This is a genomic window from Rhodococcus sp. USK10, assembly GCF_019378875.1.
GTDB lineage: Bacteria > Actinomycetota > Actinomycetes > Mycobacteriales > Mycobacteriaceae > Rhodococcus_F > Rhodococcus_F pseudokoreensis.
In genome coordinates this window covers 7,184,721-7,300,063 of the sequence record NZ_CP076048.1, presented here as the reverse complement: position 1 = coordinate 7,300,063, position 115,343 = coordinate 7,184,721, and the positions used below count along the sequence as shown (strand labels likewise).

Below are 115,343 nucleotides of genomic sequence, written 5' to 3'. Positions count from 1 at the left end.
ACCACCGCCCCGGAGCACTCCCGTTCGTCGGAGTACTGCACCGACGTCGCGAAGATGATCGGCGCGCCGATCTTCCACGTGAACGGCGACGACCCCGAGGCCTGTGTCTGGGTCGCCCAGCTCGCTGTCGACTTCCGGGAGAAGTTCCAGAAGGACGTCGTCATCGACATGATCTGCTACCGCCGTCGCGGTCACAACGAGGGCGACGACCCGTCGATGACGCAGCCGGCGATGTACGACGTGATCGACACCAAGCGCAGCGTCCGCAAGAGCTACACCGAATCCCTGATCGGCCGCGGCGACATCTCGCTGAAGGAAGCCGAAGACGCCCTGCGCGACTACCAGGGCCAGCTGGAGCGGGTGTTCAACGAGGTTCGCGAACTCGAGAAGTACACGCCGGAGCCCAGTGAGTCGGTCGAGCTCGACCAGGTCCTGCCGACGAAGCTGAAGACGTCGGTCGACGAGTCGGTGCTCGAGCGGATCGGCGACGCGTTCGTCAACGTTCCCGAGGGCTTCACCGTGCACCCGCGCGTCAAGCCGGTCATCGACAAGCGCCGCGAAATGTCGCGCGAGGGCAAGATCGACTGGGCCTTCGCCGAGCTGCTCGCGTTCGGTTCGCTGGTCGACCAGGGCAAGATGGTTCGCCTGTCCGGCCAGGACTCGAAGCGCGGCACGTTCACGCAGCGTCACTCGGTCCTCATCGACCGCAAGACGGGCGCCGAGTACATCCCCCTGCAGAACCTGGGCAGCGAGAACCCCGGCAAGTTCCTGGTCTACGACTCCGCGCTCAGCGAGTTCGCCGCCGTCGGCTTCGAGTACGGCTACTCCGTGGGCAACCCGGACGCGCTCGTGCTGTGGGAGGCGCAGTTCGGTGACTTCGTCAACGGTGCGCAGTCGATCATCGACGAGTTCATCTCGTCCGGTGAGGCCAAGTGGGGCCAGCTGTCCGACGTCGTGCTGCTGCTGCCGCACGGCCACGAGGGTCAGGGTCCCGACCACACGTCCGGTCGTATCGAGCGCTTCCTGCAGTTGTGCGCCGAGGGTTCGATGACCGTGGCCGTGCCGTCCACCCCGGCCAGCTACTTCCACCTGCTGCGTCGTCACTCGCTCGACGGAATCCGCCGCCCGCTGGTCGTCTTCACACCGAAGTCGATGCTGCGCAACAAGGCCGCGGTCTCCGACGTCGAGGACTTCACCACCGGCAAGTTCCGGTCGGTGTTCGAGGAGCCCACGTACGAGACGGGCAACGCCGAACGCGACAAGGTTCGTCGTGTCCTCCTCGTCAGCGGCAAGCTGTACTGGGAGCTCCTGGCGAAGAAGCAGAAGGACAACCGCGAGGACATCGCGATCGTCCGCATCGAGCAGCTGTACCCGGTTCCGAGCCGTCGTCTCCGCGAGACGCTGGACCGCTACCCGAACGCCACCGAGTTCCGGTGGGTTCAGGAAGAGCCGGCGAACCAGGGTGCGTGGCCGTTCTTCGGTCTCGCTCTGCCCGAGTTGCTGCCCGACAAGCTGTCCGGAATCAAGCGCATCTCGCGTCGTTCGATGTCGGCACCGTCCTCGGGTTCGAGCAAGGTGCACGCTGTGGAACAGCAAGAGATCATCGATGAGGCCTTCGGCTGAAGAGCTGATTGACTGATCTGCCATCGAGCCGGGTCGAGTTCACTCCGCGGAGTGAACTCGACCCGGCTTCGTGGTTTCTGGACCTGTAGCCCGATCCCGCCTACCACCGGGCCAGACGCACCACTTCTCTGCACACGGTCGACTTTTCGCGCCCGAAAACGGGGGCGGCTACTCAGAAGGAGTGCGTCCGCTTCGGCGTCGGGGTATTGGCGGTGTCAGGTCGTCGTGGCCGACACGAGTGCGGCGGCGATCTCGGGTGCGGCGGCGATGGCCAGCGCGGGCAGGGCCTGGACGTTGAGTTCGATCAGTTCTTCGCGGGTCAGGTGGGGGTCGCGCAGCCAGGTGATCGTGACTTCCTCGACGTAGGCGATCCAGCCCCGGACGGCGAGGTCGACCGCGCGGGTGGGCTCGATGCCGATCGCGGGCAGTTGTTCGAGGGTCCGTTCGGACATCACGGCGCGGGTCTGCTCGAAGACGGCCCGCATGTCCGGGTCCCCGCTCGCCGTTCCCCGCAGGAGCGAGACGTACGTGCCCCGGTTCTCGGTGACGTAGTCGACGTACGACGCGAGCACCGAGCGCAGGATCTGCATCGGATCGCGCGCTTCCTCGACGTACGGGTCGGGGGCGGTGCGGGCGAGCATCTCGCTGCTGGTGTGCCGGACGATCTCGAGATGGAAGTCGTGCTTCGACGCGAAGTAGTGGAACAGCAGGCCGCGGGAAACACCGGCCTGATCTGCGATGTCCTCGACGGAGATCTGCTCGAGCGGGCGCTGCGCCAGCATCTTGGCGCCGAGGTCGATCAGTTGCGCGCGCCGTTGTTCGGGGCTGAGACGGGTCCGCTTCACAACGTCCATGAGACAAGACTACTGAATGAAGGTCAATAGGCTATTGACTGCCCCTCAATAGCGTCCTATGGTTTCTTACATGAGTCTCCCCGTCACAGATACTTACGCCCCCACCGCAGGTGTCCGCCACGTCGACACACTGATCATCGGCAGCGGGTTCGCCGGCCTCGGCGCGGCGATCAAGCTGACCCAGGCAGGCAAGACCGACTTCCTCGTCCTCGAGCGCGGCAACGAGGTCGGTGGTACCTGGCGGGACAACACCTACCCCGGTGCGGCGTGCGACGTGCCCTCGCACCTGTACTCCTACTCGTTCGCGCTGAACCCGGAGTGGACCCGGTCGTTCTCGACGCAGCCCGAGATCCAGAAGTACATCCAGTCGGTGGCGGACAAGTACAAGGTGCGCGACAAGCACCTCTTCGGCTGTGACGTGCAGTCCGCCCATTGGAACGAGTCGACCACTCGCTGGGAGGTCAGCACCACCAAGGGGAACTTCGTCGCGAGGGTGGTCGTCTCCGCGGTCGGCGCACTGTGCGAGCCGTCGCTCCCCGACATCAAGGGCATCGAAGGCTTCGAGGGCGAGATCTTCCACTCCGCCCGCTGGAACCACGACGCCGACCTGACCGGTAAGCGCGTCGCCGTCATCGGCACCGGCGCCTCGGCCATCCAGATCGTGCCCGCCATCGGCAAGAAGGTGTCGCACCTCGACGTGTACCAGCGCACGGCGCCGTGGATCCTGCCCCGGGCGGACCGCGAGTACACGACGCTCGAGCACACCGCGTTCAAATACCTCCCCGGCTTCCAGAAGCTGTGCCGTGCGGGCATCTACTGGATGCGCGAGAGCCAGGTCGTCGGACTCGCGAAGGCCCCCGTTTTCATGAAGCCGCTGCAGTTCGCGGCCGAGCGCCACCTGCGCCGTCAGATCAAGGACAAGAATCTGCGCAAGAAGGTGACCCCGAACTTCCAGATCGGCTGCAAGCGCATGCTCATCTCGAACAACTACTACCCCACCCTCGCGCAGGACAACGTCGACCTGGTGACCGACGGCATCGCCGAGGTCACGGCCAACTCGGTGGTCTCGAAGGACGGCACCGTCCGCGAGGTCGACGCCATCGTCGTCGCCACCGGTTTCCACGTCACCGACTCCCCCACGTTCGAGGGCATCTTCGGCAAGGACGGCCGCTCGCTCGCCGCGGTCTTCGACGAGGGCGGACAGCGGGGCTACAAGGGCGCCGCCATCGCCAACTTCCCCAACATGTTCTTCCTGGTCGGCCCGAACACGGGTCTGGGCCACACCTCGATGGTCTTCATGATCGAGTCGCAGCTCAACTACCTCGTCGACGCACTGCAGACGATCGACAAGTACGGGATCGGCAAGATCGAGGTCCGTCAGGACGCCCAGGACCGGTACAACGCCGACCTCCAGGAGAAGCTGTCGCACAGCGTCTGGAACAACGGCGGGTGCGCGAGCTGGTACCTCGACAAGCACGGCAACAACACCACCCTGTGGCCGGGCTTCACGTTCCAGTTCCGGAACGAGACCAGGCGCTTCGATCTCACCGCGTACGACAGCGTGGCCACCGCCGATCTGCCTGCGCCCGTACACGTGAACGGCAAGACCCCCGGATCCGCCGCCATCCCGGCGCAGATCGACCTCGACGACGACAAGGTGACAGCACAGTGAGCGAGTTCGCAGGCAAGGTAGTCGTGATCACCGGAGCCGGCTCCGGCATCGGCAGGGCGCTCGCCCTCGACCTGGCGCGCCGCGGTGCCCGGCTGGCGATCTCGGACATGGACACCGTCGGACTCGCCGAGACCGCACGTCAGGCGGAGGCACTGGGCGCCGAGGTCAAGTCCGATCACCTGGACGTCACCCAGCGCGAGGCGGTGCTCGCGTACGCCGATGAGGTGCGGGCCCACTTCGGCAAGATCAACCAGGTGTACAACAACGCCGGCATCGCCTACCACGGTGAGTTCGAGAAGTCCGAGTTCAAGGACATCGAGAAGATCATGGACGTGGACTTCTGGGGAGTCGTCAACGGCACCAAGGCGTTCCTGCCGCATCTCATCGCGTCGGGCGACGGCCACGTCGTGAACGTCTCGAGCCTGTTCGGCCTGCTGTCCATGCCCGGCCAGAGCGCATACAACTCGGCGAAGTTCGCGGTGCGCGGGTTCACCGAGTCGCTGCGCCAGGAGATGCTGATCGCCAAGCACCCCGTGAAGGTGACGTGCGTGCATCCCGGCGGCATCAAGACGGCCATCGCCCGCAACGCCACCGCGGGACCGGGCGAGGACCTCGACACGTTCGCGAAGTTCTTCGACCAGAAGCTGGCACGCACCACCCCGGAGGCGGCGGCCGAGACCATCCTGACCGGCGTCCGCAAGGGCAAGGCGCGCGTGCTGATCGGCGCCGACGCCAAGTTCCTCGACGCCTGGGTGCGGCTCGTCGGGCCGAGCTACCAGCGGGTGGTCGCCTTCGTCGCCGGACGCGTCCTCCCCAAGTCGAACTGAGGTACCGATGAGCTTCCACCTGCCGCTGCCGGTCGTCGCGACGGCGCTCCGGCCGTTCTACCGCCTCAGCCTCAACGCACGGCTTCCGTACTCGGTGCAGCGGACCCTTCTCGACGTGGGTGCTCCGTTGCAGCAGGTGCCCGCCGGTGCGGTCGTGCGCCCGACCGTCCTGGCCGGGCGGCCCGCGGAGCGGATCACGGTGGGAGCCACCGAACGCCGGACCGCCGTCCTCTACCTGCACGGCGGTGCGTACACGATCGGTTCGCTCGCCACCCACCGATCGCTGGCCGCTCACATCGCCCGGGAATCGGGCAGCGTCGTGTATACCCTCGACTACCGGCTGGCTCCGGAACATCCGTTCCCGGCGGGGCTCGAGGACGCGGTCGCCGCGTACATGGAGCTGAACACCGAACATGGTTACGAGACAGAACAACTCGCCGTCGCGGGCGATTCTGCGGGCGGTGGCCTGACCGTCGCCACCGCACGCTGCCTGATCGACCGGCACGGCGTGACCCCGGCGGCGTTGGCACTGATCTCCCCGTGGGTCGATCCCGGCCGGCGTGACACGTCCCGGGACCGGGATCTCGTCGTCAACACGGCGTGGTCGTTCGACGCCGCCGAGAAGTATCTGGGCAACGGCGACGCGCGGGATCCGGGTTACGCACCGTTGCAGGGAAACCTGGCGGGACTGCCACCGACGTTGATCCACGTCGGAGTGGACGAGGTACTCTACCCGCAGATCATGGAGTTCGTCGACAAGCTGAACGAGTCGAGCGTGGACGTCACGCTCACCGAATACGCCCGGCTGTGGCATGTCGCCCACCTGCAGGCGTCCCTGGTCCGCGAGGCCGCGGACGCGGTCGCGGAACTCGGGGCGTTCCTGAGTTCACAGATGAGCGTCCAGCCACACCCGCGCCACGTCGGCTGAATCGGCACCACCGCGGACCTGGCCGATCATGTCGGCCAGGTCCGCGGTCGTCAGTTCACCCGCCACCACGTTCAACGCCTTCAGCTGGGCTTCGCTCAGGGTCCCGATCCGGAACAGCGGCACCACGTTCTGCGCGGTGAACACGTGTTCGTCGTCGGACAGCAGCACCAGATCCGCGTCCGCGACGTCGGGCGACGCAGTGGTCACCCCGGCCACCACTGCTCCGCCTGCCGGCGCCGGCACGGCGAGTTCGCCGACCGCGGCGGCGTCGTCGGCCACTCTCGTCGTCTGCGCGAACGCGCAACCGGTGAGGCCGGCGAGAGCGTCGGCCTCGAAGGCCGGGGCGAGGACGGCCGTGCTCGTTCCGCACGCGGGAACGAGGTCGTCCAGCGTGGTGAGACCGAGCTGTTCGGATGCCTGCGGAGTCACCGCCAGCGCCGACCTGTCCTCGGCGGCGGCGAAGTCGGAGATCGAAAGCCCCTGCGGCAGAGCCTTGCTCAACGCCTCGAACACGTCGTCCTGCTCGGTTTCCGTCGAGCCGGGGTCGTAATAGCGCAGCAGGCGACCGGTGAACTCCGGTACCAGCGTGACGCTCCCGGCGTCGAGTTGCCCGAGATAGGCGGTCCGATCACCGAGGCCACCGTCGGTGGTGACCGGCGCGCCCGTCGAACGCAGGGCACCCGCATAGATTTCGGCCAGGATGCGGCTCTCCGCATCGTCACCCGCACCCACCACGATCTCGCCCGGCCCCTGCCCCACGGAACCGTCGAGGGTGGTGTCGGCACCTGCGCATCCCGACGCCAGCCCCGCGACGAGAAGCAGCGCGGACGCGGCGGTCAGTGCGCGGGACCACGCCGCCGGGCGGTGCCTGCGGCGGGCCGATTGGTCTGTGCGTGTGTGTGCCACGTCGCGCCTTTCGTTTACCTCGAGCCGGCCGAAAACCGTGCTCTGTCCGCCCCTATCGTTACACTGGCCAACCGATGGCGCGGACACGCGTCCACCGGCTTTCGGTCGGCAGGTCCGGCGCCGGTGACAACGGGAAGGACGCTCATGCGCACCTCACGAATTCTCTCGGGCTTCACCCGCCGCTCCGTGGGCAGTATCGCTCTCGCGACGGTCGCCGTCGTGTCACTCGCGGCGTGTGGCGGCGGCGGATCCGACCCCCTGTCCGGCGGCGGCGAGGGCTCCGGCGACGACCCGAACGCGATCATCGTGGGATCGGCGAACTTCCCCGAATCGGAGACGGTCGCGAACATCTACACCGAGGTGCTCCGCGCCAACGGGTTCGACGTGACGACGAAGTTCAACATCGGCTCTCGCGAGGCCTACATTCCCGCGCTGAAGGACGGGTCGATCGACGTCATCCCCGATTACACGGGCAACCTCCTGCAGTATCTCGACCCTGATGCCACCGCCACCAGCGCAGCCGACGTCGATGCGGCGCTGCCCGCCGCGCTGGGCTCGGAACTGACGATCACCACCCCGGCCCCCGCGGAGGACAAGGACGCCGTCGTCGTCACGAAGGAGACGGCGGAGCGCTGGAACCTCGCCTCTATCGCGGATCTGGCGGCGCACTCGAACGAGGTGAAGTTCGGCGCACCGGCCGAATTCCAGGAACGTCCCGGTGGCCTGCCCGGCCTGAAGGCCAAGTACGGCCTCGACATCACGCCCGACAACTTCGTCCCGATCGCCGACGGCGGAGGGCCGGCGACGGTGGACGCCCTCGCGTCGGGACAGATCACGGCCGCCGACATCTTCACCACGTCCCCGGCGATCGCACAGAACGGTTTCGTGGCGCTCGCGGACCCGCTGAACAACTTCGCGGCCCAGAACGTCGTCCCGGTGTTGCGCACCACCAAGTCCTCCGACAAGCTGACCCGCGCCCTCGACGCGCTGTCCGCGAAGCTGACCACCGAAGAGCTTGTCGCGCTCAACAATTCCGTCTCGGGTGATGCGAAGACCGAGCCGGCGGCGGCCGCGAAGCAGTGGGTGACGGACCAGGGGCTCGACAAGCCGGTCTCGTGAGGAGCCTGCCGTGATCACGTTCTCGGGAGTCACCAAGCAGTACCCGGACGGCACGACGGCGGTGGACGGCCTCGACCTGCAGATCGAGGCCGAATCGTTCACGGTCTTCGTGGGGCCGTCCGGCTGCGGCAAGACCACGTCGATGCGGATGATCAACCGGATGATCACCCCGACCGCGGGCACGATCACCGTCGACGGCCGCGACATAGCCCGGACCGACGCGGTGAAGCTTCGCCTCGGCATCGGGTACGTCATCCAGAGCGCGGGACTGTTGCCGCACCGCACGGTGGTCGACAACGTCGCGACCGTCCCGGTGCTGCGCGGCGACTCGAGGCGCAACGCCCGCAAGGCCGCGCTGGCGGTACTCGAACGCGTCGGACTCGACCCGGCGCTGGCGTCCCGCTATCCCGGTCAGCTCTCCGGCGGCCAGCAACAACGCGTCGGGGTCGCCCGGGCGCTGGCCGCCGATCCGCCGATCCTGCTGATGGACGAACCGTTCAGCGCCGTCGATCCTGTTGTCCGCGAAGATCTGCAGGCCGAGATGCAGCGACTGCAGGCCGAAATGCGCAAGACGATCGTGTTCGTCACCCACGACATCGACGAGGCCGTCAAACTCGGTGACCGGGTGGCGGTCTTCGGGCCGGGCGGCCGGTTGCAGCAGTACGACGCACCCGACACGGTGCTGTCCGCGCCTGCCACCGATTTCGTCGCCTCGTTCGTGGGTCGCGACCGCGGGTACCGCGGGCTGTCGTTCCGGGCGGCGGATCAGGTTCCGCTGCACACCCTGCGGACGGCGACCGAGAACGAATTGCCCGGGCTGCGGCTCGAACAGGGTGAATGGGTCCTCGTCGTCACCGAGGCGGGCGTGCCGCGGGGGTGGATCGACGTCACCGGCGTCGAGGGCGTGCGGGCCGGCCGGCCTCTCTCCGAATGCACTGCGGCGGGCGGATCGCTCTTCACCCCCGGCGCCGATCTGCGGCAGGCGCTGGACGCGGCGATCTCCTCGCCGTCGGGCATCGGGGTGGCCGTCGACGCGGACGGCGCGGTGTCGGGCGGCATCCTCGGCTCCGAGGTGATCGCGAAGCTTGCCGAGCAACGGGCGGCGGAGGACCGCGCGCGGGGTGAGCACTACTTCACTGCCCAGCAGGCGACCCCGGACGGGCCGTGATCGCGTGCGCTGGCTCATCGACAACTTCTCGGTCGTCGTCGACCTGACGAAGACCCATCTCTATCTCGCGCTGGTTCCGCTGCTGATCGGGTTGCTCATCGCGGTCCCGGTGGGGACGGCGATCCGGGGTGCTTCGTGGCTGCGGAAGATCACGCTGATCGTGGCGGGCATCGCGTTCACGATCCCGTCGCTGGCGCTGTTCGTGACGATCCCCTCCGTCTTCGGACTGCAGATCCTGGACCCGCTCAATGTGGTGATCGCGCTGACGATCTACTCCACCGCACTGCTCATCCGCGCCGTGCCGGAGGCGCTCGACTCCGTTCCCGCAGACGTCGTCGACTCCGCCACCGCGATGGGTTTCACCCGCCTCCGCCGGGCGCTGACGGTCGAATTGCCGCTCGCACTGCCCGTTCTCATCGCGAACGTCCGGGTGGTGGCGGTGACCAACATCTCGCTGGTGTCGGTGGGTTCGCTGATCGGGATCGGCGGCCTCGGCACCCTGTTCACGCAGGGCTACCAGCGTGACTATCCCGACCAGATCCTGGCGGGGATCATCTCGATCGTCGTGCTGGCCCTCGCGTTCGACCTGCTGCTGTTCCTCGTCGGCCGGGCACTGACACCGTGGACCCGGCAGCAGAAGGTGCGGCGCGCACCGCTGGTCGCGGGACAATCGACGACCCCGGCGCCGGAGGAGGCTTCGTGAACATCTTCGGCGGCGCCTGGGACTACATCGTCGACCCGGGTAACTGGTCGGGCAGCACCGGAATCGGCACCCGCATCCTCGAACACCTCTGGTACAGCTTTCTGGCGGTCGCACTGTCCGCGGTGGTGGCGGTGCCGATCGGTCTGATCATCGGACATCTGCGCAAGGGTGACGTGGTCGTGGTCGGTCTCGTCAACGCGCTGCGGTCGCTGCCGACGCTGGGCCTGCTGACGTTCCTGGTGCTCCTGCTCGGGCTGGGTCTGATCCCGCCGATACTGGCCCTGGTGATCCTCGGGATCCCGCCGGTCCTCGCGGGCACGTATGCGGGTGTCGCGAACGTCGACCGGACGGTGGTGGACGCCGCCCGCGCGATGGGGATGACCGAATGGCAGGTCCTCACGCGGGTCGAGGCCCCGAATGCGCTGCCGCTCATGCTCGGCGGGCTGCGAAACGCCACCCTGCAGATCATCGCCACCGCAACGGTCGCCGCGTACGTCAATCTCGGCGGCCTGGGCCGCTACATCTTCGACGGACTGGCCCTGCGCCAGTACGACCGGGTGCTCGTCGGTGCCCTGCTGGTGACGATTCTCGCTCTCGTCGTGGACGGGTTGCTCGCGCTCGCGGTGTGGGCATCCGTTCCGGGAACCGGCCGCCTGCGGCGGAACCCGAGCGCCGGGCAGATCGTGGAGCGCGCGTCGTAAAGAGTTCTCCCACAACGGCGAACACCCCGACACCGAAACCGTGGGTGCGGGTTCCGGATCGGGGTGTTCGACGGATTCTCGCTAGTCGGTGACGCCTTCTGCGCGAGCAGCGGCGGCGACTGCCTCCGCGACAGCGGGGGCGACGCGAGGATCGAGCGGGCTGGGAACGATCTTGTCTACAGCCAGCTCGTCACCGACGACCGAGAGGATTGCCTCGGCGGCGGCGAGTTTCATGCCTTCGGTGATGCGGCGGGCGCCGGCGTCGAGCGCGCCCTTGAACACACCGGGGAAGGCGAGCACATTGTTGATCTGGTTCGGGAAGTCCGAGCGCCCGGTCGCGACGATCGCCGCGTGCTTGCGGGCGACGTCCGGGTGGATCTCCGGGTCCGGGTTCGACAGTGCGAACACGATGGAGTTCTCCGCCATGGTCGCGATGAGCTCCTCCGGGACGGTGCCCGCGGACACGCCGAGGAACACATCTGCACCGTTGAGTGCTTCGACGACACCGCCGCGGCGACCGGCCGGGTTGGTGCGCGCGGCGAGGTCGACCTTGATCTCGTTGAGGTCGGTGCGGTCGGCCGAGACGATGCCCTTCGAGTCCAGCACCGTCACGTCCGCAATCCCGGCGGCGAGCAGGATGTTCGCGCACGCGACACCGGCGGCGCCGGCACCGGAGATGACGACCCGCAGGTCGTGGAGGTCGCGGTCCTGGACCTTGACCGCGCCCTTGAGGGCGGCGAGGACGACGATGGCGGTGCCGTGCTGGTCGTCGTGCATGACCGGGCAGTCCAGGGCCTCGATGACGCGCTTCTCGATCTCGAAGCAGCGGGGTGCGGAGATGTCTTCGAGGTTGACGGCGCCGAAGCTGGGGCGCAGCCGGATCAGGGTTTCGACGATCTCGTCGGGGTCCTTGGTGTCGAGGACCAGCGGGATCGAGTTCAACCCGGCGAAGTTCTTGAACAGGGCCGACTTGCCCTCCATGACGGGAAGGGACGCGCGGGGGCCGATGTCACCGAGGCCGAGCACCGCGGAGCCGTCGGAGACGACGACCACGAGGCGGTTGGTCCAGGTGTAGCGGTCGGCGAGGGTCTCGTCGGCGTGGATGGCGCGGGAGACCTGCGCGACACCGGGCGTGTATGCGATGGACAGGGCGCGCTGCGAATCGAGGGGAGCGGTGGTCTCTACCGAGAGCTTTCCCCCGATGTGGCCGGCGAAGATCTCCTCGTCGGTCAGTTCGACCTTCTGCGGTGTGGTGGGTTCGGACACGATGGACACGATGACACTCCTGATAAGTCCAGGCTCACTCGGGGCCGGGTTACTGAGAAGTAACCGTAGGGATCGGCGCTGATCCTCACAGTTACTCCACGAACGACAACTGGGGTGAAGCTTCCGGGGTGCGCGATCACGATGGCCGCAGAACGTCCGAAGCGTCATGGCACTGGGCGGGTGAGCCCCTGGCAACGCTGCCATAAAACCCCCGCCGAAGGGCGGTGGCGCCGACGTCGGAGTGGTGCTAAGTCTGGCACGAATATCGATGCACAATCAAATTGCCACGACAGTCAGATGTCTCACGTTTTCGGGCCTCTACCTGTGAGAACAAGTTACCGGCGGGTCACTGTGAGAGCCGGTTTCACGTATCGGGCCGAGCGTCGCTCATCCCCACCACTGGGTGGCCAGCAGAAGCGCCGCCGCCGCGAGGACGGCCACGGACGCGACCACGGCGGCGAGTCCGTCGCGGCGGTCCGCAATTCGCTGCGCCACGATCACGAACACGGACGCGACCACGTGCGCGGTGATCGAGATCGCCCCGGGCCCGGGGAAGCCCCGGCCGCCGCCGACGTAGGCGGAGCCGATCACGACGAGACAGAGGATCACCACGCCGGCGGCGACGGCCCCGCTGAAAGCGCGCAGCGCGCGGACCGGGAGCGGACTGCGCCGCGGTTCGGTGGCCGCCACCGTCCTCGGGACGGCGGGACCGTACGGGTCGTACCGCTCGGACTCGTGCGTGTTCATGCCGAGACCACCTGCACCCCTGATGCTTTCGACACGAGGGTGTCGAACTCGTCGGCGTCCGTCGTGAACTCGCCGAGCCGGATGGCCTTGTTCGTTCCGTGATAGTCGGAGGAGCCGGTGACGACCAGACCGAGCTCGTCGGCGAGGGCCTGCAGCACCCGCGAATCTTCCGGCGAGTGATCGGGGTGATGAACCTCGACCCCGTGCAGACCGGCTCCCGCCAGGTCGCGAACGTGATCGAGCGACAGCAGCCGCCCCCTCGTGCGGGCCCGGCCGTGAGCGAGGACGCTCACTCCCCCGGCCTCCGCCACCAGTTGCACGGCCTCGTCGAGCGGGGTGTCCGATTTGTCGACGAAGTACCGGCCGCGCGGGGCCAGCAGGTCCACGAACGCTTCACCGATGCTGCCGACCACGCCGGCGCGCATGAGGGCCCTCGCCAGGTGCGGGCGCCCGGCCGCCGGTCCCGCTTCCGCGAGCACCTCGTCGGCGTCGATGGGGAGGCCGTCCTCCATCATCAACTCGGCCATGGCGCGGATCCGGACGATGCGCTCGTTCCGCAGGCGTTCCCGTTCCCGTGCGAACGCCGCGTGAGCGGGATCGAACAGGTAGGCGAGAAGGTGCACCGCGACCGGGCGTCCGTCCTCACCCCGACCCTCGCAGGACATCTCCATGCCCCGCACCAGGGCGAGCCCCGGAGGCAGCGCCGCGACCGCCTCGGCCCACCCCGCGGTCGTGTCGTGATCGGTGATCGCCACGATGTCGAGTTCCGCCGCGCCCGCGGCGCGCACCAGGTCCGCCGGGCTGTCGGTCCCGTCGGAGGCCGTCGAATGGGTGTGGAGATCGATGAGCACCAGACCAGTCTGTCAGGTGTCGCCGCACCGGGTCCGAGCGTGCGGCCCGGAAGCCTGGCGTGTCGTGCGACGCCGCCCGGCCCGAACCCGGCGCTGACGTACGATTCACCGGCAGCGTTTCCGACTCGACGGTGAAGGAGGGCCCCGTGCCGTCTGTGCCCTCGCTCCCCCGGCGCGGCAGCGACAAGGACCAGCGCGACGGCGACAAGGACCCGGGTTCCCGGATCCGCATCCCGACCGCGCGGGCCATCGTGGACTGCGGGGTGTACGTCGACGGCACGAGGCTCCCCGGCAAGTACACGCACCAGGCGGCGATGGCCGAGGTCCGCAAACAGGGTCAGGGGTTCGTGTGGGTCGGGCTGCTCGCCCCCGACGAGGGGCAGATGGAGAGCGTGGCCGAGACGTTCGGGCTGCACGAACTGATGGTCGAGGACGCCGTCCACGCCCACCAGCGGCCGAAGCTCGAACGCTACGACGACGTGCTGTTCCTGGTGCTGCGGACGGTCAACTATGTGCCGCACGAGTCGGTGGCCACTGCCAGCGAGATCGTCGAGACCGGCGAGATCATGGTGTTCGTGGGCGCGAACTTCGTCATCACCGTGCGGCACGGTGACCATTCCCCGCTGTCGAACGTCCGGCACGCGCTGGAGGCGAACCGGGAGCGGCTCGCCCTCGGCCCGTACGCGGTGCTGCACGCGGTCGCGGACCACGTGGTGGACACGTACCTCGAGGTCACCCAGGCCATCGAGGAGGACGTCGACAGCATGGAGGAGGCGGTGTTCAGTCCGCGCAGCAGCGTCGCGGTCGAACACATCTACCTGCTCAAACGGGAGATCGTCGAACTCCGCAAGTCGGTGAACCCGCTGTCCAATCCGTTGCTCCGGCTGACGCGGTCACCGGGCAATCCGGTGCCGAAGGAGATCCGCCGCTACTTCCGCGACGTCCTCGACCATCACACCACCGTCGCCGAGCGGATCGCCGAATACGACGAGGTGCTCAGCTCACTCGTCGATGCCGCCCTCGCGAAGGTCGCCGTGCAGCAGAACACCGACATGCGCAAGATCTCGGCGTGGGTGGCCATCGCGGCCGTGCCGACGATGATCGCGGGCATCTACGGCATGAACTTCGACAACATGCCCGAACTCCACTGGCAGTACGGCTATCACGGCGTGGTGTTCGTGATCGCGTCGGTGGCGGTGGGCCTGTTCGTCACGTTCCGCCGGAACAACTGGCTCTAGAGCGACGCGGCGCCGCGGAGCGGATCGCGGACGTCGATGCCCGCCTCCGCCCACGCTTCACGCAGGGCGCCGGCGCCGCGCAGCCGGACCCACGCCGCCTCGGTGCCGGTGAGCGGCACGACCGCGAGGAACCGCACGGCCTCCGCGGGTTCGGGCAGCGGGAGGTCGGGGATCGTCGACTCACCGAGCAGCACGGCGGTGAACGGTGCGTCCTTCCACAGCGGCTCCCCCAGGTCGAGCAGCGCGTCCTCCACGAGAACCACACCCTCCACCGACGGCGCCGCCGCCAGCACCGCCAGGGTGCGCGCGACTCCCGACGCCACCCCGGCGCCGCCGCGCAGGGTGAGGATCAGTTCGGCGCGGGGGCCGCGGAGGGCGTCGGCCACCAGTTCGCCGGGGTCACTCATCGGGTGCCGGGAGCATCCCAGGGTCACGTAGCGGACCAGATCCTCGTCGTCGGGTGCGAACCGCAGCACGTCCAGCGGTTCGACGCCCAGGAACGTCACCGATGCCGCAGTCGGTTCCGGTCCCCCTATCTGCCCCAGCAGGTGCGCGCGAACGGAGGCCACAACGCTGTCAGTCACCCCGTCATCAAACCACCGAACCCGCTCACCCGTCCTCCGGCCTCTCGAGCCGGTAGCGTCGGAGCATGGTCTCGGTACTCGCAGTGTCCGACGAGACGATCGAGTCGCTGTGGAGTTCGCAGGTGCGCGCCATGGACGTCGACCTGATCCTCGGTGCGGGCGACCTCCCGTTCGACTACCTGGAATACCTGATCGACGCCCTGGACGCGCCGTGCGTCTTCGTGCCGGGCAACCATGACGCCGATCTGTCCGGCTATTCCGCGGGACGGGTCGGGTGGATGCGGGCGGGATTGCCCTCGGCGTGGCCGGGCCCGTGCGGCGCGGTCAACGCGGACGGCCGGATCGTGCGGATCGCGGGCCTGCGCATCGCCGGCCTCGGCGGATCCATCCGCTACAACGACGGCCCCAATCAGTGGACCGAGCGGCAGCAGCGGCGGCGGGCGCGCAACCTGGCGCTGACCAGCGCGTGGCACGCGCGCCGCTCCGGGGTGTCCGGAGTCGACGTGCTGCTCACGCACAGCCCGCCGCGGGGAGTCGGCGACCAGGAGGATCCGCCGCACCGGGGGTTCGAATGCTTCGAGAACCTGGCGGGCAGGCTGCAGGCCCGCGTCATGATCCACGGGCACGTGCACCCGTACGGCCGGGCGGCCGAGGACCGCACGCTCGGCGCGACGACCGTCATCAACACGGTGGGATTCACCCTGATGGAGTTGTCGCCGGGCGCCGAACCGAGCATCGTCAGGCGCCGGCATGGCACGTGACACCGGATTCCCCGCCGCCGACGCGGAGAACGACTTCACCCGCCAGCGTCGTCGCGCCGAATTGTCGCGCCTGGTCAGCTGGCTGCGCCGCGAACCGGACGACGTCAACGAGATCCTGCCGTTCGACGAGGTGGTCGCGGCCGTCGGCCGGGTCGGGGAACGGTCGCTCGGCCTGCAGGTGATCCCCGTCAACTCCATCGTCGGCAGCGTCGACCGCACGCGCGACTTCGACCGGTTCTTCCGGCCCACGTCCACCCGGGTGCGCGAGCGCTGGCAGCGGCTGGCGGCCGCGCAGCGCCGGGGCGAATCGGTGCCACCGATCCAGGTGTACCGGATCGGGTCGATGCACTTCGTCAGCGACGGCCACCACCGCGTCTCCATCGCGTACGCGATGCACTGGAGCACGATCGACGCCTACGTCACCGAGATTCAGACGAAGATCTCCCCGGACGGGATCGCGCAGCGCGGCGACCTGGTCATCAAGGACCACCGCCGACTGTTCCTCACACGGGTCCCGTTGAGCGGGCCGCAGCGGGCGGCCGTGGTCGTCACCGATCCGTGGGAGTACGCCGAGATCAGCCAGAGCGTCGAGGCCTGGGGGTTCCGGCTCATGCAGGAGGTGGGCGAATTCCTCAGCCGTGAGACCGTGGCCCGGCGCTGGTTCGGTGAGGAGTACCTGCCGGTGGTCCGGATGCTGCGGGCGGCCGAGATGCTGCCCGATCACACCGACGCCGAGGCCTACCTGTGGGTAGCGCGCGAGCGGTACCGCCTTGTGCGCCGGCATGTCTGGAACGACGAGATCATCGCCGAGCTCAGTCACCTCGCACCGCGAAGGCACAAGCCGGTTAGCTCGTGAACCGCACGGCGCGGTCGGTCGCCTCGGGGTGCGCGAACTTCAGCAGCCGCCTGCCCTCCGCCTCGATCGCGGTGCGGTGCGTCTTCGCGATGGTCGCCAGTGGCTCCACGTCGAGTACCGCACTTGACTTCTCGACCACCGTCGTGGTGAACGCCGCGACCCTGCCGTTCACGAGCACGGCCGGTTTCACGATGCCGTTCTGCGTGAAGATCTTCTTCCGCACGTCGTCGTCGACGAGGCGCCCGCGGTCCGCGTGCGAGAGCAGCACGTTGTCGAACGGCGCGAGGATGCGGACAGGCGCGGGGGTGCCCGGGTCCGGCCGGGGCGCGTCGGGAAGGTCGAACAGTTCCGGCCCCGACTCCCCCGCGAACACCCGGAGCCCGGGCCGCAGCCGGTCCAGGACCTCACCGAGCCGGGTCAGCCCCGACCAGGCCTGGGCGTCGCGCGCACTTGCGGGGCCGAACGCGGCGAGGTAGCGGAGCAGCATCGTGTCGATGGACGGCGCCTCGGACAGCGGGCGGCCCACCCACGACTCCAGGGTTGCCAGCGCCGGTTGCCCCGACCTGCCCCACAACCCGCGCGGCGGCACCTGCACCATCGGGACCAGTCCCCGCACCCCGTGGGCGAGCGCAGCACCATCACGGCCGGGGAACCGCTGCTCGAGCAGCGGCCTCATCTGCGACTGGGTGCGGGGTTCGTCGCGCACCAGTTCGCGTCCCGCGGCCGCGAGGGCGCCGAGATCGATCCCGTCGAGACTCGACCGGTGCTGCGTGTTGGTGTGGAGGTCCCGGTCGAGCAGCGGTTGCGCGAGCGGACGAAACGTGAGGGCGTCGGGCGCGGACAACGCGAACACCGTCCCACGCATCGCGACGATCCGCACCACCGCGCGGTTCTCGACGAGATCCGACAGCGATTCGGCGCGGAACCGTCTCAGCCGCGCCCACAGCGCGAAGTACGGCGGGGCCGGCGCCTGAGCCTGCAGTCCGCAGAGGTGCTCGATCATGTCGAGCGGGGACAGTTCCGAACGGCTCAGCAGCGATTGCCTGGCCAGTGTCGCCCGGCCCAGCGCTCGATTCGACATGCGTTCAGACCCCACCGTGAACCCCTTAATTAGTTAGCCCCAGTACCGTGTTGGTTTACACCCGTTCACCGACCCTGCAGGAGGACCCCCATGGCCGCCGGATCGACAACCGCAGCCAGGGCTCTCCTGCCCGTCATGTGTTTCGTCGTGATGATTGTCGCCGTTCTGCAGACGCTGGTGGTACCGATCGTCGGGACCATCGGCGCGCAACTCGACGTCGGCCCCACCGCCGTCGGCTGGCTCCTCACCGCGAACCTCCTCGCGGCGGCGACCGCGACACCCGTCCTCGGCCGCCTCGCCGACCTCCGCGGCAAACGGCCCGTCCTGCTCGGGGTGCTCGTGGTGGTGCTGCTGGGGTCCCTGATCGGTGCGGTGTCGACGTCCGTGGGGGTGCTGATCTTCGCCCGGGTGCTCCAGGGTGTGTCGTTCGCGTTGTTCCCCATCGGCATCGCGGTGCTGCGCGACGAACTGCCGGCCGAGAAGCTGACCGGGGCGATGGGGATCTTCTCCGGCACCCTCGGTTTCGGCGGATGCTTCGGCATCGTCCTCACCGGAGTGCTGGTCTCCGACGGCGCCGACTTCCACCGCGTCTTCTGGCTGTCCTCGGCCATCACCGCGGCGGGACTCGTGCTCGCCTGGATCGCCATTCCCCGCCGTCCGCGCGCAGGCACGGGTTCCATCGACTGGATCGGCGCCGTCGGTCTCGCCGCCGGCCTGGTCCTCGTCCTGCTCCCGCTCGCCGAGGGCGGCACCTGGGGCTGGACGTCTCCCGTCACGATCGTCAGCGGAGTCGCCGGAATCCTGGTCCTGGTCGGCTGGTTCCTCTACGAACGCCGGACCACCGATCCGCTCGTCGCGCCCCGGCTGCTGACCGCCCCGCCCGTCCTGGTCACCCACCTGTCCGCCCTGGTGGTCGGCATGTCGATGTTCGTGATGTTCCTGGGAAGCTCGTACTTCGTCCAGACGCCACGCGCGGTCGCCGGGTACGGCTTCGGGGCCACCGTCCTCGCGGCCAGCACCGTGTATCTGCTGCCGGGCGCGATCAGCGGCGTCCTGGCGTCGATCGCGAGTGGAAGACTCATCCACCGCTTCGGTTCCCGCGCCGTCCTGATCGCTGCAAGTGTCGTCGGGGTCGGCGGTTTCGTCGTGTTCGTCTTCGCCCACGACCGCACGTGGGAAGTCATTGCGGCGATCGTGCTGATCAACACGTACATCAGCCTCGCCTACGCGTCACTGCCCTCGCTGCTCGTGGCCGAAGTCCGGCAGGACGAGACCGGCGTCGCGAACAGCATCAACTCGATCGCCCGGTCCGTGGGCAGCTCGGTCGCCAGCGCACTGCTCGCGACCCTGCTCGCCGGGATCACCATCCCCGGGACCGACGTCCCGACCGAATCGGCGTACGTGATCGCGTTCGTCGTCGGTGCGGCCGCCGCAGCCCTCGCCGGGCTGCTGCCGTTCTTCGGGATCACCCGCACCACGCGCACCCCGTCCGACGAGGAGGAGGACGAGGTCCACGCGACCGCCCTTGCCGCCGAGTGGGGCACGGTCGGCGGTCTCGGCGGAGCGAACACCAGCCGTCCGGGTGAACGCACCACCCCGGTCAGCGGGTGAGGTTCGCCCCCGAGTTCTGATCGAACAGGGCGATCTTCGCCCGGTCGAACCACAGTTCCACCGGTCTGCCGTGCACCGCGGACGATTCGGCCGACAACCGGGCCACCAGCTGACCGCCCCCCGCGACCGCGGTTCCCGAGTCGGCGGCGAGTTCCTCGAGTTCCCGGGAGTTCACCTGCGGCCCCTCGGCCGTGAAATAGGCGTACTTGTCCGAGCCCATCGACTCGAGCACCTCGACGTTGGCCGTGAACGTGGCACCGGCCTCCCGCTGCCCCGCATCGACGAGCGCCACGTCCTCGAAGTGCTCTGGACGGATCCCCACCACGACGTCCTTCGCCGAATTCGACGACGCGACCTTGTCGCGGGTCTCCGGGGGCAGCGTGAACTCGCCGAGCGGCGTCGACACCCCGTCGGCGGTCAGCTGTCCCGGGAAGAAGTTCATCGACGGCGAGCCGATGAATCCCGCGACGAACAGGTTGTTCGGGTGGTCGTACAACTCCTGCGGCGCCCCGATCTGCTGGACCACCCCGCCGCGCAGCACCACCACCCGGTCGCCGAGCGTCATCGCCTCGGTCTGATCGTGCGTGACATAGACGGTGGTGGTGCCGAGTCGCTGTTGCAGCCGCGCGATCTCGGTGCGCATCTGGACGCGGAGCTTGGCGTCGAGGTTCGACAGCGGCTCGTCCATCAGGAACGCCTTGGGGCTGCGGACGATCGCCCGGCCCATCGCGACCCGCTGCCGCTGACCGCCGGACAGATTGGCGGGTTTGCGGTCGAGGTGCTGCGTGAGGTCGAGGATCTTGGCGGCGTCGTCCACCTTTGCCGCGATGTCCGACTTCGACATCTTCGCCAGGGTGAGCGGGAACGCGATGTTCTGCCGCACCGTCATGTGCGGGTACAGCGCGTACGACTGGAACACCATGGCGATGTCGCGGTCCTTCGGCGCCTTCTCGTTGACCCGCTCCCCCGCGATGCGCAGCTCACCGGACGAGATGTCCTCCAGCCCGGCGATCATGTTGAGAGTGGTCGATTTTCCGCAACCGGACGGCCCGACCAGGATGATGAATTCGCCGTCGGCGATCGTGATGTCGACGTCGCTCACCGCCTTGGCGCCGTCCGGGTACAACTTCGTCACCTTGTCGAGCACGATTTCGGCCACAGGCTTATCCCTTCACGGCGCCGGACGTCAGGCCGGCCACGATGCGTCGTTGGAAGAACAGCACGAAGATGATGATCGGGATCGTGATCACCATCGCGGCTGCGGCGATCGAACCGGTCGGCTCCTCGAACTGGGAGGCGCCGGTGAAGTTCGCGATCGCGGCGGGCGCGGTGATGGAACGTTCCGTCGAGGTCAGCGAGATCGCGAACAGCAGATCGTTCCAGCAGAAGATGAACACCAGGATCGCGGCGGTCACGATGCCCGGCGCCGCCAGCGGTGCCACCACCTTCCGGAACGCCTGCGCCGGGGTGGCGCCGTCCATCTTCGCCGCCTTCTCCAGCTCCCACGGGATCTCCTTGAAGAAGGCCGACAGCGTGTAGATGGCCAGCGGGAGCGCGAACGTGATGTACGGCAGGATCAGGCCGGCCCAGGTGTCGAACAGCCCGAGCCGGCGCTCGATGTCGAACAGCGGGCTCACGAGGGAGATCTGGGGGAACATCGCGATCAGCAGTGCCACCCCGACCAGCAGTTTCTTACCCGGGAAGTCGAGGCGGGCAATGGCGTAGGCGGCCATGGTGCCGATGACGACGGCGATCACCGTGGAGATGAGACCGATGCCGATGGAGTTGATCAGCGCGCTGGTGAACGCATTGGTCTCGAAGATGCCGCGGTAGTTGTCGAGGGTCCACTTCTGCGGAATGAACTTGCCGTCCTTGATCGTTCCCGCGGGTTTGAACGACAGGCTGGCGATCCACAGCACCGGGACCAGCGCGTACAGCAGAACCAGCAGGTTGACCACGGACCAGCTGATCTTGCGGCGAGGGGTGTCGACGACGGCCATGGTTATCGGTTTCCTTCCGTGTCGGACCCGGGAGCCGACGCGCCGAAGAGCTTGATGAACACGAATGCGAGCAGCGCGACGCACAGGAAGATGAGGACGCTGATCGCCGAGCCGATACCGAGGTTGAACGCCTTGAACAGGTTGTCGTAACCGAGGATCGACAGTGACCCGGTGTCGTTGGCGCCCTTGGTGAGAACGTAGATGTTGTCGAAGATCCGGAACGCGTCGAGCGTGCGGAACAGCAGCGCCACGAGGATCGCGGGTTTCATCAGCGGCAGGATGATCCGCACCAGCCGCGTCCACGCCCCGGCGCCGTCGACCTGCGCGGCCTTGAGGAGGTCGTCGGGAACGAGGGCGAGCCCGGCGAGCAGCAGCAGCGCCATGAACGGCGTCGTCTTCCACACCTCGGCGAGCACGATGATCGCGAGCGACGGGATCTGCTCCGTCAGCGGGGCGCTGCCGTCGGGCAGCAGGTTCGCGAGATACCCGGTTCCCGGCGTCCACGCGTAGTACCAGCTGTACGCGGCGGCGACGGTGACGATGCCGTACGGAATCAGCACCACGGTCCGGACGAGACCCTTCCCCACCAGCGTCCGGTGCATCACGAGCGCCAGGATCAGGCCCAGGACGAACTCGATCACCACCGACACGACGGTGATGCCCACCGTCACCCAGAACGCCTGCCACCAGTACCCGTCCGTCAGCACCGACACGTAGTTGGCGAGGCCGACGAACTTGCGTTCGTCGGGGAACCGGAGGTCGTAGCGCTGCAGGCTCAGCCACACCGCGTACACGACGGGATAGGCCGTCACCGCGATCATGAGGATCGCGGCGGGGGCCACCAGCCACAGCCCCAGCCGGCGTTCGGCCTTCTTCCCCTCCGAGATCTGGCCCTTGGACGCGACTTTCGGCTCCTCGGCGCGGTCCGCCTGCACGGTTTCGGTCGTCACGGGATCAGCCCTTCCGAGTTGACCGCCTTGCGGACCTGTTCGGCGAGTTCGTCGACGGTCTGCGGCGGGTCGATGTCACCGACCGGATTCAACGTGGCGGTGATCAGGGTCGAAATGCTCTGGTACGCCGGGGACACCGGGCGGACGGACGCGGTGTCGAGGCTCTGCCGCACTTCACGCCAGGCGGGGTACGCCTCCTGGAACGCCGGATCGTCGTACAGGCTCGCCAGCGTCGGCGGCACACCGCCGTTGACGGCATTGTTGCGCTGGTTCTCCTCGTTCCGCAGGCAGGACACCGCCTCGAACGCCAGGTCCGGGTGCTGGCTCGTCTTCGCGACCGCGACGTTGAATCCGCCGATCGTCACCTCGGCGGGCCGGCCGGGGATCACCGACGGGTACGGCGCGGGCAGGAAGTTCTGCTGACCGTCGACCGTGAGCACCGTGTTGCCCGTGTCCACGGACGTCGGGTTGCCCTTGTCGTCGATGAACGGGAGGTCGCCCTTCTCGGCGTTCTCGATCATGCCCGGCAACACGAACGGCCAATTGACCTCGAACGCAGCCTTTCCGCTCTCCATCCCGAGCCGGGACGACGCCTCGTCGCCCTGGGAAACCGACGGGTCGGCACCCTTCGCGGTGGCGACCCGCTTCATGACCTCGAGCGCCTGCAGGGCGGCATCACCGTCCGCGACCGTCACCGTGGTCCCGTCGTCGGCGACGACGGACCCGCCCGCACTCGCGAGCAGGGTGTTGAACCACACCATCAGGCCCTCGTACTGCTTGCCCTGCACCCCGATCCAGCTGGGCCGGCCCTCCGCGGCGAGGCCCTCCGCGATGTCGATCATCTGATCCCACGTCTGCGGCGGCTGCCCGTCCGGCATGAGGTCCTTGCGGTACCAGAGCAACTGGGTGTTGGTGTTCAGCGGTGCGGCGTACAGCTGGTCCTGCCACTTGGCCGATTCGAGGGGGCCTTCGAGCGTGCCCTCGGTGACCTCGGCGGCGATCCCGGGTGGGAGCGGCAGCGCCCATCCCGCCTCGGCGAACTCTGCGGTCCACACCACGTCGAGCGTCATGATGTCGAGTGACGTGTCGTTGCCGGTGAGCCGGCGGGCCAGCTGGAGGCGTTGATCGTCCGCGCCCTTCGGCAACGTGCGTTGCTCGATCGTGTACCGGCCGCCGGCCGCGGCCGTGCAGTTGGCCGCGGCCTCCGCGTACTGTTCGGCACCGTCGGCGGCGGTGTAGAAACTGAGGACGATGCCGTCTTCCGACGACCCGCACGCGGCCAGCAGGGGAACGGTGAGGACGGTGGCCGCACCGATCAGTCCCCACTTCAGCGAGCGTCCGGGCTTGGTGCGGTGCAGCACAGCCGCCTCCTCGAGCGGCCCTCACGGATCCAGTCGCGGTACGGCTGGGCACGCGGGCCCGCACATTGGTTCCTGCCGGAACACGCGCTCCACCGGCAGGTCACGGTTTCGGCGAGGGCCGGGGCCCACGCATTGCGCCGTAAACCTATCCGACATCACCGGCGAACCGGGTGAAATCGCGGCGAACGTCGCGAATAGGACGCAATCCGTGACCCGACCGCAACCCGCCGCTCGACGGGTAGGCGCCGATCAGAGCGCCAGCTTGGCCAGCATGTCCCTGGCCGTCTCCGCCGACTTCGGCTCGCACAGCACGTCGTACCGCCCGGCGACCAGCTGCATGGTCGACGCGAAGTCCCGGGTGCCCCGCGTCGCCGCGTACGGGATCGTCGTGGAGATCAGCCCGAAGATGATGCCGCCGACGATGCCGACGACGAGCGGCGCCAGGAAGCCGCCCGTGACGATGCCCAGCAGCAGACCGAAGAACACACCGAGCCACGCGCCCGAAACGATGCCCCCGCCAATCACTTTCGCCCAGGTGAGGCGGCCCAGCACCCGCTCCACCTGCATGAGGTTGACCCCCACGATGGTGACGTCCTCCACCGAGAATTCCTGATCGGAGAGGTAGTCGACGGCGCGCTGCGCCTCCGCATAGGTGGGATACGAACCGATGGGCCAGCCCGTGGGGGGTTCCGGCAGAGCCCCGCGCCGCGCCCCGTTGGACTGTCCGAGTGGATTCGTCATCGTCAGCTGGTCTCCTCGTGTGGTTACCGCAGGATCGGTCCTGTGAGAACCATTCTGCCTGCCGGGACTACTTCGCGTCGGGTCGCACGAACTCGGTGGTCCGTTTCATACCCGCGGCGCGCCCCTTGGCGGAGATCACGAGCGCCATCTTGCGACTCGCCTCGTCGATCATCTCGTCGCCGAGCATCACGGCACCGCGACCGCCGCCCGCCGCGGACGTGTGGAACTCGTACGCGTCCAGAATCAGTTCGGCCCGGTCGTAATCGTCCTGGCGGGGGCTGAACACGTCGTTCGCCGCCTCGATCTGGGTGGGATGCAGCACCCATTTGCCGTCGAAGCCGAGCGCGGCCGTGCGCTGCGCCGACCGCCGGAACGCTTCCACGTCGCGGATCTGGAGGTAGGGACCGTCGATGGCCTGCACCCCGTGCGCGCGGGCCGCCATCAGGATGGTCATCAGAATGTGGTGGTAGGCGTCGCCGCGGTCGTAGCCGTCCGGCTGCTCCCCGACGACCAGCGTGCGCATGTTGATGCTCGCCATGAAGTCGGCGGGACCGAACACCAGGGTCTGCACGCGCGGGCTGGCCGTCGCGATCGCGTTGATGTTGGTGAGCCCGATCGCGTTCTCGATCTGCGGTTCGATGCCGATCCGGCCGACCTCGAGCCCGTTCGCCTTCTCCACCTGGGTCAGCAGCAGGTCCAGGGCCTGAACATGGCTGGCGTCCGGCACTTTCGGCAGCAGGATCGCGTCGAGGTGGGCACCCGCCCGCCCCACGACCTCGACGACGTCGGCGTACGTCCACTCGGTGGTCCAGTCGTTGACCCGGACCACCTTGATCTGCTCGCCCCACCCGTCCTCGGCGAGCGCGTCTCCGATGGTGCCGCGGGCTTCCTGCTTGGCGAGCGGTGCCACCGCGTCCTCGAGATCGAGGAAGATCTCGTCGGCGGGCAGCCCCTTCGCCTTGTCGATCATCTTGCGGCTGCTGCCCGGAACGGCGAGAACAGATCGCCGTGGCCTGTAGACGGAACTCATGACGGACGATCCTCCACTTTCGCAGGTGTTCGATTCCCTGTATCTCTGTACAAGGATCTAGCCTGGCAATCATGGCAGCTGCGAACAAGGTTTTTGCAGCCAGGCTGGCCGGCCTGGTGGTGCTCGGCCCCGACGGGGAGTCGATCGGCCGCGTCCGGGACGTGGTGATCACCGCCCGCGTCGGCAGGCAGCAGCCGCGCGTGCTCGGGCTCGTCATCGAATTGTTCACGCGCAAACGCATCTTCGTTCCCATGCTCCGCGTCACCGCCATCGAACCCAGCTCGGTGACCCTCACAACGGGCAACGTCAGTCTCCGCCGGTTCCAGCAACGGCCCGGCGAGGTCCTGGCCCTCGCCCAGGTGGCGGATTCCCACGTGCGCGTGGACGACCCGGAACTCGAGGAACTGCGGGACGCCGACATCATCGTCGTCGACCTGGGCATCGAGCAGACCCGCACCCGGGACTGGGTGGTGTCGAAGGTCGCGGTGCGCGGGCACCGCGGCAGGCTCGGCCGTCGCGCCGCCATGCACGTCGTCGGGTGGCAGCACGTCCAGGGCCTCACCCAGACCGACCTGGCGATGCCCGGCCAGGGCGTCTCCGCCCTGCTCACCCAGTTCGAGGGGATGCGTGCCGCCGACGTCGCGAACGCGATGCGCCTCCTGCCGGAGAAGCGCCGCCACGAACTCGCCCTCGCACTCGACGACGAGCGCCTCGCCGACGTCGTCCAGGAACTGCCCGCCGACGACCAGACGGATCTGCTCATGCACCTCGAGGTGGAGCGGGCCGCCGACGTCCTCGAGGCCATGGACCCCGACGACGCCGCCGACCTCCTCGGTGAGCTTCCCGAAACCGAGGCCGAATCGCTGCTGCAGCTGATGGATCCGCAGGACTCCGAGCCGGTCCGCCGCCTGCTCGAGCACTCACCCGACACCGCGGGCGGTCTGATGACTCCGGAGCCGGTGGTCCTCACCGCGTCGACGACGGTCGCCGAGGCCCTGGCCCGCGCCCGGATCTCGGACGTCACTCCCGCCCTCGCGAGCATGGTGTTCGTCGTCCGCCCGCCGACCGCGACGCCGACCGGCCGCTACCTGGGATGCGTGCACCTGCAGAAACTGCTGCGCGAACCGCCCGCGAGCCTGGTCGGCGGACTGCTCGACACCGACATGCCGCGGCTCGCGCCCGAGGACTCCCTGACGTCGGTGACGCGTTATTTCGCGACCTACAACCTGGTGTGCGGGCCCGTCGTCGACGACGAGGATCACCTGATCGGCGCGGTCACCGTCGACGACGTCCTGGACCATCTCCTCCCCGAGGACTGGCGTGAAGAGGAGATCGACGTATGAGCGAGAAGTCCCCCAGCGCGGCTGCCCGGAGCCTGTCGGACCGACAGCGACTCGACACCCCGCGTGGCACCCGCCGCTTCCGGGTCACGTACGACGTGGAGGCCGTCGGCCGGGCCAGCGAGAACTTCGCCCGGTTCCTCGGCACGGGCCGCTACCTGATGATCCAGACGGTGATCGTGATCGTCTGGATCGTCATCAACGTCTTCGCCGTCGGCCTGCAGTGGGATCCGTACCCGTTCATCCTCCTCAACCTGGCGTTCTCCACCCAGGCGGCCTACGCCGCGCCGCTGATCCTGCTGGCGCAGAACCGCCAGGAGAACCGCGACCGCGTCTCCCTCGAGGAGGACCGCTCCCGCGCCGAGCAGACGAAGGCGGACACCGAGTTCCTCGCCAGGGAACTGGCCGCGCTGCGCATCGCGATCGGCGAGGTGGCCACCCGCGACTACCTGCGGCGCGAACTCGACGAGATCCGGACGCTGCTGGCCGACGAGGAAGACACGCGCACCCGTCGGAAATGACGCCGGCGAATCCCCCCAAACCCCGGCACGGCCAATCACGGATATGTAACGTCAGTCACATCTTCTCGGATGTATGCGGTGTGCACAGGCGAAGAGCACCGCAGGGGGTGATCGAGTGCGGATACGTGGACTGTTGACGGTGACTGCCCTGACCGTGGGCGCAGTTGCCACCCTCGGGTCCTCGACCGGCGGTTCCGCGATCAGCGGCGCAACCGTGAGCACCACCGCCTACTCGTCTGCCGGTGCGGCCACGGCCCTCGCGGCGTCGTCGGTCACGCCGGGAAGCACTCCCCCGGCCGCGTACCTCCCGCCCGCGGGAATCGTGGCGCCGACACCGCGGGTCGCGCGGTCGCAGCGGGCCGCGCCACCGCCGCCCGCCCCGGCTCCCGTCGTGACAAATCCCACATCTCCCGCATCTTCGGCGTCGCCGTCCGGCACCGGGCTCATCGCCGCACCGGTGATATTGAGCGCTCTGGGCATCCCGGAAATCGTGCTCAACGCGTACCGGTCCGCGGAACTCGAGATGATGGCGGAGTCCCCCAAGTGTGGTCTGCCGTGGCATCTGCTGGCCGGTATCGGCCGGATCGAATCGGGACACGCCGGCGGCGGCCGGACCGACTCGGTGGGCACCACGATCACCCCGATCCTGGGTCCGGTTCTCGACGGCAGGCTGGCGGGCAACGAGATCATCCGCGACACCGACCGCGGCGCCACGGACGGCGACCCCGGGCACGATCGCGCCGTCGGGCCGATGCAGTTCATTCCGTCCACGTGGGCCAAGTACGCGTCGGACGGCAACGCCGACGGCGTGGCCGATCCCAATAACGTGTTCGACGCGACGCTGGCGGCCGCCCGGTACCTCTGCTCGGGCGGTCTCGACCTCCGCGACCCGCTCCAGGAGACCCGCGCGGTCCTGCGCTACAACAACTCGGCCGCCTACGCCGCCAACGTCATCACCTGGTCGAACGCGTACAGGAACGGGGGAACGCCGACGCCGAGCCAGTTGTCGGAGTCGGCCTCGCCGTCGCCCGGACGGGTCGCCGACGCCGCCGCGGCCGGATCGGACCTCCCCCGCGATCTCGCGACCACCCCGCAACCGTCGACGGACGGTGCCGCCGCCCCCACGACGCCCGCTCCGGCCCCGCCGATTCCCGGACTCCCGCCGCTGCCGCAACTGCCCTGTCTTCTCTTCTGCCCGCCCGCCGATCCGTCGGCTCCGGCGGCCGCCGTGCCCGACCCGGGCGCCCCCGCTCCGGTCGCGCCCCCGGCCACCGCTCCGGCTGTCACCGCTCCCCGGTAATCACCCCCGCCTCCGCCGCGCGCTCTGCCATCTCGCAGGGCGCGCGGCGGACGTGCGCCGGTCGCTCCTCGCGTTCGGGCGACCGGCCCCGCTTCGACATCACGCCCACACGACGTCCTGGCGTGACCTCGCCGTGTTGGTTACCCTCGCTCACGTGCGCTGCGAGTAACGGAACCCTCCGACACAAGTCCGTTAGATCACAGTTAAATAACGGAAAGATATCGAATCAGGTAGCCTCGATCCGGTCAGTTGAACGGAACACCCCAAGACGGGGGTCGCAGGAGGCAATCGAGTGGGTCGGCACAACAAGAAGACGGATTCCCATATCCGCCGCAATTCGGTCATCGCGCTTACCGGACTCGTCCCCATCGGACTGATCACCGCAGCCAACACGGCCGGAGCCGCACCCAAGGTCCCGTTCCTGTCCACGAGTTCCTCGTCGGAGGTCGCCGACGTCGCCCAGGAGGCGACCGATACCGCGTCCGAGGCCGCAGAAGCCGTCACCCCCGTGGCCGAGACCGCCGCCGAGTCCGCACCCGCGGTCGAGGCAGCACCCGCTGCGCCGGCACTCGCACCCGTCCAGGCCACCCCGCCCCTCCCGACGAGCATCGCGCAGGGCGCACTCGGCATCCCCGCCGTCAACGTCGCGGCCTACCAGAACGCCGAACGCATCCTCGCGGTCGAGCAACCGGGTTGCGGCATGTACTGGACGCTCATCGCCGGAATCGGCCGCGTCGAGTCCACCCACGCCTACGACGGCAAGACCGACGACAAGGGCAACATGCTCAACCCCGTCCTCGGCCCGGTCCTCGACGGCAGCCTCGGCGGCAACGCCGTCATCCGCGACACCGACGGCGGCAAGCTGGACGGCAACACCACCTACGACCGCGCCGTCGGCCCCACCCAGTTCCTGCCCGAGACCTGGAACCGCTACGCGGGCGACGGCAACGGCGACGGCGTCGCCGACCCGCAGAACGTCTTCGACTCCGCACTGACCACCGGAAAGTACCTGTGCGACGGCGGATTGAACGTCAAGGATCCGATCCAGGCGGCCCAGGCCGTGCACCGGTACAACAACTCCGCCGCCTACGTGGCCAACGTCCTCGCATGGTCTGCCGGCTACTCCAGCGGAATCATCCCGGCGGCCGCGGACCTGCCGCGCATCCACTGAGCGCGCATCCTTACCATTGAGTCATGCCAGTCCTGAGCGAGTCCGCTGTACGTAGCGCCCTGGCGCGCGTCCAGGATCCCGAGATCCGGAAACCGATCACCGAACTCGGGATGGTCAAGAGCATCGACATCGCGGCCGACGACAGTGTCGACATCGCGATCTACCTGACCACCGCGGGCTGTCCGATGCGGACCGAGATCAGCGACCGCGTCACCAAGGCCGTGGCGGACGTCCCCGGCGTCGGTGCGATCCGCGTCGAACTCGACGTGATGAGCGACGAGCAGCGCACCGAACTCCGCAAGTCGCTGCGCGGCGACTCGGCCGAGCCCGTCATCCCGTTCGCGCAGCCCGGTTCGCTCACCCGCGTCTACGCGGTCGCGTCCGGCAAGGGCGGCGTCGGCAAGTCCAGCGTCACGGTCAACCTGGCCGCCGCACTGGCCGCCCGCGGACTGTCGGTGGGCGTGCTCGACGCCGACATCTACGGACATTCCGTTCCCCGCATGCTCGGCACCGACGCCAAGCCCACGCAGGTCGAGCGCATGATCATGCCGCCCGTCGCGCACGACGTGAAGATGATCTCCATCGCCCAGTTCACCCAGGGCAACACCCCGGTCGTGTGGCGAGGACCGATGCTGCACCGCGCGCTGCAGCAGTTCCTCGCCGACGTCTTCTGGGGCGACCTCGACGTTCTCCTGCTCGATCTGCCGCCCGGAACCGGCGACGTCGCCATCTCCGTCGCGCAACTGATCCCCGGTGCGGAGATCCTCGTCGTCACCACCCCGCAGCAGGCCGCGGCCGAGGTCGCCGAGCGCGCCGGTGCCATCGCCCTGCAGACCCGTCAGCGCATCGTCGGCGTCGTCGAGAACATGTCCTGGATGGATATGCCCGACGGCAGCCGGATGGACATCTTCGGTTCCGGCGGCGGTCAGGCCGTCGCCGACCGCCTCACGAAGGCCGTGGGCGCGAAGGTGCCGCTGCTGGGACAGATCCCGCTCGAGCAGGCGGTCCGGGAAGGCGGCGACGGCGGAGTTCCCATCGTCCTCGGCCAGCCGGATTCACCGGCCGCGACGGCACTCCGCGACATCGCCGACAAGTTGGCCGTCCGCAAGCGTGGGCTCGCCGGAATGTCGCTGGGGATCGACACCACCCGGCACCTCTAGGTGGCGTCGAGGTCGATCGGGGGGCGCTCGCCCGCCGCGAGCGGCTTGTTCTGCGGAGCGGTGGGCGCCGACGGATCGGCGCTGACGGCCTTCGTTCCCGGGTTCGACTTGTCGAACGACACCGAACTCGGCTTGTCGAAGTTGCCGGTGAGAATCGAATCGTCACCGTCGAGAAGGTGTTTGGTGATGACGGCACGCGGCGTCATTCCGCGGAGCTGATTGAGGTCCGCCAGCGGTTTGCGGAGATCCTCGAACTCCGGACCGAGTTCGTCCTTGAGTTGCTGGCTCGCGCCGCTCGCATACTCGCGGACCTGCCTCAGTGATTTCGTAACCCAGCTGATCGCACCCGGAAGCCGCTCGGGTCCCAAGATGACCAGAGCCGCGACGAGGAGGACCATGAACTCGCCCCAACCAATGTTGCCGAACACGTGGTCAGCCTACTGTGCGGTGTGGATGCATGCCCAGGTGGCGGAGCGATTTCACAGCAACCTCTCGAGTCAGTCGGAGGCCGGGGTCACGTCGACATCGACGAGCCGGCCCTCGCGGATCAGCTGAACCCGGACGGGCTCACCGATCTTCTGCAGATTGACAGCGACGACCAACTCGTCGGCGCTCGTGACCGTGCGGTCGCCGACCTTGACGATGACGTCGTTCTCGACGATGCCCGCCCGCGCGGCCGGGCTGTCCGAGCGGACGTTGGCAACCTGGGCTCCGCTGGTGTTGTCGTTGACGACGGTGCGGGCGTTGACGCCGATGTCCGGGTGATGCATCTGCCCGTCCCGGATGAGCGTCTGAGCGACGGTGGTGACGTCGTCGATGGGAATCGCGAAGCCGAGGCCCACCGAGCCACCGGATTCGCTGAGCATGGCGGTGTTGATGCCGATCACCCGGCCCGTGTCGTCGACGAGCGCGCCGCCCGAGTTGCCGTGATTGATGGCGGCGTCCGTCTGGACGGCGTCGATGACGGCGTTCGTGTCGGAGCCCTCGCCGGACAGTCGCATCGGGCGGTGCAGGGCACTCACGATGCCGCGGGTGACGGTCTTGCTGAGTCCGAGGGGCGACCCTACGGCGACGACGTCCTCACCGACCTGTACGTCCCCGGACCTGCCGAGTTCCGCGACCGTCAGATTGTCGGCGGAGACCTTGAGCACGGCCAGGTCGGTCTTGATGTCGCGACCGACGATCTGGGCGTCGGCCTTGGTTCCGTCGGAGAAGATCACCTGAATTTTGCCGCCGTCGGGGGCGGTGGCGGCGGCGGAGATGACGTGATTGTTGGTGACGATGTAGCCGGCGCCGTCGATGACGACACCCGAACCGGTGCTGCCCTGGTCGCCGACCGCCACCTGGATGGACACGACGGAGGGCAGGACGGCGTCCGCGACCTGCGCGACGGGCGACTGGCCGAGGTCCTCGTCGCCGCCCTGGACGAGGGTGACGCTGTCGCTGGTGAGCGAGCTGCGATCGGCGGTGATCACCGCGGCGAGCAGGCCACCGACCAGACCGATCGCGAGCGCTATTCCGCCCAGCGCGGCGAGCGCCTTCGGCGCCACCTTGCCGCCGAACAGGACCTCTCGGGCGCTGAGGGCGGGGGCGGGCGGCCGCGAGTGGTCCGTGGCGTGCAACGCCGGGGATCCGAGTTCGACGCCCGCTGCGGGGTCGCGCCACGGGTCGGCGGGCGGGGCCTCGACTGCCGGGGCGGTGGTCTTGCGGTGGGGATCGCGCTGAATGGTGTCGACCTCGCCGTCCGGGCGGCCGAACGCCTCCGCCAGCACGGGGTCAGGGGCACCGACCTTCATCGGGGGTTCGCTCTCACGCCGGGCATCCGACGGAGCGAAGGAACCGGTGACGCCACCCGGTCGGCCGAACGCGCGGCTGGACGCCGCATCGATCTGCGGCCGGTAGACAGGTCTCGGATCGAGCCGTGGGGCGTCCGCCGGACGCAGCGTGCCCGACTCGTCCGCCACGGGACCGTCGGGCGCCGTCGCATCGGAACCCGGAGTCTTGTAATCCGCCGTCACGCTGTCGTGTCCCCCTCGTGTGCGTCAGTCACGCGCCCCAGTATCACCGATGCCCCGCCGGGCGCGGACACCGCCGTCGTCGGTCCGGCTGCGCTCAACGGCGCCAGCGCCGGGACCAGATCCGGCTGGTGATCGAGTACTCGCTCGTGACCGGCGAATCCGGGGTGTGGGAGTCGAACGGAGACTTGTCGGCGGGATCGCCCTGGTTGCAGCTGGGGATCTGGCTCAGCAGACCCAGCAGACCCGAGGGCATCGCGACGTCACCGCTGCGACGCAGAGCACGCCGCGCCTGCTGCTGGGAGTCGACCTCGAACGCACACTCGGCGCAGATCGACAGGTGGTGCGCGGCGCGCAGATAAGCGGACATGCGGAGTTCACCGTCGACGAAGGCGGCGATCGCCTCACTCGCCAAGTGTTCGGTGGAGCCAAACTGGCGAGGTACACGCCCCTGCGTCATTCGTCCCTCCTGGTAACTACCCGACGCCGATCTGATCGGAGTCAACCTTTCCGTTCACAGCCAGATGCTCACGCAGAGCCTGCCTGCCGCGGTGGATGCGGCTGCGCACGGTTCCGAGCTTCACACCCAGTGTGGCACCGATCTCCTCGTAGGACAGTCCTTCGATGTCACACAGCACGACCGCGGCGCGGAACTCCGGGGCCAGCGAATCGAGCGCTGCCTGCAGATCGGCGTCCAGGCGGGCGTCGTGGTAGATCTCCTCGGGGTTCGGCCCGTCGGCCGGGACCCGATCGTAGTCCTCGGGGAGCGCTTCCATGCGGATGCGGTTCCGGCGGCGGACCATGTCGAGGAAGAGGTTGGTGGTGATGCGGTGCAGCCAGCCCTCGAACGTGCCGGGCTGGTAGTCGGACAGGGACCGGAACACCCGGATGAATGTGTCCTGGGTGAGGTCCTCGGCGTCCTGCGCGTCGCCCGACAGCCGGTAGGCCAGTCGGTAGACGCGGTCGCCGTGCTCGCGGACGAGTTCGTCCCACGACGGCATGGCGGACTTCTCGCCTGTGGCATCGAACACAGCGGTGCCCGTCAGCTCGGCGTCCGACAGCTGCTCGTCGGTGTTTCTCTCGTGTGGAGCCATCGTGTTTTTGCTCATCGAGTTAAGTGGATCCTCCTACTCAGGACCGCAGATCACTGGACGTGGTATAGGCGTCAACTCCCGGGAGCCGGGATTTGTTCCCGGGCTCTCGGACTTGTCCTCCGTCGTCGTGATCTCCCCGCCGGGCGGTCTTCGGATCTGGCGTTGGGCTTACTCTTTCCCACCCCGATATGTGTGTGGTGTGAGCAAGCTGAGGTATTCCTGAGAATCGCGCAGGGCCGGGTCACAGCATTGTTGTCGAGCGCGCCTCGCAGCGGCGATGACGAGACCCCGATAGCCTCATGTGCGTGCAGACAAACGCCGAACGGATACTCACCCACGCAGAAGGGGCTGTCCGTGAAGACGAGGCCCTCGGTGCGGCCAGGGAGCGGGCGGACGACCTCGGTGCCGAACCGGTACCTCCCGCGGTCGGTGCTGCGCTCGCCCTGTTTGCCCGCATGCTGGACGCCAAGACGGTCGTCGAGGTCGGCACCGGCGCGGGTGTGAGCAGCCTGTGGCTGCTCCGGGGCATGCGCGAGGACGGCGTCCTCACCACCATCGACAGTGAACCCGAGCATCAGCGGGCCGCCAAGCTGTCGTTCCGGACCAACGACATCGCACCCGCGCGGACGAGGCTGATCAACGGCCGGGCGCTCGACGTCCTGCCGCGACTCGCCGACAGCGCGTACGACCTGGTGTTCGTCGACTGTGCACCGGTCGACCACCCGCACTACGTCCGCGAAGGGGTTCGGCTGCTGCGCCCGGGCGGCGCGATCGTGCTGCACAACGCGCTGAACGGCGGCCGGGTCGTCGACCCGAGCCAGCGGGACGCCGCGACCGTCGCCGTCCGCGAGGCCACCAAGGCGCTCGCGGAGGACGACAAGCTGATCCGGGTGCTGCTGCCGATCGGCGACGGCCTACTCTGCGCATCCAAGCTCTAAGGGGCGTCCAAGCTCTGAGAGGCATCCCAGCTCACAAAGGCGCCCAGCCCCGAGAGCCCCGTTTCCGGGGCCCTCCCGCTAGATCCAGACGCCCTTGCCGATGGCCACGACTCCGCCGTTGCTCACGGCGAAGCGCTGCTTGTCGCGCTCGAGGTCGACGCCGATGATCTCCCCGTCGCCGACGACCACGTTCTTGTCGAGGATCGCGCGGCGCACGACGGCACCCTTGCCGATGCGCACACCCGGCATGAGGACGCTGCCCTCCACGGTTGCGCCGCTGTCGACCATCACGTTGGAGCTGAGCACGGAGTTGCGCACCGTGGCCGCCGACAGGATGCACCCGGCCCCGACCACGGACTCCTGCGCGAGGCCGCCCTGCACGAACTTGGCGGGCGCGAGGTTCTCCGTCTCGCCGCGGATCGGCCAGCGCCGGTTGTAGAGGTTGAAGATGGGGTGGACCGACACGAGATCCATGTGGGCGTCGTAGAACGCGTCGAGCGTTCCCACGTCCCGCCAGTAGCCCCGGTCGCGGTCGGTGGCGCCGGGGACGATGTTGTCCTTGAAGTCGTACACGGACGCTTCGCCCGCCTCGACGAGCGCGGGGATGATGTCGCCGCCCATGTCGTGGTCGGAATCGGAGTTCTCGGAGTCGGCCCGGATGGCGTCGACGAGCACCTTGGTGGTGAACACGTAGTTACCCATCGACGCGAACGTCATGTTGGGGTCGTCCGGGGTCCCTGGCGGATGCGCCGGCTTCTCGAGGAACTGCACGATGCGGCCCGACTCGTCGCTGTCGATACAGCCGAACGCGAACGCCTCACTGCGCGGCACCCGGATCCCGGCCACCGTCACTCCGGCGCCCGACTCGATGTGGTGCTGCACCATCTGCTCCGGGTCCATCCGGTACACGTGGTCGGCGCCGAACACGACGATGTACTCGGGGTCCTCGTCGTAGACGAGGTTCAGCGACTGCAGGATCGCGTCCGCGCTGCCGGTGTACCAGCGCGGGCCCAGACGTTGCTGCGCGGGAACGGGAGTGATGTATTCCCCCGCGAACCCGGACAGTCGCCACGTCTGCGAGATGTGGCGGTCCAACGAGTGCGACTTGTACTGCGTCAGAACACACAGGCGGAGGTATCCCGCATTGACCAAATTGCTGAGCACGAAATCGATCAACCGGTAGGCGCCTCCGAAAGGCACAGCGGGCTTCGCCCGATCCGCGGTGAGCGGATAGAGACGTTTGCCCTCGCCGCCGGCGAGCACGATTCCAAGCACATGTGGCTGGCTCCTCACCCTGTCAACCTATCGGGCGACCACTCCCCCCGCCAGCGAAGCGCCGACTCACAATTTCTCCGATACCCGAATGTGTCCGAGAGCGGTGGCCCGAAGCGGCCCGGACGGTTACGTTAGGCCGGTGCGGGTGGCGATGATGACCAAGGAATATCCACCGGAGATCTATGGCGGTGCGGGTGTACACGTCACCGAACTGGTTGCTCAGTTGAAGCAGCTGTGCGAGGTGGACGTGCACTGTATGGGCGCTCCGCGCGTCGGGGCGGTCGTGCACACCCCCGATCCCGCGCTGGCCGGGGCCAATCCGGCGCTCGCGACGCTGTCCGCCGAACTGCGTATGGCGGACGCCGCGACGGGCGCCGACGTCGTGCACTCGCACACCTGGTACACCGGCCTCGCCGGCCATCTGGCGTCCGCGCTGTACGACGTGCCGCACATCCTCACCGCCCACTCCCTCGAGCCGCGCAGGCCGTGGAAGGCGGAGCAGCTGGGCGGCGGCTACCGCATCTCGTCGTGGTCCGAGCGCAACGCGGTGGAGCACGCGGACGCGGTGATCGCCGTGAGCGCCGGCATGCGACTCGACGTCCTCGACGCGTATCCGTTCGTCGACCCGCACCGGGTCCACGTGGTGCGCAACGGGATCGACACGTCCGTCTGGCACGCGGGACCGGCAGGTCACGGGCAGTCCGCGCTGACGAAGATCGGCGTCGACCCGGACCAGCCAATGGTGGCGTTCGTCGGCCGCATCACACGGCAGAAGGGCGTCGGTCATCTGATCGCCGCAGCACACCACTTCGCGCCCGAGATCCAGTTGGTGCTGTGCGCAGGCGCCCCCGACACCCCGGAGATCGCCGCCGAGACCGAGCAGGCCGTCGCCGCCCTCGCGGCGCACCGCGGCAACGTGTTCTGGGTGCGCGAAATGCTCCCCACCGAACAGGTGCGGGAAATCCTGTCGGCCGCAACCGTCTTCGTGTGCCCGTCCGTGTACGAGCCGCTGGGGATCGTGAACCTCGAGGCCATGGCCTGCGAGACCGCGGTCGTCGCGTCGGACGTCGGCGGCATCCCGGAGGTGGTGGAGGACGGGGTCACCGGCCGTCTGGTGCACTACAACTCGTACGAGCCGGAGGCGTTCGAGCAGGCGCTGGCCGAGTCGGTCAACGCGATCGCCTCCGACGTCGGCACCGCCGAGTCCATGGGCAAGGCCGGGCGGGCGCGGGCGATCGCCGAGTTCTCCTGGGCGGCCATCGCGCAGCAGACCCTCGACGTCTACCAGGACGCGCTGTCGCGCCGCTGACGCTCAGAGTCGGGTGTAGGTGGACACCGTCACCGACGCCGTCACCGGATACTCCTGCGGCAGCGCCGCGATCGAGGAGGCGAGCCGCTCGGGTGTCAGGTGCCGCGCCGACGGCCCCATCCCCACCAGGCGGGTCACGTCGAGGTGCGACAACGACATCGGGTACTCCACCGCCACGTGGCCGGTGCGCTCGAACCGCCCGGACATCGCGGCCCCCAGCCGCTCGACCTTTCGGTCGTCCACCCGGACCATGCCGAGCAGGTCCACGAGTTCCCCCAGGTGCCGCTCCGTGGGCGTGAGGACCACCAGGGATCCGTGCTCGGCCAGCACCCGGTGCGCCTCGTCGGCGTTGCGGGGCGCGAACACGCACAGGACATGGCTGAGGACGTGGTCACGCACCGGAAGGTGTTGCCACACGTCGGCAACCACCGCCCCGGCACGCGGGTGGGCCCTGGCGATGCGACGGGCCGCGTACTTGGACACGTCCAGCCCGATTCCCCGGCCGGTCGGGGTGGCGTCGAGGACGCGCGCCAGATAGTGGCCTGTGCCCGCGCCGATCTCGAGGAGCCGGGGGTCGTCGCCGGCCCCGGTGCCCGCCACCACGGCGTCGGCGACGGCGTCCATCAGCGGGTCGAAGCTGCCGCCGCCGAGGAAGTCCGCACGTGCGGCGATCATTTCGGGGCTGTCGCCGTCGAACTTGCCGCCTGCCCCGGTCATCAGGGTGACGTAGCCCTGCCGCGCCACGTCGAAGGTGTGCCCTGCGTCGCACAGGATCGCGCCTTCGTCGAGTTCCACCGGCGACCGGCACTGTGGGCAGGCCAGCAGGTCGGTCACATCGGCCAGCACGAACGTTCGCCTCCCTGTTCCGGACACGGAACAGGCCCCGCACCGAGAACGGCGACGGGGCCTGCCCTGTGAGGTTCTCTCCGCACTCGACTAACTGGTGACGCCCTTGAGCTCTTCACCGAGTGCGGCAGCTTCCTCCGGGGTGAGCTCGACAACCAGACGTCCACCACCCTCGAGCGGAACCCGCATGACGATTCCTCGTCCCTCTTTGGTTGCTTCGAGGGGACCGTCCCCGGTCCGGGGCTTCATGGCCGCCATCCTCTGCTCCCTCCAGATCTGCGCTGCCTGCTTGCGCCTCGACAAATTTTGGCACCCCGCCAACACTCGGCGAGGCTTGTGACATCCATTCTTCCCTATGGACACGAGTACCGGGAACCTGAGTCACGAATACGCAGGTTCACCGGCAATTCAGGCAGTGATCGGGACCCAGCAGGCGGCGACGTGGTCGTCCACCATCCCGGTGGCCTGCATGAGTGCATAAGCGGTGGTGGGACCCACAAACTTGAACCCTCGCCGCTTCAATTCCTTCGCCATCGCGGTGGACTCGGGTGTGACGGCCGGGACGTCGTTCACGGTGGCCGGACGGCTCGGGCGCGGCGGCGGGGCGAACGACCACAGCAGCGTGTCCAGGTCGGTGTCCGACAACTCCAGCAGGGCCCGGGCGTTGCTCACCGACGCCTCGATCTTGGCCCGGTTCCGGACGATCGACGCGTCCCCGAGCAGCCGCTCCACGTCCCGTTCCGTGTACCTTGCGACCGCCTCCGGATCGAAGCCGGCGAACGCGGCCCGGAAGGCCTCGCGCTTGCGGAGAATCGTGATCCACGACAGTCCGGACTGGAACGCTTCGAGGCACAGCCGTTCGTACAATTCGTCGCGGCCGTGCAGCGGACGACCCCACTCGAGGTCGTGGTAGTCGCGGTACAGGCTGGACCCGTCCGTGTCGACCGCCCACGCGCACCGCACCCTGTCCTCGGCGCTCACGACGCGTCACCCGGATGGTCGGACGCGGCCTCGACGGCAGCCAACTGCTCACGCAGCGAATCGATTTCACCACCCAGCCGGGCCAGCGCCCAGTCGACCTCACTCGCCTTGTACCCCCGCACCGTTTGCTGGAATCGCAACGCCTCCACGTCGGCGCCCGTCACACCGTCGGCGGGCAGAGCCGTGAGTGTGGTGCCGGGCGGCAGGGGCGCGAGTTCCTCGGAACGGCCGAACACAGCACTGGCGGCGAGGAACAGCATCGCGCCGACGAACGCCATGACGAGCAGATAGAGCAGGGCTGTCACCATGCTCCGATCCTGTCACGGACGTCCGACAGCCTCCCGCCTCAGGGGCACACCGTGTTCATCGGCGGACGATCGGCCAGCGCGACGTCCGTCGTCGTCGGCACGAAGGAGTCGCCGTCCACCAGGAACTGGGTCAGACCCGCCCCCGAGTCGGGCACCCCGCAGCGCCGCATCATCGTGCCGATGATCTGCCTGCTCATCACCCCGAGTTCGGACAGCGGGCGGTTCCGGTGCTTGCGCACCCCCAGATTGACCTGGCCGATCGCACCGAGACCGAGACGGTCGTACGTGTCGAGCAGCAACCCGATCTCGACGCCGTACCCGGGGGCGAACGGAACCGCCGACAGCAACTCCCGGGTGCCGGCGTACTCGCCGCCCAGCGGCTGCAGCACACACGTCAGCTCCGGTCGCAGCGACGCCAGCATCGGGCGTGCCACGAGTTCGGTCACCCGGCCGCCGCCGTTGGCGTCCTCCGTCCCGCTGAGCCGGAGCGGACGCCGGTAGTAGCCCTTCACCAGATGGATGCCGTCGGCCGTCAGCAGCGGTCCGAGGAGCTTCGGGACGAACGCCGGGTCCGGGTTGATGAGATCGGAGTCGACGAAGGCGATGAGATCGCCGGTGCTCGCGGCGACGGAACGCCACAGCACCTCCCCCTTGCCCGCGACGGGCGGGAAGGCGGGTACCGCCTCCTCCCGGCTGATCACCGTGGCGCCCGCCGCGCGTGCGCGTTCCGCCGTCAGATCCGTCGATCCGGAATCGAGCACGATCAACTCGTCCACCAGACCGCCCAGCAGCGGGTGGATCGTGTCCACGACCGCGGCGACGGTCTCCTCCTCGTTGAGCGCGGGCAGGACCACCGACACGGTGCGCCCCGCCTTCGCCCGCTCGAGTTCGGCGATGCTCCACGACGGCTGGTCCCAGCTGTTCGCCTCGGCCCAGGAACGCGGGGCGCGCTCCTCCGCCAACATCGTGCGGGCCGCCCGGGCCCCCACGGCACTCATGCCAGCCCCCGCACGGTGCGGGACGGGGCGCGTCGGCCCTGAATCGCGGCCACCATGTCCACCACTCGACGCGTGGGGGCAACTTCGTGGACACGGAAGACTCGGGCGCCTCCTGCGGCGGCCATAGCTGTCGCTGCCAATGTTCCCTCCAACCGCTCGACGAGATCTACCCCTAGAGTCTCCCCGACGAAGTCCTTGTTGCTCAGCGCCATGAGCACTGGCCACCCCGTATTTACAAGATCTTCCACTCGCCGCAACAACTCGAGCCCGTGATAGGTGTTTTTCCCGAAATCGTGAGTCGGATCGATGAGGATCGAGTCGGCGGGCACACCCAGCCGGGCCGCGTTCTCGGCGGCCGACACCACTTCCTCGAGGACGTCCGCGACGACGTCGGTGTAGCGGACGCGGAACGGCCGGGTCCGTGGGACCGCTCCCCCGGTGTGCGAACAGACGATGCCGGCACCCGTCTCCGCGGCCACCTCGACGAGCGCCGGGTCGGCGCCTGCCCACGTGTCGTTGATCAGGTCGGCGCCCTCGGCGACGGCCAGCCTGGCCACGTCGCTGCGCCAGGTGTCGATGCTGACGAGCAACTCGGGATAGCGTCCGCGGATCGCGGCGACGAACGGCACCACCCGCCGGATCTCCTCCGCCGAGTCGACGACGTCGCCGGGCCCGGCCTTCACGCCGCCGATGTCGACGAGGTCGGCGCCCTCGTCCACGGCCCGCTCGACAGCCGACATCGCCGCGGAGTCGGTGAACGTGGCACCGCGGTCGTAGAACGAATCGGGCGTCCGGTTCACGATGGCCATCACCAGCGCACGATCGACCGCCACGGGCCGCCCGCACAGCGTGGGCGACGGACGGTCGGGCGCGGGCGGTACGTCTCTCTCGGCCATGCCACCAATATTGGCACGCAGCGAAATCGCGCCTGCGGCGCCCGTGAGTACTTCTTAACCACGGGCGGTTAATAAGTACTCACGGGCGCGGCAGCGCACCCTTCGCCACTTCCTCGATGTACCCGTCGTACGCGCGCTTGTAGCCGCCGCTGCGGCCGGACAGCACGTGCAGCGTGTCGGTGTCCTCGACGTCGTAGCCCTCCTTGCGGAGTTCCACCTTGCGACTCTTGAACGTCGACGTCTGCTCCAGCGAATCGACGACGCGGACGAACAGCGGCACCGCGTACGACGGCAGCCGCTGGAACAGCAACTCCGCCACGTCGGAGCCGTCGAAGTCCTCGTTCTCGTGCAGCGTCACCGCGGCCATCCCCGCGCGACCGTCGGTCCCGGGGATCTCGACGCCGTAGACGACGGCATGCTCGACCGCGGGATGCGCGAGAAGCGCGCCCTCGACCTCGGTGGTCGCGACGTTCTCCCCCTTCCAGCGGAACGTGTCGCCGAGCCGGTCGACGAACGCGACGTGCGACCAGCCCTGACGGCGCACCAGGTCGCCGGTGTCGAACCAGCAGTCGCCGTCGTCGAACGCGTCGCGGACGAGTTTCTTGTCGGTGGCGTCCTCGTCGGTGTAGCCGTCGAAGGGTGCCCGGTCGGTCACCTTCGACAGCAGCAGGCCGACCTCGCCGGTGGCCACCCTCCGTAGTGTGCCGTCGGAGTGCCGCCGCGGCGCACCGTTGTCCTCGTCGTACTCGACCACGGCGTGTGGGAGGGGGCAGATGCCCGCGGTCCGGTCGACGTTGAGGGCGTTGACGAACGCGATGTTGCATTCGCTGGCGCCGTAGAACTCGGCCACCCGGGAGATGCCGAACCGGGTGGTGAACTCGGACCAGATCTCCGGACGAAGCCCGTTTCCGACCATCAGCCGGACGTCGTTGTCGCGGTCGCCCGGCTTCTCGGGCTGGTTGAGCAGGTACCGGCACAGTTCACCGATGTAGGTGAACGCGGTGGCCCGGTTCAGTGCGACGTCGTCCCAGAACTTGGACGCCGAGAACTGTTTGCCCAGCGCGAGCGTCGCCCCCGACCCCAGCACCGAGGACAGCGACACCGTCAGCGCGTTGTTGTGGTAGAGCGGCAGGCAGCAGTAGAGGACGTCGCTGCCGCGCAGCCGGACTCCCATGTTGCCGAGTCCGGACATGCTCTTGAGCCAGCGGAAATGACTCATCAGGCTGGCCTTCGGCAGGCCGGTGGTGCCGGAGGTGAAGATGTAGAAGGCCTTCTCCCGGGCCTGGATCTGCTCGCACACCTCGGGGTTGCCGTCGCCGGCCTTCTCGGCGAGCCGGTCGAGGTCGTCGAAGTACACCACCGAGGCCGCGGCGGGCTGCTCGTCGAGCGAGTCCATGGCCTCGCCACACGCCTCGGACACCACCAGGACGCGACTGTCGAGCAGCGAGATGCTGTGCGCGAGTACGTCTCCGCGCTGGTTGTGGTTCAGCATCCCGGCGGTGGCACCGAGTTTGACGGCGGCGAGTGCGATGAGCAGCGTCCCGGGGGCGTTCTTGCCCAGGATCCCGACGACGTCCCCGCGCGACACTCCGAGGTCGGTGAGCACGTGAGCGTAGCGGTTCACGCGGATGTTGGCGTTCCGGTAGCTCAGCGAGTCGCCCTCGAACCGCAGGAACGTGCGACGCGGGTGCGCCGCGGCGGCGCGCTGGAAGACCAGGCCGATCGACTCCTTCGCGTCGGGGGTCCGGATGAGGCCGAGGACTCCCTTCGCCATGGTCGGCAACTCCGGGATCAGGGCAGGCAACCGCCTGGCCAGATCGACCACACCGATCGTCGAACGTGCTTCAGAACGCATGACATCCCCTCAGGCCTGCAGTATGAATCAGGTCACCTTACTGCACGGTAACAACGTACGCCACGACGGCGACCGGACGCCGCCTCAGGAGAGGCAGGCGTCCAGCGCCTCCCCGACGTCGGTCCGGACGAGCAGCCTGTCGAGGGCGCGCTGCGCCACGAAGCCGCCGCCCCGCAGACCGTCGATCCAGTCCAGCAGGCCCGTGTAGTGGCCGTGCGGATCGAGCAGGACGACCGGCTTCTCGTGCATGCCGAGGTAGCCCGCCGTCCAGGTTTCGAACAGCTCCTCGAGCGTGCCGATGCCGCCGGGCAGCGTGATGAAGGCGTCGGCGCGGTCCTCCATGACCTGCTTGCGCTGGCGCATGGTGTCGGTGACGACGAGTTCGTCCGCGTCGACGTCGGCGACTTCCCTGTGCACCAGGGCTTTCGGGATGACCCCGACGGTGATCGCCCCAGCGGCGCGGGCAGCCTCGGCCACCGCACCCATCATCGAGACGTTGCCGCCGCCGGACACCAGTTGCCAACCGCGCTTTCCGATTTCGGCGCCCACCTGGGCCGCCAGTTCCAGGAAGCGATCGTCCACGGGCCCCGAAGCACAGTAGACGCACACCGAGAACGGCTGCGGTGGAACAGTTTCCCGGCTCACCATTGCTCCTCCGTTCCGAGCAGTTCGGCCTCGTCGACTCCCTGCTGCGACTTGACGACGATCCGCACCGCCTCCTCGACACTGTCCGTGACGTGCAGCAGGTTGACGTCGCCCTCCGAGATCTTGCCGCTGCGTTCGAGGGTTCCGCGGATCCAGTCCACCAGCCCGGACCAGTACTCGGTGCCGAACAGGATGATCGGGAACCGGGTGACCTTGCGCGTCTGCACCAGGGTCAACGCCTCGAACAGTTCGTCGAGCGTCCCGAAGCCGCCGGGCAGGCAGATGAACGCCTGCGAGTACTTCACGAACATCGTCTTGCGGGCAAAGAAGTACCGGAAGTTGATACCCAGGTCGACCCATTCGTTGAGGCCCTGCTCGAACGGCAATTCGATGCCGAGGCCGATGGAGTATCCACCCGATTCGCTGGCGCCGCGGTTGGCGGCCTCCATGACACCGGGGCCGCCGCCGGTGATGACGGCATATCCGGCCTCGGCGAGGCGCGCACCCAGCGCCCTGCCCGCCTCGTACTCGGGGTGACCGGGCTCGGTGCGGGCCGACCCGAACACGGTGACCGCACGCGGCACCTCGGCCAGGGCACCGAACCCTTCGACGAACTCGCTCTGGATCCGCAGGACCCGCCACGGGTCGGTGTGCACCCAGTCGGTCTGACCCCGCTCGTCGAGCAACTGCTCGTCGGTGGTGGTCTCGTCCTTGCGGGCGCGCCTCAACTGCACCGGACCCCGGTGCTTCACGGCCGAGGACTTCCGCCCGTAATTGTTCTTCTCGGGTGCCATGCGCCCCAGGCTATCGGGTGGCCCGTTCGGGGCACCGGGCAGTCACGGGGTGCTCAGATAGGCGCGGAGCACGGTCGTCACGTCGGTGATCTGCTGGACGGGGACGTGCTCGTCCCGCTTGTGCGCGAGGTTCGGATCGCCCGGACCGTAGTTGACGGCCGGGATGCCGAGCGCGGAGAACCGGGACACGTCCGTCCACCCGTACTTGGCGCGGAACTCGCCGCCTGCCGCCTCGATGAGGGCCGCGGCGGCCGGATCCGTCAGCCCGGGGAGCGCGCCCGGCGACAGGTCCGTGACCTCGAAACCCAGCTCGAGGCCGTCGAAGACCTCCCGCACGTGGTCGATGGCCTGCTCGGCGTTGCGGTCGGGCGCGAAGCGGAAGTTCACGTCCATCTCCGCGGCGTCCGGGACCACGTTGCCCGCGACACCGCCGGCGATCCGCACGGCGGACAGACCCTCCCGGTACACGCAGCCGTCGATGTCCACCGACCGAGCGGTGTAGTCCGACAGCCGCTGCAGGACCGGGGCGAACCGGTGGATCGCGTTGTCGCCGAGCCACGATCTCGCGGAGTGCGCGCGGGTACCGCGGGTGGTCAGCGTCACCCGCAGCGTGCCCTGGCAACCCGCCTCGATGAGCCCACCCGTCGGCTCACCCAGGATCGCGACGTCCGCGTGCAACCACTCCGGGATCTCACGTTCGATCCGTCCGAGCCCGTTGTGGACGGCCGCGATCTCCTCGCAGTCGTAGAACACCAGCGTCAGGTCGTGCGCGAGGTTCTCCACGGTGGCGGCCAGATGCAGGAACACCGCGTCGCCCGACTTCATGTCGACCGTTCCACACCCGTGCAGCAGGTCGCCCTCACGCCGGGACGGCACGTTGTCCGCGATCGGCACGGTGTCGAGGTGCCCGGCGAGCATCACCCGGCTCGGGAGCCCCCGATCGGTGCGGGCGAGCACCGCGTTGCCGTTGCGGATGATCTCGAAACCGGTGGTCTGCTCGCGCAGCGCCGACTCGACGGCGGCGGCGATCGCCGACTCGTCGTGGGAGACGCTCGGGATGTCCACCAGCGCGGCGGTGAGGTCGATGGGATCGGCGTGGAGGTCGAGTGTGCTCACCGGTCCACCCTAAGCCGACCCGCCTACCCACTATTGCGCTGCTACCCGTCGAAGCCACCCGGGATCTCGTAGATCGCACCGTCGAAACCGATGCGGAACAACCGTCCCGCGGAGAAGCCGCCGGACCCCTGCCCGTAGACGACCATGCTCGACGTCGGCAGTCCCGACGCCAGCACGCAGTACTGCCCCGGCGCGTCGACGCGCCAGATCTCGCCGCGCACGTTGGCCGGGACCACCGGGCGTCCCCGCGAATCCAGGGTCAGGCCGTCGGGAGCCGCGAACGTGTCGAGGCCGGACAGGTCGAGGATGCTTTCGGGGGCGCCCGGGTTCGCGATCGGGATCCGGCTCACGCCCGGATTCACGAATGTCCGCGACACGTAGAGGTACCGGTCGTCCACACCGAGCACCGCACCGTTCGCGCTGGGCAGCGTCGCCCAGTTCGGTTCGACCCGGCCGTCGGGGAACACCCGCCCGATCTGCGTTCCGAAGTCGTTGGTGGCATACGCGGTCCCGGCGGCGTCGACGTCGAGTCCGTCCGCCGCGCTCAGACCCGACACGAACGGGGTGAGCGCGCCGGTGGCGGTGTTCAGCTTCGCGATCGCTCCCGGACGCAGGATGTCGCCGAGGAGCACACGGGCGTCCGCGCCGTACCCCACCAGCAGTGATCCGTCGGACGCCCAGGCGAGGGCGCCCGCGCCCCTGCCGCCGGGCACCGTCGCGACGGGGACCGCGGGCGCTCCGGGCGCGTCGAGGCGGAACACCCGTCCGCTGATCAGGTCCGTCGTGTAGAGGCGGCCGCCGTCGTCCACGGCGACGCCCTCCAGCGCGGCACCCGGCACGCGCCCCACGAGAACCGGTGGCTGGCCTGCTCCCGGGCACACCGGTGCGGCGGACGCGGTCTGCGGCGCTGCCACCGACACCACCCCGGCGAGCAGCGCGCCCGCGGCCACGGCCCGCAGGCCGCGGCCCGTGACTCGAACCCACCGTGAGCCTCGGGTCACCCGACCCCACTCCGAAATACGCATTGCCACGACCTTTCCCGGTGTCTCGCACGTGCCCAGTGCATGGTCCCCCACGAGCCCGGAACCCGCTCGGTTTCGAATCGATCACGCCCAGATAACGACCGCTCGAGAATGCCCGAGTAATGAGGCAGTAACCTCTACTGCCGTGAGCACACAGGGAGCATCAGCAGTAGGCATCGCCAACGTGACCGTCGGCGGCACGATCCTCGACACCTGGTTCCCGGCGCCTGAGCTGGGAACCTTCGACAGCGCGGGCACCGTGCGGATCGAGGGTGGCGACATCCCCTCCGATCTGGCACTTCTCGCCGGACCCGACGAGGCACGTGAGGTCGACCAGGTCGTGGTGCGCACCACCATCGCCGACCTGTCCGCGCCGCCGGCCGACGCCCACGACGCCTACCTGCGCCTTCACCTCCTCTCGCATCGCCTGGTGGCCCCGCACGGCGTCAACCTCGACGGACTGTTCGGGTTGCTGTCCAACGTGGTGTGGACCAACTTCGGACCGTGCGCGGTCGAGGGCTTCGAGAAGGTGCGGTCCCGCCTGCGTATCCGCGGCGTCGTCACCGTGTTCGGTGTCGACAAGTTCCCGCGTATGGTCGACTACGTCGTCCCGTCGGGCGTCCGCATTGCCGACGCCGACCGTGTCCGTCTCGGCGCGCACCTGGCCAGCGGCACCACCGTGATGCACGAGGGCTTCGTCAACTTCAACGCGGGCACGCTCGGCAGCTCGATGGTCGAAGGCCGTATCTCCGCGGGCGTCGTCGTCGACGACGGATCCGATGTGGGCGGCGGCGCCTCGATCATGGGCACCCTGTCCGGTGGCGGCAAGGAGACCATCTCGGTCGGCAAGCGCTGCCTGCTCGGCGCCAATGCCGGTCTCGGCATCTCGCTCGGCGACGACTGTGTCCTCGAAGCCGGCCTGTACGTGACCGCGGGCACCAAGGTCACCGGCCCGGACGGCACCGTCGTGAAGGCCAAGGAACTCAACGGCCAGTCCAACCTGCTCTTCCGCCGCAACTCGGTGTCCGGGGCCGTCGAGGTCGTGCCGTGGAAGGGCACTGGCGTGGAATTGAACGCCGCGCTGCACGCTAACGACTGATCCCTGTGAGCGGTTCGCGAACCCCCGGCACCATGACCGATTCGACCGGCACCCTCGGCCGGGGCCTGAAGGTCCGTCACCTGACGATGATGGGCCTCGGTTCCGCGATCGGTGCCGGACTGTTCCTCGGTACCGGTGTCGGCATCGCGACCGCCGGTCCGGCCGTCCTCGTCTCCTACCTTCTCGCCGGCATCATCGTCGTCTTCGTGATGCGGATGCTCGGCGAGATGGGAGCGGCGATCCCCGCCAGCGGATCCTTCTCGCACTACGCGCGGATCGGCATCGGCGACTGGGCCGGATTCGTGATGGGGTGGCTCTACTGGTTCATGTTGATCATGGTGCTCGGCGCCGAGATCACGGGCGCCTCCGGCATCGTGAGCGCCTGGCTGCCGGGGGTGCCGCAATGGGTGGTCGCCCTCGTGTTCGTGATCTTCTTCGCGGCCGTCAACCTCGCGAAGGTCAGCAACTTCGGCGAGTTCGAGTTCTGGTTCGCCGCCATCAAGGTCACCGTCATCATCGGCTTCCTGGTGATCGGTGTGCTGCTGGTGTTCGGCCTGCTCCCGGACACCGAACCGGTGGGCACCACCAACCTGTTCGGGCACGGCGGCTTCATGCCGGAGGGCTTCGCCGGTGTCGCCGCGGGACTGCTGGTGGTGGCGTTCGCGTTCGGCGGCATCGAGATCGTGACCATCGCCGCCGCTGAATCCGAGGACCCGGAGCGTTCGATCGCCGTGGCGGTGCGCAGCGTCGTCTGGCGCATCAGTGTCTTCTACCTCGGTTCGATCTCGATCATGGTCCTCGTTCTTCCCTGGGACTCGTCGGACCTGAAGAGCGGGCCGTTCGTGGCCGTTCTGAACCAGGCGCACATCCCGTACGTGGCGGGGTTCATGGAACTCGTGGTCGTGGTGGCGTTGCTGTCGGCTTTCAACGCCAACATCTACGGCACGTCGCGGATGGCGTATTCGCTGTCGCGGCGCGGCGACGGTCCCGCGTTCATGGCCCGGATCTCGAATTCCGGGGTGCCGCTCAATGCGGTGCTGCTGTCGGTGTTCTTCGGTTTCGTCAGCGTGCTGCTCAACTGGTGGCTGCCGGACGACCTGCTGGGTCTGCTCCTGAACGCCGTCGGCTCGGCGCTGCTCGTCATCTGGATCTTCATCGTCGTCTCACACCTGAAGTTGCGCCCGCGGCTCGAACGCGAGGGCAAGCTGACGGTGCGCATGTGGCTGTTCCCCTGGCTCAGTTACCTCACGCTCGCGATGCTCGCCGGTTTCGTCGTGCTCATGCTGTTCGACACCGACGCCCGCACCCAGCTGATCTCGACGTGCGTGTTGTTCCTCGTCATCGCGGCACTCGGCGTGCTCAACACCCGGCTGCGGAGGCGTTCCCGGACGGTGTGACCCGGATCCGGGCACTCACCGGTCGGTTGTCCGATCCGGATCGGCGGAGGTACGCGCCGCGTGGGCAAGGACCTGCGGGCCGGTCACCAGGGCCTTCCGCCACGGCGCGACACCCTCGATCTCGATCTCGATCGACAGACTCAGCACGGTGCGGATCAGCACGATCACACCGAGCACGGCGGCATCGGTCAGCGACGGTGTCGAGGTGACGGTCTTGACGATGTCTGCGGCGACGAGCAATTCCAGACCGAGCAGGATCGCTCCGCCAAGCGACTCCCGCAGGGTCTTGAACGCCCGAGCACCGTCACCGGACTTCCTCCACGTGCGCACCGCGAGGAAGAAGGCGAACACGAACCCGAGAACCATGGACGAGACACCGAGCACTTCGAACAGTTCGGTCGCGACCTCGAAGAACCGGTGAGTATCCATGCGCGCCCCTTCGTCAGACGTCCGTCTGTCGTGTGCGTCGACCCCGCGTGGCCAGTTCCTGATCGATGATCAGCGCGATCTCGGCGAGGGGACGCGGCTGATCCATATCGGCGTGCGTGCTGTGAACGTCGTGGGTGACGATGTCACCGGTGACGTACGCGCGCCACAAGTCGGACGAGGACTCGCTCGACATCGTGTCGTCATCCGTCAAAGTCGGACGGAGAAACACCACGTCACCGTGATAGGTCTGCGGTACGTGGTCGGCAGACAGCCGTAGGTCGTTCCGATAAATTGCACGCGCGGCATCCCAGATGGGCGCAGTGTCGGGCGAATCGACGATCTCGCCGTAGCGGCTCTGCGCCCATGCCCGGACCGACTGTCGAATGTCGTCGTCCGAAGGCACCGCCTCGCCGAGGCGGAGATCCCCTGCACCGGGCACGCTGTCCAGCATCGCGAGGAGTGCGACCTCGAGTCCTCGACGTTCCAGAGCGGTGGCGATCGCATGGGCGACGAGGCCACCGAACGACCATCCCAGCAGAAGGAACGGGCCGTCTTCCTGAACGGCGAGGATCTGCTCGAGATAGTCGGCGGCCATACTCCCGATCGACTTCGGTAGCGGCGTCACTCCATCGAAGCCCCGCGCTTGCAGCCCGTATATGGGCTGGTCGGGGAGGTGGGCGCGAAGGCCCATGTAGCACCAGCTCAGTCCGCCGCCCGGATGGACGCACCACAGGGGCGGTCCGGATCCGTCGCTTCGGATCGGTAGGACGACGGCGAACGGATCGAGCAAGCCGGGTTCGATCTCCTCACCCATACGGGGTGCGAGTTCGGCGATCGTCGGAGACTCGAAGATCACCCGGATCGGGACCTCCACCCCGGACACCGACTGAATCCTGCTCACCAACTGCGTCGCCGACAACGAATGCCCACCCAGGTCGAAGAAACTGTCATCGATCCCCACCCGGGAAACCCCGAGAACCTCCGCGTAGAGCGAGGCCAGCGTCTGCTCCACCGGTGACCGCGGCGCCCGGAACACCCCACCGATGAACTCCGGCGCCGGCAAGGCTCGCCGATCCAGTTTCCCGTTCACCGTCAACGGCAACCGATCCAGCACCACCACCGCTGCCGGAACCATGTATTCCGGCAGCATCCTGGCCGCAAAACGACGGACCTCGACACGGGTGCCGGTGTCGGTGGTGTCGGAGACCACGTAACCGACCAATCCGATCCCGGTGGCGGTGTCCCGGGCCACCACCGCCGCCTGAGTCACGGCCGGATGTTTCAGTAGAACCGCCTCGATCTCCGCGGGTTCGACCCGGAATCCGCGAATCTTGACCTGCGCGTCCGCTCTTCCGCAGAATTCGAGCACTCCGCCGGCGGTCCAGCGCACCAGATCCCCGGTTCGGTACATTCGCGCACCGGGCTCGCCGAACGGGCATGCCGCGAATCGCTCGGCCGTCAACCCCGGCCGCCCGAGATAACCGCGAGCCAACTGCACTCCGGCGACGTACAACTCCCCGACCGCACCCACCGGGACTGGAAGCAAGCCCGCACCCAGCACGAACACCTGCGTGTTGCCCACGGGCGCCCCGATCGGCACACTCACGCGGTCGGCGCGTTCGCCCGGCTCCGGTAGCACGAAGGTTGCCGCGAAGACCGTCGTCTCGGTCGGCCCGTACCCGTTGACCAGAATCGGAGGATTCGAGCGCTCGTCCCGATACCAGCCCTGCAACCCGGCCGGATCCAACACCTCTCCGCCGAACACCACCATCCGCAGCACCGAATCAGACCCCACTGCAGGATCCTCACGCTCGACTTCGGCGAACTCGTAGAACGCCGAGGGCGTCTGAGCGAGAACTGTCACCCGCTCCCGGACCACCGCCTCCCACAATCCGGCCGGCGAATGCACGGTCTCCCACGGCACCACCACAATCCGGGCTCCGTGCACCAACGCCCCCCACAATTCCCACACCGAAAAATCGAACGCGACCGAATGACACCACCCGAACACGTCTCCGGCACCGAAGCCGGCCCAGCCTGCAGTACCGGCGAACAGCGACACCACGCTCCGATGGCTCACGGCGACACCCTTCGGAACACCCGTCGACCCGGAGGTGTACATCACGTAGGCGGTGTTGCCCGGTCGTAGAGGTGTTGCGTGGTCGTTGTCGTCGAAGCCCCTCCCCTCCGACTGCCCGCCCTCGTCGGAGATGGCATCGAGGAGAACTCTGGGGATATCGTTGTCGGGCAACATGTTATCGTTCAGGGTGTCGGTGAGGATCAACCGCGGAGCGGCGTCGGCGAGGATGGTCCCGATCCGTGCACTCGGATAGCGGGGGTCGATGGGGAGGTATGCACCGCCGGCCTCGAGGACCGCGAGCAGCGCGATGATCAACTCGGGTGATCGCTCCAGTGCGACCGCGACCAGCGTTTCCGGTCCGACACCCGCGGCGATCAGGCGGTGTGCCAGCCGGTTCGCTCGATTGCTCAGCTCCCGGTAGGTCCAGTTCTCGTCACCGAACGTGACCGCCACCGCATCGGGAGTCGCGGCGACCTGCCGCTCGAACAGTTCCACGACAGTGGTCTCCGCGAAGGGCGCTGCGGTGTCGTTCCAGGTCCGCAGTACCAACTCGCGTTCGTGCGGATCCAGGATCTCGTACCCCTCGATCCGCCCCTGCGGATCCGCGACAATCCTGTCGAGCAACCGCACATACCGGGCCGCGACGGCCTCCACCGTCACCCGGTCGAACAAATCACTCGCATACTCGATGACCCCCGCCAGACCCTGCTGTTCGGTGGGGGCGAGACTGAACGACAGATCGAAACGCGACGTCCCCGTCGACACCGGCAATGTGGACCACTCCAGCCCGGGGAACGCGACCTCGGGAAACACGTTGTCCTGCATCGCAAACGACACCTGAAACAACGGATGATACGCCGTCGAACGAACCGGATTCAACACCTCCACCAACCGCTCGAACGGCGCATCCTGATTCTCATACGCCGCCAACGCCTTCCCCCGCACCCGATCGAGCACCTCATCGAACCGCGGATTCCCCGACACATCCACCCGCAACACCCACATGTTCACGAAAAACCCCACCAACCCGGACAACACCTCGTCGGTACGACCCGCGATCGGCCCGCCGACCGCCACATCGCACCCGGCACCAAGTCTGCGGAGCAACACCACCAACACCGCCTGCAACACCATCGACGATGTCGCCCCCGACCCGCGGGCCAACTCGGCTACCCGCGAACCCAAATCCGAGTCGACCGTGAACCCCACCGTGCCGCCCCGGTAACTCGGCTCGGCCGGACGTCGACGATCAGTCGGCAACTCGATGCACTCCGGCAACCCCGCCAGCTCGGCCCGCCAATACCCGACCTGCGCGGCCAGCACACTGCCCGGATCATCGTCGCTCCCCAGAAGCTCCCGCTGCCACAGCGTGTAATCGGCATACTGCACCGGCAACGGCGCCCACCCCGGCGCCTCCCCGGCCGCGCGGGCCGCATACGCGACCGCCACGTCACGGGCCAGCGGTGCCAACGAGCCTCCGTCCCCCGCGATATGGTGCAGCACCAACACCAGGATGTGCTCTCGGGGTCCGGACACCAACAACGTTGCGCGGATGGGAATCTCGCCGGACAGATCGAACCGATGCCCCGCAGCCTCCGCAATCGCCTCCCCCGCCCCGGCCTGATCGATCTTCTCCGCGTGCACCGGAACCGGGGCCGCCTCCGCGGGCAGGATCCGCTGGAACGGCACCCCTCCGCCCTCACCGAACACCGTCCGCAGGCTCTCGTGCCGAGCCACCACATCCCCCAACCCCGCCACCAACGCCCCCACATCAAGAGCACCGGTCAACCGCACCGCCACCGGAATGTTGTACGTCGCCGACGGCCCCTCGAACCGATACAGAAACCACAACCGGGCCTGCGCGAACGACAACGGCACCCGCTCCGGCCGCACCCGCGGGAGCAACGGCACCCTCGCCACCGCGGCGTCGCCCAGTCGGGGCGCCAACTCCGCGACCGACGGAGATTCGAACACCACCCGGATCGGCACCTCCACCCCGAGCGCGTTGCGGATCAACCCCACCAGCCGCGTCGCGGACAGAGAATGCCCGCCCAAGTCGAAGAAGCTGTCGTCGATCCCCACCCGTGGAAGACCGAGCACGTCACCGTAGAGTGACGCCAGCGTCTCCTCCACCCGTGACCGCGGGGCCCGGAACACGCCGCCCACGAAGTCCGGCGCGGGCAACGCTTTTCGGTCGAGCTTGCCGTTCACCGTCAGCGGCAACCGATCCACCACCACCGCCGCGGGCACCATGAACTCCGGCAGCCGCCCGGCCACGAAACGACGAACCTCGGCCGCCGACTCACTCGACCCGCCGACACCGTCGACGTGGAGAACGACGTATCCGATCAGTTCGGTGCCATTGCCGGTGGCGCCGGCTATCACAACCGCCTGAGCCACCGCCGGATGCTTCAGCAGCACCGTCTCGACCTCTGCGGGTTCGACTCGGAACCCCCGCACCTTCACCTGCTCATCAGCACGCCCCACGAACTCGAGCACACCCTCGGCGGTCCACCGCACCAGATCCCCCGACCGATACATCCGCGCACCGGGCACACCGAACGGACACGCCACGAACCGCTCGGCCGTCAACGCCGTCCGTCCGAGATAACCGCGAGCCAACTGCACTCCGGCGATATACAACTCCCCCACCACACCCACCGGAATCGGCCGAAGCCCCGCATTCAGTACGAACACCTGTGTATTCCACACCGGCGCACCGATCGGCGCGCTCATGTCAATCGAAGGGCCGCATCGATGGTGGGAAACCTGGAGGGCCGTTTCGGTGGGCCCGTACAGGTTGTGTAACGGTGTGCCGCTACGCTCCATGAAATGGTCTGCCGTCGCGGCCAACAGGTTTTCGCCGCCGCAGAAGACGCGTCGAAGCGAGTCGCAGTCAGCCGGCTCGAGTCGCTCCAGGACCATTGCGAGCATCGACGGAGAGAAGTCGCCGGTGGTGATCTTCTCCGATCTGATCGTCTCCGCGAGATAACTCGCATCGCGGTGCCCGTCGGCCTTCGCGATCACCAGCCGCGCCCCGACCTGCAGTGGCAGGAACATCTCCCACACGGACACATCGAAGGTCGCGGGCGTCTTCTGCAACACCACGTCATCGTGGTCGAAGCCGAAATGGTCCCGCATCCACAGCAACTGGTTCACGATCGCCGAGTGGCTGACTGCTACCCCCTTCGGTCGACCTGTCGACCCGGACGTGAAGATCACGTACGCCGTGTTACCCGGCCTCAACGGGCTGATGCGCTCGTCATCGCGGACTGGTGAGGAGTCGATCTCAGATCCTTGTCGGCCGTCGATCTCCATCACGGTGATGCCCGGGACCTCTGTGCGGTCGGTCGATCGCGTCAACACGCAGACCGGCGCCGCGGACTCCACCATGTGCCGGATGTGTTCGCCGGGATAGTCGGGGTCGATCGGCACGTACGCTCCACCTGCCGTGACGACCGCGTAGATTCCCACCACGAGGTCGATCGAGCGTCGCACGGCGACGCCGACCAGAGACTCCGGACCGACACCCCGCGCGATCAGCCTCCGCGCCAACCGGTTCACTCGCTCTTCGAACTCTCGATACGTCAACTGCTCGTCGTCGGACGTCAGGGCCACCGCATCTGGTGTGACAGCGGCCTGGCGTTCGAACAGGCCGGGAAGTGTCACGTCCGGCACAGGGACCGCGGTGTCGTTCCACGTCTCCAAGACCAACCGTCGCTCGCCCGGTTCGACGATGTCGATACGGTCCACGACGACCTGAGGGTCGTCCGCGACTGTCTGCAGGATGCGGATGAGCGTCCGGGCGATGCTGTCGACGGCTGCGGCGCCGAGCAGGTTCGGCAGGTACGCGACCGTCAACCGAAGTTGGGAATCGACTCTCGCGATCAGAGTCACGGGATAGTGCGACGCGTCGATCGTTCGGACACCGGTGACGACTATTCCGTCGACGGGGGTTGCGGCCGCCAACGCGGCACGATCGACCGGGTACGACTCGAACACGACCAGAGTGTCGAAGAGTTCTCGCGCCCCCGCGGCCTGGTGGATCTCCGTCAACCCGAGGTAGTGATGGTCGAACAAGGTGGCCTGCTGCTCCTGCAACCGGGTCAGCGCCTCTGCAGCCGTGCCGCCCGGTACGGACTGCACCCGCACCGGCACAGTGTTGATGAACAAGCCCACCATCGACTCGACGCCGGCCAGACCGGCCGGGCGGCCGGAGACCGTCGCCCCGAACACGACATCCCTTCGCGCGCACCACTGTCCGAGCAGAATCCCCCACGCTCCCTGAACGACGGTGTTCAGCGTGACACCCAGTTCGGTAGCCCGCACCGACAACCTCGCGGACAGGCCGGCAGGTACGTCAACCGTCACCTGCACTTCCCCCGACGCGGATTCCCGTTTCGCGTGCGAGGACACCAGCAGGGTCGGCTCGTCCACCCCGTCGAGGACCTCCGCCCAGATTCGAGAAGATTCGGCGCGGTCGCGCTCGGCCAGCCAGACCAGGAAATTCCGGTACCCGGTAGCCTTCGGTAGCGCGGCGGCGTCGCCGCCCGAGACATACAGCGCGAGTAGTTCCTCGGCCAGCAGCGGCATCGACCACCCGTCGAGCAGTACGTGATGATTGGTGATCACCAGCTCGAATCGATCCCGTCCCAACGTCGCGAGCGTGAATCGGATCAGCGGCGGCGTCGCCGGGTCGAAATGTGTGGCCTGATCCTCGACGAGAAGACGTTCGAACTCGCCGTCGCGAGTGCCCTCCGGAACGTTCCGCAGGTCGACCTCGCGCCAGGGCAACGCGACTGCGTCGAGGACCACCTGCACCGGACCGGTGTCCGAATCGCCGACGAACGCGGTCCGCAGGTTCGGGTGGCGAGCCAGCAACGCTTGTCCCGCAGCGAGAATCCGTTCCGGATCGACCCTCCCGCCGAGATGGAGAACGAGCTGGGTCGTGTACGCGTCGAACGACGTACCGGCCAAAACCGAGTGGAACAACAGACCGGACTGCATCGCCGTCAACGGCCACACATCCACCACTCCCGGATACCGGTGCTCCCACGTCTCGATGTCGTGTTGCGACACCGACACCAACGGCACATCGGACGGTGTCAGCCCGCCGGCGCCGGGCCCCTGCACGTGCCGCGCCAGCGCGGAGACCGCGTCGCACCACAGGTCGGCAAGTTCCTGAACGTCGTCACGGGAGAGCACCCCCGTGGGGAATCCGAACACGGCACCGAGTCGGGGACCGTCCGGACCGTCGGTCACCATGGCGTTGATGTCCACTTCGGCCATCGCAGGCAGGTCCGGATCCATCGTCGCGGAGAGATCCGATCCCTCGCTCGCGGGCATCCAACCGAGGTCACGCAATTCCGCGGGAACGTCCGCGGCCGAGATCCTCCCCAGATAGTTGAAACTGATCTGTCCGCCCGGATACTTCTGGAGTTCCGGTGCGGGTGTCCGCGTTCAGATACCGGAGCAGCCCGTAGCCGATACCACGGTCGGGCAGTGCCATCACCTGTTCCTTGACCGCTTTGATCACGGTGCCGGCAGCGGGACCGCCGGCGAACGCCTCGTCGAGATCGGCGCCGGCGATGTCGAGACGTATCGGGAACACTGTCGTGAACCAGCCGACGGTGCGGGACAGATCGGCCCCGGGGATGACGTGCTCCTCGCGACCATGATTCTCCAGAGATATCAACGACGACTGTTCGACCACCCCACGACGGCGGCGCCACCGGGTCAACGCCATCGCCAACCCCGCCAGTAGACCATCGCCGGCCCCGGCACGGAAAACCTTGGGGACCGTGGTGAGCAGCGACGCGGTCGCATCCGCGGGAACGTGCGTCCGCACGTGTTGCACTGTGGAGGCGACATCGAGGACGGGGTCGCACCTGCGCGAACCCAGCACCGGGTCGGGGCCCTCCAGAATCGATTGCCACAACGGCAGCTCGGCCACGCGCCCGGGCCGCAGCGCCTCCTCCACCAGCCCGTGTGCCCACCGCCGCATCGACGTCCCACCCGCCGGCAGTACCGGGCGTTCGCCGGTACACACCCTCGCCCATGCCGCCGCCAGGTCCGGGATCAGGATTCGCCACGACACGCCGTCGATGACCAGGTGGTGGGCCACGACCAGCAGCCTGCCCGGACGATCCGCCAACTCGTCACCGTCACCGGACGCGCGGTCCAGCCACACGAACTGCACCATCACGCCCGCCGCCGGATCCAACCGCCCCAGGGCCGCATCCAGCTCGGCCGATGCCAACCGCAGCCACCCCGGATCGCCCGGTGCGTCATCACAGGCGACCTGTCGAATCAGGCGGTCCACGTCGACCGCATCCGGCGGGTCGACCCGAAGTTTCTGCTCCCCGGCGCCATCGGTCACCAGACGCGACCGCAACATGTCGTGACGGACCACGACAGCGCCGATGGTGGCGACCACTCCGGCCCGATCGATACCGTCAGGCAATTCCAGAACCATCGTCTGCGCGAATCGGCGGAACCCACCACCCCGGGCGAGGAGGAACCGCCCGATCGGCGTCAACGGCATCGATCCCACTCCGCCACCGGGCAACTCGTCGAGCACGACGTGATCCGAATCGCGATTCAGGACTGCGGCCTCGGACAGACTGCCGACAGTTCTGTGCTCGAACACATCCCGCGGCGTGAGTAGCACACCGAGGGCTTTCGCGCGCGAAACCAATTGGATCGACCGGATACTGTCGCCACCCAGATCGAAGAATCCGTCATCGATCCCGACCCGCTCCACCCCGAGTACCTCGGCGAACACCCGGGCGAGGATCTTCTCGGTCTCGGTCCGCGGCGACCGGAACGCCCTGCTCGACGAGAACTCCGGCTCCGGCAACGCACTGCGGTCGAGCTTGCCTGCCGGTGTGAGCGGCAACTTCTCGAGCACCACGATCGCGGAGGGCACCAGGTACTCCGGCAGGCGCCCCGCCGCCACCGTCCGCACGGTATCGGTGTCCACCTCGCCCCCCGGTGCGGGGACTACGTACGACACCAGCATCGTCTGCCCGGACGGGCCCTTCCGATCGACCGTCACCGCGGATCCGATCCCGGGTTGCCCGGCAAGCGCAGCGTCGATCTCGCCCAACTCGATCCGTCGGCCCCGCACCGTGACCTGGAAATCACTGCGCCCCACATACTCCAGCGCCGGACCGGACTCGCCTTCGACCCAGCGCACGACATCGCCCGTGCGATACATCCGCTCGCCCGGCGCGCCGAACGGATTCGCCACGAATCGCTCCGCCGTCAGTCCTCTCCGATCGTGATATCCCCGAGCCAGCGAGACCCCCGCGGCATACAACTCCCCCGCGACTCCCGCCGGCAACGGGCGCAGCCACGCGTCCAGGACCACCAGGGACGTACCCCGGACCGGGCCGCCCAGAGTCACCGGACCGCGCGGTTGTAACGGCGTCGAGGCCGCCACCGCCACCGTCGCCTCGGTCGGCCCGTAGAGGTCGTGCATTCGCCGTCCTGCAGCGAACGACTCCACCACCGATACCGGCACCGCCTCAGCACCCGTGAGCAGGCATCGCACCGACGACATCCGCTCGACCGGTACCGTCGCCAGCATCGTGGGGGTGAGGAACGCGTGCGTCACCGCCGCACTCTCGAGAATCCGGCCCAGGTCCTCGCCACCGACCACGCCCGCCGGGACCACCACCATGGTTGCTGCCGAACCCGTTGCCAGCAGATACTCCAGCACCGAGGCATCGAAACTCGGCGACGCCACCTGCAGCACGCGTGCGTCCGCCGTGACGTCGAATCTCTCTGCCATCTCGGCCGCGAGACTGCCCAGTCCCCGATGCGGTACGACGACGGCCTTCGGCTCACCCGTCGTCCCCGACGTGTAGATCATGTACGCGGGATGGTCGCCCCGCAATGGAGTGATCCGGTCGGCATCGGTCACCGATTCAGCGGACCGTGTGGACCACTCGACTCGCGCCTCCGGATCGTCGAGCACCCACCAGTCGAGGTTTCTCGGCAGGGTACCGACGCATTCGGCGACCGTGATTCCGAATCGCGCGGCGGAATCGGTGATCAGGTACGCGAGCCGACTCGCCGGATACGACGGATCCATCGGGACGAAGGCCCCGCCCGTCTTCGCCACAGCCCACACCGCCAGGACCGACTCCACCGACCGCGGCACGGCCACGGCGACCGCGGATTCCGGCGCGGCCCCGCGTGATATCAGCATCCGTGCGATGCGACTCGACTCGTCGTCCAACTCCCGGTATGTGAGTGAGCGGTTCCCGCACACGACCGCCACCGCACTCGGATCGTGTGCGACTGCCGCAGCGAGGATCTGCGGCAGTGTCCGGACCGCCTCCGCCGGCGCGCCACGCACGGGAACCAGCAGGTTCCGTTCGTCCGGGGCGAGAAGGTCGATGTCGCCCGTCGCGGCCTCGGGCGCAGCCACCAGTGATTCCAGGGCCCGGTGGAACCTGTCCGCGATCGCCTGCACCTCGTCGTCGCCGAACAGGCCCGGATCGTGCCACAGTGAAACGGATGTCCGCTCACCCGCTTCCACCGCGAGGGTCAACGGATAGTTCGTTCCTCCATACGAATCCAAGGACGTGATCGAGAGGGAGCCGATCGACTCGAGAAGGGAGTCCAGGCTCCGCCGATCGTTCGGGTACGACTCGAACACCGTCAGGGTGTCGAACAGCGCCCCCATGCCGGTGACCCGCTGGATCACCGGCAACGGAACATCATGATGCTCGATCAACTCCGCCTGCGCCGCCTGGACCCGGGCCATCAACCGGGCGATGGATTCCCGAGGATCCACCCGGACCCGCACCGGGATCGTGTTGATGAACAAGCCCACCATCGACTCGATGGCGGGAATCTGTCCGGACCTGCCCGAGACCGTCGCGCCGAACACCACGTCCCGGCGTCCGGTATGCATGCCCAGCACGATCGCCCACGCGACCTGCACGACAGTGTTCACCGTCACCGACAATCGAGATGCCAGCTCCAGCATCCCCGACCACAAGCCCTCGTCGAGTTCACGCCGTAGCACCGACGATCCTCGTGCCGACTCCGGACGACCCGTCGCGAGCAAAGCGGGCTCCGCACCGTCGAGCGCTTCCTCCCACACCTGAATCGACCGCTGCCGATCCCGAGTCGCGAACCACCCGAGGTACCGGCGATACGAGACCACGGGTTCCAGCACGGCTCCGTCGCCGCCGGCGCCGTAGACGGTCAGCATCTCCCGCATCAGCAACGGCATGGACCATCCGTCGAGCAATACGTGGTGGTACGAGAAGACCAGCCGGAAGTCTCCGTCGCCCATCGTGACCAACCCGAAGCGCAGGAGCGGTGGTTCCGACAGGTCGAATCCGGCCGCCGCATCGTCCGACAGAAGGCGTGCGAGTTCGTCGTCTCGCTCCCCAGCATCGACACCACTGACGTCGGCTTCCCACCACGGGACCTCGAGGCCCTCGAGCACCACCTGCACCGGCTCGGCTTGGTCGGTGAGGAACGCGACCCGCAGATTCGCGTAGCGATCGAGTATCGCCTGCGCCGCGGCCTTCACACGGTCGGCATCCACCCGCCCGGACAGACCCAGCACCGTCTGTACCGCATACACATCCGTCGATTCCGACGCCAACATCGCGTGAAAGACCAAACCTGTCTGCAGCGGTGCGAGCGGCCACACTTCCACGGCCTGGGGATACCGCGCCTCGACGGCGGACAACTGTTCCGGAGTCGGACTCGGTAACGGCACGTCTTCGAAAATGACAGAGTCTTCATCCCTCAGCGGATTCGCGACAGAGGCCAGCCCGGCGACGGTCCGTCGCTCGAATACGTCTCGAGCCGACACCAGCACACCTCGGGCCCGCGCCCGCGACACCACCTGGGTCGACATGATGCTGTCCCCGCCGAGCCGGAAGAAGTCGTCGTCGACACCCACCCGATCGACCCCCAGAACGTCGGCCAGCACCGCCGCCAATGTCTGCTCGGCAATGGATCGTGGAGCCCGATACGGAGTGCCGGATGCGAGATCAGGATCGGGGAGTGCGCCGCGGTCGAACTTGCCGACCGGTGTGAGAGGGATCCGGTCGACGACGACGATCGCCGACGGCACCATGTAGTCCGGTACACGACCCGCCGCCAACTGCCGCAACGCCTCGACGTCCACCTCGGCCCCGGGCGCCGGCACCACATATGACACCAGCACCTTCTGCGCCGACGGACCTACCCGGTCCACCGTCACCACCGATCCCACCGCGGGGTGCGAGACCAGCACGGTGTCGATCTCTCCGGGTTCGACGCGGATTCCGCGGATCTTCACCTGCTCGTCTGCGCGGCCGACGAAGTCCAGGACACCGTCGGTCGTCCACCGCACCAAATCACCCGAGCGGTACATCCGTGAGCCGGGTTCGCCGAACGGACACGCCACGAACCGTTCCGCCGTCAACCCCCGCCGACCGATGTACCCGCGTCCCACCCCTGATCCGGCGATATACAACTCCCCGACGACACCCACCGGGACGGGCACCATCCCTGTTCCCAGGACGAGCGCGCGGGCATTACCGATCGGCACTCCGATCGGCACTCTGACCCGGTCGTCGAAGCCCTTCGACCCCGATATCGAGTACGCGGTGGCACACACGGTGGTTTCCGTCGGCCCGTACGCATTGACCACCGTGATCCGCGGATGGCGAGCGAGGACGCGTCGAACAGCGCTCGGCGACAACACATCGCCCGCGGTGACCACCTGCCGTGCCTGGTCGAGTGCTCCCATCGCATGGTCCGCCGAATCACTCAACAGGTGAAACAGCGGGGTCGTCAAAAACATCGACGTCACACCAGCCGCGCCGACGACCCGCTCGAGCACCCCGATGTCCAGTGGCCCGGGCGGAGCGACAACCACCCGGCCTCCGCCGAGCAGCGTCGGCCACAACTCGTACGCGGACGCATCGAACGCCATCGACGAATGCAACAACACACGCTCACCGGGTCCGTCCGGCCATCCGTGCAACGCCAGGTTGATGACATTGGAGTGGTCGATGGCGACCCCTTTCGGGGTCCCCGTCGATCCGGAGGTGTACATCACGTACGCGGTGTTGCCCGGTCGCAGTGGTGTGGTGCGATCACGGTCGTCGAGGCTGAATCCCTCTGCGTGCCCGTCCCCGTCCGAGATGACGTCGAGGAGTATCCGGGGTATGTCATTGTCCGGCAGTGTTTTCGAGATGGGGGTATCCGTGAGGATCAGCAGTGGAGCGGCGTCGGCGAGGACGAACGCGGTCCGCGCACTCGGATACTGCGGGTCGATCGGGAGGTATGCACCGCCGGCCTCGAGGACCGCGAGCAACGCGATGATCAACTCGGGTGACCGCTCCAGCGCGACCGCCACCAGCACTTCCGGTCCGACACCCGCACCGATCAAAAGGTGCGCCAGCCGGTTCGCTCGACTGCTCAGCTCCCGGTAGGTCCAATTCTCGTCACCGAACGTCACGGCCACCGCGTCCGGAGTCGCGGCGACCTGCTGACCGAACAGGACTGGGATCGTCGAGTCCGGTATCGATGCGCGCGTGTCGTTCCAGCTCTCCAGTACGAGTGTGCGTTCGTCCGGCTCGAGGATCTCGTACCCCTCGATCCGCCCGCGCGGATCCGCGACGATCAGCTCCAGCAACCGCACGTACCGGGCCGCGATACCCTCCACCGTCGCCCGGTCGAACAGGTCACTCGCGTACTCGATGACTCCGGCCAGACCCTGCCGTTCGGTGGGGGCGACGGTGAACGACAGATCGAAACGCGACGTCCCCGTCGGCGCCGGCAATGTGGTCCATTCCAACCCGGGGAACGCCACATCGGGAAACGCGTTGTCCTGCATCGCAAACAACACCTGAAACAACGGATGATAGGCCGTCGAGCGAACCGGATTCAGCAACTCCACCAACCGCTCGAACGGCGCATCCTGATTCTCGTACGCACCTAGAGCCTTTACCCGCACCCGGTCGAGGACCTGATCGAACCGCGGATTCCCCGACACATCCACCCGCAACACCCACGTGTTCACGAAGAACCCCACCAACCCGGACAACGCCTCGTCGGTACGGCCCGCGATCGGCCCACCGATCGCGATATCCTCTCCCGCGCCGAGCCGGTGGAGCAGCACCGCGAGCACGGATTGCAGCACCATCGATCGTGTCGCCCCACATCTGCGGGCAAGATCCGTGACTGCCGAAGCACGTTCCGGTTCGATCGCGAACTCCACGGTCCCGCCCCGGTAAGTCGGCGCCGCCGGCCTCCGACGATCGGTCGGCAGCTCGATACACTCCGGCAACCCCGCCAGCTCAGTCTTCCAATACTCGACCTGGGTGGAGAACACACTGCCCGGATCGTCCTCGCTCCCCAGAATTTCCCGCTGCCACAGCGTGTAATCGGCATACTGCACCGGCAACGGCACCCATCCCGGCATCTCGCCCCCGGTACGCGCCGCATATGCGACCGCCACATCCCGGGCCAGCGGCGCCAACGAGCCCCCATCCCCCGCGATATGGTGCAGCACCAACACCAGGATGTGCTGGTTCTCGCCGCATCGCACAAGCGTTGCACGCACAGGGATCTCCACCGACAGGTCGAATCGATGGCCCGCCGCCTCCCCGACCACATCCATCGCAGTGCCGTCCCCGGCGTCGACCACCTCAACCGGCAGTTCCGCGTCGACCTGCTCAGCCGACAGGATCCGCTGGAACGGCACACCGCCATCCTCACCGAACACCGTCCGCAGGCTCTCGTGCCGAGCCACCACATCCCCCAACCCCGCCACCAACGCCCCCACATCAAGAGCACCGGTCAACCGCACCGCCACCGGAATGTTGTACGTCGCCGACGGTCCCTCGAATTTGTGAAGGAACCACAACCGGGCCTGCGCGAACGACAACGGCACCCGCCCCGGCCGCACCCGCGGGAGCAACGGCACCCGAACCGGCCCCTCCCTCAGACGCGGCGCCAACTCCGCGACCGACGGACACTCGAACACCACCCGAACCGCAACCTCCACCCCCAACACCGACCGAATCCGGCTCACCAACCGCGTCACCGACAACGAATGCCCACCCAGATCGAAAAAACCGTCATCGATCCCCACCCGCGGAACACCCAGCACCTCCGCGAACAACGCCACCAACGTCTCCTCCACCGGCGACCGCGGCCCACGAAACACCCCACCAACGAACTCCGGCGCCGGCAACGCCCTCCGATCCAACTTCCCATTCGCCGTCAACGGCAACCGATCCACCACCATCACCACCGCCGGAACCATGAACTCCGGCAGCCGCCCGGCCACGAACTCACGCAACCCCACACCCGTCACCGTGCCGGCGGACTCGAGAACCACGTACCCCACCAACCGACACCCCGCCCCAACAGCCGCCGGAGACTCACTACCAATCACCACAGCCTGCGAAACAGCAGGATGCGACAGCAGCACCGCCTCGACCTCCCCCGGCTCCACCCGGAACCCCCGCACCTTCACCTGCTCATCAGCACGCCCCACGAACTCGAGCACACCACCAACCGCCCACCGCACCAGATCCCCCGACCGATACATCCGCGCACCAGGCACACCGAACGGACACGCCACGAACCGCTCCGCCGTCAAACCCGGCCGACCCAAATACCCACGCGCCAACTGCACCCCGGCGATATACAACTCCCCCACCACACCCACCGGAACCGGCCCAAGCCCCGCACCCAACACGAACACCCGCATACCGCCCACTGGGTCGCCGATCGGCACACTTACGCGATCACGACCACCCTGGGATTCAGGTAGCGAGTACATTGCGGCGAAGACCGTCGTCTCCGTCGGACCGTACCCGTTGAGCGTCCTCACCTGTGGGTGGAGCGGATCCTCGCCCAGATTCCAGCCCTGCAGCCTGGCGAGATCCAGCACCTCTCCGCCGAGCACGACCGTCCTCAGCACCGAACCGGCCCCCACCGCTGGGTCCACGTGCTCGACCTCCTCGAAACCGTAGAACGCCGACGGCGTCTGGCCGAGAACAGTGACCTTGTCCCTGATCAGCAACTCCCACAAACGGTTCGGCGATGCCGCCACGTCCCACGGCGCCACCACCACGCGGCCCCCGTGTACCAACGCACCCCACAACTCCCACACCGAGAAGTCGAACGCCTCCGAGTGGCACCACACCGACACATCCGTATCGTCCAACCCCACGCGGTCGGCGGTGGCGGCCAACAACGACACGACACTTCGGTGGCTCACGGTGACACCCTTCGGAATACCTGTCGACCCCGAGGTGTACATCACATACGCCACGTGACCGGGGCCCAACGGACTGATCCGATCGCTGTCGACGGGATCGCGATCGGCGTGACCCCCGACTTCGACTGCAGTGTCGAGGTCCAGATCTGCATCGAGTAGCACCTGCCCTATGTCATGGTCGGGCAGCGTGGCCACGGTGGCAGTGTCGGACAGGATCAGCCGCGGGGCTGCGTCGGCGAGAATTGTCCCGGCGCGAGCACCGGCATAGTTCGGGTCTATGGGAAGGTAGCCGCCACCGGCCTTGAGCACCGCCAACAACGCGACGACCAACTCGACCGAGCGCTCCAGCGCCACGGCCACCAAGGTTTCCGGGCCGACCCCGGCACTGATCAGGAAGTGCGCCAGCCGGTTCGCCCGTGTGTTGATTTCTCGATAAGTCCAGCTCCGGTCGGAGAAGGTCACCGCGGCGGCGCCGGGTGTCGCCGCCACTTGCCGCTCGAACAGTTCCACGACAGTGGTCTCCGCGAAGGGCGCTGCGGTGTCGTTCCAGGTCCGCAGTACCAACTCGCGTTCGTGCGGATCCAGGATCTCGTACCCCTCGATCCGCCCCTGCGGATCCGCGACAATCCTGTCGAGCAACCGCACATACCGGGCCGCGACGGCCTCCACCGTCACCCGGTCGAACAAATCACTCGCATACTCGATGACCCCCGCCAGACCCTGCTGTTCGGTGGGGGCGAGACTGAACGACAGATCGAAACGCGACGTCCCCGTCGACACCGGCACAGTGGACCACTCCACCCCGGGGAACGCGACCTCGGGAAACACATTGTCCTGCATCGCAAACGACACCTGAAACAACGGATGATACGCCGTCGAACGAACCGGATTCAACACCTCCACCAACCGCTCGAACGGCGCATCCTGATTCTCATACGCCGCCAACGCCTTCCCCCGCACCCGATCGAGCACCTCATCGAACCGCGGATTCCCCGACACATCCACCCGCAACACCCACATGTTCACGAAAAACCCCACCAACCCGGACAACACCTCGTCGGTACGACCCGCGATCGGCCCACCGACCGCCACATCGCACCCGGCACCAAGTCTGCGGAGCAACACCACCAACACCGCCTGCAACACCATCGACGATGTCGCCCCCGACCCGCGGGCCAACTCGGCTACCCGCGAACCCAAATCCGAGTCGACCGTGAACCCCACCGTGCCGCCCCGGTAACTCGGCTCGGCCGGACGTCGACGATCAGTCGGCAACTCGATGCACTCCGGCAACCCCGCCAACTCGGCCCGCCAATACCCGACCTGCGCGGCCAGCACACTGCCCGGATCCGACTCCTCACCCAGGATCTCCCGCTGCCACAGCGTGTAATCGGCGTACTGCACCGGCAACGGCACCCACCCCGGCGCCTGCCCCGCCGCGCGGGCCTCGTATGCGACGGCCACGTCACGGGCCAGCGGTGCCAACGAGCCCCCGTCCCCCGCGATATGGTGCAGCACCAACACCAGGATGTGCTCCTGGGGTCCGGACACCAACAACGTTGCCCGGATCGGAATCTCGTGTTCGACGTCGAAGGGATACGCTGCCGCCGTGGTCACCGCCACGGGTATCTCTTCGGCACCGACCTCGATTGTCTGCACTGCCGCCGGGACCTGCTCAACCGGCAGGATCCGCTGGAACGGCACACCGCCATCCTCACCGAACACCGTCCGCAGGCTCTCGTGCCGAGCCACCACATCCCCCAACCCCGCCACCAACGCCCCCACATCAAGAGCACCGGTCAACCGCACCGCCACCGGAATGTTGTACGTCGCCGACGGCCCCTCGAATTTGTGAAGGAACCACAACCGGGCCTGCGCGAACGACAACGGCACCCGCTCCGACCGCACCCGCGGGAGCAACGGCACCCTCGCCACCGCGGCGTCGCCCAGTCGGGGCGCCAACTCCGCCACCGACGGACACTCGAACACCACCCGAACCGCAACCTCCACCCCCAACACCGACCGAATCCGGCTCACCAACCGCGTCACCGACAACGAATGCCCACCCAGATCGAAAAAACCGTCATCGATCCCCACCCGCGGAACACCCAGCACCTCCGCGAACAACGCCACCAACGTCTCCTCCACCGGCGACCGCGGCCCACGAAACACCCCACCAACGAACTCCGGCGCCGGCAACGCCCTCCGATCCAACTTCCCATTCGCCGTCAACGGCAACCGATCCACCACCATCACCACCGCCGGAACCATGAACTCCGGCAGCCGCCCGGCCACGAACTCACGCAACCCCACACCCGTCACCGTGCCGGCGGACTCGAGAACCACGTACCCCACCAACCGACACCCCGCCCCAACAGCCGCCGGAGACTCACTACCAATCACCACAGCCTGCGAAACAGCAGGATGCGACAGCAGCACCGCCTCGACCTCCCCGGCTCCACCCGGAACCCCCGCACCTTCACCTGCTCATCAGCACGCCCCACGAACTCGAGCACACCACCAACCGCCCACCGCACCAGATCCCCCGACCGATACATCCGCGCACCAGGCACACCGAACGGACACGCCACGAACCGCTCCGCCGTCAAACCCGGCCGACCCAAATACCCACGCGCCAACTGCACCCCGGCGATATACAACTCCCCCACCACACCCACCGGAACCAGCCGAAGCCCCGCACCCAACACGAACACCCGCGAATTCCGTACCGGCACACCGATCGGCACCGATTCGCCGGCACACGCGTCCGACTGCTCCATAACCCGGCTGGTCACGTAGACGGTGGTCTCGGTCGGACCGTACCCATTGACCACCCGGACTCCAGGAATCGCGGCACGAACGGCACCGAGCAATCGACCGGACAACTGCTCACCGATGAACACCACCGTTTCCGCGCTCACCGTGTTCTCGATCTGGTCGAGTACCTCCGCGAACACCGACGGGACCGTGCTGATCACACTCCCGCTCCAGGTGCGGTGCTCGCCGAGCACGAGAACGTCACGGACCACGTCGATACTCCCGCCGGCGCACAACGCGGCGAAAATCTCCAACACGGACACGTCGAAACTCACCGATGTACTTGCCAGCACCCGGGCCAGCCCTGGCACACCGAGACTCGAGGCCACCTGCACCATGCAGTTGACGACATTGTGATGGCTGATCGTCACCCCTTTCGGGGTGCCGGTTGATCCGGAGGTGTACATCACGTACGCGGTATTGTCCGGCCGCAGCGGTGTGGTGCGGCCGTTGCCGGCGGTGTCCTCCCAGTGTCCGCCCTGTTCCGAACACGTCTCGAGCAGCAGTGCGGGGATGCCGTTGTCTGGCAGCATGCTTACGGTCGCGGTGTCGGTCAGGATCAGGATCGGCGCAGCGTCGCGCAGGATGAACTCGGTCCGTGCACTCGGATAGCGGGGGTCGATGGGGAGGTATGCACCGCCTGCCTCGAGGATGGCCAGAAGCGCGATGATCAACTCGGGTGATCGCTCCAGTGCGACCGCGACCAGCGTTTCCGGTCCGACACCCGCGGCGATCAGGCGGTGTGCCAGCCGGTTCGCTCGATTGCTCAGCTCCCGGTAGGTCCAGTTCTCGTCACCGAACGTGACCGCCACCGCATCGGGAGTTGCGGCGACCTGCTGACCGAACAGGCCTGGGATCGTCGAGTCCGGTATCGGAACGCTCGTGTCGTTCCAGCGCTGGAGTACCCGCTCGCGCTCGTCGGGCTCGAGGATCTCGTACCCCTCGATCCGCGCCTGCGGGTCCGCGACGATCCTGTCGAGCAACCGCACGTACCGGGCCGCGATGGCCTCCACCGTTGCCCGGTCGAACAGGTCACTCGCATACTCGATGACTCCGGCCAGACCCTGGTGGCCGTCGGGGGCGACGGTGACGGACAGATCGAAACGCGACGTCCCCGTCGGCGCCGGCACAGTGGACCACTCCAGCCCGGGGAACGCGACCTCGGGAAACACGTTGTCCTGCATCGCAAACGACACCTGAAACAACGGATGATACGCCGTCGAGCGGACCGGATTCAGCACCTCCACCAACCGCTCGAACGGCGCATCCTGATTCTCATACGCCGCCAACGCCTTCCCGCGCACCCGATCGAGCACCTGATCGAACCGCGGATTCCCCGACACATCCACCCGCAACACCCACGTGTTGACGAAAACCCCACCAACCCGGACAACGCCTCGTCGGTACGGCCCGCGATCGGCCCGCCGATCGCGATATCCTCTCCCGCGCCGAGCCGGTGGAGCAGCACGGCGAGCACGGATTGCAGCACCATCGATCGTGTCGCCCCACATCTGCGGGCAAGTTCCGTAACTGCTGAAGCATGTTCCGGTTCGATCGCGAACTCCACGGTCCCGCCCCGGTAACTCGGTTCGGCCGGACGTCGACGATCAGTCGGCAACTCGATGCACTCCGGCAACCCCGCCAACTCGGCCCGCCAATACCCGACCTGCGCGGCCAGCACACTGCCCGGATCCGACTCCTCACCCAGGATCTCCCGCTGCCACAGCGTGTAATCGGCATACTGCACCGGCAACGGCGCCCACCCCGGCGCCTCCCCGGCCGCGCGGGCCGCATACGCGACGGCCACGTCACGGGCCAGCGGTGCCAACGAGCCTCCGTCCCCGGCGATGTGGTGCAGCACCAACACCAGGATGTGCTCTCGGGAACCGGACTCCAACAACGTTGCGCGGATGGGAATCTCGCCGGATAGATCGAACCGATGCCCCGCAGCCTCCGCAATCGCCTCCCCCGCCCCGGCCTGATCGATCTTCTCCGCGTGCACCGGAACCGGGGCCGCCTCCGCGGGCAGGATCCGCTGGAACGGCACCCCTCCGTCCTCACCGAACACCGTCCGCAGGCTCTCGTGCCGAGCCACCACATCCCCCAACCCCGCCACCAACGCCCCCACGTCAAGAGCACCGGTCAACCGCACCGCCACCGGAATGTTGTACGTCGCCGACGGCCCCTCGAATTTGTGAAGGAACCACAACCGGGCCTGCGCGAACGACAACGGCACCCGCTCCGGCCGCACCCGCGGGAGCAACGGCACCCTCGCCACCGCGGCGTCGCCCAGTCGGGGCGCCAACTCCGCGACCGACGGAGATTCGAACACCACCCGGATCGGCACCTCCACCCCGAGCGCGTTGCGGATCAACCCCACCAGCCGCGTCGCGGACAGAGAATGCCCACCCAAGTCGAAGAAGCTGTCGTCGATCCCCACCCGTGGAAGACCGAGCACGTCACCGTAGAGCGACGCCAGCGTCTCCTCCACCCGTGACCGCGGGGCCCGGAACACGCCGCCCACGAAGTCCGGCGCGGGCAACGCTTTTCGGTCGAGCTTGCCGTTCACCGTCAGCGGCAACCGATCCACCACCACCACCGCCGCGGGCACCATGAACTCCGGCAGCAGCCCGGCCACGAAACGACGAACCTCGGACGGCAGTCTGCTTGCACCGGGGTCGTTGACGTATTCGGTCATGTCACCGAGTGGTTCCCCGGGCAGGTAGACATCGGACACCGCGACGGATGCGTGCGCGTTTTCGTGCGCCCGGGTCCTGATGTCGGTGAATATCACATCCATCAGGCCCGGCGCCGGTGACCAGGTCACCGACACCGCGAACCCCAGGTCCTCACCCAAGTCGTGACAGTCCTGCGGCAACATCGCGTTCGTCCGGCTGTCCGCGTCACGCCGGGTGGGAACGTGATCGCGGTCGGCGGCAACGTCGAGAGCATGCATGGCCTCGACATCGGGCGCCAGCCCCCTGTGCGGTACGCCGATCACCCGCACACAGTCCGCACGGCGGCCCGTCAGAAACTTCCGCAGCGCGGTCGGATCGCCGATTCGCTGCCACGACGTCGACGGCACATCAGCGAGCGACCGGGCATTCACGGGATTCTTGCGCAGAACGACTTCGTATCTGTAACAGCTCAATTCGTTGACTGCCCGGACGCGCTCGAGTTGAATGTCGACCGCGCCGATGTCGGGGATCAGCTTCGGCAACGCTGTGAAGAACTCCGGCGCGAGCAGCAACTCCTGCTCGGCGGCAATGCTCCGGCGGACCCGATCGCGCAGCACCATGGCGGTTGTGTCGGCATGTGCGTTGGCGATCTGCACGCCTGTCGCGAATTCCCGGAGCAACGCAAGATTCCGCACGTCACCGAGGAACAGCACGCCCCCGGGGCGCAGCAATTGCACTGCAGTGTCGATCACGTCGATCAGGTACCCCGCGTTCGGGAAGTACTGTACGACCGAATTCAACACCACTGTGTCGAAGACGCCGAGCGGCACACCCCCGAGGTCGTCGGCGGCCTGGACCCTCAAGTGCACCCGCTCGACCCACGGGTCCTGCCGATCCGCCAACTGTGATCGCAGATCGTCGATCGTGGTAGCGGAAAAGTCGGTGCCCCAATACTCTTCGCAGTGCGGCGCCAACTGCGACAGCAACAGCCCTGTTCCGACTCCGATCTCCAGCACCCGAGCCGGCCCGAGCTCACGAATCCGTGCGACGGCCGCCGCGCGCCATTCCCGCATCTGCTCGAGGGCGATGGGCTTCCCGGTGTAGCTGCTGTTCCACCCCCCGAAATCCTCTCCGAACGCTGCCTGTTCGAGCGGCTCGCCGGCATCGGACGCGTCCGCGGAATACAGGTCGTCGTACACCCGCCGCCACTGCGAAACCAGCTCTGCTTCCCGCTCCCTGTCACGGACGAGCGCGACACCCCTGTCGAGCACGACATACCCCACCAGCTGCGCATCGGTTCCGGCAGCGGGTTCCCGGGCGATCACCGCCGCCTGCGCCACCGCAGGATGCGACATCAGTGCCGTCTCGACCTCCCCCGGTTCGACCCGGAATCCCCGCACCTGTACCTGCTCGTCCACCCGTCCGACGAAATCGAGCACGCCGTCGGACGTCCACCGCACCACGTCGCCGGACCGATACATCCGCGAACCGGGTTCGCCGAACGGGCACGCGACGAACCGTTCCGCCGTCAACCCCGGCCTTCCCACATATCCTCGGCCGACCCCGAACCCGGCGACGTACAACTCCCCCGCCGCTCCAATCGGCACCGGCACCAGTCCCGGACCCAACACATAAATCCGCGCGTTGCCGATAGGAGTCCCGATCGGGCTACGACCGCCGTCGCCGACGCCTGCGGTCAACTCCAGATAGCTCACATGCACCGTGGTTTCGGTGATTCCGTACATGTTCACCAGAGCTGGAGTGTTCGGACGTTCGCCCGGGAGCCAGTCGCGTAGCCGGCCCGGGTCCAATGCCTCTCCCCCGAATACCACCATTCGCAGAACCGAAACGGACCCGGGGGAATGGTCCCTGCGTTCGGCGTCTGCGAACTCGTAGAACGCGGAGGGGGTCTGATTGAGGATCGTCACCTGCTCCCGCCGCACCAGATTCCACAACTCGGCGGGCGAGCGCACCACGTCCCAGGGCACGATCACGATTCGCCCGCCGTGCACCAATGCCCCCCACAACTCCCACACCGAGAAGTCGAAGGCCTGTGAATGACACCAGGCCCAGACATCCCCATCACCGAAACCGCACCACCGATCGGTCCCGGCAAACAACGACACCACGTTGCGGTGGGTGATGACAACCCCTTTCGGGGTGCCGGTCGAACCGGATGTATACATGACGTACGCGGTGTTGGAGGGTCTCAGCGGGGCGATCCGCTCATCGTCGGCAAGGTTGGTCACCGCTGAGATTCCCTCGGTGCCGGCGTCGTCCGGGTCCGACACGAGACAAGGAATGTCGTTGTCCGGCAACGATTCGACGGTCGCAGTGTCGGTCAGGACCAGGAGGGGTGCGGCATCGGCGAGAATGAAAGCGGTTCGCGCGCTGGGATAGTTCGGATCGATCGGAAGATATCCGCCACCAGCCTTGAGAGTCGCAAGGAGTGCGACGATCAGTTCGGACGAACGTGGCATCGCGACGGCAACGATGGATTCGGGGCCCACACCGCACGCGATGAGATACCGCGCCAACCGATTCGCCCGGTCATTGACGTCTCGATAGGTCCAGTGCCGATCGCCGAGAGTCAGCGCCACCGCGTCGGGTGTCGCGGCGGCCCGCTGTTCGACCAGGCCGGGAAGGGTGGCCTGGGGAACCGGTACCGTCGTGTCGTTCCAGGTCCGCAGTACCAGTTCGCGTTCGGTGGGTCGGAGGAAGTCGTATTGCTCTGTCCGGCCTGCCGGATCGGCGACGACCGCACGAACGAAAGCCATCAGCAGATCCGCATAGAGCCTGACGTCCTCACTGCTGTACAGCGCGCCATTCGCGTCGATCTCGATGTGCATGCCTGCACTGTTGCAACCGCCGTAGTAGATCGAAATCGAAAGGTCGTCCACGGGGCCGAATGACACGCCGCGCATGGATGCCGGGTTGCCGGCAAAGTCGATCGAATCGAAGAACGGGATGATATTCAGAATCGGTCCGAACCGATTCTCCATGGATCCGGACAATCCTCTGTCTCGTCTTATATCAGAACCCTGGTAACGGGAATGACGCAAAACGGAACGAATCGCGGTACCCACGTCGTGTGCGACTGCGGCGAAAAGCGACCGCGGGGGGATCTCCACCCGGAAGGGCACCCAATTCGATACCAGCCCCGGGGTTCGCCGGGCGGCACCGACCCGATTGGCGACGGCCAATCGCATCATGAATTCCGACGTACCCGACAGCCGGTGGAAGAGTCCGGCTACCGCTGCCGCCAGGAAGCCCGGCATCGGTGTCCCGATCGATTCTGCCGCCGTGAGCAATTGCGCGGTAACATCCTCCGACACCGTCAGGCTGTGATGCACAGTCACGGGATCCGGCGAACTCGGATGCCGTGGCAGTCGCAGTGGTTCGGGCAAGGCAGCGGTGTAGTTTCGCCAGAACTCCTTGTCGCGGGCGAATCGATCGGACTGCCGGTAGCGGGCATCTTCGTCGACAATCAGTCCCGGTCCGCCGAATCCGGATTCAGGGATCGGTCTTCCGGCTTTCAGCGCTGTGTAGATTGCACCGATTCGACGCGCGAGAATCGCGACGCCGAACCCGTCCATCACGATGTGGTGGCAGACGGCGCACAGGAAGAATCGCGCGCCGTGAACCTTGATCAAGCCTGCTCGATACAGCGCATCATGTTCCAGATCGAAGGGCACGGCGCAGACCTCTGCCATCGACGCTTTCGCCGCCGATTCGGGGTCTGCCGCAGCACTGACATCGACGAAGAACGGTTTCCACGAGTTCGAATCCCGCGCGACCTGGCGTGGGCCGTCCCGGTCCTCGACGAAATTCACCAGTACCGAACGGGCCTCTTCCGCCACTCGCCGCAGCGCGGCTTCCATCACCGGAGGGTCGATGTCGCCGGAAATATCGAGATACGCTGCAATATTGTTCGAGAGGCTAGGCGCCAACCTCTGCGCCAGCCAGAGCGCCTCCTGGGCGGACGAAACCCGAAATGAGTTCATCGCGACCATGATGTGCCCTCCCGAACGGCGGTAGGGATTTCGCCCGGTGGCGACAGCGCTCCGTCCCGGAAATTTTACGCCGCTGCGCCCTCGAGTTTTGCTTCTTCACCGCCACAACAGCCGAGCGTGCGCCGATCCGCCTGCCGGGAAAAGGAGTCATCCGACCTGGTCAGGGAGTGGTGACTCCGTCGAGGCGCCATGCTCTCACTCGCGCGAGAGCATGGCGGCTGCTTCGCGTTCGAGGTCGACGTAGGGTTCACCGCTGACGTCGACTGCCACCCGGTTCAGGGTGCCGCCGGTGAACGCCCACGGCGCGGTGCCGGGATAGTCGTCGGTGACGGGTTCCCCGGTGTCGCGGCCGGCGCTGAGGCCCTCGCCGGCGATGCTGAACTTGCCGGGCTGAGTTCGGATCCTGCCCTCGCCGACCTGGCGGTCCCCGTAGTACAGGGTCAGCACCCCGTGGGCGGTGCCGGGCGGATCCTCACCGTCCTTTTCGAACGAGGCGGCCAGGAGCAGGTTCTCGCCGGTCGGCAAATCCTCGGTGGCGCTGATCCGCTGTTCCTCGCTGCCGAGGAAGTTGTAGACGTAATGCAGGCGGTTGTCCTTGACGTACAGGGCGTGCCCACCGAAGCGGCTGCCGTGTGCGAACAGCACACCGGACGCCCCGGGTTCGCGGAGATCGACCAGCGCGCCGATCGAGTAGGAGCGGTTTCGGATGTTGACCGCCACCGACTCGGGCACCTCGGCACCGCCCGCCCGGTAGACGTAGCGGTTGCGCGGCGCCGCGAGCTGGGGGCGGGGGGTGGTGAAGATCTCGACCGCCGAGCGGTCGTCGAGGGGCAGCGCCTGGTTGGCGCCGGCCTCGTGGAACCACAGGCCGATCAGCTCGGCGAGCCGCCCGGGCTCGTCGGCGGCGACGTCGTGCAGTTCGGCGCGGTCCACATCGGTGTGGTAGAGCTCCCACGAGTCCTCGGGGAACCGGCCCCAGCCACTGATCGCCGGATGGGTGCTCACGGCCTTCCAACCGTCGTGCCAGATGCCTCGGGTGCCGAGCATCGAGTAGAACTGGGTGTGCTTCGCCGTCGGAATGGTGGCCGCATCGAAGCTGTACCGCATGCTCACGCCCTGCAGCGGGTGCTGGGTGTAACCCTTCACGGTGTCGGGCAGTTCGATCCCCATGCAGTCCAGCACGGTCGGGACGAGATCGATGGCATGGTGGTATTGGTCGCGGGTCTCGCCACGGGCGGCGACCCCGGCGGGCCACGAGATGATGCACGGGTCGCAGGTGCCGCCGTTGAACGAATACCTCTTCCACATCTTGAACGGGGCGTTGAAGCCCATCGCCCACCCGTTCGGGTAGTGGTTGTAGGTTCTGGTGCTGCCGAGCTCGTCGAGCATCTTCATGTTCTCGGCCAGATCGTCCGGCACACTGTTGGCGACCTTGTTCTCGTTGACCGAACCGTTGGGGCCGCCCTCACCGCTGGCGCCGTTGTCGGAGACCAGCATGACAATGGTGTTGTCGAGCTGTTCGATCTCCTCGAGGTAGCCCATCAGGCGCCCGATCTGGTCGTCGCAGTGAGACAGGAACCCCGCGTACACCTCGGCCATTCGGGCGAAGAGCCGTTTCTCGTCGGCGGAGAGGGTGTCCCAGGGTCGGGTGAAGTCGAGCGGCGGGAACGGTTGCCCGTCGGGTCCGGTGCGCGTGTCGGGGGTCCCGATCGGGTTCAGCGGGGGCAGTTCGGTGTTCTGGGGAACCAGGCCCATTTCCTTCTGCCGGGCCAGGGTCTGCTCGCGCAAGGCCTCGTAGCCTTCGTCGAACCGGCCCCGGTAGCGGTCGGCCCACTCCTGGGGCACCTGGTGTGGTGCGTGCGCGCAGCCGGGCGCATAGTACAGGAACACCGGTCGGTCGGGGGCGATCGCCTTGACGTCGTCGAGGTATTGGATGGCCTTGTCAGTGATGTCGACGCTGAAGTGGTAGCCCTCCTCCGGGGTGGCCGGTTGCTGCACGGGGTGGTTGTCGTGGACCAGATCGGGATACCACTGGTTGGTCTCCGCCCCGAGGAAGCCGTAGAAGCGTTCGAAACCGCGGCCGACGGGCCAATTGCGCTTGGTGGAGGCGAGGTTCATCTCGTCCTCGGCGCACAGATGCCACTTACCGACCATCGCCGTGCTGAACCCCTGCTCGACCAGGACCTCGGCGAGGGTCGCGCACTCCGGCGGGATGTGTCCGTTGCCGCCAGGAAAACCGACCGCGGCCTCACTGATACAGGCCATCCCGTTGGTGGTGTGATTGCGGCCGGTCAGCAGGCAGGACCGGGTCGGGGAGCACAGGGCCGTGGTGTGCCACTGACCGTAGCGCAGCCCGTTGGCGGCGATCTTGTCGATGTTCGGCGTCTCGACCGGCCCGCCGTAACAGCCCAGGGCGCCGAACCCGACGTCGTCGAGGACGATGTACAGCACGTTCGGTGAGCCTGGCGGGGCCTTCGGTTGCTCGTACGGTCCCCAGTCCGGGACAGAGTCACGAATATCGAGATTGACGACACCTCTGAACGGCTTGGCCATGATGTGCTCCTCGAATGAGATCCCACTCACTTCCACCCAAGCACTACCGGCAGGTGGATGGCTAGGGGTACCGGCCGGAAAATCCGCCCCGCTCGCCACACGTGGAACCCGGCCGCCGAACCGAAGCGTCTTTTTGTCGGCACACGCTGTGCCGGAACGGAATTCCCCTAGCTGCGGCCGCGGGCGGCCAACGCGTTGACGAACACGTTGGCGATGTCGGCGGGATCCTTCGCGACGTAGCTCGACCCTCCGGTCACCCGCGAGATCTCGGCGAGCGTGGCCGCGTCGGCGTCGTCGGTGATGCCGATGGTCACGATGATGACGGGCCGGGCCGGGTCCATCTCACGCTCCAGGATGCCGAGCAGCTGTTCCTTCGTGATGGAGTCCGGGTCCTCGTTGGCGCCGTCGGTCAGGATGATCACGCTGTTCACCGCGCGCGGGTCGTAACTGTCCTGCACCGTCCGGAACGCGGCGAGCGTCGTGTCGTACAGGCCGGTGCCGCCGCCGATCAGCCCCTCGACCTTTCCCGCCTGCTGGGCCATCAGCGCACGCTGCGTGAGTCCGTCGACGACGGTGTCGTAGCGGCGGATCGGGACCAGCTCCTGATAGTCCTGAGGTCCGCCGCCCAGCCCCTGCGAGAACGCCCACAGCCCCGCGGACACGCTGTCCGGGAACATCGCGTTGCCTGCGAGGGCGGCATCGACCGTGAGGTCCATGCGCGACCGGTTGCCCGCCGGGGTCTCCATCGACCCCGACACGTCGATCGCGACGAGCGTGCGGATCGGCAGCGCCATCAGCGCCCATCCGCCCAGGGCGTCCTGCAGCGGCGACTCGTCGTCGAGCGCGAGCTTGGTGACCCGGCCGACGCCGCGGCCGTCGGCCGGTGGGCTCCCGTCCGGTCCGCGGAATCCGTGCTCGGCGAGCACCGCGCGGGCCTCCTCTCCGCCGAGGACCGCGGCGACGGCACGGGCCACCTGGGTGGCCTTGTAGTGCCGGTCCGGGGCGGGCGACGTGACGACGAGCGGGAAGTTCATGAAGTTGCTGCCCGTCGGGGGAACCGTCGCGGCGAGCGTGCGCGCGCCGTCACCGTCGGTGAATTCGAGCACGGACTGTTCGGTGGCGACGGCGACTCCGCCGTTGTCGACGACGCCCTGCAGCATCTCCTCGCCGACGGGTTCGTCCGCGGTGCGCGCACTTTCCTCCTGCGCGAGCGGGACCAGCGCCGCCCGCACCGTCCCCGCGGACACGGGATCGGCTTGGCCCTCGGCGAGTGCCGCGTTGATCGGCGCCTGCGCGACCCCCGTCACGAGGGGGTTGCCCAGCTGGATGTCCTTGATCTGCAGGGCCGCGAGCCACGTCGGTGACGTGGGTGCGTCCTCCTCGCGGGAGGCCAGCACGACGGGCGAGGACGCGACCGACCCCGTCATGACCTCGACCGGCCCGGCCGCGGTGAGTGCCGCCTTGCCCACCCATGCCCCACTGTCAGGGATCCAGAGGTCGGGGGCGTCAGTTCCCTTGCCGAGCCGTCCCGCGATGTCGCCGGATGTCGCGGCGCCGACGGCGATGTTCGCGCACCCCAGGTCGGTGCTCTTCGCTTCGCCGAGGATGGTGTCGAGGGCAGGAGCGATGCTCGGGTCGGCGGCGAGGGTGTAGTCGGTGACCTGGTCGCACTCGTCCGCCCAGGAGCGCACCGCCTGAACGACGACCACGACGGAGGCCACGAGCCCGATGACGGCGGCAGCGCACACCGCGTAGAACGCGGGTGAGCGCCCCTCCCGCTCCGGCCCCGCGCTCGAATGACGCCCTCCGGCCATCGCCTGCCCCCTCTAACGGTTCGGTCACGAGACGACCACCGTCGCATCGGACCGAATATGATCCGGCCCACATCGTAGCGAACGGCGCTCGGAAGAACTTTGTGCTGGTGACAGGAATTTCCGTCCAGCGGCGCGAGCGGACCTGTCAGCGATCGGGTTGCTCGACCTCGAGCCGGCGTGCCACGAGCGCGGCCTGGATCCGCCGTAGTCCGGACGGCCGGGTCGGATCGCAGCCCATCAGCTGCGCCACCCGTTTGAGCCGGTAGTCCACCGTGTTGGTGTGCAGGTGCATCTGCTTCGCGGTGCGCTGCCGATTCAGATCGTGGCCGATGTGCACCTCGAGCGTCTCGATCAGTTCGGGCGAGCCCTGCAGCGGTTCGAGGAGCCGGGCCAGGTGGGTCCTACCCGGCCCGGGCCGGGTGAGCTGGTATTCGAGCGCCAGATCGTCCATCTCGTAGAGGCCCGGCTCCAGGCCCAGCTGATGGGCCAGGCCGAGGAGTTCGTGGACCTGGTCCGCCGCCGCCGGGATACCGTCGGTCCGGACCCGGGTCGCCGTGGCGGTGAGGGGAACCCCGGCGGCCGCGCCGATGCGGTCGAGCAGGGAGACCATCCACGCCCGCTCCGGCGAACCCGGCAGCAGCAGCGTTCCGCCGTCCGGGCTCAGCGAACAGAGGGCCGCCCCACCCGCGGCGTCCGCCAGTTCGATCTGCAACCGGTGCAGCTTCTGCCGGGCGACGACGGCCTTGCGCCGGTGGGTCACGGCCTCGGTGGGATGCGACGGAATCGACAGCCCCAGCACCACGTACTCGTCGGCCAACTCCACACCCGCGTGCCGTGCCGCGGTCGCCGCCTTCCTGCCGCTGAGCAGCGCCGTGACGAGATTGACTGCGGCGCCGTCGGCGTTCACTGTTGACCGCTTCGAGTTCCTCCACATAGCTGGTCGTCGCGGCGACCGTCACGCATTCGAGGAGGGTGAACATCACCTTCTGGATGGCCAGGAGTTCGGGCAGGTCTTCGTCGCGGGCGTTCGAGGCGACGAGGTCGCCGGCCTCGCGGATGCCTTCGTGGAGGATGCGGAGCACGAGTTTCAGCGGGAAACCCTCGCGGGCCCAGCGCGCGGAACCGTTGCGGACCTCCGCGAGGTCCTCGTCCGTCGGGCTGATGCCCTCGTCGAGCATCTGGATGCCGAGACCGAGGCAGACGATCATCAACTACCCGGTCCTGAAGGACGCGGGTTTGCTGCTCACGTTCTCACTGGCTGTGAGAGGGGTGGCTGCTTTAGGCACGGTTGATTGGGCGGCCCGGTAGTTGTCGTGTCCGAGTGCGGCAATGTTGGCGGCGGCGTTATGGTCCGCGTGGCCGGTCCATCCGCAGCCGCGGCACCGGAAGAGTGCTTGACTGTGCCTATTCGCGGTGTCGCAGTACCCGCAGAGGTGGCACGTCTTACTGGTATTGCGAGGGTTGATCACCTGCACCGGCACCCCTGCGGCGTGCGCCTTATAGGTGATCTGGTCGCGCAGTTGCGCGTATGCCCAGGAGTGCAATTGTTGCCGTTGTCTGCGTGCGAGCCGTACCCGGTCCCGGATTCCCGACAGGTCTTCTACCGCGATTCCTTGACCGGTGCGTTGTGCCTGGGCAACAATCGTTTTCGAGAGTTGGTGATTGATGTCGGTGGCGTACCGAGTCTCCTTCCTACGCCGTTTCTTCAGTTTCCGTTTCGCGGACTTGGTCCCCACCTTCTGCAGCGCGGACCGGATGGTTCCGTTCTTTTTCCGGCGGGCGGTGACCGCACCACCGGACCACCGGACGTCGAGTTCGGCCGGGTCGTCTGCGGTGGTCACAGCCAGGTTCACGATCCCCAAGTCCACGCCCAGCCAGCCGGTGGGGTCGTCGGCGGGGACCAGCTGCTGCGGTGCGTCGGTGTCGACGGTTGCGTGCAGGTAGAAAGATCCGTCGCGGAAAATCAGATCCGACTCGCCTGTGCGGTCGGCGAGCATTGTCAGCTGCCACGGCGCGCACACGAATCCGACGTCGCGCATCCGGCCCGCGCTCGTCCAGATCGACACCGTCGATCGATCGATCTGCCACGACAAGCACCGATCGTCGAACGGTTGGCCCGCGTCCTGACGGAACACGATCGCCTTACCCGCCACCTTCGCATACCGTGTCGATCCCGGCGTGCCGTAATTGCCGTTACGCAGGTTCGCTGTCCGGGTCGCGTACGCATCCGCGACTTTCTTGATGACCCGGATCGCCGGTTGCGCCGACAACCCGCACGCTTTGAGCTGGGCATAGACCCGCTTTTGCAGCGCGAACGGGCGCCGATCGGCGGCGGTGTGCGCGAGCTGCGCAACCATGTTCGCCCCCGCATTGCACAACTCCAGTGTCGATGTCAGCGCCACATACTGCTCCGGGGTGGGAGCCAGCTTGACGACGACGATCCGCTTCACACCCTGCGCCTTTCCGTTCACCGACCCGATGCTGGCCCGATGCGGGTAGATCATGGCAGAGGTGTGTGACAAGTTCGGCGCAACGTTGACCGCGTTCACCGGAGAAACCGACCACGTCCACCTATTGATCCACTACCCACCCACCGTGCAACTCTCCACCCTGGTCAATAGCCTCGAGGGCGCCTCCGCTCGATACCTGCGCCAAGAGTTCCCCGACCACATCCGGAAATACCTGTGGAGCAATCACTTCTGGTCACCGTCCTACTTCGCCGCCTCCGCAGGCGGAGCCCCACTCGCCATCATCGCCGAGTACATCACCAACCAAAACGACCCGAACCCACACAAGAAAGCGACCCCGCTACCCGCCATCGCGCAGTACAGAATCAGCTTCCTCCCGGCCCTGAAGGGCCAGGCTTCCTCTGATTAATCCGGTGAAATCCATGACGTCGCTCTGCAGTTGTTCACCGGGCAGCGAACCGCACGGGGTGACGTTGTCGGCGAAGTGGTGGACCAGTGGTCGGTCAGTTCTCCTCGGCGACCCGGACGACCAGCTTGCCGAAGTTGCTGCCCCGGAGCAGCCCGATGAACGCCGCGGGCGCATTCTCGAGCCCGTCGACGACGTCCTCGCGGTAGGCGAATCGGCCCTCCCGGATCCACCCGGACACGTCGCGCTGGAAGTCCGCGTACATCTCGGAGACGAACTCGCTCTGGATGAACCCGCGGATGGTGAGGCTCTTGACGAGCACCCGGCTGAAGAACCCGGGCAGCCGATCCGGTCCCGCGGGGGTCTCGGTGTCGTTGTACTGCGCGATCAGGCCGCACACGGGAACGCGCGCGTACAGGTTGAGCAGCGGCAGCACCGCCGCGGCCACCGCACCGCCGACGTTCTCGAAGTAGACGTCGATGCCGTCGGGGCACGCGGCGCGCAGTTCCTCGGCGAAGGCCGGGGACCGGTGATCGACGGCGGCGTCGAATCCGAGTTCGTCCAGCAGATAGGCGCACTTCTCCGGTCCGCCTGCGATGCCGACAGCCCGCGCGCCCTTCCGTTTCGCGATCTGTCCCACGGCCGAGCCGACCGGACCGCTGGCCGCCGCGACGACCACCGTCTCGCCCGACTTCGGTTGCCCGATCTTCAGCAGGCCGGAGTACGCAGTGAAGCCGGGCATGCCGAGTACTCCGACCGCGGTCGACAACGGGGCGGCGTCGCGGTCGAGTGCACGGAGGTGGTTGCCGTCGACCACGGCATGCGACTGCCAGCCCGCGTACCCGAGAACGTAGTCACCGGTCGCGAAATCCGGGTGCCGGGAGTCGACGACCTGCCCGACGGTGCCGCCGACCATGACCTCGTCGATCTCGACCGGGTCGGCGTACGACTCGGCGGCGCTCATCCGCCCGCGCATGTACGGGTCGAGCGAGAGATAGATGACGCGGATCAGCACCTGGCCGTCGGTGGGGTCGGGGAGGTTCACCGCCTCGAGCCGGAAGTTGTCGGCTGTGGGCGCGCCGTCCGGCCGGGAGGCGAGGACGATCCGGGTGCTCTGGACGATGCTCTCGACACTCACTGTGCGCCTGCCAATCCGTGTTGGGCCGGTATCGCCCGCCACCTTACCGATGTCAGAACAGCTGCTTCTTCTGCACCTTGCCCATCGCGTTGCGGGGAAGCGACTCGACGACGCGAATCTCGCGGGGCCGCTTGTGCACCGACAGTTCGGTGGCCACGTGCTCGATCAGCGCGGTCTCCGACACGTCGTCGCCCACCACGAACGCGACGAGTCGCTGACCGAGGTCCGGGTCGGGGATGCCGACGACCGCCGCCTCCCGCACGCTCGGGTGGCCGAGGAGGGACGTCTCCACCTCGCCCGCCCCGACGCGGAATCCACCGGATTTGATGAGGTCCGTGGATTCGCGGCCGACGATGCGGTGGAACCCGCCCGGGTCGATGACGGCGACGTCGCCGGTCTTGAAGAAGCCGTCGTCCGTGAACGATTCGGCGGTCGCGTCGGGTCTGCCGAGGTAGCCGTCGAACAGCATCGGCCCCCGCACCTGCAGACCGCCGATGGATTCGCCGTCGTGGGGGACGTCGCCGCCGCGCTCGTCGCGCAGCCGGGTCTCGACGCCGCGGAGCGGCACACCGACCCACCCCGCGCGTCGTTCGCCGTCGGCCCGGGTGCTGAGCGTGAGCATCGTCTCGCTCATGCCGTACCGCTCGACGAGTGCGAGCCCGGTCAGCTCCTGCACCTTCTCGAACACCGGGACGGGCAGCGGGGCGCTCCCCGACACCAGCAGTCGCGCACCCGACAGCGCCCGCGCCGATTCGGGGTCGCCTGCGATGCGACTCCACACCGTGGGGACACCGAAGTACATCGTTCCGCGCGCCGCGGCGTAGGCGGCCGGGGTGGGTTTGACCGTGTGGACGAGCCTGCTGCCGATACGCAACGGTCCCAGCACCCCGAGGATCAGCCCGTGGATGTGGAACAGCGGAAGTCCTTGCACCAGAGTGTCGTTGCGGGTCCACTGCCAGGCGTCCGCGAGGGCGTCGAGGCCGGCGGCGATGGCCTTCCTGCTGATCAGGACTCCCTTGGGCGGCCCCGTCGTGCCGGACGTGTAGAGCACGAACGCGATGCTCGACTCGGGTGGTTCGGGATAGCTGTGCCACGACCGGGCGTGGAGGCGCACCGGAACGACGGGCAGGCCCGCAGCGTCCGCCGGCGCCTCACCGAGCCACGCCTGCGCACCGGAATCGCGCAGGATGTGCTCGAGTTCGGCGGGGCCGGAATCGGGGGGCACCGGCACCGCGGTCACACCGGCGATGAGGCAGCCCACGACGGCGAGGACGGTGCTCGCGGTGGGGGTGGCGAGAATCGCGACCCGATCCGCGCGTGCCACCCGTTCGGCAACGGACGTCGCCGCACCGAGCACGTCGCCTCGCGACAGGGTGGTGTCGCCGATCCGGATGGCGTCGGGAATGTCGTCGCCCTGGGCGACGGCCAGAGGATTCAGAGATCGCAGCAGCACATCGACAGCTTCTCACAGGGCCCGGGCGCGGTCCGGTGGGTCTCCCGGCGGCGGACTGACGGTGGCGAGTGCCGCGCCCAGCAGGGCCCCGGTCAGGACGGCCAGTCCGTGGGCGTCGTCGACCACCACCAGCAGGACGCCGGCGAGCACGATGCCACCACTCGCGGCGAGGACTCGCCTGTCCTTGGACTGCATCACCACCAGCCCCGCGAACGACGCCGCCAGCGCGAGCGTTGCACCGGAATTGCCTGCGCCGGGCGACGGGAACAGGAAAGCGGTGAACAGGCCGAAGATGATCTGGCTCGCCACGAACAGCAGTACCGCCCGGACTCCACCCCACACCCGCACCGCGAGCGGCGCCACCCAGGCGAGGACGAGCAGGTTCACCACGGTTCCGGCCACTCCCCCGTCCTGCACCGCGACCGACGTGAAGATCCGCCACCACTGGTGGTCCCGGATCTGGTCGGGGTCACGCTCGAGGGCGTCGAGGACGGCGGGAACGACGATCTGCAGCAGCGACGGCACGGCGATCAGCAACCACAGCACCACCGCGGTGCGCGGCGGACGGGTGAACCCCGCCTCGCCGATGCGCCCCTCACCGATCCGCACCGATCCGATCAGTGAGGCGAGGACGAGAACGACGACGAAGAGGACCGCGCTGATCCATCCTGCGCCAGAAGTCGTCACCGCGAAACTCTACAACGGCGCGCCCGCACCGGATCCGGTCAGCGGCCCGCGCCGGTCAATCCCGGGTGACCACCGAGCGCAGGAAGAACCGCAGGTTCGAGGGACGCTCGGCCAGTCGCCGCATGAAGTACGCGTACCACTGACTTCCGTAGGGCACGTACACCCGAACCTGCTTGTCCTGGTTCGCGAGCCGAAGTTGCTCGACGTCCCGGATCCCGAACAGCATCTGGTGCTCGTAGGCGTCCGCGGCGCGGCCGGTGCGCCCGACCAGCGGGGCGACCGCGTCGATGACGGCCGGGTCGTGCGAGGCCACCATCGGGTACCCGTCGCCTTCCATGAGGATCGTCAGGCAACGCAGATACGAGGCGTCCACGGCGGCGCGGTCCTTGAATGCCACGGACTCGGGTTCCCGGTACGCCCCCTTGCAGAGCCGGACCCGCGAGCCGCGGCACGCGAGGGCACGGCAGTCGTCCTCGGTGCGGCGCAGATACGACTGCAGCACCGCACCCAGCCACGGGAAGTCGGTGCGGAGTTCGCGGACGATCGCGAGCGTCGAATCGGTGGTGGTGTGGTCCTCGGCATCCACGGTCACCCACACGGCCGCTGCGTCCGCGGCGGCGCAGATCGTGCGGGCGTTGTCGGTGGCGATCCGTGTGCCGTCGCCGGCGAGCGCCTGACCGAGCGCCGACAACTTCATCGACACCTCGAGCCGCCGGACCCCCGACGTCCCGTCCGCCGCCTCCGGCAGGGCACCGAGATCGGCGACGAGCGCCAGGTACTCGTCGACGGTCGCCTGCGCGCCCGCCGCGTCATGGGTGTCCTCACCGAGGAAGTCGATCGACACCGACCGGCCCGAATCGAGGATCTCCCGAACGGACGCCAGCGCCGACTCCCGGCTCTCGCCCGCCACGAAGCGGTCGACAAGCTTCCGGGTCACCGGGGCGCCGGTGACGGCGCGTTTGACGCGCGACGACCGGGCCGCCGCGAGGATCGCCGGGCGGAGCGGATTCGCCAGGACCGTCGGCGCTTTCATTCCGACCCCATGTGCGGATATCGGTAATCGGTGGCGGGGACGAACGTCTCCTTGATGGTGCGGGCCGACACCCAGCGCAGCAGGTTGAGTTTGGACCCGGCCTTGTCGTTGGTACCGGAGGCGCGGGCCCCGCCGAACGGTTGCTGCCCGACGACGGCACCGGTCGGCTTGTCGTTGACGTAGAAGTTTCCGGCGGTGTACCGCAGTGCCGACGTGGCCTGCTCGACGGCCTGCCGGTCGTCGGCGATCACCGCACCGGTCAGTGCGTACGGGGCCGCCGAGTCGACCTTGGCGAGCACGTCGGCGAACGCGTTCGGGGCCGAGTCGTCGTACACGTGCACCGTCAGGATCGGGCCGAAGTACTCGGTGGTCATCGCCTCGTCGGCGGGGTCGTCCGCGAGGAGCACGGTGGGACGGACGAAGTAGCCGACGCTGTCGTCGTACTTGCCGCCGACGGCGATCTCGAGGCCTGCCGCGCCGCGGGCGCGTTCGATGGCCGCGACGTTCTTGTCGTAGGCGCGCCGGTCGATGAGGGCGCCACCGAAGTTCTCCAGGTCTGTCACGTCCCCGTAGGTGAGGGCGTCGACTTCCGCAGTGAACGTGTCCCGCATCCTCCGCCACAGCGATTTCGGGACGTAGGCCCGGGAGGCGGCGGAACACTTCTGGCCCTGGTATTCGAATGCGCCGCGGACCAGCGCCGTCCGGAGTACGTCCTCGTCGGCCGAGGCGTGCGCGACCACGAAGTCCTTGCCGCCGGTCTCCCCCACCAGCCGGGGGTAGCCCGCGTACTTCCCGATATTCGCGCCCACCTCGCTCCAGAGATGCTGGAACGTGCGGGTCGACCCCGTGAAGTGGATTCCGGCGAGCCGGGGGTCGCTCAGCAGCACTTCCGACACAGCCTGCCCGCTCCCGGTGAGCAGATTGATCACACCCGGGGGCATGCCCGCCGCTTCGAGCAGTTTGATCGTCCAGTACGCGGCGACGGTCTGCGTCGACGACGGCTTCCAGATCACCGTGTTGCCCATCAGCGCGGGCGCGGTCGGCAGATTGCCGGCGATCGCGCTGAAGTTGAACGGAGTGATGGCGTAGACGAAGCCCTCGAGCGGGCGGTATTCGAGCCGGTTCCACACACCCGGCGAGGAGATGGGCTGGTCGGCGAGGATCTGGCGGGCGAAGTGAACGTTGAAGCGCCAGAAGTCGATCAGCTCACACGGTGCGTCGATCTCGGCTTGCTGGACCGACTTCGACTGCCCGAGCATCGTCGCCGCGGCGAGTGTCTCGCGCCAGGGCCCGGACAGCAGGTCGGCGGCACGCAGGATCACGGCGGCCCGGTCGTCGAACGACAGCGCCCGCCAGTCCGGTGCCGCGGCCGTGGCCGCCTCGACCGCCGCCGACGCGTCGTCGTGGGTGGCGCTGCGCAGCGTGCCGAGCACGGCGGCGTGCCGATGTGGTTGTACGACGTCGATGCGGTCGCCGTTGCCGTGACGGTGTTTGCCCCCGATCACGTGCGGGATGTCGACGGGATTGGTGGCGATGTCGGTGAGCGCGGATTGCACTCGGGAACGTTCGGGACTGCCCGGCGCGTACGTGTGGACCGGCTCGTTGGTGGGCACCGGAACCTGGGTGATGGCGTCCATGCTGCCTGCCTCCTGCCCTCAGATCGTGTGAGGAACTGTGACCGGGAACCGCGGCCGGACGGGGACACCCGTCCGAACGGAACCCTCGAGCCCAGGTTAGCTCTGTACGGGGGCAGCCATCCGGTTTTGACGCGCCGACGGGCTGGCTACCATCGGCGCATGGCCGAACGGAACCGCGTGTCACCCCGATCCGACATCGTCGCGATTCCGCTGCGCGGCCGGTTCATGGGCAATCGGGGCTGCCTGCACCGCGGGCACTCCGTGGTGCGCAATCATTCCGGCACACGGTGGATCATCTGCGTCACCGACTACCCGGCGCGCACAGTTCCGCAGTGGAGCGAGGGCCACTACACGGTGCTGTTCTTCCACGACGAGGCGGTGGCGCTGGCCGCCGGGCACCGGCCGTGCGCCCTGTGCAGGCGCGAGCGGTACAACGACTTTCGCGCCGCCTGGCGGTCCGCGAACGAGGGCGGGCTGCCGAGCGCCGACGAGATGGACGCCCGGTTGCACGGGGAACGACTGGACGGGTCCCGTCAGCGAACGCACCGGGCCGCCTGGTCGTCGCTTCCCTGCGGCACCTTCGTGCTGTTCGACGACGAACCCGCGGTCGTGCTCGACGACACCGTCGTCCCGTGGACGGCCGACGGATACGGGACGCCGTCGAAGCGACCGGCGGGCGGCACCTCCACGGTCCTGACGCCGCCGTCCACCGTCGCCGTGCTCGCGGCCGGCTACTCGCCGGACATCGCGTAGTCCGCTACACGTCGCGTGCGTTCGAGACGAGTTGGTGGACGTCCTGGTCGGTGGCGCCGAGCCCGAAGCTGATGATGCGCTCGGGGCGGATGCGGATGGTCGGGCCGCCGAGGCCGTTCGCCTGGGCGGCGCCGGCGTCGAGGGCCTCGGCGCGCCCCCGGATTTCGACGCAGCGGACCCGCCACGGGTCGACGGACGGCACGTCGTCCACGACGAACGCCACCTTCCCGTTGTCGGCGACGTTACGGAACTTGCGGCTCGCGGCCATGTTGTAGCCCTGGATGTCGATCGTGGACGTGTCGGGATTGTAGTGGAAGCCGACGGGACTGACCTGCAAGGTTCCGCCCGGTTGCACGGTGGCGAGTCTGCCGATGCGCTGTGATGCCAGGTAGTCGAGTTCCTGCTCGGTGAAGGACATGAGGCCAGGCTAGGACCTCAACCGCGCTCGAGGTCAAGGTTTCCGGCACTCGTGTCAGCCGAGATCGTCGAGTGCGCGCCGGGCTGCTTCGACCCGCCGCTCTGCCGCCTCCAGTTCGCGTTCTCCCCGGTGCACCGCCTCCGCCGAGGCCTTCTCCGCGTTCCGGGTGAACTGCCGCTCCTGCTCGGCGTGTTCGAGTTCGGCGCGCAGTTCCTCGATCCGGTGGTCGATGTCGGTCAGTGTGGATCGCGCCTGCCCGAGTTCGGCGTTCGCGTCGTCCAGCGCGCCGCGGATCTCGTCGGCCCCGGACGTGGCGTCCGCCAGTTCCGCCTCGGCCTCCGCGCGTTCGGCGTCGAGATCACGTTCCTGCGATTTCTTCGCTTTCATCGGCTTTTCGGGTTCGGACTTCGGCGGCTTCGTCGCCGACTTTCCCTGGACGACGGTGAGTCCGGCAGGCCCGAAACCGCTGTAGCTCGCCGCCGTCACCACCCGGCCGCGACGCACCTGCTCGGCGGTGTCGGCGTCGGCGAGCGCGGCGTGCAGGGTCTGACCGACATCGCGCAGCGCGTCCTCGCCGACGGTCCGGCCCCGGTCGGCCGCGAGCTCACCGGCCTTGCGCGCCAACGCCCGGACCACCTGCTGCCGCTGCGTCGTCAGCCGCCGGAGGTCCGGGCCGGACAGGTGCCGCTGCGCATCGCGGAGGGCGTCGCCGAGGGCGAGGAGCGCACCCACCTCGTCGGGCAGTTCGCGGGCGAGCAGGTTGACGAGCCAGCCGACGACCGTGGGCTTCCGCAGTTTCCCGATCTCGGTCGCCAGGGCGCGATCCTTGTTGTCCCGCGCCGCCGTCACCTGCGCGGTGCGGGCCTCGACGAACTCACCGGGGTCGAGGCCGTACAGTTCGTCGGCGACGTCGTCGAGGGTCACGGCACCATACTTGCACCGTGACCGTTCCGTCCGGGCCGACTCGGGTCAGGCCAGTCGTTCCGCTGCGGCCGCGATGCGTTCGTCGTCGGCCGTGAGCGCGATCCGCACGTGAGTGCCGCCGCCGGGACCGTAGAACTCACCCGGCGCGACGAGGATGCCCCGCTCGGCGAACCACTCGACGGTGTCCCGGCAGGCTTCGCCGCGGGTCGCCCACAGGTACAGCCCGGCCTCGGAATCGTCGACGGTGAATCCGGCGCCGCGCACCGCTGCGAGAAGGATCTCCCGGCGACGGCGGTACCGCTCACGCTGCTCGTTCTCGTGGTCGTCGTCGCTGAGCGCGGCGGTCATCGCCGACTGGATCGGCAACGGCACCATCATGCCCGCGTGCTTGCGGACCTCGAGGAGTTCGGCGACCAACGCCGGGTCACCGGTGACGAATCCCGCGCGGTAGCTCGCGAGGTTGGACGTCTTCGACAGCGAATGCACCGCGAGGAGACCGGTGAGATCGCCGTCGTTCACCCGCTCGTCGAGGATGGAGAGGGCTTCCCCTTCCCAGGTCAACCCCAGGTAGCACTCGTCGGACGCCACGATGGCGCCCCGGCTTCGCGCCCAGTCGACCACCTTGCGCAGATGCTCGAGACCGAGCACCTTGCCAGTGGGATTGGACGGCGAGTTCACGAAGATCAGCGACGCGCCCTCGGGGCCGAGCCGGTTCAGACCGTCGGCGCGGATCACCCGCGCACCCGCGAGGAGCGCACCCACCTCGTAGGTGGGGTACGCCAGCTCCGGAATGACCACGAGGTCGTCGGCGCCGAGCCCGAGAAGGCGTGGCAGCCAGGCGATGAGCTCCTTCGTGCCGATCGCGGGCAGCACCGCCGCCGGATCGATACCGGTGATTCCGTAGCGGCGGCGCAGCGCCTCGACTGCGGCGTTGCGGAGTTCGTCCGTGCCGTGCGTCGTCGGGTACCCCGGAACCGCGGCGACCGCGGTCAGCGCCTCCTGGATGATCGGGGCCACCGGATCGACCGGGGTTCCCACCGACAGGTTGACGATGCCACCCGGGTGGGCGAAGGCCTTCGCCTTCGCCGACTCGAGCGAGTCCCACGGAAAGTCGGGAAGTGCTGCGGCTACCGGGATACGAGGCACATCTAGTCCTCGCCCATGGGGGGCAGCGCCTTGATGAACGGCGGATCGTAGTCGACCTTGCCCAGTTTCGCCGCTCCGCCGGGGGAACCGAGGTCGTCGAAGAAGTCGACGTTCGCGGCGATGTAGCCGTTCCACTGGTCCGGGACGTCGTCTTCGTAGAAGATGGCTTCGACGGGGCAGACGGGTTCACAGGCGCCGCAGTCCACGCATTCGTCCGGATGGATGTAGAGCATCCGCCCGCCCTCGTAGATGCAGTCGACAGGGCATTCCTCGATACACGCCTTGTCCAGCACATCCACGCACGGTTCAGCAATCGTGTAGGGCACTGCCGCTCTCCCTGCCTTTCTGACACGAGTAAGCACGAGGTACGGGCCGCTTGTACCTCGCGGAAGAAACTATTATCGCCTGCCCGGCGGACCCCTCTGCGGTGAGGGTTACCTGACCCGGCGGATCGTCGCGGGCACCGGCGCCCGCTCCGCGATCCGCTTTTCGGCCTGTTTTACGGCTCTCACCAGCGCGCCCCGTTCGCCGAGATACCCGGCCACCACACCGACCACCGGGATGTTCCCCAGCAGCGCGTAGGTCCCGCCCGGTTGCGGGCGCTTGTCGAGCTCGTCACTGAGCGCCCGCACCGTGCCCGCGGTACGCCACAGCGCGCCGATCAGTCCGAACGGGCGCCACACCGAGACACCGCCTGCCGAACCGGAGGGCGGCGTCGTGCCTGCAAGCGCCGCGGACGCGTCCGTCTCGCGACGGCAGAGCACGGAGGCGAGCAGGTCCACCTGCGCGGACCGGCCGGTGACGCCGTGTTCCCGGGCCACCGCGACGAGAACGACGGCCTGATTGGCGAACCCGAGCACGTCCTGGATCGGGAGCCGGTTGAGGAGCACACCGAACATGCCCGGGGACGCGACCGCGATCGTGTTCAGCGCGCCGATCCGCGTCACCCACCACCGTGCCCGCTCGTCGTCGCTCGCCTTCTCCCACGACGCCGTTCCCGGGAACCGCACGGTGTCGAGCACCCAGGCGATGCCGTCGAGCAGCGCCTCCGCGGCGCCCCGTTCCTCCGCTGTCGGGCCGAACGTCCGGCCCTTGATACCGAACGGATCCGTGAGGGCCAGATCGAGCACGGGGTTGATGCCCCGCGCGGCGCGATCCAGGATGGCGACGACCGTGTCGTCGCCCAGCCGATGCGTCTCGCTCATGCGGCCGGCGACCGTCCCTCGCGTCGGGCGTGTGTGGTGGTGCGTTCGCGGGCCGGGCGGCCGATGCCCTCGGCGATGGCCCGCAGCTCCTCGACGGTCTTCTCCGATCCGTGCTCGGATCCCGCCATCCGGGAGATGGTCTCCTCCATCAGCGTGCCCCCGAGATCGTTCGCCCCACCCTGCAACATCACCTGGGTGCCGGTCACCCCCAACTTGACCCAGCTGGTCTGAATGTTCGGGATCCGCCCGTGCAACATGATCCGCGCCAGCGCGTGCACCGCCCGGTTGTCCCGGTTCGTCGGACCCGGCCGCGACGCCCCCGCCAGATACAGCGGCGCACTCTGATGCACGAACGGCAACGGCACGAACTCGGTGAACCCACCCGTGCGGTCCTGGATCCCGGACAGCACCCGCAGATGCCCCACCCAATGCTTCGGGTTGTCGACGTGCCCGTACATCATCGTCGAACTCGACCGCAGCCCCACCTCGTGCGCCGTGGTCACCACCTCCACCCACGTCGCCGTCGGCAACTTCCCCTTCGTCAGCACCCACCGCACCTCGTCGTCGAGGATCTCCGCCGCGGTGCCGGGAATGGTGTCCAGACCGGCCTCGCGCAGTTCGGTCAACCAGTCCCGGATGCTCTGCCCACCCCGCGACGCACCGTTGACGATCTCCATCGGCGAGAACGCGTGCACGTGCATCGACGGCACCCGCTTCTTCACCGCCCGCACCAGATCCGCATACCCGGTCACCGGCAACTCCGGGTCGATACCGCCCTGCATGCACACTTCCGTCGCCCCCGCCACGTGCGCCTCCCACACCCGGTCCGCGACCTCGCCGGTGGACAGGGTGAACGCATCCGCGTCCCCCTTGCGCTGCGCGAACGCACAGAACCGGCACCCGGTGTAGCAGATGTTGGTGAAGTTGATGTTCCGGTTCACCACATACGTGACCTCGTCCCCGACCGCGTCCTTGCGCAGCGCATCGGCCAACGCGACCACCGCCTCGAGCCCGGCCCCGTCGGCGGTCGCCAACGCCAGGTACTCATCGTCCGACAGCCCCGCCGGGTCGCGTTCGGCGCTGCGCAACGCCGCCAGGACGTCGGTGTCCACCCGCACCGGGCCGGACAACTCGAGCACCTGCTCGCGGACGGTCTCCCAGTCCCCGAACGCGCTGCCCAGGTCGCTGCGGGTGTCGGTGTGGCGGCCGTCGGTGTCGATCTCGGTGTTCAGGTCCACCCGCCCCGCCGACTCCCACGACTCGTCCGGCTCCTGCCACGGCAACCCCACCGGCCTGGTATCGAGCTTCGCCAACCCGGTCTGCGGGTCCGCGAGGGCCTGCACGTGCCCGGTGATCCGCGGATCGATCCACGGCGCCCCGGCCAGCACGAACTGCGGCTGCGCCGCCGTGCGCTCGGTGAGCTCGAACCCGGCGGCCGCGGTGATCTCGGCCAGGGTGTCCAGGTTCGGCCACGGCCGCTCCGGGTTCACATGGTCCGGGGTCAGCGGCGAGACCCCACCCCAGTCGTCGACGCCCGCCCCCAGCAGCGCGGCGCATTCGGTGGTCGACACCAGATTCGGCGGCGACTGGATCCGCATCCCCGGGCCCAGCAGCAACCGGGACACCGCGATCGTCGCGGTGAACTCCTCGAGACCGGCGTCCGGGGTATCGCGCATCGCGGTGTCCGGCTTGGCCAGGAAGTTCTGCACGATCACCTCCTGGACGTGCCCGAACGCCTTGTGCGACTTCCGGATCGCCATGATCGACTCGGCACGCTCCCGGACGGTCTCGCCGATGCCCACCAGAATCCCGGTGGTGAACGGCACACTGAGCCGGCCGGCGTCGGTGAGGGTGCGCAACCGCACCGCCGGATCCTTGTCCGGGCTGCCGTAATGGCATTCGCCCTTGTCGGTGAACAACCGGGTCGAGGTGGTCTCGAGCATCATCCCCATCGACGGGGCCACCGGCTTGAGCCGGGAGATCTCCTCCCAGCTCATCACGCCCGGATTCAGGTGCGGCAGCAGCCCGGTCTCCTCGAGCACCCGGATCGACATAGCCCGCAGGTAGTCCAGCGTCGAGTCGTAGCCCCGCTCGTCGAGCCACTGCTTCGCCTCCGGCCACCGATCCTCCGGCCGGTCACCCAATGTGAACAGGGCTTCCTTGCAGCCCAATTCGGCGCCCTGCCGGGCGATCTCCAGCACCTCGTCCGGTTCCAGATACGCCCCGCGCCCCTCGGCCCGCAACTTGCCCGGCACCGTCACGAACGTGCAGTAATGGCACTTGTCCCGGCACAACCGGGTCAGCGGGATGAACACCTTCCGCGAATACGTGACCGCCTTCGGCCGACCCGCCGCCAGCAACCCGGCATCGCGCACCTTCGCCGCCGACGAACACAGATCCACCAGATCCTCGCCACGGGCCTGCAACAACACCGTCGCCTCGTCCACGTTCAACGTGGCACCGTCCCGCGCCCGCCGCAACACCCGCCGCATCGCGGACGCGGACGGTGCCGCTTCCTGCGCCGATGCACCGGACGGGGGTGCCGCCGGAACACCCGGCATGGGAAGCATCGTGGGCCGGCCGGACTCTTCACCTGAATGGGTCACCCAGCGATCATGCGCCATCGACGACGGGCCGTGCCACCCAGACTCCGCGAGCGGCGGTGATCGCTACCCGCGCGGGTAGTCCTCGTCGACCGGAACCGCCCGGCTCTGCTCGGCGGCGTCCGCCTCGTTCACCTCCAGTGACGACACTTCTTCGACCTCGTCGGAGTTGTCGTCGTCGACGGCGATTTCCTGCTCGAGCCGGTCCGCCTCGGGAACCTCCGGAGAATCGGCCGCATCGAATGACGTCATGTCTGCGCTCCTTTCACTTCGGGGGTCCTCCCACCATAGGTCCGTTCTCGACAGAATGGCGGGGCACGGCCAAAGTAGGGGCATGAGTGTGCCCACCACCGTCACCATGGCGGAGCCGCTGTGGCGGCCCAGCCCCAAAGCCAAGCAGTTGTGGGCAATCAACGCCGCCCTCCTCTGGTTTCCCGTCTTCGTCGTGCAGGTCGTCGCGCTCGTCTTCCACTGGTGGCCCGTGTGGGTGCATCTCACGGTCCTCGCGATCACCGTCGTGCTCGCGATCGTCCACGTCGCCGTCGTCCCGTTCTGGCGGTACCGGGTGCATCGGTGGGAGATCAGCGACACCGCGGTCTACACGCGCAGCGGCTGGTTCACCCAGGAACGGCGCATCGCGCCCATCTCCCGCATCCAGACCGTCGACACCGAACGCGGACCGATCGACCGCATGCTGGGGCTCGCGACCGTCACCGTCACGACGGCGTCGTCCGCCGGTGCCGTCAAGATCGCCGCCCTCGATCAGGACACCGCCGACCGCACCGTCGCGCGGCTCACCGAGATCGCCGGCACCAATGTCGGTGACGCCACATGAGTGCGGCACCGGAACCGGGCGTCGCACCGCCCATCGCGCAGGGCGAGGCCGCGGTCGCCGCGGAGGAGGAGCAGCCCTGGTTGCGCCTGGACCGCCGGATGCTGCTGGTCCACCCCGTCAACGAGATCGTCAAACTCCTGCCGGTGTTGCTGATTTCGCTGGTGATCGGCACCCAGAGCGGCAACCACGTGTGGAGTCTCGTCGCCATCGTCGTGTTCGTGGTGTTCGGTGTCTCGCGCTGGTTCACGACGAGTTACCGCATCGGCCCGGTCCACGTGCAACTGCGGCAGGGCCTGTTCAACAAACGCCTGCTGTCCGTACCGCGCAACCGGATCCGCTCCGTCGACGTGGAGGCAGGGGTGCTGCATCGGCTGCTCGGGCTGTCGATCGTGCGCATCGGCACCGGCCGGCAGGTGGGGTCCACACCGGACGCCGCGAAGTTCGAACTCAACGCCCTCTCCACCGGGCTGGTGCCCGACCTGCGCGCCGCGCTCCTCACCCGTCAGCCCTCCCCCGAGGTCGAGCACACCGCGGTCCCACAGGAACCCGCGGTGGCCGAGATCGGCCACTGGACTCCCGCGTGGGTGCGCTACGCCCCGTTCTCGGTGACCGGGGTGGTGACCATCGCGGCGATCGTCGGACTCGCGTTCCAATACGGAATCGGGGCGAAGATCGCCCGCTCGTCGACGGTGGCCGAGGGGATCGAATCCGCCGAGCGCGTCGGGATCGCCGTGGCCGTCGTCGTCGGCGTCGTCGTCCTCCTGATCGCCGCCAGCGGCCTCGCATGTGTCCGGTACCTGCTGACGTACGGCAATATGACGCTGACGGACAACGGCCACACCCTGCACGTCAGTCACGGCCTGCTGAAGACCCGCCAGAGCACCCTGGACCGCGCCCGTTTGCGCGGAACGACCCTGAAGGAACCACTTCTCCTGCGGCTCGCCGGCGGCGCCCGGCTGGATGCCGTGATGACCGGTGTCAGCGCCGAAAGGCGCGAGTCCTCGCTGCTGCTCCCCCAGGCGCCGCGCGCGGAGGCGGAGCGGGTGATGGCCACCGTGATCGGCGACCACCGCCAGGCCGGGGTCCCACTCACCCCACACGGGCCGGTCGCGCAGCGGCGGCGCTACACGCGGGCCCTGATCCCCGCGGAGATCGCGCTCGCTGCCGCCCTCGTGTTCCGGATCCTCGACCGGCCCGTGTTCTGGGCGGTGTGGGCCGGGATCGTCGTGCTCGCCGTCGGCGGCGTGGCGCTGGCGTGGGATCGGTACCGCGGTCTCGGCCACGCCGTGCTGCCCGGGTGGCTGATCACCCGCAGCGGCTCTCTCGACCGCTCCCGGGACAGCCTCGAGGCGGACGGCATCATCGGGTGGACCGTCCGCCAGACGTTCTTCCAGCGGCGGGCGGGGGTGGCGACCGTCATCGCCGCGACCCCCGCCGGCACCGGAAGGTACCTGGTGATCGATCTGCCCGCCGATCAGGCGTGGTCGCTCATCGAGTCGGTGACCCCCGGCGGAGGTGACGTGTGGGCGCGGCGCTGACCGACATCGCCGGTCTCGACGCCCACCTGATCGACTGCCGGGCGTGCCCCCGCCTCGTCGCATGGCGGGAGACCGTCGCACGCGAGAAGCGCGCGTCGTTTCGCGACGAAACCTATTGGGGCCGTCCGGTTCCCGGATTCGGTCCGGCCGACGCGTCCCTGCTGATCGTCGGTCTCGCGCCCGCCGCGCACGGCGCGAACCGGACCGGGCGCATGTTCACCGGCGACCGCAGCGGCGACTTCCTCTACGCCGCCCTGCACGCCGTGGGTCTCGCGAGCCAGCCGACGGCCACCCGCATAGGCGACGGCCTCGAACTATTCGGCGTCCGGATCACGTCCCCGGTGCACTGCGCTCCGCCCGCGAACAAACCCACCCCGGAAGAACGCGACAACTGCCGCCACTGGCTCGACACCGAACTGCGTATCCTGCAACCCGGCCTGCGGTCGGTGATCGTGCTCGGCGGGTTCGGCTGGCAGTCGCTGCTCCCGGTCCTCGACGACGCCGGCTGGGCCGTTCCCCGGCCGCGGCCCAAGTTCGGGCACGGCGCGCACGTCGAACTGGCCGGCGCCGAACGTCCCCTGCACCTCTTCGGGTGCTACCACGTCAGCCAGCAGAACACGTTCACCGGCCGGCTGACCTCCGCCATGCTCGAGTCGGTGCTCTCCGACGCCGCCCGCGTGGCCGGGCTGCTCGACTGATTCCGGGCGCCTGTCCGCCGGGCGAACGGTACATCCGACGCGTCAGAAGCGCCGAAAGCGCCGTTCACCCCGCATGACGCCGCTTCGGAAGTTCCTCGATGATGTATTTCGCCATGCTCCCGAGCCGGGGTCGGGCGGGTTGCATGGTGTCCACCCCGAGGACGGTGAGCGGCGAGGCCGTCACGGAACCGACGCAGACGGGTGCGACCGGACCGTGGAACGCCTGCAGGAGCGCCTCGACCCGGTCGGTGTCCTTCGCGGTGCTGAGCAGCGAGGACACGGCGGGTGCACTGGTGAAGGTGACGGCGTCGACCTCGGCGCGGACGATCCGGTCGAGCAGCGTCAGCAGTGGCTGCTGGTTCTCGGGCCGGATCCACCGGTACACCGACACGGCCGTCGTGTCGGCCCCGGCACCGGCGAGGGAGACGCTCAGGTCGGTCATCGGTTCCCATTCGGTGATGGTGCCGTGCAACTGGACCGCGACGCGCAGTCCGCGCACGCCCTGGGCCACGAGGTGTTCGTGCACTTCCTCGGATGACTCGGTGTCGGGCGACCACTCCTCGCGCAGGCCTGCGCCGCGGACGGCGCCCTTCGCCTTGGGGCCCCGGGTGATGATCCGCGCCGACTGCAAGGCGGTGAGCAGCGCGTCCTCCTCGTCCCAGGCCCGTGCCGCGTCCAGCCAGCCCCGGAATCCGACGGCGGTGCTGACGACGAGGAGGTCCGGCGGCGACGCGATGATGCCGGCGGTGCGGGCGCGCAGATCGGAGTCGTCGACGAGCGGAAGCACGTGGATGGCCGGGGTGTGGACGATGGCGGCGCCGTGGCGTTCGAGCAGCGTGATGAATTCGGCGGCCCGGCGTTCGGCGGTGACGGCGATGGTGAGTCCGGACAGTTCGTCGTTCGACATTCTCTCAGTGTGACGGACGAATCGCACTAGGCTGCCCCCATGATCACAGCTGTGCACACTCTGGTCTACGCCGACGACGCCGAGGCCGCCCGCGATTTCTTCCGCGACGTGCTGGGCTGGCCGCACGTCGACGCCGGCGGCGGTTGGCTGATCTTCCGCACCGGGCCGTCCGAGATGGGTGTGCATCCCACCTCGGACGATCGGGGCGGTGAGCCGTGGTCGACCCGGCCGCATCACGAGATCTCGCTGATGTGCGACGACATCGAGTCGACCGTGGCGGAACTCGAGGCCAAGGGTGCCGAGTTCACGCGCGGAATCCGCGACGACCGGTACGGCCTCACCACCTCCCTGAAGATCCCCGGAGCGGGAGAGATGACGCTGTACGAGCCTCGGCACCCCGTGGCGTTCGAGGGTTAGGCCTTCGCCTGCGCGCTGCTGCGCGCCGGATTGGCCTGCTCCCCCGCCTTGGGATCGGTCTCCGACTGCTTCGTCGACACCCCGTCGGCGATCCGGTCGCCGAGCGTCTTGTCTACGTTGCGCCAGTAGTCGAACGCCTTCGCCAGGATCGGTTCGCTGACGCCGTTCAGCAGATGCCCGACGACGTTGTCCACCAGGCGGTCCCGGGCGGCGTCGTCGAGTACGTCACGGACCATCGCCCCGGCCTGACCCCAGTCGTCGTCGTCCTTGTGAAGTGCATAGGGCGAGCGGACCATGTCGCCGGCGCCGTACCAGGTGGCCGTCTCCCCGACCTGCGACGGGTCGGCGTGCGGGCCGCCCTTGGAATTCGGCACGTACACCGGGTCCCCGGGGTTGCGGTGCCGCATGTTGCCGTCCTTCGAATACGAGTGGACGGGCACGTGCGGCCGGTTGACGGGCAGTTCTTTGTAGTTGGCGCCGATCCGGTAGCGGTGGGCGTCCGGGTAGGAGAACAGCCTGCCGATGAGCATCTTGTCGGGGCTCGGGCCGATGCCGGGAACCAGATTGCTGGGTTCGAATGCGGCCTGCTCGATCTCGCAGTGGTAGTCCGTGGGGTTGCGGTCGAGGGTCATTCTGCCGACGGGGATCAGCGGGTAGTCGCCGTGCGGCCACACCTTGGTGAGGTCGAACGGGTTGAACCGGTAGTCGTCCGCATCCTCGAACGGCATTATCTGCATCTTCAGCGTCCAGCTCGGGTACTCGCCGCCGTCGATGTGTTCCCACAGGTCCCGCGTGTGGTAATCGGTGTCGACGGACGCCATCTGGTCGCCCTCGTGCTGCGTGAAGAACTCGATGCCCTGGTCGGTGTGGAAGTGGTACTTCACCCAGAACTTCTCGCCGGCGGCGTTCACCCACATGTACGTGTGGCTGGAGTATCCGTTCATGTGCCGCCAGGTGCGCGGGATGCCGCGATCGCCCATGAGCCAGGTGACCTGGTGCGCCGACTCCGGGGACAGTGTCCAGAAGTCCCACTGCATGTCGTGGTCGCGAAGGTTGTTGTCGGCGCGCCGCTTCTGCGAGCGGATGAAGTCCTGGAACTTCATCGGGTCGCGGACGAAGAAGACGGGCGTGTTGTTTCCGACCATGTCGTAGTTGCCCTGCTCGGTGTAGAACTTCACCGCGAATCCGCGGGGGTCGCGCCACGTGTCCGGGCTGCCGCGCTCGCCGGCGACGGACGAGAATCTGATCAGCAGATCCGTCTTCTTCCCCGGCTGGAAGAGATCGGCTTTCGTGTACGCGGAGACGTCCTCGGTGACTTCGAACCGCCCGAACGCCCCGCCTCCCTTCGCGTGCGGTTGGCGCTCCGCAACGCGTTCGCGGTTGAACTGGGCCATCTTCTCGATCAGGTAGTGGTCCTGGAGGAGGATGGGCCCGTCCGTCCCGATGGTGAGCGAGTGTTCGTCACTCGTGACCGGGATGCCGGCGTCGTCGGTCGTGAAGTTCTGATCTGTCATCGCGATGCTCCTTCAGCAGGCTGCTGGTCGCTACCGCGTACCCTCGCGTTCCGGAGGCGAAACAGCCCCGAAAGCCGCTTTGACACTGACCTTCCACAGGTAGACCGCCGCGGGAAGCAGCGAGCCGATCAGAAGCAGGAGCGTCCAGACGGACGCGAGCATGAGCACATCGCCGCCCGGGCCGCCGAACATGCAGAGCAGGAAACCGACACCCCAGCCGGCGAGCGGCAGCACTCCCGACCTGACCCGGCCGGTCGTGGACCGGGCGGCGACCACCAACGCCAGGTTGGCGACGGCGGCGGCGAGGATGCTGATCGGAAACGGCGTGGCACCGAGGTAGCTCGGCAGGAACAGCACCGACAGGACGGCGCACAGAAAACCGTCGAACACCAGCAGCGCGAGGGTGACCCTCCCCAAAGCGTCGAGGTGCCCGGGTTGCGCTGCGGTGCCGACGGTCATGTGTCAATAGTGGATCAGGCGACGGGCGGGTAGCCCAGCAGGGTCAGCAAATGGCTCTGCATGTCGGCGAATCCGTACAGCACGCTGTAGTACAGGTCGTGCTGGGCCGGCCACGAGGGCCGGAGCGTATCGACGAACGCGACGATGGCGTTCTGAACATCCCAGTTGTACATCTATCGCCTCTCCTGACGGGTGCCACGCGGACTCGACCGCGGCCGCTGCGTGACGTGCGCCACAGTGTAATACGTAACGCCGGTCACAGACACCTGCGGTCAGAGACGCACGCCATCGAAGAGGTCCCGCTCTCTGCCGTCGGCGCCCCGATCCCCGAGGGCGCCGCGCACCAGCACGAAATGCTCCTCCACCAGGATCGGCTGCGCGATGTCGTTGGAGAGCGCGTACTCGGTGCCGCTCGGCGCCACGGTCACCTGGGTGGCGTGCGCCGACAGCGCGTTCCGCTTCGCATCGAGCACACTCCGCACGTCGATCACCGTCGTCACGTCGGCGTCCGGCACACTCGGCAATTCGCCGGGCTCCGGCAGCCGCCAGCCGTCGGGAAGATCGCCGATCCGACAGAGTCCCGCCTCGAGCGCGCTCGCCTCGGTCACCGTCCAGTACAGTTTCGCGACCTCCCAGGGGACGCCCGCCGCGGGGAACTGTTCCGTTCCCGCCGCCTCGACGGCCGCCGTGACGATCCCGTGCGCCTGGATATGGTCGGGGTGACCGTATCCGCCGTCCGGGTCGTATGTGACGACGACGTGCGGCCGCACCTCACGGATGACCGCCACGATCGCCTCGGTCACCGAGTCGCGGTCGGCGTTGACGAAGGCGCGCGGGTTCGCCGCCGACGCCGTGCCCGCCATGCCGGAGTCACGGAAGTGTCCCGCCCCCAGGAGGAATCGTGGCCGCCCCGCACCGAGAGACGACAGCGCCGCCGTCAGCTCACCGATCCGGAACCCGCCGAGCTGATCGGCAGCGCCGGCGACCAGCTGCGCCCACTCGTCGCCGATCACCTCACCCTCCTCGCCGAGCGTGCACGTCAGGACGTGGACGTCGGTACCGTCGGCGGCGTAGCGCGCGATGGTGCCGCCGGTCGTGAGGGTCTCGTCGTCGGGATGGGCATGGACCAGCAGTAGTCGCCGCTCACTCATTCCTTGATCCTGCTCCAGTCTGCTGCGTCGCTGAATATTCCGACGGGCACGGCGCCCGACAGCGATACCCCGTCGACACCGGGCCCGGCCGCGACCATCGTGCGGTCCTGCATGATCGGCAGCACCGCGGCCAGGTCCCAGAGCCTGCGGTCGGCGTCGGCGAGGGCCTGCGGCACATCACCGACCCCGCGCACCGCGGCGTCGATCGACGGCTGCAGAGTGGGGTCGCAGACTCCCGACAGGTTCGACGGGGCCTTGGCCTCCGACACCGAATCACGTTCGGGGACGGCAGTTTCGGTGTTCGGCTGGGTCGTCGCGACCACTGCGGGCGGACAGCTGTGCCGGGACGCCAGCGCCGTCGCCGGGTCGGACCCGGCGCGCGACCAGCCGACGACCGCTCCGATGTCGCCCTTGCTCAGCGACTCCCCGTACAACTCCTCGGCGGGCAGCGACGTCACGGTGGCGTCGATGCCGGCGCCGCGCAACTGGTCGGCCGCCGTGTTGGCGACGGCGCTCGCCGTGTCGTCACCCTCGGGGGTGCCGATGACGAGTGCGAGCGGGACGCCCTCGCGGACGAGCCGGGTGGGCGGCACCGTGCCCGCGGGAACGACGGTGCCGGGAGGTGTTTCGGCGACGTAGCCGTATTCGGCCAGCTGCGCCAGCACCTGTTCGCGGCTCGGCCGCGCGGGTGCGGTCGCGGTGTAACCGGGATCGGAGGGGGCGTAGACCTGCGAGCGCGCCGGGACCGCCGAGGCCTCGCTGCCTGCGCCGACGACGGCGAGCAGGTCGGTGTCCAGCAGGTTCAGCAGACTCTTCCGCACCCGGACGTCGGCGAGTTCCGGCACCCGGCCGTTCAGCGTGAGGTCGAGTCCGCGGGGCTGGAACGACGCACCGGTCCGCACCGCCGGGATCGCAGCGAGCTGAGCGGAAGTCGCTGTGCCCCCGTGAATCTGAACGATCTGGGTGTCGTTGTTGCGCATCGAGTCGGCGAGCTGCGACGGGGTGCCGTCGCGCCGCATCAGGATCTGGTCGGGGGTCGCCGGTTTGTCCCAGAACCGGTCGTTGCGTTCGAGCAGGATCTCGTCGCGGCCGCGGTCGATCGACTTGATGTGGAAGTGCCCGCCCGACACCGGGATGTTCTCGGCCAGTCCGGTCGCGAAGCCGCCGGGGGAATCCTTGATGAGGTGGGACGGCAGGAGGTCGGTGAAGAGTTCACGCCACGCCGGGTAGGCGGACTTCATCACGACGGTGACCGTCTTGCCGCCACCCGAGGACCGGACGTCCTGGATCAGGTCGTAGCCGGCGGGGTCGACCACGCCGGGGGCGCTGATCATCTGCTGCCACAGGTAGCGGAAGTCCTCGGCGGCGATGGGCGCGCCGTCGGACCATTGCGCTTCGTTGCGCAGCTGGTACGTGACGGTGAACGGTTCCTGCGACGTGACGTCTGCGGAGATGACGAGGGAGGAGTCGGGAATCCAGGTGCTGCCGCCCGGGTGCGCGGGGTCGGGCACCGGCCGGAACGGGCTCGGCAGGACGAGGGCGCTCACCGCGGAGTTCGCCGGCGACTGGTCGGACAGCAGGTGCGGGTTGAATCCGCTGCCCACGTCGTCGATCGCGACGACGACGGGCTGCTTCTCGGTCGGCGACACCGTCGGCTTGGGGCTGTCGGTGCTCTCGACCGGCGGAGGCGGATCGGCGGTGCACGACGTGAGTACCGCCGTCGACAGTGCCAGCAGAAGTGCGGTCACTGCTACACCGTTCCCGCGCCTTCGGCCCCGTACTCCCCGAACCGCCCGAACTCCCCGAACCGCTCGGACTCTCTCGAGTCGACCCCCAGCACCCACCGCGCCGCCTTTCCTCAGAGATACCGGAAGGCTCCGGAAACCCACGAGCGAATGTACCTTCGGTCGGCGATCGACCGAAGGTACATCCGCCCGGTTGTGTGTGACGTGGTCGGACGTGCCGACTACAGGGCCGCCTTGTCGCGGGCCTTGGAACGCGAACGCTCACGGGCACGGTCGGTGGCCGACAGGTGCACCTTGCGCACCCGCACGACCTCCGGGGTGACCTCGACGCACTCGTCGCCGGCGCAGAACTCCATCGCGCCTTCGAGCTCCAGCTTGATCGGCTTGGCGAGGGTCTCCATCACGTCGGCGGAGGACTGACGCATGTTGGTCAGCTTCTTCTCGCGGGTGACGTTGATGTCGAGGTCCTCCTGGCGCGGGTTGATGCCCACGACCATGCCCTCGTAGGTGTCGGCGCCGGGCTCGACGAAGAACGTTCCGCGGTCGGCGAGCTGGATCATCGCGAACGGGGTGACCGAGCCGGTGCGGTCCGAGACGAGCGAGCCGGTGTGGCGGGCGCGGATCTCGCCGGCCCACGGTGCGTAGCCGTGGAAGACGGCGTTCGCGATGCCGGTGCCGCGGGTCTCGGTCAGGAAGTCGGTGCGGAAACCGATCAGGCCGCGCGACGGGACGATGAACTCCATCCGGACCCAGCCCGCGCCGTGGTTGGCCATCTGCACCATCTTGCCCTTGCGGTTGGCGAGGAGCTGGGTGATGGCGCCGAGGTACTCCTCGGGGCTGTCGATGGTGAGCTCCTCGAAGGGCTCGTGCACCTTGCCGTCGACCTGACGGGTGACCACCTGCGGCTTGCCGACGGTCAGTTCGAAGCCTTCGCGGCGCATCTGCTCGACGAGGATGGCGAGCGCGAGCTCACCACGCCCCTGGACCTCCCAGGCGTCGGGGCGACCGATGTCGAGAACCTTGAGCGAGACGTTGCCGACCAGTTCCTGGTCGAGGCGCGACTTCACCATGCGGGCCGTCAGCTTGTGTCCGCTGACCCGGCCGACGAGCGGCGAGGTGTTGGTGCCGATGGTCACCGAGATGGCGGGCTGGTCGACGGTGATCCGCGGCAGCGGCACCGGGTTCTCCAGGTCGGCGAGAGTGTCGCCGATCATGATGTCGGCGAAACCGGCGACCGCGACGATGTCACCGGCGACGGCCTTCTCGGCGGGCTGGCGCTCGACGCCCACGGTGGCGAGCAGTTCGGTGATCTTGGCCTTGGTGACGACGGGCTCGCCGTCGACCTCGCGGCACCAGGAGACGGTCTGACCCTTGGTCAGCTCGCCGTTGTGGATGCGGACCAGCGCGAGACGGCCGAGGAATGCGGACGCGTCGAGGTTGGTGACGTGAGCCTGCAGCGGCGCGTCGACGTTGCCCTTGGGCGCGGGCACGTAGTTGAGGAGGACCTCGAACAGGGCGTCGAGGTTCTCGGCATCCGGCGCGTGACCGTTCTCGGGCTGAACCTTGGACGCCTTGCCCTCGCGGCCGGAGGCGTACAGAACGGGAAGGTCGAGGGCGAGCTCGGCGGCTTCGGCGGCCTCGTCGTCGAGGTCGGACGCCAGGTCGAGCAGCAGGTCGTGGCTCTCGGAGACGACCTCTTCGATGCGGGCGTCGGGGCGGTCGGTCTTGTTGACCACCAGGATGACGGGCAGCGACGCGGCGAGCGCCTTGCGCAGCACGAAGCGGGTCTGCGGCAGCGGGCCCTCAGAGGCGTCGACGAGCAGGACGACACCGTCGACCATGGACAGGCCGCGCTCGACCTCGCCGCCGAAGTCGGCGTGACCCGGGGTGTCGATGACGTTGATGACCGTGACACTGCCGTCGCCGTGATGCTTGTGGACGGCGGTGTTCTTCGCGAGGATCGTGATGCCCTTCTCGCGTTCGAGGTCGCCGGAGTCCATCACGCGATCGACCAGTTCGGCGCGCTCCTCGAATGCCCCCGACTGACGCAACATGGCGTCGACGAGAGTGGTCTTGCCGTGGTCGACGTGTGCGACGATGGCAACGTTACGGAAGCTGGTGATGGTCACGCGGTGGCTCTCCTGGCTGAGTTGATTCGGCCACGCGAAAGTTCCCTCGCACGGCTTTCTGGCGGCCGCCTTGTCATCTCGATTCAGAATCCTCGTCGAGGCGATGGTAAATCGCCCAGTACAGGCATCGCGGCCACGTGAATACTACCCGCCCGAACGGCTACTTCGCGCATCGCCGGCTTCGCGGGGCATGCCCGACCAGCGTAAAGTGATCTGCGCCACGTCGAATTCGGCCTGTCTCGCGTGTGCGGTGAGGCCGAAAGCTGAGGGGACGCTAACCTGATCGGAGCCGGCGGATACCGGCGTTCACCGGAGTAGGAAGGCCGAGCCGAGTATGGGCAAGGTGAAGGCCGGCAAGGTCTCGGGTCTCAAGCCGAAGAAGAAGTGCTGCCGCAGCAAGACGCGGTGCATCAAGTGCCCGGTCGTGATCATGCGCATGAAGAAGCTCGAGAACGAGGGCGCGTCCAAGAAGGAACTGAAGAAGGGTCTCAAGAAGGCCCGCGCGGCCTGAGGTCAGGCCCGCCCGTTCAGGTGCAGCCGCAGGTCCGGCACCCATCCGCGGTCGTTGCCGACGAGGTCGATCTCACCCAGCTCCCGTTCGTCCACCCACCGCAGTTCCGCGTGATCGAGCGCGGCGGGGGTTCCCGACACCAGTTGAACGCGGTACGCGCGCAGCACCCGGCCGTCGGGCAGCGGCACGTCGTCACCGATCCGGTCGCCGCCCGACACCTCGACGCCGAGTTCCTCCCGCAGTTCGCGGCGCAGCGCGTCCTCGGCGCTCTCCCCCGCCTCCGCCTTGCCGCCGGGCAGCTCCCACAGTCCCGCGAGTTCCGGGGGCCGCGTCCGCTGCGCCAGCAACAGCCGGCCGTCGACGATGATCGCGGCGGCCACCACCTCGCCGGTGTTCTCGACAGGTCTTGCACGTTCCTCGGGCACGGCACCATCATGAGGTATGGCCGAGTTGCTGTCAGACGGAGAGATCGACACCGCGCTCGCAGGACTGCCCGGGTGGCAGCGGGCGGGTGATTCCCTCGCCCGCACCGTGGAGTCGCCGAGTTTCCCCGAAGCGGTGGAGCTGGTCCGGAAGGTCGCGGAGGCGGCGGAGGCCGCGAACCACCATCCGGACATCGACATCAGGTGGCGCAAGGTCACCTACACACTGTCGACGCATTCCGCGGGCGGGCTCACGCAGCTGGATCTGGATCTTGCTGCGCAGATCGACTCACTGGCGGGCTGATCTCGCCGGTAGCCGCGGCGGCACGCTTCGTGCGGTGTCCGGCGTAGGCCACCCAGATGTAGACACCGAACGCGCCGACGACGTCGACGGTGCCCAGCCACGCGAGTACCGCGGGCCGGGAGATCAGCCAAATCGAGTCCTGGAAGAAGCTGAGCACCCAGGGCACGCCGATGAGGGTGGTGACGAGCCAGTACCCGGCGAGGATCCGGGTGCCGAGCATCGACCCGTAGGGGCCGTGCAGCAACCAGATCAGCATCGGGATCACCCACACCCAGTGGTGCGACCACGAGATCGGTGAGACGAGCAGTCCCAGCAACTCGACGAGGACGAGGGTGCCGAGCCGGTCGTCCCGGGCGATCGCACGCCAGGCCAGGCCGGCGAGGACGACGGTGACCCCCACCGCCAGCAGCCAGAGAACGCCCGTCTCGACGTCGTACCCGAGCAGCCGCGACAACGCGCCGCGCAGCGACTGATTCCAGACCGAGCCGACCGGCCCGATGCGATCGGCGTCACCGAGCAGGTGGGTGAAGTACTCCCGCGCCTCCGAGCCGATCAGCAGATAACTGACTCCGACGGTCGCGGCGAACGCGACGCTGGAGAACACGGCGGCCTTCCAGCGGCGCTGCAGCAGGAAGTAGAGGCCGGTGATCGCCGGGGTCAGTTTGATCCCGGCGGCGAATCCGACGAGCGCGCCGGACAGCCACCACCGGGAACTGCGGACGGCGGTCATCACGAGCAGTGCCAGGAAGACGTTGATCTGGCCGTAGTCCAGCGTGGTGCGCACCGGTTCCACCCACACCCCGACCGTGGTCCACAGCACCGCGACCGCACGCCAGTGCGGGCTGCGCGCGGAGTCGCCGAGCACCAGACCCAGGCTCATCCGCGCCAGTGCGTACAGGGCGAGGATGGTCAGCAGTTGCCAGCCGACCCCGACCAGCGGGAACGGCAGGTAGTGCAGGGGAAAGAAGACGAGCGCCGCGAACGGCGGGTAGGTGAACGGCAACGGAAAGTCCGGTGTCACTTCCGAATAGGTGAAGTCGTAGAGACTGCCACCGTGGAGCGCCTCGGAACCGTCGACGTAGACGTGCAGGTCGACGAGGTTCATCCCGTTGGGACTCAACAGCGTCCACGCCATCCGCCCGAGCACCGACAGCACGAGAAGAACAGGCGCGCACCGCAACAGGGTGTGCAGGGCGGATGATCCCCGGGTCGATGTGGGTGAACGCTCGGAAGTCGGGTCGTCGGAGGCTGCTCCGCCGTCGGACGCTGCATGGTCGGACACAGTGTGGCGCTCTCCCGTGAGGTGTGTAGATGTCTCAGCCGATCCCGAAACGGTCCCGCACAGCGTAGACGGCGCCGTCCGCGGCCTCCGAGGTGTCCGTAGCCGCGCGTAACAGTTGCATCACCAATCACACGAACCACACGTGCCACAAGCTATCGTCACCGGAGGACCACCGTCGGGGTCTGTATGCCATACACTCCCACCGGGGTGCCGCAGCTACGGTGAACGAACTCGTGAGCTGTACAACCCGGGGGCGCTGTACATAGAGTGACCCCCCGAGCCGTCAGACGTGGATTGTTTTGTCGTCCACGCTGTTATGACTAAGGATGGGGAGACTGTGCTTCGAACCCGAGGTATGCGCAGAGCAGTCACTGCTCTCGCCGTTGCCGCAGCAGCCGCTATGGCAGTGCCGGCCCAGGCGATCGCGCAGCCGACGCCGCCGCCCGTGCCCGAAGGCATCCCCGTGGAGATGCTCGCGTCGTTCGCACCCGCCATCATCGGCGCAGCCGCTGGTACCGAAGACATCGCCGCAGGACCGCAGGATGCGATCCTGGACCAGGCCCGCAACCTCCTCGAGTCCCCCGGCATCCCGCCGGAACTCAAGTCCACCCTCGAACGCGTCATCACGTTCCTCGACGGCAGTGGCGGCGGCGGTCCCGAGATCCCGAAGGAGAACGCGCCCGTCATCGCGCAGTTCCTCTACCCGACCATCGGCAAGGGCTGCATCGGCGAAGGCGCCGACTCGGTCGGCACCGCGCTCGCGGTCCCCGGCCCGGCCCAGCTGCCCCCGCCCGGCCCCAAGGCAGGTCAGGCCGGTTTCGTGTTCACTGCCCTCGGAACCAGTTCCGTTGCCGCCGAACAGCCCAATCCGCTGACCGTGACGTGGATCAACCTGGACAACCAGCGGCGCGCCACCCAGAACCTCACCAACGAGGCCAAGATCAACCCCGACGGACCGGCAACCCTGTCGGCGATCGCGGACACCGGCCCGGGCCGCGTCCTCGCGGTCGTGTCGGGTGGACTGACGACCCAGAAGGAAGGGGCGGCTCCGATCACGTGCAGCTTCCTCCCCACCGTCGGCATGTTCCAGGTCGCGTAGCACTTCACAGCTGACGAGAGAGGGGCCCTCCGGACTTTTCCGGAGGGCCCCTCTCTCATGTCTGCACCGCTGCACTGTTTGCCGACGGCCCCACCGTGGTAGACCGGGGCATGCACTCGACGCACCACGCACCGGACCACTCCCTGCGATCGCGACACGCCCGGCGGTCCATCCTGTCGATCCGTTCGGAAGGATCGATCCTCTCGATCGGTTCCGCCTACTCCGTCCTGTCGATCGGGAGTGTCGGCTCGGTACTGTCGATCGGATCCGTCGGATCGGCAGGCTCGGCACTGAGCACCGCCTCGTTCGCCAGTCTCGGATCGGCGCTGTCGGGGCTGTCGCGGTGGTCTCTGCTGTCGTGGAAGGGCTGGCACGACGCACCGCCCGAGCACCCCCATCTCACGGTCATCGCCGATGAACCGGACCTCGCAAGGGACGCGACCGCGCACGTCCAGTCCTGACGGCATCCGGTCAGGACGTCCGGCCTGCGCGCGGCCAGGAATTGCCGTCGTACTTCTCGATCTCGCCGTTGAACTTGGTCAGCAGGCGGCGCAACTCGCCCCGGTCGTGATCGCTCCACTCGGCGATGATGCGTTCGACACCGTTTCTGCCCAGCGCCCGGTCCGCGTGAAGCTGCTCGAGCCCCCGCGCAGTGGCCTCGACCTTGCGGGCCATTCCCCCGTCCGGGTCGGGGACGCGCTCGACAAGTCCGCGCTTCAGCAGCGCGCCGATCTGCCGGTTGATCGTCGAGATGTCGAGCCGGAACGCCTCGGCGAGTTGTTTCAGGCTGAGCGGATGCTCGAGTTCCAGGCGTCCGAGGAGTAGGTAGGCGGAACGGTCGAGTTGGAATCCCGCCCGCTGCGCGTGGGCGTGATAGCGCGACAGCAATGTCAATTCGTTCTCGACATCAGCCGCCACCTCGTCGCGATCGGACACCGACACCTCCCAGAGTTACCGTCATTCTGCCCGAGGCACCGTGATCTCGACCGTGGCATCATTGTGCACCATACACATCATGTGTAGCGTGCACATTCCGGCATCACGGCGGCTTCAGGATCCGTTGACGAACAGCGCGGTGTAGAGAACCGACGCGACGGTGTACACGAAATTGATCAGCAGATCCATAGCAGAGCTTCCGGGTTGCAGAGTGAAACGAGTGACAACAGGTAATCGGAGTCGACTCGGGTGGCGTTTCAACGATCCCATCCACCGGAAAACACCCCACAGCAGAAATGAAACGTGTTCTCATTCTTCGAGGCACGCAGACGCGGTGCCGGACGAGAGAAGGGGAAGCACCATGCCGTGGAGTCGCGCCGAACTCGACGAGGCGTTCGCGCACTACCAGCGAACCGTCGGCCGCTGCGTCGAACTCGGAGACTGGGACGGATTCGCCGACCTCTTCACGGAGGACGCCACGTACGTCGAGCACGCGTTCGGGCACTTCGACGGACGCGAGGCCATCCGCACGTGGGTCACGCGCACGATGTCGGCCTTCCCCGGCAACCGGATGACCGAGTTCCCGGCGAACTGGTACGTGATCGACGAGGACCGCGGATGGGTGATCTGCGAGATCGACAACCCCATGGAGGATCCCGGCGACGGCTCGCGGCACGCCGCGGCCAATATCACGATCCTCCACTACGCCGGCGACAACCTGTGGTCGCGCGAAGAGGACGCGTACAACCCGATGAACTTTCTCGCCACCGCCAAGAAGTGGTGCCGCGCAGCGGAAGCCGCGGGCAACCTACCCGAGGACGCGCGGGAGTGGCTCTCGAAGATGGGTGATCGACCGGCGGCCTGACCGGGTCACCACTGCCCGTAGTCGGGCTTCAGAATGTCGTTGAGATCGATGCCCACCCCGTCGACGTTGCTCGCGTCGATCTCGTACTGATGCAGGTGCGCCGACGGGTGGACGTACCCCTCGGGCGTGCCCCAGTCGTGCTGCCAGTACCACGATCCGAGCCCGGCGAGGACCGCCAGATCCAGTGTCTTGGAGTTGGCGTAGATGCCGGTGTTGCCCTTGCCGACCACCGACTCCCACCCCGCGAGATACGGGGCGATCATGGTGAGGAAATCGGCGGGCGAGGGATTGTCGTCGATGGACGCGTAGATGGGCCGGTCCTCGGGACCGCCTGCGGCGAGGTGCAATTCGAGTCCGCGCTCCGCGTGCCGCTTGCCCGCCTCGAGCCCGCCGCGCCAATCGGCGGTCGGCCCCTTGCCGAATTGATAGCACGAGACGACGGACAGTCCGGCGTCGAGCAGTGCCTGCGCCTCGTCGGCGAGCATCGGCTTGCCTTCCATCCATTCGGCGCCGGGACGGCGATCCGACACGTAGCGGATGGCGCCGTCGTATCCGGCCTCGAGGATGGCGTCCGCCGACGGCACGCCGCCCGCGTAGTCGATCAGGATGCCGAGGCTGTCCGCCTTCGCGACGGCGACCGAGGACGTGGTGGACGTGAGCGCCGCGATCCCCGCGACGGCAGATCCCGCTGCCGCGTACCGGAACAGGTCTCTCCGAGAAAATTCCACTGTGGCCCCCACATCCGATCGGTCGCGCTCCGGCGTGTCTCCGACATTCGCTCTCGCTCAGTCGGTATGTTGTCCGGCTTGCATTCCACCACACTCACACAGGTCCCGCCAGCCACTTGGACTACATCCGTCACACCGGACACTCGCGACCCGCCGGCACCGTCGGGTCAGCGGAAGAACACGGCGGCCTGGTCGGCCAGTTCCAGTGCCCCCTGGGGCAGGATTCCGAGCACCACCGTCACCACCACTCCCACCGCGATGGCCGCGGCGGTGAACATGCTGGGCACCACGATCGTCGGTGCGTCGCTCTGCGGTTCCGAGAAGAACATCAGGACGATCACCCGCACATAGAAGAACGCCGCGATCGCACTGCTGACGACGCCGACGAGGACGAGGGGAACGGCACCGCCCTCGATGGCCGCCTGGAAGACCGCGAACTTGCTGACGAACCCACTCGTCAAGGGGATTCCGGCGAACGCGAGCAGGAACAAGGCGAAGACCCCGCCCACCAGAGGCGAACGCCGCCCCAGCCCCGCCCAGCGGGACAGGTCCGTCGCCTCGCCCCGGCTGTCGCGCACCAGGGTGACGACAGCGAACGCGCCGAGCGTGCTGAATCCGTAGGCCAGCAGGTAGAACATGGTGGACGACAGACCTGCCCGGTTGGCCGCGACCAGACCGGTGAGGATGAATCCGGCGTGCGCGACCGAGGAGTACGCGAGCATCCGCTTGACGTCGGTCTGCGTGACCGCCATGACGGCACCGACCACCATGGTGAGGATGGCGACGCCCCACATCACCGGCCGCCAGTCCGCGCGGAGGTCGGGCAGCGCCACGTAGAAGATGCGCAGCATCGCCCCGACTGCCGCGACCTTGGTGGCCGCCGCCATGAACGCGGTGATCGGCGTCGGCGCACCCTGATAGACGTCGGGGATCCAGGAGTGGAACGGGACCGCGCCGATCTTGAACAGCAGACCCACCGACAGGAGCGCGGTGCCGATCAGCGCCAGCGTCCGGTCCTCGGCGCCCCGGGCGAGTGCGTCACCGATCCCCGGCAACGCGACGGTGCCCGCGTAGCCGTACAGCAACGCCACCCCGAACAGGAAGAACGCCGACGAGAACGCCCCGAGCAGAAAGTATTTCATCGCGGCCTCCTGCGACAGGAGACGACGACGCCGCGCCAGCCCGCACAGCAGATACAGCGGCAGCGAGAGCACTTCCAAAGCCACGAACATGGTGAGGAGATCGTTGGACGCCGGGAACAGGAGCATCCCGCCGACCGCGAACAGGGTGAGGGGGAAGACCTCGGTGTGCCCCGGGGCGTTCCTGGTGGCCTCCCGTTCCGCGACACTGCCGGGGACGGCGTACGCCTGCGGGGTGAACGCGTCGGTTCCGCCTTCCGGCTCCGCCCCGCGGACGGCCGTGACTTCCGCGGTCGCGGCGCGGACGCCGCTGTCGACGCTCCGCTCGGCGATGATCAGGATCGCCGGGATCGAGATCAGCAGGATCGTGCCCTGGAGGAACAGCGTCGGACCGTCGACGGCCACCGCTCCCCCAATCACCGAGTCGCGGGTTCCGGCGAGCAGGACGACGGCCACGAACGCCGCGGTGAGTCCGCCGATCGCGAGAACGAGAT

General features: G+C 68.0%; 92 protein-coding genes and 1 pseudogene (2 of these 93 cut by a window edge). 32 read left to right on the top strand and 61 right to left on the bottom strand.

The annotated features are described in order from the left end of the window. Positions 1–1,623, top strand: the 3' portion of a protein-coding gene (locus tag I1A62_RS40375) for a multifunctional oxoglutarate decarboxylase/oxoglutarate dehydrogenase thiamine pyrophosphate-binding subunit/dihydrolipoyllysine-residue succinyltransferase subunit (protein ID WP_219457822.1). It extends 2,157 nt beyond the left edge of the window; the window shows 1,623 of its 3,780 coding nt (coding positions 2,158–3,780); the start codon falls outside the window, past its left edge; it ends in the stop codon at positions 1,621–1,623. A 215-nt stretch (positions 1,624–1,838) separates the two neighbouring features. Here I1A62_RS40375 and I1A62_RS40370 read toward each other — a convergent pair whose 3' ends face one another. Next, on the bottom strand, positions 1,839–2,477 hold the full coding sequence (locus I1A62_RS40370; RefSeq protein ID WP_087558968.1) for a TetR/AcrR family transcriptional regulator: 639 nt from the start codon (positions 2,475–2,477) through the stop codon (positions 1,839–1,841). Between the two features lie 70 nt (positions 2,478–2,547). Between I1A62_RS40370 and I1A62_RS40365 the strand changes: the two genes are divergently transcribed. From I1A62_RS40365 to I1A62_RS40355, 3 genes are read left to right on the top strand one after another with little or no spacing between them, the layout of a single operon-like run. Beyond that, positions 2,548–4,149 carry an NAD(P)/FAD-dependent oxidoreductase gene (locus tag I1A62_RS40365; protein ID WP_219457821.1) on the top strand — a complete coding sequence of 534 codons (1,602 nt, stop codon included), beginning with the start codon at positions 2,548–2,550 and terminating at the stop codon, positions 4,147–4,149. Further along, complete coding sequence (locus I1A62_RS40360; protein ID WP_206005597.1) at positions 4,146–4,976, top strand: SDR family oxidoreductase; 831 nt, start codon at positions 4,146–4,148, stop codon at positions 4,974–4,976. The genes I1A62_RS40365 and I1A62_RS40360 overlap by 4 nt, the downstream gene beginning before the upstream one ends. A 7-nt stretch (positions 4,977–4,983) precedes the next feature. Beyond that, positions 4,984–5,904 carry an alpha/beta hydrolase gene (locus I1A62_RS40355; RefSeq protein ID WP_219457819.1) on the top strand — a complete coding sequence of 307 codons (921 nt, stop codon included), beginning with the start codon at positions 4,984–4,986 and terminating at the stop codon, positions 5,902–5,904. Here the strand turns inward: I1A62_RS40355 and I1A62_RS40350 are convergent. Beyond that, positions 5,863–6,810, bottom strand: a complete 948-nt coding sequence (locus I1A62_RS40350) for an ABC transporter substrate-binding protein (RefSeq protein ID WP_219457818.1) — start codon at positions 6,808–6,810, stop codon at positions 5,863–5,865. The two genes, I1A62_RS40355 and I1A62_RS40350, sit on opposite strands and share 42 nt — an antisense overlap. A gap of 144 nt (positions 6,811–6,954) precedes the next feature. On the opposite strand from I1A62_RS40350, the gene I1A62_RS40345 reads away from it, so the two are divergent. Genes I1A62_RS40345 through I1A62_RS40330 form a run of 4 tightly spaced genes read left to right on the top strand, consistent with a single transcriptional unit; the run spans position 6,955 to position 10,501 of the window. Beyond that, complete coding sequence (locus I1A62_RS40345; protein ID WP_124392237.1) at positions 6,955–7,929, top strand: ABC transporter substrate-binding protein; 975 nt, start codon at positions 6,955–6,957, stop codon at positions 7,927–7,929. Positions 7,930–7,939: 10 nt separating this feature from the next. Beyond that, a complete protein-coding gene (locus I1A62_RS40340) occupies positions 7,940–9,097 on the top strand; it encodes an ABC transporter ATP-binding protein (RefSeq protein ID WP_219457816.1) in 1,158 nt (385 codons plus the stop codon). Positions 9,098–9,101: 4 nt separating this feature from the next. Next, the gene (locus I1A62_RS40335) at positions 9,102–9,800 is read left to right on the top strand and encodes an ABC transporter permease (RefSeq protein WP_219457814.1); all 699 of its coding nucleotides are present in this window, start codon (positions 9,102–9,104) and stop codon (positions 9,798–9,800) included. Next, a complete protein-coding gene (locus I1A62_RS40330; protein WP_124392235.1) occupies positions 9,797–10,501 on the top strand; it encodes an ABC transporter permease in 705 nt (234 codons plus the stop codon). Before I1A62_RS40335 ends, I1A62_RS40330 begins: the two co-directional genes overlap by 4 nt. Before the next feature lie 81 nt (positions 10,502–10,582). On the opposite strand, the gene I1A62_RS40325 is transcribed toward I1A62_RS40330, so the two are convergent. From I1A62_RS40325 to I1A62_RS40315, 3 genes are all read right to left on the bottom strand, one after another. Further along, the gene (locus I1A62_RS40325) at positions 10,583–11,776 is read right to left on the bottom strand and encodes an NADP-dependent malic enzyme (RefSeq protein ID WP_219457813.1); all 1,194 of its coding nucleotides are present in this window, start codon (positions 11,774–11,776) and stop codon (positions 10,583–10,585) included. A 378-nt stretch (positions 11,777–12,154) separates the two neighbouring features. Further along, complete coding sequence (locus I1A62_RS40320; protein ID WP_124392234.1) at positions 12,155–12,514, bottom strand: hypothetical protein; 360 nt, start codon at positions 12,512–12,514, stop codon at positions 12,155–12,157. After that, on the bottom strand, positions 12,511–13,365 hold the full coding sequence (locus tag I1A62_RS40315) for a PHP domain-containing protein (RefSeq protein ID WP_219457811.1): 855 nt from the start codon (positions 13,363–13,365) through the stop codon (positions 12,511–12,513). The genes I1A62_RS40320 and I1A62_RS40315 overlap by 4 nt, the downstream gene beginning before the upstream one ends. A 146-nt stretch (positions 13,366–13,511) precedes the next feature. Between I1A62_RS40315 and corA the strand changes: the two genes are divergently transcribed. Continuing rightward, entirely contained in the window at positions 13,512–14,603 is a 1,092-nt protein-coding gene (gene corA / locus I1A62_RS40310) for a magnesium/cobalt transporter CorA (RefSeq protein WP_124392232.1), read from the top strand. Here the strand turns inward: corA and I1A62_RS40305 are convergent. Continuing rightward, positions 14,600–15,187, bottom strand: coding sequence for a suppressor of fused domain protein (locus I1A62_RS40305; protein WP_192581859.1), 588 nt, complete (start codon positions 15,185–15,187; stop codon positions 14,600–14,602). The two genes, corA and I1A62_RS40305, sit on opposite strands and share 4 nt — an antisense overlap. A gap of 65 nt (positions 15,188–15,252) precedes the next feature. Here I1A62_RS40305 and I1A62_RS40300 point away from each other — a divergent pair, with 65 nt between their 5' ends. Together I1A62_RS40300 and I1A62_RS40295 are read left to right on the top strand one after the other, a co-directional pair. Further along, entirely contained in the window at positions 15,253–15,948 is a 696-nt protein-coding gene (locus I1A62_RS40300; RefSeq protein ID WP_015889788.1) for a metallophosphoesterase, read from the top strand. Beyond that, positions 15,938–16,804 (top strand): chromosome partitioning protein ParB, encoded by an 867-nt coding sequence (locus I1A62_RS40295; protein WP_124392231.1) that lies wholly within the window; start codon positions 15,938–15,940, stop codon positions 16,802–16,804. The genes I1A62_RS40300 and I1A62_RS40295 overlap by 11 nt, the downstream gene beginning before the upstream one ends. On the opposite strand, the gene I1A62_RS40290 is transcribed toward I1A62_RS40295, so the two are convergent. After that, positions 16,794–17,900: a winged helix DNA-binding domain-containing protein gene (locus I1A62_RS40290; protein ID WP_374710724.1), complete on the bottom strand. Its 1,107-nt coding sequence runs from the start codon at positions 17,898–17,900 to the stop codon at positions 16,794–16,796. The genes I1A62_RS40295 and I1A62_RS40290 overlap by 11 nt on opposite strands. A 75-nt stretch (positions 17,901–17,975) precedes the next feature. On the opposite strand from I1A62_RS40290, the gene I1A62_RS40285 reads away from it, so the two are divergent. After that, positions 17,976–19,496, top strand: coding sequence for an MFS transporter (locus I1A62_RS40285; RefSeq protein ID WP_219457807.1), 1,521 nt, complete (start codon positions 17,976–17,978; stop codon positions 19,494–19,496). Here I1A62_RS40285 and I1A62_RS40280 read toward each other — a convergent pair. From I1A62_RS40280 to I1A62_RS40255, 6 genes are all read right to left on the bottom strand, one after another. Then, a complete protein-coding gene (locus tag I1A62_RS40280; protein WP_124392228.1) occupies positions 19,486–20,655 on the bottom strand; it encodes an ABC transporter ATP-binding protein in 1,170 nt (389 codons plus the stop codon). The genes I1A62_RS40285 and I1A62_RS40280 overlap by 11 nt on opposite strands. A gap of 4 nt (positions 20,656–20,659) precedes the next feature. Next, positions 20,660–21,496 carry a carbohydrate ABC transporter permease gene (locus tag I1A62_RS40275; RefSeq protein WP_072949597.1) on the bottom strand — a complete coding sequence of 279 codons (837 nt, stop codon included), beginning with the start codon at positions 21,494–21,496 and terminating at the stop codon, positions 20,660–20,662. A 2-nt stretch (positions 21,497–21,498) separates the two neighbouring features. Next, positions 21,499–22,446, bottom strand: coding sequence for a carbohydrate ABC transporter permease (locus tag I1A62_RS40270; RefSeq protein ID WP_124392227.1), 948 nt, complete (start codon positions 22,444–22,446; stop codon positions 21,499–21,501). After that, complete coding sequence (locus I1A62_RS40265) at positions 22,443–23,807, bottom strand: ABC transporter substrate-binding protein (protein ID WP_219457806.1); 1,365 nt, start codon at positions 23,805–23,807, stop codon at positions 22,443–22,445. Before I1A62_RS40265 ends, I1A62_RS40270 begins: the two co-directional genes overlap by 4 nt. Positions 23,808–24,056: 249 nt before the next feature. Beyond that, complete coding sequence (locus tag I1A62_RS40260) at positions 24,057–24,548, bottom strand: general stress protein (protein WP_015889781.1); 492 nt, start codon at positions 24,546–24,548, stop codon at positions 24,057–24,059. Positions 24,549–24,615: 67 nt separating this feature from the next. After that, complete coding sequence (locus I1A62_RS40255) at positions 24,616–25,578, bottom strand: CoA ester lyase (protein WP_087556406.1); 963 nt, start codon at positions 25,576–25,578, stop codon at positions 24,616–24,618. Positions 25,579–25,649: 71 nt separating this feature from the next. Between I1A62_RS40255 and I1A62_RS40250 the strand changes: the two genes are divergently transcribed. The 5 genes from I1A62_RS40250 (at position 25,650) to I1A62_RS40230 (ending at position 31,070) form a co-directional block, all read left to right on the top strand. Beyond that, complete coding sequence (locus I1A62_RS40250; RefSeq protein WP_087556407.1) at positions 25,650–26,921, top strand: magnesium transporter MgtE N-terminal domain-containing protein; 1,272 nt, start codon at positions 25,650–25,652, stop codon at positions 26,919–26,921. Further along, positions 26,918–27,439, top strand: coding sequence for a DUF1003 domain-containing protein (locus I1A62_RS40245; RefSeq protein ID WP_124392225.1), 522 nt, complete (start codon positions 26,918–26,920; stop codon positions 27,437–27,439). Before I1A62_RS40250 ends, I1A62_RS40245 begins: the two co-directional genes overlap by 4 nt. A gap of 115 nt (positions 27,440–27,554) precedes the next feature. Further along, positions 27,555–28,739, top strand: coding sequence for a lytic transglycosylase domain-containing protein (locus I1A62_RS40240; protein ID WP_124392224.1), 1,185 nt, complete (start codon positions 27,555–27,557; stop codon positions 28,737–28,739). A gap of 292 nt (positions 28,740–29,031) precedes the next feature. Then, positions 29,032–29,910 (top strand): lytic transglycosylase domain-containing protein, encoded by an 879-nt coding sequence (locus I1A62_RS40235; protein WP_219457804.1) that lies wholly within the window; start codon positions 29,032–29,034, stop codon positions 29,908–29,910. A 23-nt stretch (positions 29,911–29,933) separates the two neighbouring features. Beyond that, on the top strand, positions 29,934–31,070 hold the full coding sequence (locus I1A62_RS40230) for an Mrp/NBP35 family ATP-binding protein (protein WP_072949613.1): 1,137 nt from the start codon (positions 29,934–29,936) through the stop codon (positions 31,068–31,070). Here I1A62_RS40230 and tatB read toward each other — a convergent pair. The 4 genes from tatB to sigE form a co-directional block, all read right to left on the bottom strand. Further along, the gene (gene tatB, locus I1A62_RS40225) at positions 31,067–31,498 is read right to left on the bottom strand and encodes a Sec-independent protein translocase protein TatB (protein WP_124392222.1); all 432 of its coding nucleotides are present in this window, start codon (positions 31,496–31,498) and stop codon (positions 31,067–31,069) included. The genes I1A62_RS40230 and tatB overlap by 4 nt on opposite strands. 69 nt (positions 31,499–31,567) lie before the next feature. Continuing rightward, complete coding sequence (locus I1A62_RS40220) at positions 31,568–33,088, bottom strand: trypsin-like peptidase domain-containing protein (RefSeq protein WP_124392221.1); 1,521 nt, start codon at positions 33,086–33,088, stop codon at positions 31,568–31,570. Between the two features lie 94 nt (positions 33,089–33,182). Further along, positions 33,183–33,545 (bottom strand): DNA-directed RNA polymerase sigma-70 factor, encoded by a 363-nt coding sequence (locus I1A62_RS40215; protein WP_015889772.1) that lies wholly within the window; start codon positions 33,543–33,545, stop codon positions 33,183–33,185. 16 nt (positions 33,546–33,561) lie between these two features. Then, positions 33,562–34,194 carry an RNA polymerase sigma factor SigE gene (gene sigE, locus I1A62_RS40210; RefSeq protein WP_219457802.1) on the bottom strand — a complete coding sequence of 211 codons (633 nt, stop codon included), beginning with the start codon at positions 34,192–34,194 and terminating at the stop codon, positions 33,562–33,564. Positions 34,195–34,478: 284 nt separating this feature from the next. Between sigE and I1A62_RS40205 the strand changes: the two genes are divergently transcribed. Then, positions 34,479–35,117, top strand: a complete 639-nt coding sequence (locus tag I1A62_RS40205) for an O-methyltransferase (protein WP_124392219.1) — start codon at positions 34,479–34,481, stop codon at positions 35,115–35,117. A gap of 78 nt (positions 35,118–35,195) precedes the next feature. On the opposite strand, the gene glgC is transcribed toward I1A62_RS40205, so the two are convergent. Beyond that, positions 35,196–36,410: a glucose-1-phosphate adenylyltransferase gene (gene glgC, locus I1A62_RS40200; protein ID WP_005239253.1), complete on the bottom strand. Its 1,215-nt coding sequence runs from the start codon at positions 36,408–36,410 to the stop codon at positions 35,196–35,198. Between the two features lie 121 nt (positions 36,411–36,531). Between glgC and glgA the strand changes: the two genes are divergently transcribed. Continuing rightward, positions 36,532–37,701 (top strand): glycogen synthase, encoded by a 1,170-nt coding sequence (gene glgA / locus I1A62_RS40195; protein ID WP_219457800.1) that lies wholly within the window; start codon positions 36,532–36,534, stop codon positions 37,699–37,701. Between the two features lie 3 nt (positions 37,702–37,704). Here the strand turns inward: glgA and I1A62_RS40190 are convergent, their stop codons facing one another. The 11 genes from I1A62_RS40190 to I1A62_RS40140 all read right to left on the bottom strand — a co-directional run bounded on the left by I1A62_RS40190 (position 37,705) and on the right by I1A62_RS40140 (position 47,165). Then, entirely contained in the window at positions 37,705–38,547 is an 843-nt protein-coding gene (locus I1A62_RS40190; protein WP_219457799.1) for a putative RNA methyltransferase, read from the bottom strand. Positions 38,548–38,637: 90 nt separating this feature from the next. Next, entirely contained in the window at positions 38,638–38,805 is a 168-nt protein-coding gene (locus tag I1A62_RS40185; protein ID WP_003936084.1) for a DUF3117 domain-containing protein, read from the bottom strand. Between the two features lie 150 nt (positions 38,806–38,955). Next, the gene (locus tag I1A62_RS40180; RefSeq protein ID WP_219457797.1) at positions 38,956–39,528 is read right to left on the bottom strand and encodes a DNA-3-methyladenine glycosylase I; all 573 of its coding nucleotides are present in this window, start codon (positions 39,526–39,528) and stop codon (positions 38,956–38,958) included. Beyond that, complete coding sequence (locus I1A62_RS40175) at positions 39,525–39,836, bottom strand: DivIVA domain-containing protein (protein WP_219457795.1); 312 nt, start codon at positions 39,834–39,836, stop codon at positions 39,525–39,527. The genes I1A62_RS40180 and I1A62_RS40175 overlap by 4 nt, the downstream gene beginning before the upstream one ends. A 38-nt stretch (positions 39,837–39,874) precedes the next feature. After that, the gene (locus I1A62_RS40170) at positions 39,875–40,834 is read right to left on the bottom strand and encodes a glucosyl-3-phosphoglycerate synthase (RefSeq protein WP_015889763.1); all 960 of its coding nucleotides are present in this window, start codon (positions 40,832–40,834) and stop codon (positions 39,875–39,877) included. Then, a complete protein-coding gene (gene folP, locus I1A62_RS40165; protein WP_124392213.1) occupies positions 40,831–41,730 on the bottom strand; it encodes a dihydropteroate synthase in 900 nt (299 codons plus the stop codon). Before folP ends, I1A62_RS40170 begins: the two co-directional genes overlap by 4 nt. 79 nt (positions 41,731–41,809) lie before the next feature. After that, positions 41,810–43,585, bottom strand: coding sequence for a long-chain-acyl-CoA synthetase (locus tag I1A62_RS40160; protein ID WP_219457794.1), 1,776 nt, complete (start codon positions 43,583–43,585; stop codon positions 41,810–41,812). An 84-nt stretch (positions 43,586–43,669) separates the two neighbouring features. Then, complete coding sequence (locus tag I1A62_RS40155) at positions 43,670–44,233, bottom strand: TIGR00730 family Rossman fold protein (protein ID WP_219457793.1); 564 nt, start codon at positions 44,231–44,233, stop codon at positions 43,670–43,672. Continuing rightward, positions 44,227–45,024, bottom strand: coding sequence for a TIGR00730 family Rossman fold protein (locus I1A62_RS40150; RefSeq protein WP_219457792.1), 798 nt, complete (start codon positions 45,022–45,024; stop codon positions 44,227–44,229). Before I1A62_RS40150 ends, I1A62_RS40155 begins: the two co-directional genes overlap by 7 nt. Before the next feature lie 42 nt (positions 45,025–45,066). Further along, positions 45,067–46,140 (bottom strand): succinyl-diaminopimelate desuccinylase, encoded by a 1,074-nt coding sequence (dapE, locus tag I1A62_RS40145; protein WP_219457791.1) that lies wholly within the window; start codon positions 46,138–46,140, stop codon positions 45,067–45,069. Between the two features lie 41 nt (positions 46,141–46,181). After that, positions 46,182–47,165 (bottom strand): SMP-30/gluconolactonase/LRE family protein, encoded by a 984-nt coding sequence (locus I1A62_RS40140; RefSeq protein WP_219457790.1) that lies wholly within the window; start codon positions 47,163–47,165, stop codon positions 46,182–46,184. Positions 47,166–47,307: 142 nt separating this feature from the next. On the opposite strand from I1A62_RS40140, the gene dapD reads away from it, so the two are divergent. Together dapD and I1A62_RS40130 are read left to right on the top strand one after the other, a co-directional pair. Then, entirely contained in the window at positions 47,308–48,261 is a 954-nt protein-coding gene (gene dapD / locus I1A62_RS40135; RefSeq protein WP_072949645.1) for a 2,3,4,5-tetrahydropyridine-2,6-dicarboxylate N-succinyltransferase, read from the top strand. A gap of 32 nt (positions 48,262–48,293) precedes the next feature. Further along, on the top strand, positions 48,294–49,658 hold the full coding sequence (locus I1A62_RS40130; protein ID WP_219457789.1) for an amino acid permease: 1,365 nt from the start codon (positions 48,294–48,296) through the stop codon (positions 49,656–49,658). Positions 49,659–49,673: 15 nt separating this feature from the next. Here the strand turns inward: I1A62_RS40130 and I1A62_RS40125 are convergent, their stop codons facing one another. From I1A62_RS40125 to I1A62_RS40085, 8 genes and pseudogenes are all read right to left on the bottom strand, one after another. Then, entirely contained in the window at positions 49,674–50,087 is a 414-nt protein-coding gene (locus tag I1A62_RS40125) for a DUF1622 domain-containing protein (RefSeq protein ID WP_219457788.1), read from the bottom strand. 13 nt (positions 50,088–50,100) lie between these two features. Beyond that, positions 50,101–57,513 carry an amino acid adenylation domain-containing protein gene (locus I1A62_RS40120; protein ID WP_219457787.1) on the bottom strand — a complete coding sequence of 2,471 codons (7,413 nt, stop codon included), beginning with the start codon at positions 57,511–57,513 and terminating at the stop codon, positions 50,101–50,103. A 10-nt stretch (positions 57,514–57,523) separates the two neighbouring features. Then, positions 57,524–68,827 carry a non-ribosomal peptide synthetase gene (locus tag I1A62_RS40115; RefSeq protein ID WP_257890995.1) on the bottom strand — a complete coding sequence of 3,768 codons (11,304 nt, stop codon included), beginning with the start codon at positions 68,825–68,827 and terminating at the stop codon, positions 57,524–57,526. Then, positions 68,824–75,923: pseudogene (locus tag I1A62_RS40105) on the bottom strand (amino acid adenylation domain-containing protein). The gene I1A62_RS40115 and the pseudogene I1A62_RS40105 overlap by 4 nt, the downstream one beginning before the upstream one ends. Positions 75,924–76,127: 204 nt before the next feature. After that, entirely contained in the window at positions 76,128–78,485 is a 2,358-nt protein-coding gene (locus tag I1A62_RS40100; RefSeq protein ID WP_219457782.1) for an arylsulfatase, read from the bottom strand. 167 nt (positions 78,486–78,652) lie between these two features. Beyond that, positions 78,653–80,299: a substrate-binding and VWA domain-containing protein gene (locus I1A62_RS40095; RefSeq protein WP_219457781.1), complete on the bottom strand. Its 1,647-nt coding sequence runs from the start codon at positions 80,297–80,299 to the stop codon at positions 78,653–78,655. A 145-nt stretch (positions 80,300–80,444) separates the two neighbouring features. Beyond that, positions 80,445–81,206 (bottom strand): CdaR family transcriptional regulator, encoded by a 762-nt coding sequence (locus I1A62_RS40090; protein WP_257890665.1) that lies wholly within the window; start codon positions 81,204–81,206, stop codon positions 80,445–80,447. A 304-nt stretch (positions 81,207–81,510) separates the two neighbouring features. Beyond that, positions 81,511–82,749 (bottom strand): RNA-guided endonuclease TnpB family protein, encoded by a 1,239-nt coding sequence (locus tag I1A62_RS40085; protein WP_219461690.1) that lies wholly within the window; start codon positions 82,747–82,749, stop codon positions 81,511–81,513. Positions 82,750–82,810: 61 nt separating this feature from the next. On the opposite strand from I1A62_RS40085, the gene tnpA reads away from it, so the two are divergent. Next, a complete protein-coding gene (gene tnpA, locus I1A62_RS40080; RefSeq protein WP_219457780.1) occupies positions 82,811–83,176 on the top strand; it encodes an IS200/IS605 family transposase in 366 nt (121 codons plus the stop codon). A gap of 94 nt (positions 83,177–83,270) precedes the next feature. Here tnpA and I1A62_RS40075 read toward each other — a convergent pair whose 3' ends face one another. The 5 genes from I1A62_RS40075 to pruA are packed head-to-tail and all read right to left on the bottom strand — an operon-like array spanning position 83,271 to position 89,121. After that, positions 83,271–84,311, bottom strand: a complete 1,041-nt coding sequence (locus I1A62_RS40075) for an NADP-dependent oxidoreductase (RefSeq protein ID WP_219457779.1) — start codon at positions 84,309–84,311, stop codon at positions 83,271–83,273. A gap of 52 nt (positions 84,312–84,363) precedes the next feature. After that, entirely contained in the window at positions 84,364–85,764 is a 1,401-nt protein-coding gene (locus I1A62_RS40070; RefSeq protein ID WP_124392203.1) for an acyl-CoA synthetase, read from the bottom strand. A gap of 12 nt (positions 85,765–85,776) precedes the next feature. Then, positions 85,777–86,451 carry a rhomboid family intramembrane serine protease gene (locus I1A62_RS40065; RefSeq protein ID WP_219457778.1) on the bottom strand — a complete coding sequence of 225 codons (675 nt, stop codon included), beginning with the start codon at positions 86,449–86,451 and terminating at the stop codon, positions 85,777–85,779. A 55-nt stretch (positions 86,452–86,506) separates the two neighbouring features. Next, positions 86,507–87,484, bottom strand: a complete 978-nt coding sequence (locus tag I1A62_RS40060; RefSeq protein WP_219457777.1) for a proline dehydrogenase family protein — start codon at positions 87,482–87,484, stop codon at positions 86,507–86,509. Then, positions 87,481–89,121, bottom strand: a complete 1,641-nt coding sequence (gene pruA, locus I1A62_RS40055) for an L-glutamate gamma-semialdehyde dehydrogenase (protein ID WP_124392200.1) — start codon at positions 89,119–89,121, stop codon at positions 87,481–87,483. Before pruA ends, I1A62_RS40060 begins: the two co-directional genes overlap by 4 nt. 159 nt (positions 89,122–89,280) lie before the next feature. On the opposite strand from pruA, the gene I1A62_RS40050 reads away from it, so the two are divergent. Next, positions 89,281–89,874, top strand: a complete 594-nt coding sequence (locus tag I1A62_RS40050) for a hypothetical protein (RefSeq protein ID WP_219457776.1) — start codon at positions 89,281–89,283, stop codon at positions 89,872–89,874. 4 nt (positions 89,875–89,878) lie between these two features. On the opposite strand, the gene I1A62_RS40045 is transcribed toward I1A62_RS40050, so the two are convergent. The 7 genes from I1A62_RS40045 to I1A62_RS40015 all read right to left on the bottom strand — a co-directional run bounded on the left by I1A62_RS40045 (position 89,879) and on the right by I1A62_RS40015 (position 96,422). Next, positions 89,879–90,292 carry a PPOX class F420-dependent oxidoreductase gene (locus tag I1A62_RS40045; RefSeq protein ID WP_219457775.1) on the bottom strand — a complete coding sequence of 138 codons (414 nt, stop codon included), beginning with the start codon at positions 90,290–90,292 and terminating at the stop codon, positions 89,879–89,881. 54 nt (positions 90,293–90,346) lie between these two features. Further along, complete coding sequence (locus I1A62_RS40040) at positions 90,347–91,216, bottom strand: hypothetical protein (RefSeq protein WP_219457773.1); 870 nt, start codon at positions 91,214–91,216, stop codon at positions 90,347–90,349. 45 nt (positions 91,217–91,261) lie between these two features. Further along, positions 91,262–92,362 (bottom strand): succinyldiaminopimelate transaminase, encoded by a 1,101-nt coding sequence (dapC, locus tag I1A62_RS40035; RefSeq protein ID WP_219457771.1) that lies wholly within the window; start codon positions 92,360–92,362, stop codon positions 91,262–91,264. A 2-nt stretch (positions 92,363–92,364) separates the two neighbouring features. After that, the gene (gene fdxA, locus I1A62_RS40030; protein WP_073363533.1) at positions 92,365–92,688 is read right to left on the bottom strand and encodes a ferredoxin; all 324 of its coding nucleotides are present in this window, start codon (positions 92,686–92,688) and stop codon (positions 92,365–92,367) included. A gap of 108 nt (positions 92,689–92,796) precedes the next feature. Beyond that, complete coding sequence (locus I1A62_RS40025; RefSeq protein ID WP_219457769.1) at positions 92,797–93,567, bottom strand: hypothetical protein; 771 nt, start codon at positions 93,565–93,567, stop codon at positions 92,797–92,799. Continuing rightward, positions 93,564–96,191, bottom strand: coding sequence for a bifunctional FO biosynthesis protein CofGH (locus I1A62_RS40020; RefSeq protein WP_219457767.1), 2,628 nt, complete (start codon positions 96,189–96,191; stop codon positions 93,564–93,566). Before I1A62_RS40020 ends, I1A62_RS40025 begins: the two co-directional genes overlap by 4 nt. Before the next feature lie 45 nt (positions 96,192–96,236). Continuing rightward, positions 96,237–96,422: a hypothetical protein gene (locus I1A62_RS40015; RefSeq protein WP_015889740.1), complete on the bottom strand. Its 186-nt coding sequence runs from the start codon at positions 96,420–96,422 to the stop codon at positions 96,237–96,239. A gap of 82 nt (positions 96,423–96,504) precedes the next feature. Here I1A62_RS40015 and I1A62_RS40010 point away from each other — a divergent pair, with 82 nt between their 5' ends. The 3 genes from I1A62_RS40010 to I1A62_RS40000 are packed head-to-tail and all read left to right on the top strand — an operon-like array spanning position 96,505 to position 99,241. After that, entirely contained in the window at positions 96,505–97,005 is a 501-nt protein-coding gene (locus I1A62_RS40010) for a PH domain-containing protein (protein WP_219457765.1), read from the top strand. After that, entirely contained in the window at positions 97,002–98,543 is a 1,542-nt protein-coding gene (locus I1A62_RS40005) for a PH domain-containing protein (RefSeq protein ID WP_219457763.1), read from the top strand. Before I1A62_RS40010 ends, I1A62_RS40005 begins: the two co-directional genes overlap by 4 nt. Then, positions 98,528–99,241, top strand: a complete 714-nt coding sequence (locus tag I1A62_RS40000) for a uracil-DNA glycosylase (RefSeq protein WP_124389494.1) — start codon at positions 98,528–98,530, stop codon at positions 99,239–99,241. The genes I1A62_RS40005 and I1A62_RS40000 overlap by 16 nt, the downstream gene beginning before the upstream one ends. A gap of 64 nt (positions 99,242–99,305) precedes the next feature. On the opposite strand, the gene I1A62_RS39995 is transcribed toward I1A62_RS40000, so the two are convergent. Beyond that, on the bottom strand, positions 99,306–100,148 hold the full coding sequence (locus tag I1A62_RS39995) for a uroporphyrinogen-III synthase (protein ID WP_218269277.1): 843 nt from the start codon (positions 100,146–100,148) through the stop codon (positions 99,306–99,308). A gap of 39 nt (positions 100,149–100,187) precedes the next feature. Here I1A62_RS39995 and I1A62_RS39990 point away from each other — a divergent pair, with 39 nt between their 5' ends. Then, the gene (locus I1A62_RS39990) at positions 100,188–100,565 is read left to right on the top strand and encodes a VOC family protein (protein WP_087556448.1); all 378 of its coding nucleotides are present in this window, start codon (positions 100,188–100,190) and stop codon (positions 100,563–100,565) included. Here I1A62_RS39990 and I1A62_RS39985 read toward each other — a convergent pair. The 6 genes from I1A62_RS39985 to typA form a co-directional block, all read right to left on the bottom strand. Then, positions 100,562–102,079, bottom strand: coding sequence for a catalase (locus I1A62_RS39985; RefSeq protein WP_219457761.1), 1,518 nt, complete (start codon positions 102,077–102,079; stop codon positions 100,562–100,564). The two genes, I1A62_RS39990 and I1A62_RS39985, sit on opposite strands and share 4 nt — an antisense overlap. Before the next feature lie 30 nt (positions 102,080–102,109). Continuing rightward, the gene (locus tag I1A62_RS39980) at positions 102,110–102,538 is read right to left on the bottom strand and encodes a hypothetical protein (RefSeq protein WP_124389491.1); all 429 of its coding nucleotides are present in this window, start codon (positions 102,536–102,538) and stop codon (positions 102,110–102,112) included. Between the two features lie 14 nt (positions 102,539–102,552). Next, entirely contained in the window at positions 102,553–102,711 is a 159-nt protein-coding gene (locus I1A62_RS39975) for a hypothetical protein (RefSeq protein WP_005239161.1), read from the bottom strand. Positions 102,712–102,810: 99 nt separating this feature from the next. Beyond that, positions 102,811–103,689 (bottom strand): N-acetyl-1-D-myo-inositol-2-amino-2-deoxy-alpha-D-glucopyranoside deacetylase, encoded by an 879-nt coding sequence (gene mshB / locus I1A62_RS39970; protein ID WP_124389490.1) that lies wholly within the window; start codon positions 103,687–103,689, stop codon positions 102,811–102,813. Further along, the gene (locus tag I1A62_RS39965; protein WP_374710723.1) at positions 103,686–105,533 is read right to left on the bottom strand and encodes an ABC transporter family substrate-binding protein; all 1,848 of its coding nucleotides are present in this window, start codon (positions 105,531–105,533) and stop codon (positions 103,686–103,688) included. Before I1A62_RS39965 ends, mshB begins: the two co-directional genes overlap by 4 nt. A 122-nt stretch (positions 105,534–105,655) precedes the next feature. Continuing rightward, a complete protein-coding gene (gene typA, locus I1A62_RS39960) occupies positions 105,656–107,563 on the bottom strand; it encodes a translational GTPase TypA (RefSeq protein WP_072940524.1) in 1,908 nt (635 codons plus the stop codon). Between the two features lie 334 nt (positions 107,564–107,897). Between typA and I1A62_RS39955 the strand changes: the two genes are divergently transcribed. Then, positions 107,898–108,074, top strand: coding sequence for a hypothetical protein (locus tag I1A62_RS39955; protein WP_005239152.1), 177 nt, complete (start codon positions 107,898–107,900; stop codon positions 108,072–108,074). 2 nt (positions 108,075–108,076) lie between these two features. Here I1A62_RS39955 and I1A62_RS39950 read toward each other — a convergent pair whose 3' ends face one another. Then, the gene (locus tag I1A62_RS39950) at positions 108,077–108,457 is read right to left on the bottom strand and encodes a (deoxy)nucleoside triphosphate pyrophosphohydrolase (protein WP_124389515.1); all 381 of its coding nucleotides are present in this window, start codon (positions 108,455–108,457) and stop codon (positions 108,077–108,079) included. A 58-nt stretch (positions 108,458–108,515) separates the two neighbouring features. Between I1A62_RS39950 and I1A62_RS39945 the strand changes: the two genes are divergently transcribed. Beyond that, positions 108,516–108,800: a 4a-hydroxytetrahydrobiopterin dehydratase gene (locus I1A62_RS39945; protein WP_124389488.1), complete on the top strand. Its 285-nt coding sequence runs from the start codon at positions 108,516–108,518 to the stop codon at positions 108,798–108,800. On the opposite strand, the gene I1A62_RS39940 is transcribed toward I1A62_RS39945, so the two are convergent. Then, complete coding sequence (locus I1A62_RS39940) at positions 108,748–110,082, bottom strand: mannosyltransferase (protein WP_219457758.1); 1,335 nt, start codon at positions 110,080–110,082, stop codon at positions 108,748–108,750. The genes I1A62_RS39945 and I1A62_RS39940 overlap by 53 nt on opposite strands. Before the next feature lie 316 nt (positions 110,083–110,398). Here I1A62_RS39940 and I1A62_RS39935 point away from each other — a divergent pair, with 316 nt between their 5' ends. After that, positions 110,399–111,181 (top strand): hypothetical protein, encoded by a 783-nt coding sequence (locus I1A62_RS39935; RefSeq protein ID WP_192581698.1) that lies wholly within the window; start codon positions 110,399–110,401, stop codon positions 111,179–111,181. A 110-nt stretch (positions 111,182–111,291) separates the two neighbouring features. Continuing rightward, a complete protein-coding gene (locus tag I1A62_RS39930; RefSeq protein WP_124389485.1) occupies positions 111,292–111,642 on the top strand; it encodes a hypothetical protein in 351 nt (116 codons plus the stop codon). A 10-nt stretch (positions 111,643–111,652) separates the two neighbouring features. Here the strand turns inward: I1A62_RS39930 and I1A62_RS39925 are convergent, their stop codons facing one another. Beyond that, on the bottom strand, positions 111,653–112,123 hold the full coding sequence (locus I1A62_RS39925; protein WP_124389484.1) for a MarR family winged helix-turn-helix transcriptional regulator: 471 nt from the start codon (positions 112,121–112,123) through the stop codon (positions 111,653–111,655). A gap of 355 nt (positions 112,124–112,478) precedes the next feature. Between I1A62_RS39925 and I1A62_RS39920 the strand changes: the two genes are divergently transcribed. Further along, the gene (locus I1A62_RS39920; RefSeq protein WP_124389483.1) at positions 112,479–112,982 is read left to right on the top strand and encodes a nuclear transport factor 2 family protein; all 504 of its coding nucleotides are present in this window, start codon (positions 112,479–112,481) and stop codon (positions 112,980–112,982) included. Positions 112,983–112,987: 5 nt separating this feature from the next. Here I1A62_RS39920 and I1A62_RS39915 read toward each other — a convergent pair whose 3' ends face one another. Then, positions 112,988–113,710, bottom strand: coding sequence for a DUF1906 domain-containing protein (locus tag I1A62_RS39915; RefSeq protein WP_219457756.1), 723 nt, complete (start codon positions 113,708–113,710; stop codon positions 112,988–112,990). A 167-nt stretch (positions 113,711–113,877) separates the two neighbouring features. Continuing rightward, a protein-coding gene (gene nuoN, locus I1A62_RS39910; RefSeq protein ID WP_219457754.1) for an NADH-quinone oxidoreductase subunit NuoN crosses the window boundary here: on the bottom strand, positions 113,878–115,343 show its 3' portion. Its footprint extends 157 nt past the window's final position; the window shows 1,466 of its 1,623 coding nt (coding positions 158–1,623); its start codon lies off the right edge, out of view — the gene reads right to left on this strand; it ends in the stop codon at positions 113,878–113,880.

Coding starts and splice junctions, on each gene's coding strand:
- I1A62_RS40370 (WP_087558968.1), bottom strand. CDS start 2,477: ATGGACGTTGTGAAGCGGACCCGTCTCAGCCCCGAACAACGGCGCGCG.
- I1A62_RS40365 (WP_219457821.1), top strand. CDS start 2,548: ATGAGTCTCCCCGTCACAGATACTTACGCCCCCACCGCAGGTGTCCGC.
- I1A62_RS40355 (WP_219457819.1), top strand. CDS start 4,984: ATGAGCTTCCACCTGCCGCTGCCGGTCGTCGCGACGGCGCTCCGGCCG.
- I1A62_RS40345 (WP_124392237.1), top strand. CDS start 6,955: ATGCGCACCTCACGAATTCTCTCGGGCTTCACCCGCCGCTCCGTGGGC.
- I1A62_RS40320 (WP_124392234.1), bottom strand. CDS start 12,514: ATGAACACGCACGAGTCCGAGCGGTACGACCCGTACGGTCCCGCCGTC.
- I1A62_RS40300 (WP_015889788.1), top strand. CDS start 15,253: ATGGTCTCGGTACTCGCAGTGTCCGACGAGACGATCGAGTCGCTGTGG.
- I1A62_RS40295 (WP_124392231.1), top strand. CDS start 15,938: ATGGCACGTGACACCGGATTCCCCGCCGCCGACGCGGAGAACGACTTC.
- I1A62_RS40285 (WP_219457807.1), top strand. CDS start 17,976: ATGGCCGCCGGATCGACAACCGCAGCCAGGGCTCTCCTGCCCGTCATG.
- I1A62_RS40275 (WP_072949597.1), bottom strand. CDS start 21,496: ATGGCCGTCGTCGACACCCCTCGCCGCAAGATCAGCTGGTCCGTGGTC.
- I1A62_RS40260 (WP_015889781.1), bottom strand. CDS start 24,548: ATGACGAATCCACTCGGACAGTCCAACGGGGCGCGGCGCGGGGCTCTG.
- I1A62_RS40255 (WP_087556406.1), bottom strand. CDS start 25,578: ATGAGTTCCGTCTACAGGCCACGGCGATCTGTTCTCGCCGTTCCGGGC.
- I1A62_RS40250 (WP_087556407.1), top strand. CDS start 25,650: ATGGCAGCTGCGAACAAGGTTTTTGCAGCCAGGCTGGCCGGCCTGGTG.
- I1A62_RS40245 (WP_124392225.1), top strand. CDS start 26,918: ATGAGCGAGAAGTCCCCCAGCGCGGCTGCCCGGAGCCTGTCGGACCGA.
- I1A62_RS40230 (WP_072949613.1), top strand. CDS start 29,934: ATGCCAGTCCTGAGCGAGTCCGCTGTACGTAGCGCCCTGGCGCGCGTC.
- I1A62_RS40215 (WP_015889772.1), bottom strand. CDS start 33,545: ATGACGCAGGGGCGTGTACCTCGCCAGTTTGGCTCCACCGAACACTTG.
- sigE (WP_219457802.1), bottom strand. CDS start 34,194: ATGAGCAAAAACACGATGGCTCCACACGAGAGAAACACCGACGAGCAG.
- I1A62_RS40205 (WP_124392219.1), top strand. CDS start 34,479: ATGTGCGTGCAGACAAACGCCGAACGGATACTCACCCACGCAGAAGGG.
- I1A62_RS40185 (WP_003936084.1), bottom strand. CDS start 38,805: ATGGCGGCCATGAAGCCCCGGACCGGGGACGGTCCCCTCGAAGCAACC.
- I1A62_RS40175 (WP_219457795.1), bottom strand. CDS start 39,836: ATGGTGACAGCCCTGCTCTATCTGCTCGTCATGGCGTTCGTCGGCGCG.
- I1A62_RS40170 (WP_015889763.1), bottom strand. CDS start 40,834: ATGAGTGCCGTGGGGGCCCGGGCGGCCCGCACGATGTTGGCGGAGGAG.
- folP (WP_124392213.1), bottom strand. CDS start 41,730: ATGGCCGAGAGAGACGTACCGCCCGCGCCCGACCGTCCGTCGCCCACG.
- I1A62_RS40160 (WP_219457794.1), bottom strand. CDS start 43,585: ATGCGTTCTGAAGCACGTTCGACGATCGGTGTGGTCGATCTGGCCAGG.
- I1A62_RS40155 (WP_219457793.1), bottom strand. CDS start 44,233: ATGGTGAGCCGGGAAACTGTTCCACCGCAGCCGTTCTCGGTGTGCGTC.
- I1A62_RS40150 (WP_219457792.1), bottom strand. CDS start 45,024: ATGGCACCCGAGAAGAACAATTACGGGCGGAAGTCCTCGGCCGTGAAG.
- I1A62_RS40140 (WP_219457790.1), bottom strand. CDS start 47,165: ATGCGTATTTCGGAGTGGGGTCGGGTGACCCGAGGCTCACGGTGGGTT.
- I1A62_RS40130 (WP_219457789.1), top strand. CDS start 48,294: ATGACCGATTCGACCGGCACCCTCGGCCGGGGCCTGAAGGTCCGTCAC.
- I1A62_RS40125 (WP_219457788.1), bottom strand. CDS start 50,087: ATGGATACTCACCGGTTCTTCGAGGTCGCGACCGAACTGTTCGAAGTG.
- I1A62_RS40120 (WP_219457787.1), bottom strand. CDS start 57,513: ATGCCCGCGAGCGAGGGATCGGATCTCTCCGCGACGATGGATCCGGAC.
- I1A62_RS40100 (WP_219457782.1), bottom strand. CDS start 78,485: ATGGCCAAGCCGTTCAGAGGTGTCGTCAATCTCGATATTCGTGACTCT.
- I1A62_RS40095 (WP_219457781.1), bottom strand. CDS start 80,299: ATGGCCGGAGGGCGTCATTCGAGCGCGGGGCCGGAGCGGGAGGGGCGC.
- I1A62_RS40060 (WP_219457777.1), bottom strand. CDS start 87,484: ATGAAAGCGCCGACGGTCCTGGCGAATCCGCTCCGCCCGGCGATCCTC.
- pruA (WP_124392200.1), bottom strand. CDS start 89,121: ATGGACGCCATCACCCAGGTTCCGGTGCCCACCAACGAGCCGGTCCAC.
- I1A62_RS40050 (WP_219457776.1), top strand. CDS start 89,281: ATGGCCGAACGGAACCGCGTGTCACCCCGATCCGACATCGTCGCGATT.
- I1A62_RS40045 (WP_219457775.1), bottom strand. CDS start 90,292: ATGTCCTTCACCGAGCAGGAACTCGACTACCTGGCATCACAGCGCATC.
- I1A62_RS40025 (WP_219457769.1), bottom strand. CDS start 93,567: ATGAGCGAGACGCATCGGCTGGGCGACGACACGGTCGTCGCCATCCTG.
- I1A62_RS40020 (WP_219457767.1), bottom strand. CDS start 96,191: ATGGCGCATGATCGCTGGGTGACCCATTCAGGTGAAGAGTCCGGCCGG.
- I1A62_RS40015 (WP_015889740.1), bottom strand. CDS start 96,422: ATGACGTCATTCGATGCGGCCGATTCTCCGGAGGTTCCCGAGGCGGAC.
- I1A62_RS40010 (WP_219457765.1), top strand. CDS start 96,505: ATGAGTGTGCCCACCACCGTCACCATGGCGGAGCCGCTGTGGCGGCCC.
- I1A62_RS40005 (WP_219457763.1), top strand. CDS start 97,002: ATGAGTGCGGCACCGGAACCGGGCGTCGCACCGCCCATCGCGCAGGGC.
- I1A62_RS39995 (WP_218269277.1), bottom strand. CDS start 100,148: ATGTCGAACGACGAACTGTCCGGACTCACCATCGCCGTCACCGCCGAA.
- I1A62_RS39990 (WP_087556448.1), top strand. CDS start 100,188: ATGATCACAGCTGTGCACACTCTGGTCTACGCCGACGACGCCGAGGCC.
- I1A62_RS39985 (WP_219457761.1), bottom strand. CDS start 102,079: ATGACAGATCAGAACTTCACGACCGACGACGCCGGCATCCCGGTCACG.
- I1A62_RS39980 (WP_124389491.1), bottom strand. CDS start 102,538: ATGACCGTCGGCACCGCAGCGCAACCCGGGCACCTCGACGCTTTGGGG.
- I1A62_RS39975 (WP_005239161.1), bottom strand. CDS start 102,711: ATGTACAACTGGGATGTTCAGAACGCCATCGTCGCGTTCGTCGATACG.
- mshB (WP_124389490.1), bottom strand. CDS start 103,689: ATGAGTGAGCGGCGACTACTGCTGGTCCATGCCCATCCCGACGACGAG.
- I1A62_RS39955 (WP_005239152.1), top strand. CDS start 107,898: ATGGGCAAGGTGAAGGCCGGCAAGGTCTCGGGTCTCAAGCCGAAGAAG.
- I1A62_RS39945 (WP_124389488.1), top strand. CDS start 108,516: ATGGCCGAGTTGCTGTCAGACGGAGAGATCGACACCGCGCTCGCAGGA.
- I1A62_RS39935 (WP_192581698.1), top strand. CDS start 110,399: ATGACTAAGGATGGGGAGACTGTGCTTCGAACCCGAGGTATGCGCAGA.
- I1A62_RS39930 (WP_124389485.1), top strand. CDS start 111,292: ATGCACTCGACGCACCACGCACCGGACCACTCCCTGCGATCGCGACAC.
- I1A62_RS39920 (WP_124389483.1), top strand. CDS start 112,479: ATGCCGTGGAGTCGCGCCGAACTCGACGAGGCGTTCGCGCACTACCAG.